The organism is Arthrobacter sp. Soil762 (assembly GCF_001428335.1).
GTDB lineage: Bacteria > Actinomycetota > Actinomycetes > Actinomycetales > Micrococcaceae > Arthrobacter.
In genome coordinates this window covers 55,696-171,038 of sequence record NZ_LMSG01000001.1, presented here as the reverse complement: position 1 = coordinate 171,038, position 115,343 = coordinate 55,696, and the positions used below count along the sequence as shown (strand labels likewise).

Genomic DNA, 115,343 nt, shown 5'->3' with positions numbered 1-115,343 from the left:
CGCCGAGGACGCCGCGGCGGGCGAAGAAGGCTTGACGGATTCGGGCAGTACCGTCCACTCCGCTGCTGCGGCAGCCCGCCGTCGTCCGCCCGTGGCCCGCAAGCGCAAGAAGGCGACCGCCGAAGAAGAGGAAGACGCTCTCCTGGACGCGCAGGGCTACTGACGCATGCACAGTGTGGAAGTGGCCGCCCCCGTGGCGAATGTGAAGAGCGCCCTGACGTCTGCCGGTGCCCAGGACACAGTGCGGATCTTTGACACCAAGGTCCCGACGGCAGCTGCCGCGGCTGAGGCGCTCGGCTGCGACGTTGCGGCCATTACGAACAGCCTGATCTTCGACGTCGACGGTGCCCCGCTCCTGATCCTGGCCAGTGGTGCCGCCAAAGTGGACACAAAGCTCGTGGCGGCGCAGCTGGGAACAGGAAAGATCCGCCGGGCCACCTCCACCTTCGTCCTGCAACACACAGGCCAGGAAGTCGGCGGAGTAGCCCCGATAGGCCACCCGGCAAAGATCAGGACACTCCTGGACAACTCCCTCAAGGCCCACAAAATACTCTGGGCGGGAGCCGGAGACCACAACTCAATGTTCAGCATCACCTACAAAGAGCTGCTGCGAATCACGCACGCAGAGGAAATGGCAGTCCGCTAGCTCCGCCAAGGTGAGTGGACCGTCAGCGCAGCGACGCGGTGGATTTGTGGAGCGTGCGTCTAAGCGAGGAACGAGCGAGCACGCGGCAAATCGAGCGCGGTGCTAAGCGAAGGTGAGGCGGACGCCAAGACGGCTAAGCCAGCGTAATCAGGTCCAGGTAGTCTTCGTTCCAGTGGTCCTCGATGCCGTCGGGCAGCAGCACGACGCGCTCAGGATTTAGCGCTTCGACGGCACCTTCATCGTGGCTCACGAGGACGACGGCGCCGGTGTAGTTGCTCAGGGCCCCGAGGATTTCGGCACGGCTGGCCGGGTCGAGGTTGTTAGTGGGCTCGTCAAGGAGCAACACGTTCGCGCTTGAGGCCACGATGGTGGCCAGGGCCAGCCGGGTCTTCTCGCCGCCGGAGAGCACACCGGCGGGCTTGTCGACGTCGTCTCCGGAGAACAGGAACGAGCCCAGGATGTTGCGGACCTCCGCGTCGTTCATGTCCGGGGCGGAGGAGCGCATGTTTTGCAGGACGGTGCGGTCCACGTCGAGCGTCTCGTGCTCCTGGGCGTAATAGCCCACCTTCAGGCCGTGGCCCGCCACGACCTCGCCGGTGTCCGGCTTGTCGACGCCCGCGAGCATCCGCAGGAGGGTGGTCTTGCCGGCGCCGTTGAGGCCCAGGATGACCACCTTGGAGCCGCGGTCGATGGCCAGGTCCACGTCGGTGAAGATCTCCAGCGAGCCGTAGGACTTGCTGAGTCCGTCCGCGGTTAGGGGAGTCTTGCCGCAGGGTGACGGATCCGGGAAGCGCAGGGCTGCCACGCGGTCGGTCGCGCGCACGGCTTCGAGGCCGCCCAGGAGACGTTCGGCACGCTTGGCCATGTTCTGCGCTGCCACGGCCTTGGTGGCCTTGGCACGCATTTTGTTGGCCTGGTCGATGAGGACCTGGGCCTTCTTCTCCGCGTTGGCGCGCTCACGCTTGCGGGCGCGCTCGTCCGTTTCGCGCTGGAGCAGGTAGCGCTTCCAGTTCATATTGTAGAAGTCGACCTTGGCGCGGTTGGGATCCAGCAGGAACACTTTGTTGACGGTGGCTTCGAGCAGCTCGGTGTCGTGGCTGATTACGATCAGGCCGCCCTGGTGGTTCTTCAGGAACTCGCGGAGCCAGGTGATGGAATCCGCGTCGAGGTGGTTGGTGGGCTCATCGAGGAGCATCGTTTCGGCGTCCGAGTACAGGATCCGGGCGAGTTCCACACGACGGCGCTGGCCGCCGGACAGGGTCTTGAGCGGCTGGTTCAGCAGCCGGTCCGGGAGGGCCAGGTTGGAGCAGATCGCAGCGGCCTCGGCCTCGGCTGCATATCCGCCGGCGGCCAGGAACTCGGATTCCAGCCGGTCATAGCGGTTCATCGCCTTGCGCTGGATCTCGGTGTCCTCGCTGGCCATGTCCTCATGGGTCTGCTTGAGCTTGTTGACGGCGATGTCCAAACCGCGGGCGGAGAGGATTCGGTCGCGGGCCAGCTGTTCCATGTCCGGGGTCCGGGGATCCTGCGGCAGGTAGCCGATCTCGCCGCTGCGGGTAACCTTGCCGCCGGCGGGCTGGCCTTCGCCCGCGAGCACCCGCGTGAGGGTGGTCTTGCCCGCACCGTTACGGCCAACGAGGCCGATCTTGTCGCCCTTGTCGATGCGGAAGCTCACCTGGTCCATTAGGAGCCGGGCGCCGGCGCGCAGTTCAAGATCCTGGACAGTAATCACAGCAGGTAAGGCCTTTCACAACAGGGAAACGCCGCAGCTCAACGGGTGATGTCTGGAAGCAGCCGGGCAGAATGGCCGAAAGAACGGCCTGTCCAAGTCTACTAGCCCCAGCTTCACCCCATAACCGCTGCACCGCCGTCGAGCGTTCGCTCAACGTTTGTGCCCTGCCGTCAGTCCCGGGCGCCCCACTTAGTAGGTCCTCTACAAAAAAGAGCCCGACGGCGGCCGGTAACGTCAGGATCACCCCATGCTTCGCTTGTACAACCACGACAGGAACACCCCATGAGCCAGACTGACACTGCCGGCACCGGCACCGCTTCCCGCTTCCGGAGCCGCTGGAACGCCACCGACCTGGGCCTGATCGCCGTCTTCGCCGCGCTCGTTGCCGGCTCCGCCATGGTGCCCGGCATCGCGGCGAACGTATTCGGCATCCCCATCACTTTCCAGACCCTTGCGGTGATGCTCACCGGACTGATGCTGGGCCCGGGCCGGGGTTTCGCCGCCGTCGGCCTGTACACCCTCCTGGGCCTGGCCGGCCTGCCGATCTTCAGCCAGGGCCGCAGCGGCCTGGGCATCCTGGCCGGACCGTCGGCCGGCTACATCATTGCTTTCCCCATCGCAGCAGCCGTTGTAGGATGGCTCGCCACCGTGGTGATCCGGCGGACAACACGTGCCCGGGCGCTGTGGTTCTTCGCGTCGGCGATGGTCACCAGCATCGCCGTCGTGCACACACTCGGAGTGGCCGGGATCGCCCTGAACACCAAAGCGTCACTGGGTGACGCCTTCCTCGCAGACCTGGTCTTCTACCCCGGTGACGTGATTAAGAACATCCTCGCCGCGGTGATCGCCGTGGCTCTGCACCGGGCATTTCCCGACGTCCTGGTCCGCCGGGTGAAGCGGATCAACAACTAGTCCTGCCATGGCAACCATTTCTTTCCGGCAGGCCGCAGTGGCCGTTGCCGTTGACAACCGCCCGGAACCGAAGACCCTGCTCCAGGACGTCACGCTTGAGCTGACCGAACAGCGCATCGGGGTGATCGGGGCCAACGGGTCCGGCAAGTCCACGCTGCTGCGAATGATCAACGGCCTGGTCCAGCCAAGTTCCGGCGCAGTGTCCGTGGACAGCGCCGACACCGTCCGTGCCGTCCGGGCGGTCCGCAGGCAGGTGGGGTTCGTCTTCACGGATCCTTTGTCGCAGCTGGTGATGCCTACGGGGCGCGAGGACGTGGAGCTTTCGCTCCGCCGCCCGGTCCGCAATGGGGCGGAGCGGCGCAGGCTGGCTGAAGCGGCCCTGGAGCGTCTCGGACTCCTGCCGCTCGCTGACCAAAGCATCTACGAACTCTCCGGAGGCGAACGCCAGCTGATGGCCCTCGCGGCTGTCTTGGCCGTGAATCCCGCTGTGCTGGTGCTGGACGAACCGTCCACGCTCCTGGACCTCCGGAACCGTGAACTCCTGCGCCGCACCCTGGCCGGCCTCGACCAGCAGATCGTGATGTCCACGCACGACCTCGACCTCGCCCTGGAGATGGACCGCGTGCTCGTCGTGGAGGCAGGGCGCGTGATGTTCGACGGCGGCGCGGCGGCGGCCGTCGACGCTTACCGGGCGCTGGTCACCAACGGACTGGCTGCGCCATGAGGGGGCACGGCTTCCTGCTGGCCAACTACGTCCCGGGGAATTCGATCATCCACCGGACGCCGCTGGTACTGAAATTCCTGCTGGTGGTGGGCTGCGGCCTGGTGTCCTTCCTGGTGGTCGACTGGCTGGTCTCCGCCATGGTGCTGGCCGCCCTCGGCGTGCTGTTTCTCCTGACCGGCGCCGGAACCGTGCGGCTCGTAAGTGCTGTCCGTCCTGTTGCCGTGGTGCTGGTGGTTATCGGCCTGTTCCAGTGGTGGCAGCTGGGTGCGCCCACGGCTGCCCGGATTGTCCTGAACATCCTGGTCTGCGTGGTGGCAGCGTCCCTGCTGACGGCCACCACGCCCATGCAGCGGATCCTGGACGGCGTGGTATGGCTGGCCACGCCGTTCCGCCGCTTTGGCGCGGACCCTGAGCGTTTTGCGCTGACCATCGCCATCATGCTCCGCAGCATCCCGTATATCGCCGGCGCCTTTGCAGACGTCAGGGATTCGGCCCGGGCCCGCGGGCTTGAGCGCAACCCGCGTGCCCTCGTTCTGCCCGTCCTCATCACCACCGTGGCCTTCGCCCGCCAGACCGGCGAAGCGCTGGCTGCCCGCGGGCTGGGCGACGCGGAAGACTGACGGGCTTTTGGTCCTTCCTGTGCTGCTTAGGGGACCTGGTGGGCGCCGGCCAGCAACTCGTACCGCAGCAGCGCGGCCGTGCCCATTCCACCGGCAATACTGATCAGGGCCAGCGCCAGCGTGCCGTGATTCGCGGTACGGCGGGCCTGGGCGAGAAGCCGGGTCACCAGCACCGCCCCGGACGCCCCGAAGGCGTGGCCCAATGCCAGCGCCCCGCCGTCGAGGTTGACCCGGTCCGGATCAATGCCCAACTGGTCCAGGCAGGCCAGGGTCTGGGACGCGAAGGCTTCGTTGAACTCCACCAGGTCAACACTGGCAGCCGTCAGCCCCCTCGCCTGCAGGAGCCGCTCCGCGGCAACCGCTGCGCCGATCCCCAGCAGCCCGGGGTCCACACCGGCAGTGTCCGTGGCCAGCACCAGGAGCCCGTCTGTGGCTCCCAGTTCCCGCGCCCGCTGCAGTGAAGTAACGACGACGGCGGAAGCGGCGTCCGCGTCGAAGCATGAGTTTCCGGCGGTGACAGTCCCCCCCGGCACAAAGGCGGGCGGGAACCGCTTGAGAACCGCGGCGGACAGGCCGGGGCGGGGGCCGTCGTCGGCACTGATGGGTCCAGCGGACGTCTCCAGGGTGGTGATCTCGCCGGCGAAAAATCCTGCTTTGGCGGCGGCCAGCGCCCGCTGGTGGCTGCGCAGCGCCGAGGCATCCTGCCGCTCCCGGCTGACCTCGAACCGGGCCGCTACATTCTCGGCCGCGACCCCCATATCCGGGTCGCCGAAGGTGTGCGGCACAAACTGTGCCCGGGCAAAAAAGTCAGGCTCACCGTCGTCGTTCCGGTGGGCCCGCAGCGGAGCCGTGCTGATGCTCTCCACTCCCCCGGCGAGATAGACAGGGTTGCCGCCGGCGGCAACCAGCCGGGCGGCCAGAACGATGGCATCCAGGCCTGACCCGCACTGGCGGTCCACGGTCAGTCCCGGCACACCGACCGGCAAGCCCGCCTCAAGCAGGGCCAGGCGGGCCACGTTGCCGCCGCCGCCCACGGCGTTGCCGATCACCACATCCGTGACTTCTTCGGCCGGCACGCGGGTGTCTGCCAGCAGGTTGACCAGGACCGGCGCGAGAAGCTGGTGCGCACGCAGTTCCTTCAGCGCACCGTTGGCGCGCCGTACCGCGGTGCGCCGCGCCGCGATGATCACGGGCTGCCGGTCCGGCGGCAGCACGTCGCCGGGCGGCATGCCATGGGGCAGCAGGTCAGCGGTCAAGGTGCCGTGCCCTGGGGTCCTTGGAGCCGATCCAGTCCAGCAGGATGTTCCGGCTGACCTTGCCACGGTCCGTGGTGGGAAGTTCGGAGAGCGCGAAGTACTGGAGGGGCCTCTTGTCCCGCGGCAGGATGTTTTCGAGTCCTGCCTTCAGCTGCATGGCCGTGACTCCGCCATGGGACGGAACGACGCCTGCCACCACCCGCTGGCCGCGGAGATCATCGGGTATTCCGGCGGCCACCGCAGCAGCCACGCCCGGCACGGCCGCCAGGGCGAGTTCCACTTCGTGCGGATAGACGTTCTTTCCCGAGGTCAGGATCATGTCGGCGCGTCGGCCCAGGATGTGCAGTTCGCCGTCGGCGAGGTAGCCCTGGTCCCCCACCGTGAACCAGCCGTTGAAGGATCGCAGCGCCTGGCCGTCGTCACCCCACAGGTAGCCGTTGCTGACCATGCCGCTGCGGACACAGATATTGCCGGCTGCACCGTCCTGCAGTTCGGAACCCTCATCGTCCAGGATTCTGACGTCCACGCCCGGAAACGGGTGTCCGATGCCTGTTCCCCCGGCGTCCAGGAGCTCCCCCGCCGCCAGCCCCACACCGGAGACAAAGCTCAGTTCGGACGCGCCGTAGTACTCGAAGATGGTGGCGTTCGGCGCCCAACGCCGTGCTGCTTCGAGGGTGCGTGCATCCAGCTTCGAGCCGGCGCAGATGATGCTACGGATGCCGGAGGCATCCACGCCGCCGGTCAGGCCGCGCTCACTCAGCAGCCGCAGCATGGTGGGCACGAGGATGAGCCGGGTCACGCCGTCGTGCGTAATGGCGGCGTGGACATCACCGACGTCGAAACTCTCCAGCGTCTGGAATTCGGCACCTGCGTAGAGGCACTCAGCCAGGGCATAGAGGTTAAGGCTGGCGGCCAAAGGCCCGGGCGCGAGCGTGACGTCGTCCTGGGCGAGGCCGAAGAACGCAACGGACGCGTCAAAGGACTGCCGCCAGGACTGCCTGGACCGGGTAAACGCCTTGGGCACTGACGTCGTGCCGGAGGTGAGTCCGATCAGGAACGTCGAGTCCGGCGGCCCGTCCGCCAAGGCATCCGCTGCGGAAACCGCGCCGGGCTTGGCCGACTCTGCCAGCCGTCGAACGATCTCCTGGTGCAGGGACTCCGGCCAGGTCGGGTCCAGGACGGCGCATTGCCGCCGGCCGGCAACGGCTGCGGCGAACCTTGCGGCAAAGTCGACGGAGTTGGCCTCCGCAAGCACGGTGACGGCAGCTGTCTCCGGAAGAGCGGCTGCGGCGGCGTCCCGGAGCTCAGCCCAGCGCAGGCGCCGGCCCGCCACCACGACGGCGGTGTCATGGGGGCGTTCTTCGGCCCAGCGCTGGATTCTATCGAGAAAAGGCATCGTCCCAACTTTACCGGCCGGACTCCGCTTCGGTGGTGCCGCTAAGGGCTATTGTGACTTCATGAGCTTCAATGACAACGTGCAGCTGGACCCATCCCAGGTCCAGGACCGGCGTGGCACGGGCCGTGGGGCCAAGGTCGGCGGCGGCATCGGTGGCGGAATCGTCCTGCTGATAGCTGTGCTCCTCGGCGTCAACCCCGCCTTGCTCGAAGGCCTGACCGGCGGAGCGGGCACAGCTGATCAGAACCAGGGCACGGCCCCGGCCTGCACCACAGGGGCCGACGCCGACGCGCGGCTGGACTGCCGGATCACCGGCACGGTGAACAGCCTGAACGCGTTCTGGCCGGCGTATCTCCAGCAATACAACGTGCAGTACCCGCAGCCGGAGACGGTGATCTTCGACCAGGCCGTCAACAGCGCGTGCGGGACGGCTTCCAGCGCGGTTGGCCCCTTCTACTGCCCGGCTGACAGCACCGCCTACTTCGATCCCGGGTTCTTCCAGGATCTCGTGGACCGCTTCGGATCCTCGGGAGGTCCCCTGGCGCAGGAGTACGTGGTGGCACACGAATTCGGCCACCACATCCAGAACGTGCTGGGGTACATCGACCGCGCGCAGCAGGACCCGCAGGGGCCCGAGTCGGGCGCCGTCCGCGTGGAACTCCAGGCCGACTGCTATGCCGGCCTCTGGGTAAAGCACGCCTCAACCCAGCCCGGACCCGACGGCCAGCCGTTCCTGGAACCGATCACCCAGCAGGACCTGAACGATGCCCTGTCCGCAGCGTCAGCGGTGGGCGATGACCGGATCCAGGAAGCGGCCACCGGACGGGTCTCACCCGAGGCCTGGACGCACGGGTCCAGCGAACAGCGGCAGAAATGGTTCTACACCGGCTACCAGACCGGCGACATCAACCAGTGCGACACCTTCTCGGCGCCCACTCTCTGATTTCTAACACCATCGATTGCTCCGTAACGGCCGTTATGGGGGCTCAAAAGGGCGTGGGCCCACGCCGGCAGGGTTCCCTGGCCGAGCTTGCGAGGCTAGGGGGCCGGTGGGGAGGAGCAACCGATGAGGGAACGACGACGGCCGGCTACCTCCGCTGGGGAGGTGACCGGCCGCCGTCGTACTTTAAGCGGTGAAAACTCAGATGTTGAAGCCGAGGGCCCGCATCTGGTCCTTGCCGTCATCGGTGATCCGCTCCGGACCCCAAGGCGGCATCCACACCCAGTTCAGGCGCCAGTCGTCAACGACGCCGTCAAGGGACTTGCCTACCTGCTCCTCGATGACATCGGTGAGCGGGCAGGCGGCCGTGGTGAGCGTCATGTCGATCAGCAGCGCGCCGTCGTCGTCGGAGTACTTCAGGCCGTACAGCAGCCCGAGGTCCACGATGTTCACACCGAGTTCCGGGTCGATGACGTCCTTGAGTGCCTCTTCGACATCTTCGAGGCCCGTGCGGGCCGCATTGATTTCGGTCATGGCAAGTCCTATCTAGGCCTGTGCGGCAGCAGCGATGGTGGCTGCGCCGGCGCCCGTGGCGTAACGGTCGTAGCCTTCGTCTTCGAGGCGGTCGGCCAGTTCCGGGCCGCCCTCTTCGACAACCTGGCCGTCTACGAAGACGTGGACGAAGTCAGGCTTGATGTAGCGCAGGATGCGGGTGTAGTGCGTGATGAGCAGCGTGCCCATGTTGCCCGCTTCGTGTGCACGGTTGACGCCTTCTGAGACAACCTTCAGGGCGTCAACGTCCAGGCCCGAGTCGGTCTCGTCGAGGATGGCGAACTTCGGCTTGAAGAGTTCCAGCTGGAGGATCTCGACGCGCTTCTTCTCGCCGCCGGAGAAGCCTTCGTTGACGTTGCGCTCGGCGAAGTCTGCATCGATGCGCAGCTGGGCCATGGCCGCCTTGACGTCCTTGGTCCAGGTACGCAGCTTGGGCGCTTCGCCGTCGATGGCGGTCTTTGCGGTACGCAGGAAGTTGGTCATGCTGACACCGGGGACCTCCACGGGGTACTGCATGGCCAGGAAGAGGCCGGCGCGGGCCCGCTGGTCAACGGTCATCGCGAGGACATCTTCGCCGTCGAGCGTGATGGTTCCGCTGGTGACCTTGTAGCGCGGGTGCCCGGCAATGGTGGAGGCCAGGGTTGACTTGCCCGAACCGTTGGGGCCCATGATGGCGTGGGTCTGACCGGTCTTGATGGTCAGGCTGACGCCCTTCAGGATCTCCTTGGTGCCCTGCTCAGTGTCAATGCTGACGTGCAGGTCCTTGATCTCAAGAGTAGACATAGGTCTTGTTCTCCTCTGCACCGCGCCCTCCGGCGGTGGTGCGGTCTGTATCTGGAAGTTTGGTTCTGTTGCTTGGTATTGCTGCTCGCGGCTGATCTGCCGGGTTGATGCTGCTAGCTGAAGTTCGGGGCTTCCGCTCCGTTGAGCACGTTCGTGAAGTCCACGTAGACCTCGTCGCCGACGATCTCGACGGCGAACACCGGGACGGGATCGTAGGCGGGGAGCTGGAGCGGCTCACCGCTGCGCAGGTCGAACTGGGAACCGTGGCCCCAGCATTCGATCATGCACCCTTCCACTTCGCCCTCGGACAGTGAGATGTCCGCGTGCGAGCAGGTGTCCCCGATGGCGTGGATGTCTCCCATGGAGTCCTTCACGATGGCTACGGGGTAGTCATCGATCAGGATCCGGAGCGCCTGCTTGAGCTGGATTTCATCCGTCTTGCAGACAAATTCGCCCTTTGGCTGGTCAGTCATCTGTTTTCCGCGCCGTCTAGTTGTTCGTCACGGCGAGTTCGCGCTCAACAGCCTCGGTGAGCCGCTCTTCGAGGGCCGGTACCTTGATCTGCTGGATGATCTCGTGCAGGAAGCCACGGACCACCAGGCGGCGGGCAACGTCCTCGGGGATGCCGCGGGCCATGAGGTAGAACAGGTGCTCGTCGTCCAGCCGGCCGGTGGCGCTGGCGTGGCCGGCACCCTTGATCAGGCCGGTCTCGATCTCGAGGTTCGGCACGGAGTCGGCGCGGGCGCCGTCCGTGAGCAGCAGGTTGCGGTTGGCCTCGTAGCTGTCGGTGCCTTCGGCTTCCTTGCGGATCAGGACGTCGCCTACCCACACAGCGTGGGCGTTACGGCCCTGCAACGCGCCCTTGTAGAGCACATTGGAAGTGCAGTTCGCCACCGCATGGTCAACAAAGAGCCGCTGCTCCAGGTGCTGGCCGGCGTCGGCGAAGTACAGGCCGAACATTTCCGCTTCGCCGCCGGGAGCGGTGAAACGGGTGGACGGCGTGACGCGGACCAGGTCCCCGCCGAGGCTGACCACGACGTGCTTGAACTTGGCGTCGCGGCCGATTTTTGCCTGCTGGGAGGAGGCGTGGACGGCGTCGTCGTTCCATTCCTGGAGCGAAACAACCGTGAGGTTGGCACCGTCTTCAACAACGATTTCGATGTTTTCGGACACCACGGCTGAGCCCTGGTGGTTCAGGATCACAACGGCCTTGGAGAACTTCTCCGCGACGATCACCAGGTGCTGGGCGGCGGCCTCCGTGGAGGTGCCTTCGATCACGACGGTGACCTCGGTGTCGGCTTCAAACTCGGCCGGGATGGTGAGGACGGTGGCTTCGCTGAAGTTTTCCCAGGCGTTGGCGGACACGCGGTCCTCCGGGATGCCGGCGGAACCGATGCGCTTATCGCCGCGTGCCACGGTCTCAACCGTGACCTGGTCCGGGCCGCTGACGGTGACGGTGGGAGCCGCTCCCGCCAGGACCTCGCTGTGCAGCCCACGCAGGCGCTTGAGGGGGGTAAAGCGCCAGTCTTCCTCAAGCCCGGTGAGCGGCTTGAAGTCCGCCAGGTTGTACGAGGTCAGCCGGCCGGCGCGCGAGCTGTCCGGAATGCCGACGCCGCCGCCGTGCGAGTGGCGCTTGACGGCTTCGCCGGCCAGCGGGGCCTTGGAAGCGTTCGCGTTGATCGGAGACAGGCTTTCGCCCTCTTCCGTGAAACCGTTAATAAACGGCTGGGCCGAGGGCGCGCCGATGCGGGCCTTTTCAGTAGTGATTTCAGTCATCGTTATCCGACGGACCCTTCCATCTGCAGTTCAATCAGGCGGTTCAGCTCAAGTGCGTACTCCATCGGGAGTTCGCGGGCGATGGGCTCGATGAAGCCACGGACGATCATCGCCATGGCCTCGTCTTCGCGCATCCCGCGGGACATCAGATAGAAGAGCTGCTCTTCGCTGACCCGGGAAACAGTTGCTTCATGGCCCATCACCACGTCATCCTCACGGATGTCGATGTACGGGTAGGTGTCCGAACGGCTGATGGTGTCCACCAGCAGCGCGTCGCAACGGACGGTGTTTGCCGAGTGCTTGGCACCTTCACGGACCTGGACCAGGCCGCGGTAAGCGGCACGTCCGCCGCCGCGGGCCACGGACTTGGAAATGATGGAGCTCTTGGTGTTCGGCGCGATGTGCACCATCTTCGAGCCGGTGTCCTGGTGCTGTCCGGCGCCGGCGAAGGCGATGGACAGGGTTTCGCCCTTGGCGTGCTCGCCTACCAGGTATACGGCCGGGTACTTCATGGTGACCTTGGAGCCGATGTTGCCGTCAACCCATTCCATGGTGGCGCCTTCTTCGCAGATGGCACGCTTGGTCACCAGGTTGTACACGTTGGTGGACCAGTTCTGGATGGTGGTGTACCGGACGCGGGCGCCCTTCTTGACGATGATTTCCACCACGGCGGAGTGCAGCGAGTCCGAGGTGTAGATCGGCGCGGTGCAGCCTTCGATGTAGTGGACGTAGGAGTCCTCATCGGCGATGATCAGGGTGCGCTCGAACTGGCCCATGTTTTCCGTGTTGATGCGGAAGTATGCCTGCAGCGGGATGTCCACGTGGACGCCCTTGGGGACGTACACGAAGGAACCGCCGGACCAGACGGCCGTGTTCAGGGACGCGAACTTGTTGTCGCCCACGGGAATGATGGTGCCGAAGTATTCCTGGAAGATCTCCGGGTGTTCGCGCAGCGCGGTGTCGGTGTCCAGGAAGATGACGCCCTGCTTTTCAAGGTCCTCACGCAGCTGGTGGTAGACAACCTCGGACTCGTACTGGGCGGCGACGCCGGAAACCAGGCGCTGCTTTTCGGCTTCGGGGATGCCGAGCTTGTCGTACGTGTTCTTAATGTCCTCGGGCAGGTCCTCCCAGCTGGTGGCCTGCTTCTCGGTGGAACGCACGAAGTACTTGATGTTGTCGAAGTCGATGCCGGAGAGGTCTGCACCCCAGGTGGGCATGGGCTTGCGGTCGAAGTACTTCAGGCCCTTGAGGCGAAGATCGAGCATCCATTGCGGCTCGTTCTTTTTGGCCGAGATGTCACGGACGACCTCGTCATTGATCCCACGGCGGGCGTTGGCGCCGACGTCGTTCTTGTCGGACCAGCCGTACTCGTATGTGCCGATGCCGTGGAGCTCGGGATTCTTTTCCAGAATCTCCGAGATCACAGTGTCTTCGGCTACCGCTTTCTCTGATAGTTGGTCCGTCATCACGGCCTTTCTTGCTGATGGTTGGTTACTTCATCCAGGCTGGCGGGGGCTGCCTGCGGGACCTGGGGTCCCCGGGCAGCCAGCCGGCCTGTGGGTATGTGGGTGGTGCAGACGTGTCCACCGCGAGCCAGCGTGGACAGGCGGCGTACGTCAACGCCTACCAGCCGGGAGAACACTTCGGTCTCCACATCGCAGAAGACAGGGAACTGGGCGGCGAGCTGCTGGATGGGGCAATGCCCCTGGCACAGCTGGACGCTGGAGAGTGCTGCCGGCAGCGGGGCTTTGGCCTGGATCGAGGCGGCCGACGCCACGAAGCCATCCCGGCTCAGCGCAGTCGAGAGCGCCTGCGTCCTGGCGGTGATGTCCGGTCCGGCCTGTTCGACCTCGGGTGCGTACCGTCGTTCCATGTCGGCAAAACGTTCGACGGCGAACGCGCGGACGGCGTCGTCTCCCGCCACTGCCTGGAGCTGCTTGAGCGCGAGGGTGGCGATGTCGAGGTAATCGTTGCCAAGAGTGGACTGGCCCTGCGAGCTCAGGACGTAGCGGCGGGCGGGACGCCCCGCGCCGGCACCGGCCTTGGCCACGCGCTTGACCTCAATAACCCCGGTGCGGGCCAGATGATCAAGATGCCTCCGGACAGCGGCGGGTGTGAAACCGAGCATGTCGCCGAGTTCCGCCGCGCTGATGGGGCCGTGCTCAAGCACGGCACCAAGGACCCGGTCCCGGGTACGCTCGTCCGAGTCCGCTACCGGCACAGCGGCCACGTGGCCGCGGTCAGCGGCGGTACGCGGCGCTCGGTGCCCGGCAAACGGCACAGCAGCAGCATTGGTCATGGAATACACAACACAATCATGTCGTAATTTACTCCCCCGTACTAGTAAGGTCAGGCTGACCTGCGGCCGGGGTCCGCTGCGGGGCCGCCAGTACTACATCGCGTAGAATGCTGGGGTGCGATCCCCCGAATCCCCGGTTCTGTCCATCAGCGGGTTAATTAAGGATGTTGGTCCGCTGGCCAGCCTGGACGGAAAAATGCTCCGGGTGGTCAACGGCGTTTCCCTTATGGCCGAACGCGGCCAGGTCACGGCCCTCCTGGGCGCGAATGGAGCCGGAAAGACCACCACCATCGAATGCGCCCAGGGCCTGCAGAAACGCAGCGGCGGCAGCATCTCGCTGCTTGGCCAGGACCCGGGCCGTTCGGGTGCTGACCTGCGGTCCCGCGTAGGCGTGATGCTTCAGGACGGCGGCCTCCCGCCGTCGGCCCGTCCCATCCCGCTTCTGCGGCACATCGCCGGAATGTATGCGCGGCCCCGCTCAGTTGACGAACTGGTGGAACGGCTCGGCATTGATACTTTCGCCAGGACCAGCGTGCGCAGACTCTCCGGTGGGCAGAAGCAGCGTCTGGCCCTCGCCGCAGCACTGATCGGCAATCCGGAAGTCCTTTTCCTGGACGAGCCTAGCGCCGGCCTGGATCCCCAGTCCCGGCAACTGGTCTTCGAGCTGATCTCGGAACTGCGGGCGGCCGGGATGGGCATCATCCTGACAACACACCTGATGGACGACGCCCAGCGGCTGGCGGACTACGTGTACATCATCGACGCCGGCAGGAACGTCGCCGAGGGAACAGTTTCCCAGCTGCTGCAGCGGGACCCGGCTGTGGAGGCCGGCACCGACCACGTCCGCACCCTGGTGTTCGAGGCTCCCCCGGGGCTGGATTTCACCGGCGTGCTGCCCGATGCCATCGCCGTCTCTGAAACACGGGCCGGAAGCTACGTGGCCTCGGGTGCACTGACACCCCGCGATCTCGCGTCGTTGACCGCCTGGTGGGCAGCCCACGGCGTGATGCCCGGTTCCATGAGCCTGGCGGCACGAAGCCTGGAAGATGTCTTCCTGGACATCTCGGGAAAGGACATCCGATGACGGCTCCCGCAGCCACCGCCGCCCAGGGAGCACCAGCCACGCTGCTGCGCCGCATCCTGCTGCAGGGTAAGTACGAATCACTGACGATGCTCCGGAACGGCGAGCAGCTGATCCTTGCAGTCGTCCTGCCGCTTCTGGCGCTGGTGGGGCTCACCGTCACTCCTTTCCTGGACGGTTTCGGAGCCAGCCGCATCAATGTGGCCGTCCCCGGCATCCTGGCATTGTGCGCCATGTCCACGGCCTTCACCGGGCAGGGCATCGCCACCGGCTTTGACCGGCGGTACGGTGTTCTCCGGTTCCTGTCCACCACACCCCTGGGCCGCGAAGGCCTCATCGCGGGTAAGGTGCTGGCGGTCCTGGCGGTGCTCTGCCTCCAGGTGGCAGTGGTGACGCTGGTGGCGCTTCCGTTGGGCTGGCAGCCGCCTGCCTCCGGCTGGCTCCCTGGGCTGTCGCTGCTGGCCCTGGGCGCCGTGGCGTTCACCGCGCTGGGGCTCCTGGTGGCAGGCACGGTCCGGCCCGAGGCAACCCTCGCCATCACCAATCTGCTGTGGATCCTGCTGGGCGCCCTGGGCGGGATAGTCATTCCCGCGGAACGGCTGCCCGCACTGGCGCAGGGAGCGGTCCACTACCTGCCCTCCGGCGCCCTCGGCGCGGCCATGCGCGAAGCTTTCCTGCACGGCTCGTTGAACGGCGGCGCCGCGCTTATCCTGCTGCTCTGGACGGTTCTTGCCGGAGCTGCAGCCATCCGTTGGTTCAAGTGGAATTGAGATATCCGTGAGCACGGCTTCACGCCTCCCCCAGATCGCCGGCCGCCTCATCGCGAGGCTGCCCCGAACCGTGGACGCCAGTGTCCGCCGCCTCGCGGTGGCGTCCCTGGTTGGCCAGACGCTGCTGGTGGTGACCGGCGGCGCGGTGCGGCTGACTGCATCCGGCCTCGGCTGCCCCACCTGGCCGCGCTGCACCGAGACCTCTTTGGTCAACACGGCCGAAATGGGGATCCACGGCTTCATTGAGTTCGGCAACCGGCTCCTGACGTTTGCCCTGGCGGCGGTTGCGCTGGCCATGCTTGTGTACTTGTGGAACCTTCGCAAGGAGCGCCGGGACCTCTTCCTGCTGGCGCTGGGCCTGCTGGCCAGCATCCCTGCGCAGGCGGTGATCGGTGGCATCACCGTGCTGACCAACCTCAATCCGTGGGTGGTGGGCCTGCACTTCCTCGTGTCCATGGCCCTTGTGGTGATCGCCACGCTGCTCGTCAACCGGGCCTACGGCAGGACGGGCCGCCACGCCAGCGGCCAGCTCCCCGCGTTGCCGGGCGTCATGCGTCCGGTGACTGCCGCCGTCGGGCTTTTCTCCGCCCTCGCCGTAATGCTCGGCGTAGTGGTGACCGGCTCCGGTCCCCACGCCGGTGACGCCGATGCTCCCCGCAACGGCCTGGACTGGGACCTGTTCTCCCACATCCATGCCGTTCCGGCGTATGTGATCACGGCCGGAGCACTGTTCTCAGTGGTGCTGGTCATTGTCCGCCGGATCCAGGGCCCGTTCCGCACGTCCATCCTGTTGCTGCTTGCCGTGACCCTGCTGCAGGCCGTCATCGGCTTCACCCAGTACTACAACGGCATCCCCGCGTTGCTGGTGGGCGCCCACATGCTGGGGGCGGCGCTGCTGATGAGCGCGGCAACAAACTCCGCCGACCTCGCCCGCTCGAGCCCGGTCACGTAACCTCCACCGCTTTTTGCCCCGACGGGGTGCCACGGTTCGCGACGAACCGTGGCACTCCGCATTTAAGGACCCTCTCTCACTTAATGCATGGAATCGGCAGACCCTCTCTCACCTAATGCAGGAAGTGGGCAGACCACCTCTCACTGCCTGCGGTGTTTCGCAGGATCGTCCCTTACCTCCTGGGTGACAAAGAAGCGACCCTCCTTCACCGTTGGTGAGAGAGGGTCGCTAAGAAAGCTGCAGGTACTGATAGAGGGTCGGTAAAAAACCCACATAAAGTGAGAGAGCGTTGCGGGTGCTGTTAACCGATGATCGCTGATCCGACGAACGGATCCACGGCCAGTGCGATGAACAGCAGCGTCAGGTAACTGATGGAGCCGTGGAAGACCTTCATGGCGCGCTTGTCCGAGATGTCCTCGCGCTGCGCCCGGTTGTAGAGGGAGTGCGACTCGTACAGGAACCATGCACCCGCCAACACTGCGGTGGCCGTGTAGACCCAGCCCGCGCCACCGGCGGGGACCAGCAGCAGCGAGCAGGCCACCATGGCCCAGGCGTAGAGGACTACCTGGACGGAAACCACCTTGGCGCCGGCAATTGCCCCAAGCATGGGCACGTTCGCGTTGCGGTAGTCCTCGCCGTAACGCATGGAAAGCGGCCAGTAGTGCGGCGGCGTCCAGAGGAAGATGACCATAAACAGGATGACGGCCGGCCATTCGACGGTATTGGTCACGGCGGCCCAGGCAATCAGTACCGGGAAGCAGCCCGCAGCTCCACCCCACACAATGTTCTGTGCGGTGCGGCGCTTGAGAATGATGGTGTAGATGACCACATAGAAGAAAATTGCGGCCAACCCGAGCCACGCGGCCAGCGGGTTGGCGCCGAACCAGAGAATGACAATGGCGGCTGCCCCGAGCAGCCAGGAGAACACCAGCGCCTCGCGCGGGGTCACCTCGCCAGTGACGAGCGGACGGTTCTCGGTCCGGTGCATCAGTTTGTCGATGTCGCGGTCAAGGTAGCAGTTGAAGGCACCGGCACTGCCGGCAGCAAACGCGCCACCGACCAGCGTGGCCAGGATCAGACCGATCGGCGGGAAGCCGCGCTCGGCGTAGATCATGGTGGGCAGGGTGCTGACCAGCAGCAACTCAATGACACGCGGCTTGGTGAGGGCGAAATACGCCTTGGCCTTACGGGCGAACCCGGCTCCCCCTCTGGTGCGGGAAGCATTAAGCGGCGTATCTGTTGTGCTCACGGTGGCAGTCACCCGTTCTGGTTGGCAGTTCTGTCTGGCAGTGCAGCTGTGTCTTGCGGCCGTTCGCCGGGCAGCCCGCCAATGGTCATCAGAAGAGGTCCCGGCAACGCCCCGGGTCTGCCGCCGCCCTTAAAGGGCTCGGCTACCGGCGTCGGCCTCCAAATATCATACCGTGCGCATTTGTAACAGATGCCCCCTGATTAGGCCCTGATGATTGCGCGCAGGGTGATTCGAGCAGATTAACTCAACCTCACGAAATGGCGATTCACATAAGGGGAAATTGCGTCCAAAAGGTGAGATTTGCACTGACCGCAGAGTGGAATCGAGCTAAGCTGTCACCAGATCAGCAAGCGGCAGAAAAGCGTTGGATAACGCGTTCCCATAGCCCTGCTGAATGATAGATCAACGTTTCGATGGTGAACGGCTGGTACACACCGCAGCGGGCACCATAGCGTGCCCCGAAACGGATCCCGTGTACCGTCCACCATCAGCACAGAGAGGGGCCCGGTTTTCGTGCCACATTTGGAAGAGCAAGAACTGTCATGGACCAGCTTGGACCAGCGCGCGGTGGACACTATCCGCGTTCTGGCTGCGGATGCCGTCGAGAAGGTCGGTAACGGCCACCCGGGCACGGCCATGAGCCTGGCGCCCGCCGCCTACCTTCTCTTCCAGAAGCTGATGCGCCACGACCCGCGCAACCCGGATTGGCTGGGACGCGACCGTTTCATCCTGTCTCCCGGCCACACGTCGCTGACCCTTTACATCCAGCTGTTCCTGTCGGGCTACGGCCTGGAACTGAAGGACCTTGAGGCACTTCGCACCTGGGATTCCCTGACCCCGGGCCACCCGGAGTACAAGCACACTGCCGGTGTGGAGATCACCACCGGGCCGCTGGGCCAGGGCCTTGCCTCGTCGGTCGGGTTCGCCTACTCCCAGCGCCGGATGCGCGGCCTGTTCGACGCCGATGCTGCGGCCGGCGAAAGCCCCTTCGACCACACCATCTGGGTCATCGCCTCCGACGGGGACCTGCAGGAAGGCGTCACTTCCGAGGCGTCCTCGCTGGCCGGCCACCAGGAACTGGGCAACCTTGTAGTTGTCTACGATGAGAACCACATCTCCATCGAGGATGACACCGACATCTCCTTCACCGAGGATGTCCTCAAGCGCTACGAGGCGTACGGCTGGCACACCCAGCGCGTCGACTGGACCAAGACCGGCGAATACAAAGAGGACGTGCAGGAGCTCTACTCCGCACTGCTCGCCGCCAAGGCCGAGACGTCCAAGCCCTCCATCATCTCGCTGCGCACCATCATCGGCTACCCGGCGCCCAAGAAGCAGAACACGGGCAAGATCCACGGTTCCGCACTGGGTGCAGAGGAAGTCGCAGGCCTGAAGTCCGTGCTGGGCTTCGACCCCGCCAAGTCCTTCGACGTTGACCAGGAAGTCCTGGCCCACGCCCGCTCCGTCGTGGACCGCGGCGCCGCTGCCAAGAAGGAATGGGAAGAGTCCTTCAACGCCTGGCAGGCCGCCAACCCCGAAGGTTCTGCACTCCTGCAGCGCATCGAGGCCCGCGAACTGCCCGACGGCCTGGACGCCGCGCTTCCGGTCTTCCCGGCCGGCAAGGACGTCTCCACCCGCGCCGCTTCCGGCAAGGTCCTGAACGCACTCGGACCGGTCATGCCGGAACTCTGGGGCGGCTCCGCCGACCTCGCCGAGTCCAACAACACCACCATTGAAGGCTCGCCGTCGTTCGTGCCCGCATCCAAGCAGACCGATACCTGGTCCGGCAACCCCTACGGCCGGGTCCTGCACTTCGGCATCCGTGAGCACGCCGCGGCATCGATCGTGAACGGCATCGCCCTGCACGGCCGGACCCGCGCGTTCTCCGGCACGTTCCTGATCTTCAGCGACTACCAGCGGCCCGCCATCCGGCTCGGCGCCCTGATGGGTGTTCCGTCCCTGTATGTCTGGACGCACGACTCCATCGGCCTGGGCGAAGACGGCCCCACCCACCAGCCGGTGGAACAGCTCGCTTCCCTGCGCGCCATCGTTGGCCTGGACGTGGTCCGCCCCGGCGACGCCAACGAGGTCGCGGTGGCATGGAAGACCATGCTGGAGAACCACGAGAACCCGGCCGGCATTGTCCTGACCCGCCAGAACATCCCCACCTACGCCCGTGGTGAAAGCGACGCCGACGGCGACACGTTCGGTTCCGTTTCCGGTGTGGCCAAGGGCGGCTACGTCCTGGCTGAAGCTTCCAAGGACGGCGCCACCGTGCCCGCCGACGTGATCCTGATAGGCACCGGCTCCGAGGTCCAGCTGGCCGTCCAGGCCCGCGAAACCCTCCAGGCTGAAGGCATCGCTGCCCGCGTTGTCTCCATGCCGTGCGTGGAGTGGTTCAACAAGCAGGACGCCGCTTACCGCGAGTCCGTGCTCCCCGCTGCCGTCAAGGCCCGGGTCTCCGTCGAGGCCGGGCTGGCCCTGGGCTGGAGGGAATTCGTCGGCGACGCCGGACGTTCCATCTCGCTCGAGCACTATGGCGCTTCCGCCGACTACAAGCGCCTTTTCCAGGAGTTCGGCATTACCGCGGTGGCTGTCGCCGCCGCTGCCAAGGACTCCCTCGCTGGCCTGCAGGCCTGAACCAGATTTTAGGAGATATCACCATGACTACCCCTACACAGCAACTCTCCGACGCCGGAGTATCCATCTGGCTCGATGACCTTTCCCGCAGCCGCCTTGAGACCGGCACGCTGCAGAAGCTGATCGAAGAGAAGAACGTTGTTGGTGTGACCACCAACCCGTCCATCTTCCACGCCGCCATCACGGCCGGAACGGACTACGACGCCATCATCGCGGCGCAGGCAGCAGCCGGCGCCAGCGTCGAGGAGACCATCTTCGAAATCACCACCACCGACGTCGCCGACGCCTGCGACCTCTTCGCACCGGTGGCAGCAGCCACCAACGGTGTTGACGGCCGCGTGTCCATCGAAGTTGACCCGCGCCTTGCCTGGGACACGGCCGGAACCATTGCCGAAGCCAAGCACCTGTACAAGAAGGTCAACAAGGACAACGTCCACATCAAGATCCCGGCAACCCTTGAAGGCCTCGAAGCGATCACCGCGACGCTGGCCGAGGGCATCAGCGTCAACGTGACCCTGATCTTCTCGCTCGAGCGCTACCGCGCCGTCATCAATGCCTTCCAGTCCGGCCTGGAGCAGGCCAAGGACAACGGCCACGACCTGTCCAAGATCCACTCGGTCGCGTCGTTCTTCGTGTCCCGCGTGGACTCCGAGATCGACAAGCGCCTCGACGCCATCGGCACCGACGAGGCCAAGGCACTCAAGGGCAAGGCAGGCGTGGCCAACGCACGCCTGGCGTACCAGGTCTACGAGGAGCTCTTCGCCACCGAGCGCTGGGCACTGCTGGCTGAAGCCGGCGCCCTCCCCCAGCGTCCGCTGTGGGCCTCCACCGGCGTCAAGGACCCGGCCTACCCGGACACCTTGTACGTGACCGAACTGGCCGCCCCCGGCGTCGTGAACACCATGCCGGAGAAGACCCTGGACGCCACGTTCGACCACGGCGTCGTCACCGGCGACACCGTCTCCGGCACGTACACCGAGGCCAACGCCACGCTGGACGCGCTGGACGCACTGGGTATCTCCTACAACGAGGTTGTCGCACTCCTCGAATCCGAAGGCCTGGACAAGTTTGTGGCCAGCTGGAAGGAACTCCTGGGCGACGTCGAAGGTGCCCTTGCCGCTGCACGGAAGGCTTCCTAACCCACTATGAGCACTCTCAGCTACGACGCCACCGGTGCCGCGCAGCAGGCACTCGAGCAGCACCTGCCCGCCCTCGTGGCGGACCGCATTGCCACCCGGATCTTCGCCAAGGACCACACCCTGTGGGGTCCCGACGCCGAGGCCGAGTCCGCTGTCCGCCTCGGTTGGGTGGAGGCGGCCACCGTCTCACAGGCCCTCGTGGCCGGCATCCTCGAGCTCCGTGATGCCCTCAAGGCTGAGGGCGTGACCCGCATCGTGCTTTGCGGCATGGGCGGATCTTCGCTGGCTCCCGAGGTCATCGCCGGCACCGCTGGCGTCGAGCTGACAGTGCTGGACAGCACTGACCCCGACCAGGTCCGTGCTGCCCTCGCTGACCGGCTGGCCGAAACCGCGATTGTGGTTTCGTCCAAGTCCGGTTCAACCCTGGAGACCGACTCCCAGCGCCGGATCTTCGAGCACGCCTTCACCGAGGCCGGCATCGAAGCGAAGAGCCGGATCATTATCGTCACCGATCCCGGTTCCCCGCTGGATAAGGCATCGCGTGAGGCCGGCTACCGCGCCGTCTTCAACGCCGATCCGAACGTGGGCGGCCGCTACTCGGCCCTCACCGCATTCGGGCTGGTCCCCTCGGGCCTGGCCGGTGTGGATATCCAGGCCTTCCTGGATGAGGCCGAGGAAGCCGCCGAGATCCTGAACGAGGACGCCGCCGAGAACATCGGTCTGGCCCTCGGAACAGCCCTGGGCGGAACCAACCCGCTGCGTAACAAGATTGTCATCGCCGAGGACGGCTCAGGCATTGTGGGCTTCGCGGACTGGGCCGAGCAGCTCATCGCCGAATCCACCGGCAAGCTCGGTACCGGCGTCCTGCCGGTGGTTGCCGGACCCACATCGCCGGAGGTCACCTCCGGCGCCGCGGACGTCCTGGTGGTGCGGCTGGTAGCCGCGGATGCCGACGTCGAACTCGGTGACAATGAGGTAGCCATCGCGGGCGGCCTGGCCACCCAGATGATGGTGTGGGAGTTCGCCACTGCGGTGGCCGGGCGCCTCCTTGGCATCAACCCGTATGACCAGCCGGACGTGGAGGCAGCCAAGGTTGCCGCCCGCGGCCTGCTGGATGCCCAGCCCGAACCGACCCCTGCCGCCTTCGTGGACGGCGCCATTGAGGTCCGCGGCGGTGACTGGCTCCGTGGGGCAGCCACCGCGGAGGAAGCCGTCGGCGCCCTTCTTGGAACGCTCGACGACGACAGCTACCTCAGCGTCCATGCCTACTTTGACCGGCTGGCCTTCGCAGAGCTGGAAGGCATCCGCGACCCGCTTGCCGGCGTAAGCGGCCGTCCCGTCACGTTTGGCTGGGGCCCGCGGTTCCTGCACTCCACCGGGCAGTTCCACAAGGGCGGACCCGCCATTGGAGTCTTTCTCCAGGTCACGGCCGCTCCTGCGGAAGACCTGGCCATCCCGGACCGTCCGTTCACGTTCGGGGAACTGATTTCCGCCCAGGCCGCTGGCGACGCCCAGGTCCTGGCCGGCCATGGCCGCCCCGTCCTGCGACTGCACCTGACCGACCGCGCCGCCGGAGTTGCACAGCTGCAGGAGATCATTGCAGCACTCGCAGCCCGGTCAGCTTCCGTCACCGAAAACTAAGGCTCAACAGCAAACATGCCAGAAACTGAAAACGGCAGGAATTCCGCGACGCGTTCCGGACGATCAGGGCGGAATCCGCTCCGGGATCCGCGTGACCGCCGCCTGAACCGGATTGCCGGTCCGTCCTCGTTGGTGCTCTTCGGAGTGACCGGCGACCTTGCCCGTAAGAAGCTCATGCCGGCCGTGTATGACCTCGCGAACCGGGGGCTGCTGCCGCCGAGTTTCGCGCTGGTGGGTTTCGGCCGCCGTCCGTGGAAGCACGAGGAGTTCGCCGCCGAGGTGAAGGCCTCGGTGAAGGCGTACTCGCGGACGCCGTTTGATGAGGCGGTGTGGAACCAGCTCGCCGAGGGTATCCGTTTTGTCCAGGGCGAGTTCGACGACGATGATGCCTTTGAGCGGTTGGGTGACACGATCGCTGAGCTCGATGAGCAGCGCGGGACGCGGGGCAATCACGCGTTCTACCTCTCGATCCCGCCGAAAGCGTTTGAGCAGGTCTGCCGGCAGCTGTCCAAGCACGGCCTGGCGCAGGCTGAGGGTGAGAAGTGGCGGCGGGTGGTGATCGAGAAGCCGTTCGGGCATGACCTGGACTCGGCCCGGCAGCTCAACGACATTGTGGAGTCGGTGTTCCCGCCGGATGCGGTGTTCCGGATCGACCACTACCTGGGCAAGGAAACCGTCCAGAACATCCTGGCGCTGCGTTTCGCGAACCAGCTGTTCGAGCCGCTCTGGAACGCGAACTATGTGGACCATGTCCAGATCACAATGGCCGAGGACATCGGCACGGGCGGCCGGGCCGGGTACTACGACGGCGTGGGCGCAGCCCGCGACGTCATCCAGAACCACCTCCTGCAGCTGCTCGCTTTGACGGCGATGGAGGAGCCCATTTCCTTCAACGCCGATGACCTGCGGGCGGAGAAGGAAAAGGTCCTTGCCGCGGTGAAGCTCCCGGAGGATTTGTCCACGCATTCGGCGCGCGGGCAGTTCGCCGGCGGCTGGCAGGGCGGGGAACAGGTGCAGGGCTACCTGGAAGAAGAGGGCATCCCGGCCGATTCGAAGACCGAAACGTTCGCGGCGATCCGGGTGGATATCCACACCCGCCGCTGGGCCGGGGTGCCGTTCTACCTCCGGGCGGGCAAGCGCCTGGGCCGGCGGGTGACGGAGATCGCGGTGGTGTTCAAGCGCGCCCCGAACCTGCTGTTCCGTGACCATGGTGAGGATGACTTCGGCCAGAACGCCGTGGTGATCCGGGTCCAGCCCGATGAGGGCGCGACCATCCGGTTCGGGTCCAAGGTCCCTGGCACGCAGATGGAAGTCCGCGACGTGACCATGGACTTCGGCTACGGGCACTCCTTCACCGAATCGTCCCCGGAAGCGTATGAGCGGCTGATCCTCGATGTGCTCCTCGGCGAGCCGCCGCTGTTCCCCCGGCACGCGGAGGTGGAGCTGTCCTGGAAGATCCTGGACCCCTTTGAAGACTACTGGGCGGGGCTGAAAGAGCAGCCGGAGCCCTATGCTCCGGGCAGCTGGGGCCCTGCCTCGGCGGATGAGCTGCTGGCCCGCGACGGACGAACCTGGAGAAGGCCATGATTGTAGATTTGCCGGACACCACCACCTCGAAGATCTCCAAGAAGATCACCTCCCTGCGTGAGCAGGGCGGGGTGATCGCCCTGGGCCGGGTCCTGACCCTCGTGGTCGTCACCCGCTCCGGGCTCGAGGAAGAAGCGATCGAGGCCGCGAACGAGGCAAGCCGCGAACACCCCTGCCGGATCATCGTCCTCGCCGACGCCGGAGCCCAGGCCCCGAACCGGCTCGACGCGCAGATCCGGGTGGGCGGTGACGCCGGCGCGTCCGAGGTCATCGTGCTCCGCGGCTACGGCGAACTCGCCCACGAAAGCGAATCACTCGTCGCGGCCCTGCTCCTGCCGGACGCCCCGATCGTGGCCTGGTGGCCGCACGGGGCACCGGAGAACGCCTGCGAAACCTCCGTGGGCCGGATCGCGCACCGCCGGATCACCGACTCCGCGAACGAAACCGATCCCCAGGCCGCGCTGGAGAACATCCGGGCCACGTACAAGGCCGGGGACACCGACCTCGCCTGGACCCGCCTGACCAACTGGCGCATCCAGCTCGCGGCCGTCCTGGACCAGGTGGACTCCTCCCCCGTGACTGCCGTCGCCGTCGAAGGCGCCTCCGATTCCCCGTCCACCATCCTGCTGGCAGCATGGCTGACCCTGGCCCTGGACGCGCCCGTGACCATCGTCGCGGACCCTGCCGGCACGGGCATCCGCCGCGTAAGGCTCACCCGCCACAGCGGCGACGTGCAGCTCTTCCGCCCCGGGCTCTCCGTCGCCGAACTCACCCAGCCCGGACAGCCCGCCCAACGCATCTCCCTCCCCCGCCGCAGCCTCAAAGACTGCCTCGCCGAGGAACTCCGCCGCCTCGACCCCGACGAAGTGTTCGGCGAAGTGATTACTATTGGACTGCCACGTACCAATCTAAGGAGCGTCCGACCCAGTGAGCGTTGAGCCAAGAGTTAGCATCCATCCTGATTCGTCCGTCCTGATGGCCGCCATTGCGGCCCGCCTGATCACCAAGCTGGTGGATGTGCAGGACAAGCACGGTGAGGCCACGGTGGTGCTGACCGGCGGCACAGTAGGCATCGGAACGCTGAAGGCTGTTGCGGATTCTCCGGCAGCGCCGGCCGTCGACTGGTCCAAGGTGAACTTTTGGTGGGGTGACGAGCGCTTTGTTGCCGCGGACCATCCCGACCGGAACACCAGGCAGGCGTTTGCTGCACTCCTGTCGAGCATTCCGGTTGATCCTGCAAGGATCAACCAGCCTGCCTCCTCGGATGACTTCGACACGCCCGAGGAAGCCGCCGAGGACTACGCGCGCAGGCTCCGGGAAGCAGCCCAGGCCGAACACGCTGCCGACATGTCTGACGACCGTCCGGACGAACCGGGAGTACTGCCGCGGCTGGACGTTGTGCTGCTGGGCGTTGGCCCGGACGCCCACGTGGCCTCGCTCTTCCCGGAGCAGGGCGGAATCCGGGAGAAGGAGCGGACAGTCGTTGGCGTCCGCAATTCCCCCAAGCCGCCGCCCCAGCGGATCTCGCTCACGCTTCCCGCCATAAACACTGCTGCCGAGGTCTGGATGGTGGTGGCGGGCGAGGACAAGGCCGGCGCGGTGGGCCTGGCCCTGGCGGGCGCCAACCCGGTACAGGTACCGGCGGCGGGCCCCCGGGGAACATCCCGCACGCTGTGGCTTATCGACGAAAACGCAGCGTCACGCGTCCCGCAGCAGCTCGTCCGGAAGGACGCCGCCGGCGCGTAGCTTTTCCAGCGCTCCGGCCAGGACAGCTTCGGCGTCCTGGTCGGAGCGCCGTTCTTTAACGTATTCAAGGTGGCTCTTGAAGCCTTCGTCCAGCGGGTCCGGCAGGTCGGCTTCCTTGCCGTCCCGTGATGCCGGAGCCCCGCAGCGCCGGCAGTCCCATACTGTGGGAAGCTGCTCGTCCGGCAACCGCAGGAAGACCAGCTGGGTTTCATGCCCCTTGGCGCACCAAAAGGAAACCCTGATACGGGGCACCCTTTCGCCCGAGGCCGCTTCTGACTGGTTCTTGGGACCGGCTCCTTCTGTGACACCCACCCGGGTGCCGCGGAACGCTGACGCACTATGTACCATCGGGACTCCTGGCTGCTTAAACAAAAACTGTGGCTGTTGGAAGCCAACAGCCACAGTTTAGTTCGGAGATCCCCATCGCGGCAGTGCCGGGCGACGATCAGTTGCAGGGGCTATGAGTCCCCTGCGCCGCTGAAGCGCATAACCAGGCCAAGGGCGATGATCACGACGCCCCAGGTAACGCCCAGGACCACGGTGAACCTGTTCAGGTTCCGCTCGGCCACGCCGGAGGAGCTGAGGCCGGAACTCATACCGCCGCCGAACATGTCCGACAGCCCGCCACCCCGGCCCTTGTGGAGGAGGATAAGCAGGGTCAGCAGAAGGCTGGTGATGCCCAGGAGAATCTGCAGAATGACATGAAGAACGTCCACGACGGCCTTTCAGAAGATTGGAATTGCGGGAGCCTGGAGCTTCGTGACGGACTAGTCCGTCACGAGGTGACTCTCGAACCTGACAATATTAGCAAACTCCGCGGGATCGAGGCTTGCCCCGCCGACCAACACGCCGTCGACGTCGCGTTCCTTCAGGATCGCGGCGACATTGTTGGCCTTGACCGAGCCGCCGTAGAGCAGCCGGATCTTCGCAGCAACGTCATCACCGAAGAGCGTGGCCAGTTCCGCGCGGATGGCGGCGCACATTTCCTGGGCGTCCTCCGGCCCGGCCACTTCACCGGTGCCGATGGCCCAAACGGGCTCGTAGGCCACCACAAGCTTTGCCGCCTGCTCGGCCGTCAACCCGGCGACGTTCGCCCGGAGCTGTGTCAGCGTGTGCTCGACATGCGTGCCGGCCTGGCGGATTTCCAGGCCTTCCCCCACGCAAAGGACCGGAGTAACACTGTGCTTGAACGCTGCCTTGACCTTGGCGTTGAGCACTTCGTCGGATTCCTGGTGGATGGTGCGGCGTTCACTGTGCCCCACCAGGACGTAGCGGCAGCCCAGCTTGTTCAGGAACTGGCCGGAGGTGTCGCCCGTGTAGGCGCCCGAGTCGAACTGGGAGAGGTCCTGGCCGCCGTAGGCTATGTCCAATTCATCGCCCTGGACGAGGGTCTGCACGCCGCGGAGGTCGGTGAATGGCGGGAAGACGGCCACCTCAACCCGGTTGTAGTCGTGCTTGGCGTCGGACAGGGTCCAGGCCAGTTTCTGCAGGAGGGTGATGCCCTGGACGTGGTCCATGTTCATCTTCCAGTTGCCTGCAATGAGAGGCGTGCGGTCAAAAGCGCCGTTCGTTGACGTAGTCACGTGTTCTCCAAAAGTACTTGATATGTGTGCGGCCGGCAGGGTGCCCGCGGGCGCCCTGCCGGCCGGAGGACTTGGCAGTCCAGGTTCCTAACGGTCCAGGACGCTGAGTCCCGGGAGTTCCTTGCCTTCGAGATATTCCAGGCTGGCGCCGCCGCCGGTGGAAATGTGCCCGAACTGGTCGTCAGCGAAGCCGAGCGTCCGCACGGCGGCAGCGGAGTCGCCGCCGCCGACCACAGTGAAGGCGTCGGCCTCGGTCAGAGCCTGGGCCACGGCGCGGGTTCCGCCGGAGAATGCTTCGAACTCAAAGACGCCCATGGGCCCGTTCCAGAACACCGTTTTGGCGCCCTTGATCCGGTCCGCAAAAGCGGCTGCAGAGTCCGGGCCGATGTCCAGGCCGATGCCCTGGGCACCGAAGCTGCTGCCCTCGATGCCGTCCGCGGGGACAGTTTCGTAGTCAGCGTCGGCCGCGAACTTACCGGCCACCACAACGTCGGTGGGCACAATGAATTCGGTGCCTGCACCGGCTGCCCGTTTCAGGTAGTCCTGGACAACCGGGATCTGGTCTTCTTCCAGGAGGCTGCCGGCCACGCTGTGGCCCTCTGCTGCCAGGAACGTGAAGAGCATGCCGCCGCCCACCAGGATGGTGTCGGCCTTGCCGATGAGGTTGTCGATGACCGCCAGCTTGTCGGAGACCTTGGAGCCGCCGAGCACCACCACGTAGGGCCGCTGCGTGTCAGCTGTCAGCTTCCGCAGGACCTCCACCTCGGTGTGCACAAGGTCGCCCTGGTAGGAGGGGAGCCGGGTGGCGACGTCGTAGACACTGGCGTGCTTGCGGTGCACGGCACCAAAGGCGTCGTCAACGTAGGCGCCGTTGGCCCCGGTCAGGGCCACCAGTTCGTCCGCGAAGGCGCCGCGTTCGGCGTCGTCCTTGCTGGTCTCCCGGGCGTCGAAGCGCACGTTCTCCAGGACGAGGACTTCGCCGTCCTGAAGGGAGGCGGCGAGTTCCTTGGCGGAGCTGCCCACGGTGTCCTGCGCGAGCGAGACCTTGAAGGCGGCAAGTTCGGCGAGCCGCGCTACGGCAGGCCGGAGGGAGTATTTGTCCTCCGGAGCGCCCTTGGGGCGTCCGAGGTGGGCTGTTACCAGCACGCGGGCACCGGCGTCCGTGAGCTTTCCCAGTACTGGCAGAGAGGCCTTGATGCGGCCGTCGTCAGTCACTGTAGAGCCGTCGAGCGGCACATTCAGGTCACTTCTGACAAGAATGTACCGCCCGCGGACACCTTCAGCGATCAGTTCGTTGAGGGTGTGGAATGTCATGAGTCTAACCCTAGCCCAGCTTGGCTGCGACGAGCTCCGTGAGGTCCACGAGGCGGTTGGAGTAGCCCCATTCGTTGTCATACCAGGAAACAACCTTGACCTGGTTGCCGATGACCTTGGTCAGGCCGGAGTCGAAGATCGACGACGCCGGGTCCCCGACGATGTCCGAGGACACGATCGGTGCGTCCGTGTAGGTCAGGATGCCCTGGAACTCGTCGGACTCCGAGGCCTTCTTCAGCGCCGCGTTGACTTCCTCGACGGTGGTCTCGCGGGAGACCGTGACGGTGAGGTCGGTGGCCGAGCCGGTGGGGACGGGCACGCGGATGGCGAAGCCGTCCAGCTTGCCCTTGAGCTCGGGCAGGACCAGGCCGATCGCCTTGGCTGCACCCGTGGAGGTGGGAACCATGTTGATGGCGGCGGCACGGGCACGGCGGAGGTCGTTGTGCGGGCCGTCCTGCAGGTTCTGGTCAGCCGTGTAGGCGTGGATGGTGGTCATCAGGCCACGCTCGATGCCGAAGGTGTCGTTGAGGACCTTGGCCAGCGGGCCCAGGCAGTTGGTGGTGCAGGACGCGTTGGAAATGATGTTGTGCGCCGCGTTGTCGTACAGGCCCTCGTTGACGCCCATCACGATGGTGATGTCCTCGTCGGAGGCAGGTGCGGAGATCAGGACCTTCTTGGCGCCTGCGTCGATGTGCTTCTGCGCGGCAGCGGCCTTGGTGAAGAAGCCGGTGGACTCGATGACGATGTCAACGCCCAGCTCGCCCCAGGGCAGGTTGGCGGGATCGCGTTCGGCGAGAACCTTGATGATGTTGCCGTCGACAACGATGTTGCCGTCCTTGACCTCAACGGTTTCCTTCAGGCGGCCGCCGACGGAGTCGTACTTAAGCAGGTGGGCCAGCGCCTCAGGGCTGGTGAGGTCGTTGACGGCAACGATCTCCAGGTCCGCGCCCTGTGCGAGGGCTGCGCGGAAGTAGTTGCGGCCGATGCGGCCGAAGCCGTTGATACCAATACGGGTCGTCACTTGTTCAGTCTCCTTGGTGCTTGATTAAGCACAAACTAGTTGAGCGGGCGTTGAAGCCAACTAACAGATCCCGCACGCCATTGGGCAGAGATGATTAACAGATCGGAGGGCGACCAGCCACATTGCTGAAGGCAGACCGCCTTCCGTGATCCATCTTACGTTTAAGTAGGTCCGCCCCCGCAAGTGCGGGGGCGGACCTTCCACATTCCGGCCGAAATCACGCCGAAATGTGAAGTTTGTTACACGCTCATGTACTGCGGGTCACTACGGCAGGGTGATGAGGCCCGTGGCGTTGGTGCGTGCAGCATCGAAGCGCTTGGCGACATCGGCCCAGTTGACGATGTTCCAGAAGGCCTTGACGTAGTCAGCCTTGACGTTGACGTAGTCCAGGTAGAAGGCGTGCTCCCACATGTCCAGCATCAGCAGCGGCGTGGTGCCGAGAGCCACGTTGCCCTGCTGGTCGTAGAGCTGCTCGATGACCAGGTTGCCACCGATCGGCTCGTAGGCCAGGAAGCCCCAGCCCGATCCCTGCAGGCCAAGGGCAGCCGCGGAGAACTGGGCGCGGAAGGCGTCGAAGGAACCGAAGGCATCGTCGATGGCAGCTGCCAGCTCGCCCTCAGGCTTGTCGCCGCCGTCCGGTGACAGGTTGTTCCAGAACACCGAGTGGTTGATGTGGCCGCCGGTGTGGAACGCGAGGTCCTTCGAAAGGCGGTTGATGTTGGCGAAATCGCCCTTGTCGCGCGCCTCTGCCAGCTGGGCAAGGGCGTTGTTGGCGCCTGCAACGTAGGCAGCGTGGTGCTTGCTGTGGTGCAGCTCCATGATGCGCGCCGAAATGTGCGGCTCAAGCGCCGCGTAGTCGTAGCTGAGTTCTGGCAGTACGTACTCGGTCACAAAATCCTCCAATGTCGTGGACGGTCTGTCCGGGTTGTAACTCTCGGATTGTGCATCCGGATGACTGGCATCCGGAAGATCAGGGTGAACGCTCTGATTCTAGGGGCGCCGCTACTCGTCCAGCATCTCAGGCGTCACATTGGCATCAGTGCCAGGGATCCCCAAATCGATGGCCCGCTTATCCGCCATGGCCAGGAGCCGGCGGATGCGGCCGGCGATGGCGTCCTTGGTCATTACCGGATCTGCCAGGCGCCCCAGCTCGTCCAGGCTCGCCTGTTTGTGGGCCACCCGGAGTTCGCCGGCGTATTTGAGGTGGTCCGGGACGTCGTCGCCCAGGATCTCCAGTGCCCGGTCAACCCTGGCACCGGCCGCCACGGCCGCCTGGGCGGAGCGCCGCAGGTTGGCGTCGTCAAAGTTGGCCAGCCTGTTGGCCGTGGCCCTGACTTCCTTGCGCATCCGGCGCTCTTCCCAGACCATCAGGGCATCGTGGGCGCCCATACGGATGAGCAGGGCGGCGATGGTGTCGCCGTCGCGGATCACCACACGGTCCACTCCCCTGACTTCGCGGGCTTTGGCCTGGATGCCAAGACGGCGGGCGGCACCAACGAGGGCAAGCGCTGACTCGGGGCCCGGGCAGGTCACCTCAAGCGATGACGAGCGGCCCGGTTCCGTGAGGGACCCGTGGGCCAGGAAAGCTCCACGCCACACGGCCTCGGCGTCGGCGGCCGAGCCGTTGACGACGGCCGAGGGAAGCCCCCGCACCGGCCGGCCGCGGCCGTCCAGGAGGCCTGTCTGCCGGGCCAGGGACTCGCCGTCGCGGACCACCCGCACCACGTACCGGCTGCCGCGGCGCAGTCCGCCGCCGGAGACGACGATGATCTCGCTCTGGTGGCCGTAAACCTCGGCGATGGCTGCCCGGAGCCTGCGCGCCGTGGATGCGAGGTCAACCTCGGCTTCGATCACGATCCGGCCCGAGATGATGTGCAGGCCGCCGGCGAAGCGCAGCATGGCCGAGACCTCTGCCTTGCGGACTGAAGATTTCTTGATGTCCAGACGGGACAGTTCTTCCTTGACCGATGATGTCAGTGCCATGGCACCTTCCTAACTGTTCCCAAAAATGTCGTGGTACGCCGCTGCCAGACGCAGGGGGTCATGGACGGGTCGGCGGCCCGACGCCCCCACTTTACCCAAGACAACCTCGGCGCCGATCATCCCGGCGGCTTTCTCGAACTCCTGCAGGTCCGGCACCGACGCGGGATCCGCCAGGACAACGTCGACGCTGAAGTCCGGCGCATACCGGCGCAGTGCGTACAGGTGGTCCGCCGCCGACATGCCGGTGGTCTCCTTGGTGTCCGTGGCCAGGTTCATGGTGAGGCAGCGTTTTGCGGCTGTGGCACTCAGGGCCTCACGCATCTCCGGGAGCAGCAGGTGCGGCAGCACGGACGTGTACCAGGACCCCGGCCCCAGGATTACCCAGTCAGCCAGTTCGATGGCCGTCAGGGCTTCAACGCAGGCCGGCGCATGTTCGGGCCGGAGCCGGACGTGCTCCAGCGAGCCGGCAACGGCGCACCGCGCCTGCCCGCGGATTGTCTGGAGCGCGAACGTGCCGTCAGGTGCAGTGACGCGGATGTCGCCTTCAATGGTCAGCGGAACGGTGGACATGGGCAGGACTTGTCCACGGGCACCGAGCAGGGCGCCGGCCCACTTCAGGCCGGCCACGGTGTCGCCCAGCAGTTCCCAAAGGGTGACGATGAGCAGGTTGCCCATTGCATGCTCGTCCAGCGATCCGCCGCTGCCCTGGCCAGGCCGGAAACGGTGCTGCATCACGTCGCGCCAGGTGCGTCCCCAGTCCGTGTCATCGCACAAGGCGGAGAGCGCCATGCGCAGGTCTCCGGGCGGGAGGACGCCGTACTCGTCGCGCAGACGCCCGGAAGACCCGCCGTCGTCCGCCACAGTGACTATGGCGGTCAGCTCGGAGGTGAGCAGCCGCAGCGCCGAGAGCGAAGCGGACAGGCCGTGCCCGCCGCCGAGCGCCACGACGTTGGGGCCCTTGTCCTGCTGGCCGGCTGCGGTTCCGCTGGAAACCGGTACGAGCGGGAGGGGCCCGGTGAACATCCCCATTACTCGCGGCCCAGATCCCGATGGGTGGTGGTCACGGTCACGCGCGGATACTGTGCCAGTTTCTTGGAAAGCTCGACGGCGACGGCCACGGACCGGTGCTTGCCGCCGGTACAGCCGACGGCGATGGTGGCGTAGTGCTTGTTTTCGCGCCGGTAGCCGTCCAGGACGGGCTCGAGCGCCAGGACATAGCGGTCCACGAAGTTCTTTACACCTTCCGCCTCGAGGACGTAATCGCTGACGTCCTTGTCCAGGCCCGTATGCGGGCGCAGCTGCGGGACCCAGTGCGGATTCGGGATGAACCGGACGTCAGCAACGTAGTTGGAATCCACCGGCAGGCCGTACTTGAAGCCAAAGCTCATGACGTTGAGCCGCAGTGCCACCGGGCCGGTCTCGCTAAAGAGTTCCGTGATGGCGGTGGCCAGGGCGTGGACGTTGTAGGTCGAGGTATCCAGTACGACGTCGGAACTGTCGCGCAGTTCCTTGAGCACGTCCCGTTCGGCTGCAATGCCGTCGAGGATGCGGCCGCCTTCCTGGAGCGGATGGGGCCGGCGGCCCTGCTCGAACCGGCGGACCAGGACGTCGTCTTTGGCGTCGAGGAAAAGGACCCGGAACTTGACACCACTGGCGGCGAGGGCCCCCAGGGCCGCACGGACGTCGACAAAGAGGCCTTTGCTGCGGACATCCATCACCACGGCCAGCCGCGGAATGGACTGCGGCGCGTGGGACACGATCTCGGCCAGGGTCCCGAGCATCTGGGGCGGCAGGTTTTCCACGACATACCAGCCGTGGTCCTCAAGTGCGTCCGCGGCGGTGCTGCGTCCCGCCCCTGACATACCGGTGACCACCAGCAGTTCCGCTTCGAGGGGCTTGACCGGCGTCAGCCCGTCCTGCTCCGTCCCGGATTCCGCCGTAGAGTCTGCCATTCGTTCCGCCCCGTTTCTGTCCAGATGAAGGCAGGCTACCGCAAAGGCGGAAACCTGCGTTCCTTACCCTACCTAGGTTTCAATGATTTCGCCGGTGGCCATATTCACGGCCGGAACTGCGTCGCCGGCCGTGTCGTCGCCGCTGAAGTAGGCCACGATGGCGTTGGCAAGGGCCGGCCCAATGCCCTTGGCCGACGTGAGCTCGGCCGCGGTGGCGGCTTTCACACCCTTGACGGACCCGAAGTGGGTGAGCAGTGCCTTGCGTTTGGACTCACCCAGGCCTGGCACTCCGTCCAGCGCCGAGACGGTCATGGCCTTGCCGCGCTTCTGCCGGTGGAAGGTGATGGCGAAGCGGTGGGCTTCGTCACGGATCCGCTGCAGCAGATAGAGTCCCTGGGACGTCCTGGGCAGGATCACGGGGAAGTCGCTGTCCGGCAGCCAGACTTCCTCAAGCCGTTTGGCCAGGCCCACCACGTACACATCCTCGATGCCAAGGTCCGCCAGGGCCCGGGCTGCGGCGTTCACCTGGGGCTTGCCGCCGTCGACCACCACCAGGTTGGGCGGGTACGCGAATTTTGCCCGCGGGGCGGCCGTAGTGGTGTCCAGGACCGCGGCATCGGCGGCTGCTTCCAAGGCGGCCTGGTGCCCTGGCAGGGCGGACGCCCCGGACTGCGCCGACTTGTCCTGCAGGTAATGCCGGAAGCGCCGGGTCAGGACGTCGTGCATGGCGGCGGTGTCGTCTGCCGCGGCGGCCCCGGTGACGGAGAATTTCCGGTATTCGGACTTCTTGGGCAGCCCGTCCTCGACCACCACCATGGACGCCACGACGTTGGTGCCCTGGACGTGGGAGACGTCGAAGCATTCGATCCGCAGGAGCGCCACGGGCAGGTCCAGGGCTTCCTGCAGCTCCTGCAGTGCCTGGGAGCGCACGGTGAGGTCGCCGGCGCGGCGGGTCTTATGCAGTTTGAGCGCGTGCTCGGCGTTTTCACGGACGGTGGACATGAGCGCGGCCTTGTCGCCGCGCTGGGGCACCCTGACATCCACCTTGGCTCCGCGCAGGCCGCCGAGCCATTCCGTCAGTTCCGCAGCGTTGCTGGGTTCTACGGGCACCAGGACTTCGCGGGGCAGCCTGCCGTGGCTGTCGCCGTCGTCGCCGTAGACCTGCTGCAGCAGGTGTTCCACCAGATCCGGGGTGGTGGCGTCCTCCACTTTTTCCACGACCCAGCCACGCTGGCCACGGATCCGGCCACCCCTGACGTGGAACACCTGGACTGCAGCCTCCAACTCGTCCTCGTGCAGCGCGAAGACATCGGCGTCGGTATCGTCGGCGAGCACCACGGCGTTCCGCTCAAAGACCTTCCGAAGGGCGGAGATGTCATCACGGAGCCTCGCCGCACGCTCGTAGTCGAGGGTGCCGACGGCGTCGGCCATCTCCTTTTCGAGCTTGGTGATGAAGCGTTTGGCCTCGCCGCCCATAAACGCGCAGAAGTCCTCCGCCAGGGCCCGGTGTTCCTCCGGAGTCACCCGGCCAACACACGGGGCGGAGCATTTGTCGATGTAGCCCAGCAGGCAGGGCCGGCCGCTCGCCTGGGCCCGTTTGAGGACCCCGGCGCTGCAGCTGCGGACAGGGAAAACCCGCAGCAACGTGTCCATGGTTTCCCGGATCGCGCCTGCCGTGTACGGGCCGAAGTACCGGGTTCCCTTGCGGCGGTCCCCCCGCATGACCTGGACCCTGGGGAGCTTCTCGCTCATGGTGAGGGCCAGGTACGGATACGTTTTGTCGTCGCGGAAGACTACGTTGAAGCGTGGCTTGTATTCCTTGATCCAGGTGTATTCAAGCTGCAGCGACTCCAGCTCGCTGCCCACCACTGTCCACTCGACACTGCTGGCCGTGTAAACCATTGCGTGGGTTTTGGGCAGCAGGCCCGCCGGATTCGCAAAGTAGGAGTTCAGGCGGGAGCGAAGGCTTTTGGCCTTGCCGACGTAGATGACCCGGCCGTGGGGATCGCGGAACCGGTACACCCCGGGATTGGTGGGAATTTCACCCGTCTGGGGCCTGTAACTTGCTGGGTCTGCCACTACTTCATTCTACTAACGCCTAGTCCGCGGCCTTGCTCTGGTTGTAGCTGGTGGAGCGTTCCTGGCCGCTGAGTTCGGCGATCGCATCCATGATGCGGTCCGTTACCTGCCGCCGCGCCGGCAGCGAATGATCCGGGCCGGTCTTGTCGAAATACAGCGGCTCCCCCACCTTCATGGTGAAGTGATGCGGCTTGAACCCCTTCTCACCAGCCGGCTGCAGGTTCTCCGTCCCGATCAGTCCAACCGGGATCACGGGAGCTCCGGTTGCCAGTGCAAGCCAGCCCACGCCGGTACGGCCGCGGTAGAGAATACCGTCCCGCGACCGTGTGCCTTCAGGGTAGATGCCGATGCCCTTGCCCGCATCGAGGATGTCCAGGAGGGTTTTGAGCGCCTGGACGCTCGCTGCCTGCTCGCCGCGCTCCACGGGGATGGAGCCCACGGACTCGAAGAAAGATTTCATGACCTTGCCCTTCACGCCACCCGTGGTGAAGTACTCGGCTTTCGCGAAGAAGGCCACGGGCCGCGGCATCAGTGCCTGGACAATCACGCTGTCAAAGAAGGAAAGATGGTTCGGGGCCACAATGAAGGGCCCCTCTTTCGGGACGTTTTCAAGGCCGACGACAGTGGGCCGGCAGGTGCCCGCGACGAGCCCGCGAAAGGTCCAGCGGACCGCCTCAAACAGCGCCATCGTTGCGCACCTCACTCATCGCGGCAGCGTGGATGGCTTCGAGGCGCCCGATGGCGGCAACCATGCCCGCGGTGGTGTCCACCACGGTGACGGCCCCGGCTTCCTCAAGTTCGCCGTCGGGAGCGAAACCCCAGCCCACGCCGATGCAGTCAAGCCCGTTCGCGATGGCGCCCGCCACATCCTGGGCGCGGTCACCCACCATAACGGCGTGCTGGGTGGAGAGGTCCGTCAGGGCCGCGGCGATGATGTCCGCCTTCCCCACCGGACCATCCGTTGACGATTCGTTGTCCGCCGAACCCCTGATGGACTGGAACAGGTTGGCGATGCCGTGGTGGCGCAGCACGATCTGGGCCAGCCCTTCGGGCTTCTGCGTGGCGACGGCGACTGGCCTGCCTTCGGCCGCGAAGGTCTCCAGCGCTTCCCTGATCCCGGGGTACAGCCGGCTCTGGGCTATTCCAGTGGCCAGGTAGTACTGCCGGTACGTCCGGATGACCTCGTCAAGCATCTCGGCCGGTACCTTGCAGACACTCTGGAGTGTGTCGCTGAGTTTGGGGCCGATCATCGAGTTCAGGACGTCCTGGCCAGGAACCGGCAGACCTGCGGCGGCAAGGGCTGCTGCGATTCCGCCGGATATTCCGCTGGCCGGATCGACAAGAGTGCCGTCCAGGTCAAAGATCACGGGCACTGTTGTTTGAGTCACCGGCTTAGTTTCTCATGACACCGAGCATGCCTGAAACTCGCATGCCCGACACGGCATACGTCATCGGAGGCCAACCGCTTAGCCCAGTATTTCCGCGAGGAAGGATGCCGTGTGGCCCTTGGTGGATTTCGATACCTGCTCGGGCGTGCCGGTTGCCACGATCTGGCCGCCGCCCGACCCGCCGTCCGGGCCAAGATCCACGATCCAGTCGGCACTCTTGATGACGTCCAGGTTGTGTTCGATGGTGATCACCGTGTTGCCCTTGTCCACCAGACTCTGAAGAACCATCAGGAGCTTGCGGATGTCCTCGAAGTGGAGGCCCGTGGTGGGCTCGTCAAGAACATACACACTGCGTCCGTTGGAGCGCTTCTGCAGTTCCGCGGCGAGCTTGACCCGCTGGGCCTCACCGCCGGAGAGGGTGGTTGCCGGCTGTCCCAGCCGGACGTAGCCGAGGCCCACGTCCACGAGGGTGTTCAGGTGCCGGGCGATCGGGGAGAAGGCCGCGAAGAACTCCGCACCTTCTTCGATGGGCATGTTGAGCACATCCGCGATGGTCTTGCCCTTGTAGTGGACTTCCAGGGTCTCGCGGTTGTACCGTGCGCCGTGGCACACCTCGCAGGGAACGTAGACGTCCGGCAGGAAGTTCATTTCGATCTTCAGTGTGCCGTCACCTGCGCAGGCTTCGCAGCGCCCGCCCTTGACGTTGAAGGAGAACCGGCCTGGCAGGTAGCCACGGACCTTGGCCTCGGTGGTTTCGGCGAAGAGCTTGCGAATGTTGTCAAAGACACCGGTGTACGTGGCGGGGTTGGAGCGTGGGGTGCGCCCGATAGGGCTCTGGTCCACGTGCACTACCTTGTCCAGGTGCTCCAGGCCCATGATGCTCTTGTGGCGTCCGGCCACCTGCTTGGCGCCGTTGAGCTTGTTGGCCAGCACCTTGTAGAGGATCTCGTTGACCAGGGTGGATTTGCCGGAGCCGCTGACGCCGGTCACGGCAGTGAACAGGCCCAGGGGGAAGGCCGCATCAACGTTGACCAGGTTGTTTTCACGCGCCCCGACGACCTTCAGCTCACGCTTTTTGTCGTATTTGCGCCGCTTCTTGGGGATGTCGATCTTCTTGCGGCCGGACAGGTAATCGCCGGTCAGTGAGTTGGTGTTGGCCAGGAGATCCTGGTACGAACCCGAGTGCACCACCTGGCCGCCGTGCTCGCCTGCGCCGGGCCCGATGTCCACGATCCAGTCCGCCACCTGGATGGTGTCCTCATCGTGCTCCACAACGATAAGCGTGTTGCCCATGTCGCGGAGCCGGGTCAGGGTGTCAATAAGCCGGCGGTTGTCGCGCTGGTGGAGGCCGATGGAGGGCTCGTCCAGGACGTAAAGGACGCCCACGAGGCCGGAACCGATCTGGGTGGCGAGCCGGATTCGCTGCGCTTCGCCGCCGGACAAGGTGGCGGAGGGGCGCTCGAGATTCAGGTATTCCAGCCCGACGTCGAGCAGGAAGGTCAGCCGGGCCTGTATTTCCTTGAGCACCTGGTGGGCGATCTGGGCCTCACGGCCGGTCAGGACCAGGTTGTTCAGGAAGTCCGCGCACACGCGCATGGGCATGGCCGCGACGTCGGCGATGGACTTGCCGTTGATCAGGACGGACAGCGAGGCGGGGTTGAGCCGGGCGCCATTGCACGCGGGGCAAGCGATCTGCCGCATGTACTCTTCGTAGCGGTCGCGGGCCCATTCGGAGTCCGTCTCACCGTGCTTGCGGTGGACATACTGGATGGCACCTTCGAAGCCGGTGCTGTATTTACGTTCCCGTCCGAAGCGGTTCTTGTACTGCACAACCACCTTGTGGTCCTTGCCGTGCAGGACGGTCTGGCGGACGTCGTTGCCCAGCTTTTCCCAGGGTGTGTCCATGGAGAAGCCAAGCTCCTTGGACAGCCCTTCGAGCAGGCGGTTCCAATACTCGGTTGTTGCGGTGCCTAGTGACCATGGCGCGATGGCGCCCTCGGATAACGACAGCTCAGGATTCGGAATGATCAGTTCTTCGTCAACCTCGAGCCGTGTACCGATGCCGCTGCACGCGGAACAGGCGCCGAAAGGGTTGTTGAAGGAGAAGGACCGCGGCTCGATTTCATCGATGGCCAGGGGATGTTCGTTGGGGCAGGCGAGGTTCTCGGAAAATGCCCCCAGCCGTCCCGGCGCGTCTGCGTCCAGATCGACGAACTCGGCCAGCACCCGGCCTTCGGCCAGGCCAAGCGCCGTTTCAACGGAGTCCGTGAGGCGCTGGCTGATGCCTTCCTTAACCACCAGGCGGTCCACCACCACCTCAATCGTGTGCTTGAACTGCTTGCCGAGTTTGGGCGGCTCGCTCAGCTGGATCAGCTCACCGTCCACCCGGGCACGCGAATAGCCCTTGGCGGTCAGCTCCTTGAAGAGGTCCACGAACTCGCCCTTGCGCCCCCGCACCACAGGCGCCAGGACCTGGAATCGCGTGCCTTCGTCAAGCTCAAGCAGCTGGTCCACGATCTGCTGCGGAGTCTGCCGGGCCACAACCTCGCCACAGACCGGGCAATGCGGCCGTCCTACGCGTGCCCACAGCAATCGCATGTAGTCATAAATTTCGGTGATGGTGCCAACCGTGGACCGGGGGTTCTTGCTGGTGGACTTCTGGTCAATCGATACAGCCGGCGAGAGCCCCTCGATGAAATCGACGTCCGGCTTGTCCACCTGGCCGAGGAACTGGCGGGCGTAGGCCGACAGGGACTCAACGTAGCGCCGCTGGCCCTCGGCGAAAATTGTGTCGAACGCCAGGGACGACTTCCCGGAACCGGACAGCCCGGTGAAAACGATCATGGCATCACGGGGCAGATCCAAGTCCACGTTGCGCAGGTTATGCTCGCGCGCCCCTTTGACCACAAGGCGGGAGAGGTCTGGCCGGGCAGGCGTGGCTGGGGCCTGGGGAACGGCGACGGGGACGGATTCGACTGCTGTTTCTTCAGCTACGGCTTTAGGCACCCACTAATGCTAATCGAAAACTTCTTCGAATATCCATGCGGGGTCCGGCTAGTCGGCGTCGTAGGCTGCTGCCAGCAGCTGGACCGCTTCCGCAAAGGTGGCACCCTGGGCCTTGGCCACTGACGCATAGGAGTTGGCGGCCAGGGAGAGCGCATCTGCCCGCTCATCACGCGCGCACACCACGGTGCCGTTCCTGCCCTTCGTGGCCACGACACCGGCTGCCTCCAGCTCCTTGTACGCCCTGGCCACCGTGTGGGGCGCGACGTCGAGCAGCCCCGCCAGGGTCCGCACCGCCGGCAGCTTGGTTCCCGGCGGAAGGGCCCCGCTGTCCGCAAGGCGGATCACATGCAGGCGCAGCTGCTCAAACAGTGCCACCGTGCTGGACTGGTTGGGCTTCCAGGTTCCGGGGAACGGACCAGCTGTTGTCATCGTCCGGCCTCCATCGTGCCGGCGCGGCCCGGGCGTCCGGCGAACTGGGCGTTGTAGAGCCGTGCATAGCGGCCGTTGGCTGCCAGGAGGCTTCGATGGGTTCCCTGCTCTGCAATGCGTCCGTGGTCCATGACCAGAATTAGATCAGCGTCCCGGACCGTGGACAAACGGTGGGCGATCACAAAGCTTGTTTTTCCACGGCGCAACCTCTGCATGGCCTGGCGGATCAGTTCCTCGGTCCGGGAATCCACTGAACTGGTGGCCTCATCCAGGACCAGCACAGTGCGGTCCGCCAACTGCGCCCGGGCGATGGAGATCAGCTGGCGCTGGCCCTGGCTGAGCGGCTCTCCCCCGTTGCCCAGCATCGTGTCGTAGCCGGCCGGCAGCGACCTGATGAGGTGGTCCACGTGGCTCGCCTCCGCTGCCGCAGTGATCTCCGCGAACGTGGCTCCTGGCCGGCCGTATTCGATGTTCTCCCTGATGCTGCCGGAAAACAGCCAGGCATCCTGCAGCACCACGCCGAATCCCTTGCGCAGGACGTCCCGCGGAATGTCAGCAATGTCGGTACCCCCGATGGTGATCCTGCCGGCGTCGACCTCATAGAACCGCATGAGCAGGTTGACAACGGTGGTCTTGCCGGCGCCCGTGTGCCCGACAATCGCGACCGTCCGGCCCGGTTCCACCGTGAACGACAGTCTACGGACCACAGGGTCAGCCCGGGCATAGCCGAAGGTGACATCACTGAACACAATCCGCCCTTCCTGACCGGGTTTGTGACCGTCACTTTCGGGCTCGGCAGGTATCTCCGCGGCGTCGAGCAGGTCGAACACACGGCGCGCCGAAGCCACGCAGGACTGGATGACGTTGAGCATGCCGCCGATCTGGCCCACAGGCTGGGTGAAAAGCCGGCTGAACTGGATGAACGCCTGGATCCCGCCGATGGTCATGGCCCCCATGGTGACCTGGAGCGCCCCCACCACCGCCACCGCGATGTAATTGATATTGGCGATAAGGACCATCAACGGCTGGACAATGCCGGATGAATACTGGGCCCGTGCGGATGCCCGGGCCAGGCGGTCGTTGCTTGCCTTGAAGACTGCCGCTGCCTGGTCCTGGTACCCGAAGGCCTTAATAACCTCGTGCCCGGTGACAAACTCCTCCACATGCGCGTTCAACTCACCCGTTTCGGTCCACTGGCGGGCAAAATGCGCTTGGGACTTCCGGGCCACCATAACGGTGATAAGGGTGGACAAGGGCACCGAAACAAGCGCGATCATGGCCAGGAGCGGCGAGATCCACAGCATCATGGCCAAGGCACCGCACAGCATCAGGACAGACATGATCAGCTGCGTGAGGACCTGGCTGAGCGCTTGCGAAATATTGTCGATGTCATTGGTGACGCGGCTTAGGACATCACCCCTGGACTGCTCTTGGAAGTACGTGGAAGGAAGCCGGTGCAGCTTGTCTTGAACCGATGCCCGGAGGCGGTACATCAGGCCGTGAACCGCGCTTGCCGTCAGCGCTCCCTGGATCCAGTTGAACAGCGAAGCGCCGATGTACATCGCGGCAACGGCGGCCAGCAGGAGTCCCAGGCGCTGCCCGTCGAGTACTCCGCTGTAGACCCCATCCACCACCACATCGGTGGCATCACCGAGGAACTGCGGCGCCGCGACGTTGAGGGCAACAAAAGCGCAGGTGGCCACAACTGCACCCAGCATCCGCCCCCTGGACGGGCGCAGCAAAGCGAGGACCCGGCCCGCTGTGGGCCAGAACCCTTCGGACGCCCCGGCGCCGGGCGAAGCGGTCATGGCGCGTCGTCCAGCGCCAGTTGGGACTCGGCGATTTCCCTGTAGGTGGAAGACGTCTCCAGCAGTTGCAGGTGTGTCCCCTGGGCAACCAGCCGGCCGTCATCGAGCACCAGGATCTGTGCGGCTCCGGCAGCGGTGGAGATCCTTTCCGCCACGACAATGACCACTGCACCCTCAAGGGCAATCTCCAAGGCATCCCGGACCCGGGCCTCGGTGGCGAAGTCCAGCGCGGAAAAGCTGTCGTCAAAGAGATAGACGGGCACCCGCCGCAGGAGGGCCCGCGCTATACAGAGACGCTGCCTCTGGCCGCCGGAGAGATTCGTTCCGCCTTGCCCGACCTCCGTGTCCATCCCCTGTGGCAGCGCACGGACGAAGCCGGCGGCCTGGGCTGTCTCCATGGCTTCCCAAAGCTGGCCCTCGGTTGCCTCCGGAGCTGCGACGCGCAGGTTGTCGGCGATGGTTCCGGAGAAAAGGTGCGACATTTGCGGCACCACCGCCATGGTCCGGCGGAGGACGTCCAGGGACGTCGAGCTGATGTTCCGGCCGCCGATGCTGATGGTTCCGGCCGTGGCGTCCAGGAACCGGGGCACCAGGCTCAGGAGTGTCGACTTGCCGCTCCCTGTTGAGCCGACGATGGCAACAGTGGTTCCTGGCCGGGCCGTGAAGCTGATGTCTTCCAGTACCGGATTTTCGGCTCCGGGGTAGGAGAAGCTGACGTTCCTGAAAGTGACGCTGCCGCCCTCCAAGGAGCTCCCATGGCGGGTCTCTTGGGGCGCTTTGTGGTCCTGGACTGACGGTCTTGCATCGAACACGGCACCCAGCCGTTCTGCGCAGGCAGCGGCCCGCGGCGCCGTCATGAACACGTACATGGCCATCATGATTGCCAGGAGAATCTGCAGGATGTAGGCGATAAAGGCCGTGAGGGCACCGATCTTCATCCCGCCGTCGTAAACCCGGTGACCACCGAACCACACCACGGCCACCGACGACAGGTTGACCACAATCATGATCAGCGGCAGCATGCCGGCCACGAGCAGCGACGACTGAAGGTTGTTTCCCGTGAGGCTGCTGTTGGTCTTCGCAAACCGGCGTGTTTCGTGTCCCTGCCTGACGAAGGCGCGGATCACATTCGCGCCGATGATCTGTTCACGAAACTGCTCCCCCGTTCGGTCCAAGAGCTCCTGCCCCTGCCGGTACAGGGGAACGAGGCGCCGGACGATGAGATACATGATGAGCAGAAGTATGGGCATGATGACCATCACGACGCTTGAAAGCACCATGTCCTGCTGCCACGCCAGTAAGACGCCCCCGGCCGCCATCACGGGGGCCGCCACAAGCATGGTGAAGACCAGGACGGCGAACGACTGGATCTGCTGGGTGTCGTTGGTGGCCCTGGTAACGAGGCTTTGCGTGCCGAAGGCTGCGATTTCCTGCGTAGAAAGCGACTGGATCCTGCTGAAGACCTCGCCGCGCAGCTGGTGCCCGAGCTTCATGGCAACCACTGCCCCGAAGTAGCCCGCGGCGATGGCCGCCGAAGCCTGGACCGCAGCTATGAGAACCATGACAGTGCCCAGGCGGAAGATTTCCGGCGTGTTCCCCGCAACGATGCCGTCGTCGATGATGGCGGCGTTGATGGTGGGCAGCAGCAGGTTGCCTGCGGTCTGGACAAGCTGGAGAGCAACGATCGCGGTTACGGCGCCCTTGTGGCCAGCCAGCAGCCGGGTCATCAAGCCGAAAAGCATCGCACCTCCAGGACGGATTTGGGAGGCCGATGAGGGTCCGGCCATTTGCCATCCCCAGAAGCCGCTGTCGTCATTGTAACCAGCATCACATTCTCTTCTCAGTCATAAGGCATTACCGACCAGAGAACTTCAAACGAATGGAGTTTATGCGCGTGGCTGCTTTTGCGCCACGGCAAAGATCCGCCGGAACGGAAACACCGTGCCATGTGCCGTTGCCGGGTATGCGGACAGCAGGGCTGCAGCATACTCCGCTTCAAAGGCGTGCCCGTCCTCGGCTGAAAGTAACGCCACGACCGGGCGCAATGCCGTGCTGCGCACCCAGTCCAGCACCGGATCCGTTCCAGTGAGGACCTGCTGGTATGTGGATTCCCAGGCGTCCGCCGTGCAGCCCGCGTCCAGCATGAGGCCGAGGTAATCTGCGGGCTCCCCCACGGACTCTCCACCGCGAAGTACGCCGTCGAGCTGGGGCGACCAGCGTGCCGAACCTGCAAGTTCCCGCATCAGGGCATGGGACGGGGCATAGAAGTTCCCCGGCACTTGCATGGCGAACCAGGCACCGGGCTTGAGCGCCGCAAGCCAGCCGGCCAGCATATCCTGATGCCCCGGCACCCACTGAAGCGCGGCGTTGGTGACCACCACGTCGGTTTCAGCGGGAGGTGTCCAGTTTGCGATATCCGCCACCTCGAAGGTGAGGCCCGCATGCCTGGCTGCGTGCGCGGCGGCTTTGTCCAGCATTTCCCTGGACGAATCGAGCCCCACCACTTGCGCTTCCGGCCATCTCCTGGCGAGGGTGGCCGTGAGGTTTCCCGGACCACATCCCAGGTCCACAACGTGCTGTGGCCGGTTGGCCTGGATCCGCCCCGTCAGGTCGAAAAACGGCCGGTCACGGTAATCGCCGAACTGGACGTACTTTACGGGGTCCCACTTCACAGTTACCTCCATCGCCGGGTGCTGTCTGGCAGTACCGCGAGCCTAACCCGGGCCCGCCCGGATATCCGGCACCGGCTGGGCACTAAGCTGGAAATCAATGAAACTCGTTGACCAGCTGCCTGTCCTGTCCGCCTCAGACCCCTCCGGCGCAGGCATCGACCCGGACGCCCTGTACACCCAATTCCTTGAGTGGACCGAAAGCCGGGGCCTGGAACTGTACGCTGCCCAGGACGAGGCCATCATGGAGCTCGCCACCGGAGCCAACGTCATCCTCGCCACGCCGACGGGCTCCGGCAAATCGCTGGTGGCCATCGCGGCGCACTTCCAGGCCATGGCGCGGGGCCAGCGCAGTTACTACACCGCCCCCATTAAGGCGCTGGTCTCGGAGAAGTTCTTTGCCCTTTGCGACATCTTCGGTGCAGAAAACGTCGGCATGATCACGGGTGACTCCGGCGTCAACCAGAACGCGCCGATCATCTGCTGCACGGCAGAAATTCTCGCGAACATCGCCCTCCGCGAAGGTGCCGACGCCGAACTCGGTGCGGTCATCATGGACGAATTCCATTTCTACTCCGACCCCCAGCGTGGTTGGGCCTGGCAGGTCCCGCTGCTGGAACTGCCCCAGGCCCAGTTCCTTCTGATGTCCGCAACCCTGGGTGATGTCAGCCGGTTCGAGGCCGGCATCACCGAACTTACGGGCCGCCCCACCACCACCGTCAGTTCAGCCGAGCGCCCCATTCCGCTGCATTACTACTACCACCAGACGCCGGTCCACGAAACACTCGAGGAACTCCTCTCCACGCGCCAGGTGCCCGCCTATGTGGTGCACTTCAGCCAGATCGAGGCCATTGACCGGGCCCAGACACTGATGAGCATCAACGTGTGCACCCGCGAGGAGAAGGACAAAATTGCGGAGCTGATCGCGAATTTCCGTTTCGCCGCAGGCTTCGGCAAGACGCTCAACCGGCTGGTCCGCCACGGTATCGGGGTCCATCACGCCGGCATGCTGCCGAAGTACCGCAGGCTTGTGGAGCAGCTCGCCCAGGCGGGCCTGCTCAAGGTGATCTGCGGTACGGACACACTGGGCGTGGGGATCAATGTGCCCATCCGCACCGTGTTGCTCACCGCACTGAGCAAGTACGACGGCGTCCGCACCCGCCCGCTTAACTCCCGGGAGTTCCACCAGATTGCCGGAAGGGCCGGCCGCGCCGGGTATGACACCGCGGGGACAGTGGTGGTCCAGGCACCCGAGCACGTCATCGAAAACGTGAAGGCGATGGCCAAGGCCACCGCCAAATTTGGTGACGACCAGAAGAAGCTCCGCCAGGTGGTCAAAAAGAAGCCGCCGGAGGGCTTCGTCTCCTGGGGTGAACCCACCTTCAAGCGCCTCGTGGAATCCGTGCCCGATCCTTTGACGTCCAGCTTCAGCGTGACGCATTCGATGCTGATGAACCTGATGGAACGGCCCGGCGACCCGTTCACAGCAGCCCGCCGGCTGCTGACCGAAAACCACGAGACCCGGTCCTCACAGCTGCGGCTGATGAAGAAAGCCCTGGGAATCTATCGTGAGCTCCTCGCCGCTGAGGTGGTGGAGCGCATCCCGGCAGAAGAGCAGGGCCATGACGGCAGGACAGTACGGCTCACCGTCCATCTGCAGGCAAACTTTGCCCTGAACCAGCCGCTCTCGCCGTTTGCGCTGGCGGCGCTGGAGCTCCTCGACCCGGATTCGCCGTCGTACGCCCTGGACGTGGTGTCCGTGATCGAGGCGACCCTCGAAAAGCCCCGCCAGATCCTCTCCGCCCAACAGAAGAAGGCCCGCGGGGAAGCGATTGCCGCGATGAAGGCTGACGGCATCGAGTACGACCAGCGCATGGCCATGCTGGAGGAAGTCACCTATCCGCAGCCGCTCGCCGAACTCCTGGGCGAAGCCTTCGAGGTCTACCGCAAGGCCGCCCCCTGGGTGGGCGACTTTGAACTGGCGCCCAAGTCCGTGGTCCGCGACATGTACGAGCGGGCCATGAACTTCGGCGAATTTGTCCAGTTCTACGGGCTGGCCCGCTCCGAGGGCATTGTGCTGCGCTACCTCGCCGACTGCTTCAAGGCGCTGCGCCAGACCGTACCGCAGGACATGCTTCGGGAAGACCTTGAAGACCTCATCGCCTGGCTGGGCGAGCTGGTGCGGCAAGTGGACTCCAGCCTCCTGGACGAATGGGAGGAGCTGACGTCCGGCGCGATGCCCACCCCGCACGACGCTCCCCCTCCCCCGCCGCCGTCGCTGACGTCCAACATCCGTGCCTTCCGCGTGATGGTCCGCAACGAGATGTTCCGCCGCGTGGAACTGTTCGCGGACGAAAACGCCGAAGCCCTGGGCGAGCTCGACGGCGGCGCGGGCTGGGATGCCAACCGCTGGGAAGACGTCCTGGACGACTACTTCGACGAACACAACGACATTGGCACCGGCCCGGATGCCCGGGGTCCCGGACTGCTCATGATCACCGAGGAGCCAGGCCTGTGGAAGGTCCGGCAGATTTTCGACGATCCGGCGAGCAACCATGACTGGGGCATCTCCGCGGAAGTGGACCTGGCGGCCTCCGATGAAACCGGTACGGCAGTGGTCCGTGTCACCGACGTCAACCGGCTCTAGGCTCTGACCGAATGGACTCCGTCCCCGACCTGACCGGCAGCCTTCGGGTTGTGGAAGCCCTGAAGGCCCAGCCCGTGGCACCTTCCAACGGTCCACGGCAGTGGTGGAAGGGCCCGCTGGACGTCGAGGGACTGGCTTTGGGGGCGGTCCAGGCAGCAGCGACGTCGCTGAACGCGCTTGTTGGCGTTCCGGGCAGGTACTCCCTGGCATCCGGCGCCACCGCGGCGGCGTTCGATTCGCTGGGACACCTGCGGATCGCGGGCGTCAAACCCGAAGGGTTCGCTCCGATGTCCGGCTTTCGGCGCACGTCGGACGGCTGGATCCGCCTCCACGCCAACTACCCCCACCACGCAGCCCGGCTGACGTCGGCCCTCTCCGTGAGCACACCACAGGACGTGGAACACGCCCTGTTACGAATGACGTCCGTGGCCGCCGAGGAAACCATCACGGCAAACAACGGCGTCGCGGCTGCCGTGCGCACACGGGACGAGTGGATCGCGACCCCCATGTATGCGACGGCGTGCTCCGGACCATGGATCAGAATCTCCCGTCCGCCACGGTCAGCCAGTGAAAGTCCGCAGCTCTCCCGGTGGGTTCCATCGGCAGTTCCGCGCCACCCCTTGGCCGGGCTCAAGGTGTTGGACCTGACGCGCGTCATTGCGGGGCCCACTGCCACACGCCTCCTGGGCGCCCTGGGCGCGGACGTTCTGCGCATCGACCCGCCCCAGCTTCCGGAGTTGAGCGATGTGTTCATTGACTCGGGCTTTGACAAGCGCAGCGCCGAGGCGGACCTCCGGGATCCTGCCGCCATGGAAGCGGTCAGGCTGCTCATTGAGTCTGCCGACGTGGTGGTCACGGGCTACCGCGACGGCGGGCTGGACCCTTTTGGGCTGGCACCCGAAGCGCTGTTGCTTGCCCGGCCCGACCTCGTGATCGTCGCCCTCAGCGCCTGGGGCAGCGGTGGCCCTTGGAACGGACGGCGCGGTTTTGACAGCCTGGTACAGGCCGCTTGCGGCATTGCCGAACGGTATGGCCGCACGACTGATGACGGGTGGCAGCCGGGGGCGCTTCCAGTGCAGGCCCTGGATCATGCCACCGGTTATGGCCTGGCGGCGGCAGCAGTTGCCTTGCTGGCCGAACGGCTCCGAAGCGGACGTGGCGGCGCTGCCCGGCTTTCCCTGGCCCGCACGGCTGAAGAACTGTTCCGGCTGCCCGCAGTGGCCAGTCACGGCGGTTCCCTGCCTGACCCGGAACTCCATGTAATGGACAGCTCCTACGGCCGCCTGCGATATGTTGGGCCGCCCATCATGGCGGACGGCGTGCCGCTGGAGTACAGCAAGGGACCCGTCCGCTACGGAACATCGCAGCTTCGCTGGCAATAGGGAGCCTGGCAGCAGGGATCACGGCCCCGCTAGTAAACTCGGACCATGAGTGTAATCCGCCCCGCCACCCGGCAAGACGTCCCCGCCATCCTGCAGATGATCCACGAACTGGCCATCTACGAAAAGGAACCGGACGCGGTCCGCAACACACCGGAAATGCTGGCTGAGGTCCTGTTCGGCGAGAACCCGCGCGTGTTTGCCACATTGGCTGAGAACAGCGCAGGCGAGGTCCGGGGTTTCGCGCTCTGGTTCCTGAATTACTCCACCTGGGAAGGCGTCCACGGCATCTATCTGGAAGACCTCTACGTCAGCCCGCACGCCCGCGGCGAGGGCCACGGCAAGGCGCTCCTGCAGCACCTGGCCGCCACCGCCGTCGAGAGGGGCTACGCCCGGGTTGAGTGGAGCGTCCTGGACTGGAACGAACCGTCCATCAACTTCTACCGCAGCCTCGGCGCCCGCCCCCTGGATGGCTGGTCGACGTTCCGGCTGACCGGCGACGCTCTGGAGAGCTTTGGCACCAGAACGGCAGCGTCCATCCGTGGCTGAGCAGGACGCTTCCTCTCAAACGACGCAAACGCGGACCCCTGTCCCGCATTTTGTGAAGGCCAGGCACGAATTCCGTGGCATGCGCACCGGCGAGCACTACTTCACCGTTCCCTTGGACCACTTCGCTCCAGGGAGCGGCGACGACGCCGAGACCATCACCGTCTTCGCCCGTGAGTACGTCTCGTCGGCCCACACCCAGGCTGAAGCCGAAGAGCTTCCCTGGCTGGTGTTCCTCCAGGGCGGGCCGGGCGGCCGCGGCAACCGGCTGGCTTCGCTGGGCGGCTGGAGCAAGGCGGCTGCCCGGGACTTCCGGATCCTGATGCTGGACCAGCGCGGCACCGGGCTGTCGACCCCCCTTGACCGGAACACGCTGGCCGCGCGCGGAACAGCCGAGGCACAGGCTGCGTACCTCGAGCATTTCCGTGCGGATTCCATCGTGGCCGACGCGGAGCTCATCCGCGCGGCGCTCGGCTCCGGCCCCTGGAGCATCTACGGCCAAAGCTACGGCGGATTCTGCGCGCTGACGTACCTGTCTTTTGCCCCGGACGGTCTGAAGGAGGCTCTCATCACGGGCGGACTTGCGCCGCTAGCCGGCCATGCCGACGACGTCTACCGCGCCACGTTCGCGCGCGTTGCAGCCCGCAACACCGAGTACTTCAGCTGGTATCCGGAGGACCGCCGGGCAGTGAACGCGATCGCATCGCACCTTCGGCAGTCCGAGGAGTTCCTTCCCGACGGCGGCCGGCTCACGGTTGAACGGTTCCAGATGGTGGGCTCCTTCCTGGGCGGAAACACGCGGGTGGATGGCCTGCACTACCTGCTGGAAGACGCCTTCACCGAGACACCACACGGGAACAGGCTCTCCGATGCCTTCCTGGAGCAGGTCCAGGGCATCGTGTCCCGCCTGGCGAACCCGCTCTACGCCCTGCTGCACGAGTCCATCTACGGGCAGGGACAGGCGACTGACTGGGCTGCCTGGCGTGTGCTGCAGGAAAATCCGGCATTCCACCCGGATGCGGAGGCGCTGCTGCTGACCGGCGAGATGGTGTACCCGTGGTATTTCGAACAGGATCCCGCCTTGGTGCCGCTGCGGCAGGTGGCCCATCTGCTGGCCGCCAAAACGGACTGGAGGCCGCTGTATGACCCCACACAGTTGGCCGCGAACAGCGTGCCGGTTGCCGCCGCGGTCTACCAGGACGACATTTACGTGGACCGCTGCCTGTCACTGGAGACGGCGGCTGCTGTGCGCGGACTCCGGGTATGGGAGACGGCCGACTTCCACCATGACGGCATAGCTGACGACGGCGAGGCTATTTTCGGGCGGCTGCTGGGTATGGTGCGCTCGGTTGCCGGCTCAGCCGGCAGCTGAGCCAGCCGCCGGGCTGCGGCGGCGCGCCACCAGGGCAACGACAGCGGCGGTCAGGACAGCAGCCCCCACCAGTCCGCCTGCCATGTTGAGCCCCAGGTAGCCGGCCCAGCTGAGGATCAGTCCGGAAGTGGCCCCGCCCACCGCACCTGCGGCGCCCATTAGCATGTCCGACACCCCCTGGACCAGCACGCGGGACTCCTGCGGGACGCTCTCCGCCAGCAGCGTGGACCCGGAAATGGTGGCCGCAGACCAGCCCATGCCCAGCAGCACAAGTCCCACGGCAACCGCGACGGTGGACGTCTGGCCAAACCCTGCGACGGCGACGGCAGCGATCAGCGTGGCGAAGCCGATCATGATGGTCTCAGTCCTGCCTGCCTTGTCCGTCAGCCAGCCCATAACCGGCGACAACGCGAACATGCCTGCGATATGCAGGGAGATGGTGAAGCCGATGATCACCAGGACATCGCCGGAGGCGGCGTGGCCGGCATGGGACGCACCAGGCCCGGCCACGAGTTCCTGCAAATGCAGCGGGGTCATGGACATCACGCCCACCATCACGGCGTGCGCTCCGACGACGGCGGCAAGCGCCAGCCAGGAAGCCCTGGACTGGCGGATGGCCCGCAGCCCGCGGACGAGCGATCCCCCGACTGCGTTGCGCGCGGTGGCGCCTTGCTGATTTGCAGTACCTGGTGGCGTGCCCTGCATCTCCCCGCCAGCTGGCTGGGGGTCGAGATCCAGCGCGGCGGGTTCCTGAGTGGCAAGATCCCGGGCGGCAAGATCCTGGGCGGCGATTTCCCGCGCGAGCAGGAGCGGGTCGGGCCTGAGACCAGCGAAAAGCAGCACAATGGCCAGCAGGAGTCCGGCTGCGGAGATCACGAACGGTCCGGCGACGGGAGGCAGGCCGAGGGCCAGGCCCACCACGGTGCCGGGTTGGATCAGGTTGGGTCCGGCCACGGCGCCGACCGTCACAGCCCACACCACGGCGGAAAGCGCCCTGCCGCGGTGTTCAGCGTCTGCAAGGTCGACGGCGGCGAAGCGTGCCTGCAGGCTGGCCGCGGTACCCACACCGATGCCCACCGCCCCCAGTACCAGCAGGACAAACACGCCGGACACCACCGACAGCACTATCAGAACTGTGCCGGCCAGGGCGGCGGAAGCCCCGTGACCTGCCCCGCCCGACGGCCCCGACGGTCCGCCAACGAAGCAAGGGGCAGTGCTGTCAGCGCGGCCCCCAATGTCATAACCGTGGCCACGGCACCCGCCCACACGCTGGAACCGGAAAGTTCCACGGCAAGGATGGAACCAATCGAAACCGTGGCTCCTGTGCCGATGCCACCGAAAACCTGGGCCGCGCTCAGCAGCACCACGGTGCGCCGTTGCACCTGGCGCACTCCTCTTTCCGTGATCAGGGTGCGGGCCATGGTCCGAGCATAGTCCTGGGCGGCCAGGTCCTACAGGGGGCAGATTAAGCCACTGATCCCGGCCGCAGTGCGGCCGGGATCAGTGGAAATGCAGTGTGCGTCAAGGAAACGCGGAAACAGCCTACTCGGCTTCGCTGAGGCTCTTCTTGGCGTCTTCCTCGAGGCGGGGGTCCAGGTGGGCCGTCTTTGCCTTGGAGCTCATGAGGCTGGCAATCACGGCAACGATGATGGTGCCCACAATGACGGCCAGGGAGACGAATGTCGGAATCTCCGGGGCCCACTCGATGTGGTTGCCGCCGTTGATGAACGGCAGTTCGTTCACGTGCATGGCGTGGAGCACCAGCTTCACACCGATGAACGCCAGGATGAAGGACAGCGCGTGCTTCAGGTAGACCAGGCGGTTCATCAGGCCGCCCAGCAGGAAGTACAGCTGGCGCAGGCCCATCAGGGCGAACAGGTTGGCGGTGAAGACGATGAACGGGCTCTGCGTCAGGCCGAAGATCGCGGGAATCGAGTCCACTGCGAAGAGGAGATCGGTCAGGCCGATGGTGATGAACACAATCAGCATGGGGGTGAAAACCTTCTTGCCGTCCACCGTGGTGCGCAGCTTGCCGCCGTCGAACTTCTCCGCCATGGGGATAACCTTGCGGATCCGGGCGATGAGCGGGTTTTCCTTGTCCTCTTCGTCCTCACCCTCGTCCTGGGCCTGCTTCCAGGCAGTCCAGAGCAGGAACGCGCCGAAGATGTAGAACACCCAGCTGAACTGCTCGATCACGATGGCGCCGAGGAGGATGAAGATGCCGCGCAGGATCAGGGCGATGATGATGCCCACCATCAGGACTTCCTGCTGGTACTTACGGGGCACGGAGAAGCGGGCCATGATGATGATGAAGACAAACAGGTTGTCGATGCTGAGGCTGTATTCAGTGACCCAGCCGGCCACAAACTGGCCGCCGAATTCGGCGCCGGTAAAGAAGAACATGGCCCCGGCGAACAGCAGGGCCAGGGAGACGTAGAACGCAACCCACAGGCCGGCTTCCTTCATGGAAGGCTCGTGGGGGCGTCGGACGACCAGCAGAAGGTCAATGAGAAGGATCAGGCCAAGGACGACAAGTGAGCCGACCTCGAACCACACTGGTAATTCGGGCACAGGTTAGCCTTTCGCAGGGTACAGAGAAATGGTGTAAGTCTCTCCGGCCAGCCTGTGCACTTGGTGCTGAAATGGCGGCCCGCTACGCCCGGCCAGGCAACTTTGCCTGGCGTGTTGACGATCGTAGCGCTCGGGATACTCCCCTACGTGACGTTAACTGTACAGTAGGCGTCCCGACATGCGGAAACATGCCCCGACTGCCACGTCCCTTCGGCGCCCGGGAGTGGACTAGGCGTGGCCGGCCGCCTGCATCTGGCGGAGCTCCTTCTTAAGGTCACTGACCTCGTCCCGGATCCGCGCGGCCACCTCGAACTGGAGTTCGGCGGCAGCGCCGTGCATCTGTTCGGTCAGTTGTTCGATGAGGCCCACGAGGTCTTCGGCCGGTGCCGCGGCGAGGCCGTCCTTGCGGAGCTGTGCTGCGCCCTTTGCCGCGGACTTGCCACGTTTGGCGCCCTTGGCCAGCCGGTTGTTGTTGAGCAGCTCCTGGGTGTCTGCGTCTTCCTTGGCCAGCTGGTCGGTAATGTCGGCAATCTTCTTCCGCAGCGGCTGCGGATCGATGCCCCGTTCCGTGTTGTAGGCAACCTGGATGGCGCGGCGCCGGTTGGTCTCGTCGATAGCCTTCGCCATGGAGTCGGTGATGCGGTCCGCGTACATGTGGACCTCGCCGGACACGTTGCGGGCAGCACGGCCGATGGTCTGGATCAGCGAAGTCGCCGAGCGCAGGAAGCCTTCCTTGTCCGCGTCCAGGATGCTCACGAGGGAGACCTCGGGCAGGTCCAGGCCTTCGCGAAGCAGGTTGATGCCCACCAGGACGTCGAAGACACCCATCCGGAGTTCCCGGAGCAGTTCAACGCGTCGGAGGGTGTCCACATCCGAGTGCAGGTATTCGACCTTGATGCCGTGGCCCAGCAGGTAGTCGGTGAGGTCCTCCGCCATCCGCTTGGTCAGGGTGGTGACCAGGACGCGTTCGTTCTTTGCCGTGCGGGTCTTGATCTCGCCGAGGAGGTCATCGATCTGGCCCTTGGTGGGCTTGACCACCACCTCAGGGTCGATCAGTCCGGTGGGCCGGATGATCTGCTGCACAAAACCGTCAGCCTTGCCGAGTTCGTACTTGCCGGGAGTGGCCGACAGGTAGACCGTCTGGCCGACGCGTTGGAGGAATTCGTCCCATTTCAGCGGTCGGTTGTCCATGGCCGACGGCAGGCGGAAGCCGAAGTCCACGAGGTTCCGCTTGCGGGACATGTCGCCCTCGTACATGGCGCCGATCTGCGGCACGGTGACATGGGATTCGTCGATCACCAGCAGGAAGTCGTCCGGGAAGTAGTCGATGAGGCAGTGCGGAGCGGTCCCGCGGGCACGGCCGTCGATGTGCGACGAGTAGTTTTCGATGCCGTTGCAGAAGCCCATCTGCTGCATCATTTCGAGGTCGTAGGTGGTGCGCATCCGGAGCCGCTGGGCTTCCACCAGCTTGTTCTGGCCTTCCAGGACGGCCAGGCGTTCGGCGAGTTCGTCCTCGATCCGCTTGATGGCCCGGGCCATCCGCTCGGGCCCGGCCACATAGTGCGAGGCCGGGAAGACGTACATTTCCTCTTCGTCCCGGATCAGTTCGCCAGTCAGCGGATGGAGAGTGTGGATGTTCTCAATCTCGTCTCCGAAGAATTCGATGCGGATGGCGAGTTCCTCGTACATCGGGATGATTTCCACGGTGTCGCCGCGGACCCGGAACGTGCCGCGGTGGAAGTCCATGTCGTTGCGCGCGTACTGCATGGAGACGAATTTCCGGAGCAGGTCGTCGCGGTTCATCTGCGCCCCTTTGCGGAGCGTGACCATGCCGGCAATGTACTCTTCCGGCGTGCCCAGGCCGTAGATGCAGGACACTGTGGCCACCACAATAACGTCCCGGCGGGTCAGCAGCGCATTGGTGGCGGAGTGGCGGAGCCGTTCCACTTCCTCGTTGATGGACGAGTCCTTCTCAATGAAGGTGTCCGTCTGCGCTACGTAGGCCTCAGGTTGGTAGTAATCGTAGTACGAAACGAAGTACTCCACCGCGTTGTTGGGCAGGAGTTCACGGAATTCGTTGGCGAGTTGGGCGGCCAGGGTCTTGTTCTGCACCATGACCAACGTGGGCCGCTGGACCTGTTCGATGAGCCAGGCCGTGGTGGCGCTCTTGCCGGTACCGGTGGCGCCCAGCAGGACAACGTCCTTTTCGCCGTTCCTGATCCGCTCCGTGAGTTCGGTGATGGCGGCAGGCTGGTCGCCGGCCGGCTGGAACTCGCTGATGACTTCAAACGGAGCGACGACGCGGTTGATCTCCTGGGCAAGGCTCATGCCTCTAATCTACAACCGGGGACCGACAGTGAAAGCCGGATCAGTTACCGGCGAACATCACCCGAAACGGGCGGACAGGATCGGGACGCGTACGACGGCGGCACCCACCCCGTGCGCGCAGCCCAACCGTCCATACGCGGCCAGGCGACGTCCGTGAACCACGGCTCCTTCGCCTCCGCATAGGCATGGGTACCTCTACTGCCGGCAAACTGTTCGGTCAACGCGCGTTTATGGTCTTCATACAAGGCGGCGGCTTCCGGGTCGTTCCTGAGCCAGTCGCGGAAGAGCAGCGCGTAGCGCCAGCCGGACGATCCGGCCGCCCGTACGTGCACGTTGGCGGGGCGGCCGGGGTCCGCGTTGGCGTGGAAGCGTTTTTGCCACTGCGCCGGGTCCGGATCCGTCGGTTTCGGAGTGTCGAAGCCAACCCCCGGCACGGCCGGGAAGCCAGCAGCGGCCAGCAGCGGTGCGATCCGGTCCGCGGCGTTGAGATCGGACACCGTGACCTGGAGGTCGATGACGTCCTTGGCTGCCAGGCCAGGCACGGCTGTGGAGCCGATATGGTCAACAGCCAGGATGTCGTCCGGTGCTGCGGCCGTGATTCGGGCGCCAAGCCGTGCAGCCTGGACCGCCCAATCCTGCTGCGGCACCGACAAGACTGCCATGCCTGCCCTGACCGCCCTGGCGCCGCGCCTGAGATTGCGCGCGAACGGCACCAGTCGTTCGGCCCAGAGCCTGTCCACCTGCGCCGTCACCTCCGCCAGTGATCCGGAGTTGTCCAGCACGACGTCGGCAGCGGCCAGCCGCGCCTCACGCGAGGCCTGGGCAGCCATGCGTGACCGGGCGTCCTCGGCCGTCATGCCGCGGTGTTCGAGCATCCGGGCGATCCTGACGTCATCGGACGCGTCCACCACAAGGACAAGATGGAAGCCGCTCCCCTGGCCCGTCTCGACGAGCAGTGGGATGTCCTGGACCACAATGGCGCCGGCCGGAGCTGTGGCGATGATCCTGGCCGCGGCGGCCCGGACCAGCGGGTGCACAATGCCGTTCAGCACGGCCAGCTGCGAGGGATTGCCGAACACCACGGCACCCAGCCTGGCCCGATCCAGCCGGCCGCCGCCGTCGAGCATTTCCGCTCCAAAGGCTTCCACCACGCTGGCCAGCCCCGGCGTTCCCGGTTCAACGACGTCCCGAGCCAGCGAATCCGCGTCCACCAGCACCGCACCGAGCTCCGCCAGGCGTGCGGCGACCACTGACTTCCCTGAGGCGATGCCGCCCGTCAAACCGATCTTCAGCATCCCACCACCCTAAACTGAAGACGTGGCACAAACAGCGGATACACAGAGCACTGACGCCGCAGACAGCAGGGCCACCGCCTACACCACGCTCGCGTTGGGGCCGGAGTTCCGGCACGAGATCGAGATCAAACGCTCCAGGTTCATCACGGTGCTGCGCCGCGCGGACAATGAGGACACCGCGCGGGATCTGGTGGCCGCACTGCGCCGCGAGTTCCACGATGCCCGCCACCACTGCTCGGCGTTCGTCCTGGGACCGGATCGGGACATCCAACGCTCCAATGACGACGGCGAGCCCTCCGGCACGGCCGGCATCCCCATGCTGGAGGCCATCATCAAGAGGGAAACAGCGCCGGGCGTGACGGACCTCAGCGACGTCAGCGCCGTCGTCGTCCGCTACTTCGGCGGCATCCTGCTGGGGGCGGGTGGGCTGGTGCGTGCATATTCCGAGTCGGTTTCCGCGGCCCTGCAACAGGCCCCACTGGTTCGCCGCAGCCGGCTGCGGATCTGTTCGGCGTCGGTGCCGCACTCCGCCGCGGGACGGCTGGAGAACGATCTTCGCGCGGCCGGGTTTGTGATGGCGGAAACCACCTACGGAGCGCAGGACACGGTCCTTCGCCTGGCCGTGCCTGACGATGCCGCGGCAGTTTCTGCCGCCACCGATCGCGTGTTGTCACTCACCGCCGGGAGAACCGTGCTCACGCCGGCCGGAACGGAGTGGCTCGATGTCCCGCTGCCCTGAAGTCCGTCTGGCAGACGTCGACGACCCCATGCTGGAGCGGCTGCTGGAGCTGGCGCGGCTGGACGCGTCCGCGGATGACGTCACGCCGCCGCTGGGCAACGGGACGGGCTGGAATGCGGAGCGCGTCGACTGGTTCCGCGCCTACCACCGGTCTGCAGCCGCGGGGCTGGAGGGGCCGGCCGCGGAAAGGAGCTGGGCAGTGCTCTGCGACGGCAGCCCGGCCGGCGCGATCAGGCTCAAGCTGACGGACGAGGAAACGGCGCAACACGAAACAGCTGAGACGGGCATCTGGCTGGGCCGGAGCTACCGCGGCCACGGTGTCGGCGGCGCCGCGTTGCGGCTGGTACTGGCGGAAGCCCGCCGGGCCGGACTGCACCAGGTGGTGGCCAACACCACGGCAGCCAACATCGGCGCGCAGCGGCTCCTCACCGCCGCTGGCGCGGTCCTGACGCACGACGACGGCGGCGCGGTGAGTGCCGTCGTCGTACTCTCAACTAACTCGCAGTAGACGCACCGAAACCCTCGTCTGGGAGCATTAAGTGCTGGTCAGCTGGCCGGCCAACCACGGATGGCGCATTAAGCACAGCGGGCCCCTGCTTTCGCAGGGGCCCGCTGTGTTGGCCCGGGAAGCCCCGGGCCGGTGGCAATTAGTTGCCGGTCAGCTTCTCACGCAGAGCGGCGAGAGCCTCGTCGGATGCAAGCGTGCCTGCACCGGCGTTGGACTCAGCAGCCGGCTCCGAGGAGTAGCTGGTGGTGCCGGAATCGCTGTCACCGGACGTTGCAGCTGCAGCGTCGTCGGCAGCGTGCTGGGCAACCTGCTTCTTGTGTGCTTCCCAGCGCGTCTGGGCGTCAGCGTACTGCTGCTCCCAGACGGCGCGCTGGTTCTCGTAGCCTTCAAGCCACTCGTTGGACTCCGGGTCGAAGCCCTCCGGGTACTTGTAGTTGCCCTCTTCGTCGTACTCAGCGGACATGCCGTAGAGAGCCGGATCGAATTCGGTGGACTCGGCGTCAACGCCCTCGTTAGCCTGCTTGAGGGAGAGGGAGATGCGGCGGCGCTCAAGGTCGATGTCGATGACCTTGACGAACAGCTCGTCACCAACGGAGACAACCTGCTCAGCCAGCTCCACGTGGCGGACTGCCAGTTCGGAGATGTGCACGAGGCCTTCGATGCCGTCTTCGACGCGTACGAACGCACCGAACGGAACGAGCTTGGTGACCTTACCCGGAACAACCTGCCCGAGGGCGTGGGTGCGGGCGAAGGTCTGCCACGGATCTTCCTGCGTAGCCTTGAGCGACAGGGAAACGCGCTCGCGGTCCAGGTCGACTTCGAGAACCTCGACAGTGACTTCCTGGCCAACTTCGACAACCTCGGACGGGTGGTCGATGTGCTTCCAGGAGAGCTCGGAAACGTGAACGAGGCCGTCTACGCCGCCCAGGTCCACGAATGCACCGAAGTTGACGATGGAGGAAACGACGCCGGGACGGACCTGGCCCTTTTCCAGCTTGTTGAGGAACGTGGAGCGAACCTCGGACTGGGTCTGCTCGAGCCAGGCACGGCGGGACAGCACAACGTTGTTGCGGTTCTTGTCCAGCTCGATGATTTTGGCTTCGATCTTCTGACCGATGTACGGAGCGAGGTCGCGCACACGGCGCATCTCGACGAGGGATGCGGGCAGGAAGCCGCGCAGACCGATGTCGAGGATAAGACCACCCTTGACAACCTCGATGACGGTACCGGTGACAACACCGTCTTCTTCCTTGACCTTCTCGATGTCGCCCCAGGCGCGCTCGTACTGAGCCCGCTTCTTGGAGAGGATCAGGCGGCCTTCTTTGTCTTCCTTGGTGAGCACCAGGGCTTCGACGAGATCGCCAACGGAGACAACGTCTCCGGGATCAACGTCGTGCTTGATGGACAGCTCGCGGGAGGGGATGACACCTTCGGTCTTGTAACCGATGTCGAGCAGAACTTCATCGCGGTCGACCTTGACGACGGTACCTTCGACGAGGTCTCCGTCGTTGAAGTACTTGATGGTGGCGTCGACTGCTGCGAGGAAGTCCTCAGCGGTACCGATGTCGTTAATGGCGACTACGGGGGTACCGGGCTTCTCGGTGGAGGTGATGGTCATGTAGTAGGGGCTCCGTTGTGGATAGTTAGTCGGTCAGGCAAACCGCCGCGCCCGCGTTATGGAACGCAGGCGCAGGTCTTCGGGCGATCGCAGGGATCTTCCGGGTCTTCCTGATTTGTGGATTCTAGAAACGCGCACGTAGTACGCGCCCACTTATTCTAGTCGCAGCGGCCAACGAGGGTCAAAGCGCAGGCAACACATCGCCCAGTCGGGCGAACGTGGTTCCGCCGCCTTGAAGTTGTGGCAGCGCCTGCCGGAAGCCGGCGGCTGTGCCGCCGCCGGGCTTATTGAAATGCGCTATGACGATGTCGCCAGGACGTGCTGTGGCCAAGGCAGAGGCAACCGCTGATGGCGCCAGCGTGGCGCCGGCGTCGGCGTTGATGCTGAAGTTGACCGGCAACATGCCCAGACGCCTGGACATCGCGGCGGCCACCTCGTCGAGATATGCCGTGCCGGGGCGGAAGAACCGTGGCTGTCCTCCTGCCACTTCCCGCAGCAGGTCCTCGCAGCCTGTCAGTTCGTCATATGCGTCAGCCACGCTTGTGGTGCCGGGGATGCCGTAAGCGGATCTGCCGATGACGGACAGCGGCCGGTGCTGCCAACCATGGTTGGCCAGTTCAAAGAGCGGGTCCTGCCCCAGTTCGGCAGCGACCTGCCGGTTTGCCTGGATCCACCGGGCATTCACAAAAAGGGTGGCCGGGATGTTTAGCCGCCGGAGCGTGGCGAGCAGATCCTTATCGACGCCGGATCCGCCGGGGCCGCCGCAGGCATCCAGCGTGAGCACCGTCTGGCTGGCGTGCGACCTCGTGACCACGCCAGTCACCGCCAGGCCCCACTCGGCCGGCTGGCGGCCGTCGAATTCCGTCACAAGCTGGGCTTTCGACGGCGGCAGGACCGCAGCGGGTGAGGCGGACGGAACCTGCGACGGTGCTGCTGACGCTTCTGCCACGGGCGGGGCAAATGCCGCGAGGTCCCTGCGTTCATCTGAAAGGGCCGCGGACTCGAGCCCGATCGTGTCCCCCGACGAACACGATGCCACAGCCGCGAGAACGCCGGACGCAAGGCCGAGCAAAATGGCCCGGCGGCCCGTCGGCCCGGGCACACCAGAATCCCCCATGGATTGTCCTTGAAAGAGGCAGGGGCACCTAAAAGTGGGTCAGGCAGTGGGTGGCCCGCTCAACCGCGAACATCCCCCGTGCCTGGAGCGACGCGCCCTGCTTGAGTTCGCGGATCCGCCCAGCTGCCGTCAGCGTAACCGGACAGGCCGCACCCAGATAAATTGATGACAGAGCGGAGACATCCAGCGTCAGGTCAGGCTCGGTTGGCACGTCCAGGCGTACGACGACGGCCTCGCCGCCGCTGACGTCCACGGCAAACGTTCCCGCGGTGAGTCCAAGCGGGTCCTGCACCTCGAGCACCAGCCTTCCGTCCAGCGGGTAATGCCTCGCTTCCAGCGCCTGGGCCACGTCCAGGATGCGGAGCCAGAGCATGTCCCGGCTGTCTGAGGAGTCGATGCATCGGGGATCGGCCAGTGCCCACGTGAGCGGGTCATCCAGCGGTGCTTCGTCCCACGTGATGCGTTCCACCAGGTCGATGGCGGCCAGGAACTGCCAGAGCTCCAGGTACGCCTCGTTCGTGGCCGCCACGAGGTCCACCACCTGCATGGTGTAGGGCTCGGTGTCCCAGCCGAGGAATTTGTAGGAGACGTAGCCGTCCACGGCACCGTCAGGGCCGTAGTGCAGTGCCACCTTGACGGCAGGATCTTCTTTGCCCTCGCGGCCCAAGGACCCTGAAGCCAGCTGGCGGTACCAGTCCTGGCGACCAATCGATCCCGGCGTCAGGCGGTGCACGCGGTCGAAGACGACCGGCGCCAGGTCCAGCAGCACGCGCGGGTCCGCGATGTCCACGGTACCGACGGCGTGGTGGTTGAGCCGGAACCGGGCGGTGGTGTCCACTTTCACGGTCCGTTCGAAGCTGGCCACACCGTAGCCAAAGCGCCCATAGATGGAGCCCTCGGACGCTGTCAGGGCGGCCATTGCCAAGCCATCGTCCTTCGCCATGGCCAGGTCCTCGGACATCATCCGGCGCAGCAGGCCGCGCCGCCGATGCGAAGTCCGGACCGTCACGGCTGTGACCAGTTGCGTCTCCAGCAGCCGGCCGAAGCCGATGTTGAGTGTTTTGCGCAGGGTGCCGAAGGTTGCCACCGGTACGTCCGCAGGGAGCGACCCAGGCGCAACTTCCCGCGTCTGGTAGGCGCCGGTGAAGATCCGCCGGTCAGCTGCGTAGGTCTCCAAGGATTTGGCAACATGCTCCGGTGTCCGCGTTGATTCGTGGAAGCCAAAGGCCACCGCCTTTACCCATGATTCGGCGTCGGGATAACCCGCTTCGCCCTGGGATGCCGCTGGGAAGCGCCGGATTTCATAGTCATCACTCAGTTCAGCCACACCGCCGAGCCTAACCAATGAATCCGGGGCCTGGCGAGCAGCAACACGCACGCACCGGCGGGAAATGGCTCAGAGCCGCCGCACGGGTTGGCGGAGGATCCTTGAACTGTTTCTTGACGTCGTACTTGCCCATCGCGCCCCGCCCATTCGTTCCCAGCAGCCCGTTCCCACCAGCCTAGTGGCCGGCGTCGTACCAGCTGGGGCCCACACCGATCTGGACATCCAGCGGGACGCTGAGGTCCGCGGCGGAGCCCATCTGCTCGGTGACGAGCTTCTCCACCGCAACACGTTCGCCGGCGGCGACTTCAAGGACCAGTTCGTCGTGGACCTGCAGGAGCATGCGCGACTTCAGGCCCTGGGCCGCCAGTTCAGCGTGCACGCCCAGCATGGCGCGTTTGATGATGTCTGCGGCCGATCCCTGGATGGGTGAGTTCAGGGCGATGCGCTCCGCGTTTTCGCGCAGCTGCCGGTCCGTGCTGGTGAGGTCCGGCAGGTAGCGGCGGCGCCCCTCGATGGTGGCCGTATAGCCGTCCACCCGGGCCTGGTCCACCACTCCGCGGAGGTAGTCGCGGACCGCGCCGAACCGGTCAAAGTAATCCTTCATCAGCGTGCGGGCCTCGTCCACGGAAATTTCCAGCTGCTTGGACAGGCCAAACGAGGTCAGGCCATAGGCGAGGCCGTACGACATCGCCTTGACCTTGGAGCGCATGGCACTCGTGACTTCTTCGGTGGGCACGTGGAAGATGTTCGAGCCCACAAACCGGTGGAGGTCTTCGCCGTCCTGGTAGGCCTGGATCAGGCCTGCGTCGCCCGAAAGGTGCGCCATGATCCGCATTTCGATCTGTGAGTAGTCCGCGGACAGCAGGCACTCGTAGCCGTCGCTGACCACAAAGATGCCGCGGACGCGACGGCCTTCCTCACTGCGGATGGGGATGTTCTGCAGGTTGGGATTGTTGGAGGAGATCCGGCCCGTCGCTGCCACGTTCTGCGCGTAGGTGGTGTGGATCCGGCCGTCTTCGGTCACGGATTTCTTGAGCGACTCCAGCATCTGGCGCAGCTTGGAGGACTCCCGGTGCGCCATCAGCTGGACCAGGAATTCGTGCCCGGTCTTTTCCAGCAGGTTCTTCAGCGACGCGGCATCGGTGGTGTAGCCGGACTTGATCTTCTTGGTTTTCGGCAACTGGAGTTCGTCAAAGAGCACGGTCTGCAGCTGCTTGGGCGATCCGAGATTAACCTCGTGGCCGATCGCGGCGAAGGCAAGTTCCTGCGCGTTGTCGATCACCTTGGCCAGATCGGCGATCTGCTCGTCCATGCGCGGCAGGTCGATGGCTATGCCCGCGGTTTCCATGTCGGCCAGCACGCGGCTGACGGGCAGTTCCAGGGTGGTCAGCAGGTCCCCCGCCTTGCGTTCGGTGAGTTCTGATGCGAAGTGCCGGCTCAGGGCCTGGACCACGGCCGCCACCTGGACCAGCGCGCCGGCAGCGGCGGCGTCGTCGCCGTCGAACGCCAGCTCCAGCTGGCCCGCTTTGGAGGCCTCGGACGGAACACTGACGTTGAGGTGGTGCTGGGCCAACTCCGCGAGTTCATAGGTGCGGCGGTCCGGCTGGATGAGGTATCCGGAAATTGAGGTGTCATCCACCACGCCTTCCAGTGCCAGGCCACGGCTGGACAAGGCCTTCAGCGCAGCCTTGTAGCCGTGCATTACCTTTGACGAGCTTTCATCGCGCAGCCAGTGCGCCAGGACGTTTTCGGCTGCGGCGTCCTGGGTGGCGAGGTCGATATAGACGGCGGCATCGTCACGGACAATGGCCAGTGCGGCGGCGTCTTCACCGATCCGCCCGGGCACAAGGTCGACGGCGACTGCCGACGTCTTGCCGGTGCCGGCCGCCAGGAAGGCACCCAGCCCGGCTGCGTCGGCGGAAGTCACGAAGTCCGGCGTGGCGATGCTTTCGCGTTCCGCAGACTCCACGTCCTCGCTGCTGTACAAGGCAAAGAGCCGTGTACGGATGGTCTTGAATTCCAGCTCGTCGAACAGCGTCTCCAGGGCCGCCTCGTCCGGGCGCGGCTCGGCGAGATCGTCCAGCGTAAGCGGGAGTTCGAGGTCAGTATGGAGCCTGTTCAGCCGACGGTTGCGCTTGACGTCCTCGACGTTGGCGCGCAGGGATTCCCCTACTTTTCCACCGATTGCATCCAGATGCTCCAGGACCCCCTCGAGACCGCCGTACAGGTTGATCCACTTTGCCGCCGTCTTGGGGCCGACGCCGGGTACGCCCGGGAGGTTGTCCGCCGTCTCCCCCACCAACGCGGCAAGGTCCGAATACTGCGCGGGCGTCACAAAATACTTTTCCTGGATGGCTGCCGCGTCCATCCGGGGAATGTCGCTGACGCCCTTCCTCGGGTACAGCACAAAAACGTTGTCCGTGATCAGCTGGAAGGCGTCACGGTCGCCCGAGACGAGCAGCACCTCAAAACCGGCCTTTTCCCCCATGGCGGCGAGGGTGGCCAGGATGTCATCGGCCTCATAGCCGGGCAGCTTGATGGTCTTGATGCCCCAGGCGCCCATGACCTTGTCGATGAGGTCGATCTGGCCGCTCATCTCGCGCGGAGTTTCGTTGCGTCCGCCCTTGTACTCGCTGTACTCCGCTTTGCGGTGCGTGGTCTCATCCGAGACGTCGAAGGCGACACAAATGTGGGTGGGCTTCTGTTCCTTGATCAGGTTGATGAGCATGGACGTGAAACCGTGGATGGCGTTCGTGTGCTGTCCGTTGGCGGTGGAGAACTTGTCCGCCGGCAAGGCGAAGAACGCGCGGAACGCCATCGAGTGGCCGTCCAGCACCAGAAGCCGCGGCTGGCCGGTGAGGGGAACCACGGGGGCTTCCGTGGCGGATACCTGGCCTCCGGCCGGCAGGACGTTGATGTCCTGCAGGGCAGCTTCAGCGTCAAGCACTGCGGTCTCGGACGGGAAGGGGGCCGGTTTGGTAGTTTCACTCACAGGTGCCAGCCTAGTTCCCATGATGGACAATTTCACGCCCGGGCCCTTCACTGAGGAATTACTCACAGCCGGCGTCCCGGCGGACCTCCACGGCTGGCTCGGCAACATGGGCATCGGTGCCCTGGTGGTGAAGATGGGCATCCACTTCCTGGAGATGAGCCCGGAACGGACGGTGGCCACCATGCCGGTGGAAGGGAACACCCAGGTGGCGGGCATCCTGCACGGCGGCGCCCATGTGGTGCTGGCCGAAACCCTGGGGTCCTTCGCCGCCGGGATGCACGCAGGCGCAGGCAGGCACGCCCTGGGCATCGAAGTGAGCGCCACACACCACCGTGCAATCGCCGCGGGCACCGTGACAGGTACCTGCACCGCGATCCACCTGGGCCGGACACTGACAACGCATGAAATCGTCATGACCGACGAAAAAGGCCGCCGCCTCTCCACCGCACGCCTCACCAACATGCTGCGGGACAACGAGCCCGCGGAGGCCTAAGCGCCTCAGTCCGCTCAGCTCCCTAGCGTGCCGGAACCGGGGACGTGAAGGTGTAGCGGAGCTCCACTATGCCCCGTCCCAAGGTGCGGGACGCCGTCAACTCAAGTGGCGACGTCGGGCCCTCCAATGGCAGCAGCCGTTTGCCGTCGCCCAGGACCACAGGGATGACAGAAAGGATGAGGTCATCCAGCAGTCCTGCGCTGGCGAACTGCGCAGCGAGGTTGCCGCCACCCACCACCCAGACGTTCTTCCCGCCGGCGTGATCCTTAAAGTCTTGGATGAACTCCTGGACGGGACCGCGGACGAACGTGATGTCCGTGCCGGCCGGGGCAACGTGCTCGTGCCGGGTGAACACATAACAAGGTGTGGAAGGGTACGGCCAGTTGCCGGGTTCGTGCTCCATCAGCCAGGCGTACGTCTCGCCGCCCATAACAATGCAGCCGACGCCGGCCATGAAGGTTTCGTAGCTTTCCTTGCCGCCCTCGAAGCCGTCGAACTCGAGAAGCCAGGCGAGGTCATCCTTCGTGGTGGCGATGAACCCGTCGATGGAGGCCGCGACAAAATACTGGATCCTGGACATGGAACCAGAGTAGCGCTGCGGTGTGGACGGCTGAAGGGCTACTTGCTGAAGTAAGGAATGATCAGGTACAGCCCGAACATCACAGCCATGCCGCAGAGGCCAAAGCAGGTGTAGGCGAAGTAGCGCTTGCTCCGGGGTGAGGCCTGCCGCGCGTCACCGGCGATGGCCGTCAGCCGCACGCCCAATGAGTACAGGACCACAACGGTCACCGCGGACACCAGGGTAGCGCCGGCCACTGTCAAGAGTTCCAACCACTTCATCGCTGAACATCCTTGTGCTGGTTCGCCTTGGCGCGGGCCCGGGCGAAGGCTTTCTTTTTGGAAAAGCGGACGGCCTGGCCCGCTTCTTCGACTTCCACGGCATTGTGGTGGCCCACCGCGGACTTGCGGGAGTAGGCGAACATAAACAGCACCGCGGCGGTGCCGGCGACGGCGGCAATCACCACACCCACCACGCCGGTCTTCACGAGAAGCGCGGTCAGCGCGCCCACAACGCCGGCGGCGGGAAGTGTAAACAGCCAGCCCAGGGCGATCCTGCCCACCATGTTCCACCGCACTGTGGTGCCCTTACGGCCCATTCCGGACCCGATGACGGACCCTGACGCCACCTGGGTAGTGGACAGGGCGAACCCCAGGTGGGAAGACGCAAGGATGGCAGAGGCGGTGCTGGTCTCGGCTGCGAAGCCCTGGGCAGGCTTGACCTCGGTGAGCCCGGAACCCATGGTCCGGATGATGCGCCAGCCACCTGCGTAGGTGCCGACGGCGATGGCCAGGGCACATGCCGCGATGACCCAGAACTGCGGGCCCGAACCCGGGGACTGGGTGCCGGCGGAAATCAGCACCAGGGTGATGATGCCCATGGTCTTCTGGGCGTCATTGGTTCCGTGGGCCAGCGCCACGAGGCTGGACGTGAAGATCTGGCCGGTGCGGAACCCGCCGCGCTTCTGCGTCAGTTTGCTGCCGGTTTCCGGATCGTGCCGGGAAGTCAAGGCATACGCGAGCCGGGTGCAGAGGTACGCCACCAGGCCGGCAATGAGCGGGGCGAAAATGGCGGGCAGGATGACCTTCTGCAGCAGGGTTTCCAGGTTCACGGAATTGAACCCGATGCCGGCGATGGCCGCGCCGATCAGCCCGCCGAAGAGCGCATGGGATGAGCTCGACGGCAGTCCCTTGAGCCAGGTGATCATGTTCCAGAGGATGGCGCCCATAAGCCCGGCGAAAATAATGTCCGGCGTGATCTGGACACCGTCGGAGCCTTCCCGGATGATGCCGCCGGAGACTGTTTTGGCCACTTCCGTCGAGAGGAAGGCACCCACCAGGTTCAGGATTGCCGCGAGAGTCACGGCGGTCTTCGGTTTGATGGCACCGGTGGCGATGGGCGTAGCCATCGCATTGGCGGTGTCATGGAACCCATTTGTGAAGTCGAAAAATAATGCCAGTCCGATGACCAGCGCCACCATAAAGGTGATATCCACCTGTTGCCCAATCTGCAGAGTCGAGGTTCAGCAGTTCCATAACCCCCGGCGGCCCTGGAAAGAATAATTCACCTGCAGTTCACGTGAAATGACCTGTGGCGTTAACAGAACCGGCTTGAAACCTCATCGATCGTACGCGTCCATGGCATCAGGTCAAAAACAGCTGCTCCGTGACAAACCCACCGACGGCGGCCAGTTCGGCGGGAGAGATTCCCCGGCGCGGATCGGGCGACACCGTGAGGATGCGTCGGCCCAGGAATCCGGCCCACGCCAGTGCTTCCTGTTCATAGCGGAGCTGGTCGTCAATCCACACGATGCCATCCGGGGTGTTGGCCGCCAGGTCCTCCAGGAGGGCGGCAAGCTTCCACCAGCCCTCCCCCGTTCCGGCACCATCCGCTGTCAGGCAGGGCCAGTGGCCGCCCGCAAGTCCGATGGCAGGGCATAAGTATTCCGCGGCCATCTCCTCCCAGCTGGTGAGCCACACGCACCGGACTCCAGGCAACCGGGAAAGCCGGTTCAGCCCGTCAACCAACTGGCCCGCATACGCCACTTCGAGCACGCCGGCGTTCGCAAGTAGCCAGCCGGAACCCCATGGCGTCGTGCCCGTTGCTCCGAACGGGCAAACGACGCCGTCGACGTCCAGGTACAGGGTGACGTTCCGCACTGCCGCTCCCGGTCAGGCCGGCAGGCCAGGAACGGCCCCTAAGTGATTGCGGGGCTGCACGCATCAATGGTTGCACTGCGCCCAGCCCCTCCTCAAGGACTCGCGAATAAGGAGTGTCTCCTCGGCAGAGAACGCCTTTGGTCCGTCGTTCTCTGTCCTGCTTTGACGTGGGAGCCTATGACGCGGGAGCGGCCTGGGGGTTGTTGACGTTGACCAGCCACGCAGTCCCGAATCGGTCAGTGCACATGCCGAAGATGTCGCCCCACGGCGCCGGTTCCAAGGGAACGGTGACCGTGCCGCCGCCGGCGGACAGCTTTTCCCAATAGCCGCGCAGCTCAGCTTCGTCATCGCCGCTGAGCGAAACCGAAATGGAGCTGCCGGTCGCGAGGTCCATGCCGTTAGGTGTATCCGCCCCCATCAGGACCAGGCCGTTGCTGGCCGTCAGCATGCCGTGCATGATTTTGTCGGCTTCCGCCGGATCTTCGCTGGCGTGGAACTCCCCGAACGTGCTGAGGGCCAGGTCGCCGCCGAAGACGGACTGGTAGAAGGTCATCGCCTCACGGGCGTTTTCGCGGAAGCCAAGATAGGGGTTGAGCGTCGTTGGCATGGCCGGTTCTCCTTGAAGTACAGAACTGAAACGGAATCGGAACAGTCAACATCCTGCCGCACTTCCCGCCGCGTTCATAGGGCTCACCGCGCTCTGTTTCCCCGCAGGTTTCACGGCATAAAACGGTACCCCATACCGGGCTCCGTGAGGAGGTGGCGGGGTTTCCCGGGGTCGGCCTCCAGCTTCCGCCGCAACTGGGCCATGTACACCCGCAGGTAGTTGGCTTCCGTCTGGTAGGCCGGTCCCCAGACGTCCAGCAGCAGCTGCTGCTGGGTCACCAGCCGGGCAGGGTTCCGGACCAGGAGCTCCAGGATGTTCCATTCGGTCGGCGTCAGCCGGACGATGTCCCCGTCCCTCGTGACCTGCCGCTGGGCCAAGTCCACGGTGAAGGAGGATGCGGCCACCGTGGGTGCCGACGCCGGATCCGGAACGCGACGCAGGAGCGCACGCAGGCGGGCCAACAGCTCGTCGAGTCCGAACGGCTTGGTGATGTAGTCATCCGCACCTGCATCGAGGGCGTCGACTTTGTCCGATGAGCCGTGGCGCGCGGACAGCACCAGTACGGGCAGGTTGCTCCACCGACGGAGTTCCCGCAGGACTTCCGCGCCATCCAGGTCCGGCAGTCCGAGGTCCAGGATCATCACGTCCGGCGGACGGTGGGAAACAGCACGCAGGGCTGTGCCGCCGTCGGACGCTGACTCCACGGCGTAGCCGTGGGCCTGGAGTGTGATCCGGAGTGCCTTCAGCAGGTGGGGATCGTCGTCCACAACCAGCACGCTGGTCCGGCGGCTGCCTTGAATGCCGGAAGAACCAGGCTGGTCCGAATTCACGTGGCCTCCTGACGCGGCTGGCCGGCCGCATGGCGCGCGCCCGGCGAGCCCGTGGAAAGGGCCAGCCTGATCACCATGGTCAGCCCGCCGCCGGGAGTTTCCTGTGCAGTCAGCGTGCCGCCCATGGCCCTGACGAACCCGTCGGCGACGGCCAGGCCCAGACCCACTCCGGTGGCCTGGGGCCGGTCGTGGAGCCGCTGGAACGGCTGGAACATCTCAAGCACCTTCCCGGCGGGCACACCGGCGCCGTGGTCGATGATCCGCAGTTCGCCGGACGGATAGCCATCCAGCGTGGCTGCACCCATGCCGTCGGAAGCGCCGGTGATGGTGATCCCCGAACCCGGCGCGTATTTGACGGCGTTCTCCACAATGTTCGCGATCACGCGGTCCAGCAGCACCGGATCGGCTTCCACTGTGGGCATGTTGGCGGGCAGCTCCACCCGGACTGTACCGTCCGGGAGCCCGCGCAGGGCCGGGGCAACAACCTCGCTCCACCGGACGGGTCCCAGCAGCGGCCGGACGGAATCGGCGGTGATCCTTGACATGTCCAAGAGGTTTCCCACCAGCTGGTCCAGCCGGTCCGAGCATTCGTCAATGGTTTCCAGCAGCTCCCGTTCTTCCGCGGGCGTATAGGTGACGGTCCGCTGCAGCAAGCCACCGGCGGCGAGCTTGATCCCCGCCAGGGGCGTCCGCAGGTCGTGGGACACCGCCCGCAGGATCGCCGTGCGCATGGAGTTCCCTTCGGCCAGCCGCAGCACCTCGCGCCGGCTGACGGCCAGCTGGCGGCGTTCCAGCTGGGCTTTCACGTGGACCGCAAACGCACCCAGCAACCGGCTTTCCCCTGATGGCACGTCCCGGCCGAACAGCACCAGCCGCGTGTCGGCGTCGACCGGTTCCGCGGTGCTGCCCGGCAGTCCGGTGACGCCATGCTCCCACCCGGCGGTATCCCCCGCGGCGGCCACAAGCGACCAGATCCGGCCGTCCGCACCGCGGACTCCGGAGGGTCCCGACGTCGGACCGGAACCTTGCGCTGTGCCCTCCCGGCAGCTGAACACACCGGCGCCGGTGGCGCCAAAAACGTCCAGGGCCTCTGCGAGGATCCCGTCAAGGGTGTCCTCCGAACGGGAGGCGCCCAGGGCGAGGTCGCCCAGCGTCGCAGCCTCCGCCTGCGCGCGGGCAGCCTCCTTGGACCGGCGGGCAGACCCGTCCACCACCCCGGCGACTGCCACTGACACCCCCACAAAAACGGCCAGGGACAGGAGGTCCTGGGGATCACTGATCGCCAGGTCCGCCAGGGGCGGCGTGGAAAAGTAGTTCACCAGCACGCTGCTCCACAGCGCGCCGACGACGGCAGGCCACAGCCCGCCCACCAGCGCCACCGCAACGGCGCCGGCAAGCTGGATCAGGACGGCGGTGGCAACGCTGTGGTCGAAGGCTGCGAGCAGCAGCTGCAGCAGGGCGGGCAGGGCTGCTGCGAGCGCAAAGCCAATAGCAACCCTGGTCCGGCCCAGGTCAGGCCGCCGACGTGGTGCGTTCCGCTGGGGCGGGACGCGGGGAACAACCTGGACGTCAACGTCCCCCGCACCGCGGACCACCCGGGCTTCCACGGTGCCGCCGGCGAACAACCCTGCCAGCACACCGGCAAGCGGTCCGCGGCGGGACTGCCCCACAACAATATGGGTGGCACTGGACTTGCGGGCGTAATCGAGCAGGGCCGGGGCCGGATCCGTCGCGGAAACGGTGTGGTAGGTCCCGCCCAGGTCATTGACCAGCCGCCGCTGTGCCTCCAAAACCTGGGGAGACTCCCCCGCGGTTCCCCCCGTGGTGCGGACGTGGACGGCCACCAGCTCGCCGCCGTCGGTCCTTTCGAGAATCCTGGCGGCGCGCCGGATGAGCAGTTCTGCGTCATCGCTGCCGTTGAGGCCAATGACTATCCGTTCCCGTGCCATGCCGCCATTCTCCCACCCGGACCCCCACGTCCCGTGCGGGCCTTTCCAGGGGTTGGTGGCTTTGGTCATACGGACGTTAAGGATGCGTCAAGATCCGCCCGAATCCGGTTCCAAGGCGAGTGGGCAGTACTAGATTCGGCTGTGCCCGCGGTGCTGTGCCGCAGACTGAAAGGCTTTCATGACCACCATGAGCAGACCCCCTGCCGATCCCTCGGCACTCCGTGCGACGCGGAAGGAGGCCCTTGGCAGTTGGCTGCTGCATGGATTGGAGGATGCCAAGGGCACCCATCAGGGGCCGGGCGGGCTCGCGGACGAACAAAAGAAGCACCACTGGTGGCAGGTGATGTGCCTGACCGGAGTGGACTACTTCTCCACGCTGGGCTACCAGCCGGCCATTGCGGCGCTCGCGGCCGGTGCCATCTCCCCCTTGGCAACGCTAGTCCTGGTGGCCGTGACTCTGTTCGGCGCCCTCCCCGTCTACCGCCGGGTTGCCGGCGAGAGCCACCGCGGCGAAGGGTCCATTGCCATGCTCGAGCGGCTGCTCCCCAAGTGGCGGGGCAAGCTCCTGGTGCTGGTGCTGCTGGGTTTCGCGGCCACCGACTTCATGATCACCATGACGCTGTCCGCCGCCGATGCCACGGCACACCTGATCGAGAATCCGTTTGCACCGGCCGCCCTGCACGGGCAGGAGGTGGCCGTAACGCTGATCCTGCTTGCCCTGCTCGCTGCCGTTTTCCTGCGCGGGTTCAAGGAGGCCATCGGCGTCGCCGTTGTGCTGGTGGTCCTGTACCTGGGGCTCAACGTGGTGGTCATCGCGAGGTCGCTCGCGGAGGCAGCCGCTCATCCGGTGGCCGTCGGTGACTGGTGGCAGACTCTTAACACCTCCCACGGGAATCCGCTGATGGCGGTAGCCATCGCCCTGCTCGTCTTCCCCAAGCTGGCGCTGGGGCTGTCCGGCTTTGAAACCGGCGTGGCGGTGATGCCGCAGGTCCGCGGCGGCGCGGCCGACACCCAGGAGAACCCGGCCGGGCGGATCCAGGGGACCCGGCGGATGCTGACCACCGCCGCCGTGATCATGAGTTCCTTCCTGGTGACCAGCAGCTTCACCACGGTTGTCCTGATCCCCGAGGCTGAGTTCCTGCCGGGCGGCGAAGCCAACGGCAGGGCGCTGGCCTTCCTGGCCCATGAATACCTCGGGCCGGGCTTCGGTACGGTGTATGACGTGAGCACCATCGCCATCCTGTGGTTCGCCGGTGCGTCCGCGATGGCCGGCCTGCTGAACCTTGTCCCCCGGTACCTGCCGCGGTACGGCATGGCCCCGGCGTGGGCGAAGGCAGTCCGGCCGCTTGTGCTTGTCTTCACGCTGATCGGGTTCCTGATCACCTGGCTGTTTGAGGCCGACGTCGATGCCCAGGGCGGGGCGTACGCCACCGGCGTCCTGGTACTGATGACCTCGGCTGCAGTGGCCGTGACACTCTCGGCCCGCCGGCTTCAGCAGCGCAAGCGGACCATCGGCTTTGGCATCATCACGGTGCTGTTTGTCTACACAACGGTCGCCAATATCTTTGAACGTCCCGAAGGCATCCGGATTGCCGGCTTCTTCATCCTGGGGATCATCAGCATCTCGCTGCTCTCGAGGGTGCTGCGGTCCTTCGAACTGCACGCCACGCACGTCCGGCTGGACACCCAGGCCCTGGAGTTCATGGCGGAGAATCTGAGCGGGCCCATCGGGATCATCGCCCACGAACCGCTTCGCCAGTCGGCGGACGCTTACCGGCAGAAACTGGCGTCATCCACCGAAGCAAGCCATTTCCCCTCTGATTACCGGCCCCTGTTCCTGGAAGTCACTGTGGACGATTCCTCCGACTTCGAGACGGCCCTGGAGGTCCGGGGTGTGGTGCGGCACGGGTTCGCCGTCCTGGAAGTCCATGGACCGGTTGTGCCCAACACCATCGCCTCGGTGCTCCTGCACATCCGCGATGTGACCGGGCTGATGCCGCACGTCTACTTCCGCTGGACCGAAGGAAATCCTGCCGTGAACCTCCTGCGCTTCCTGGTGCTGGGCGAAGGCGAGATCGCTCCCGTGACGCGCGAGATCCTGCGCGAAGCCGAACCGGATGTCACCAAGCGGCCGTGGGTGCACGTGGGCTGACCGTTGACGACGGCGGGAGGTCACCCCCTGAGCTGGTGGACCGTGAAGGCTGTCAGGAACCCTACGGAAGCGGTCAGTCCCGTCAGGTTGTGATGCTCTTCGAACGCCTCGGGGATCATGGTGTCAGCGATCATCGCCAGGATCCCGCCCGCCGCGATCGCGGTGATGAAGGCGATCACGGCGTCCGAAGCGTCCTCCAGCGCCACGTACCCGATCAGTGAGGCGAGCCCGCACATCACGGCGATGCCTCCCCACACCCCAAAGATGTAGCCGGTACTGCGGCCTGCCTTTTTCATCCCGGCAGTTCCGGACAGACCCTCGGGAACGTTGGAGATGAACACGGCCACAAGCATGGCCGGACTGACCGATCCCGCGGTGATGAGTCCGACGCCGAGCACTATGGACTCCGGGATCCCGTCCAGGAGGGCGCCGAAGGCGATTGCCGTGCCGCTGCCCGGGCTGTCCTGCTCCGACGGTTGCTGGCCACCCGAGCGTTTGCGGTGTTTTGCGCCGGCCCGGGTCAGGAGCATGTTTGCTCCGACGTAGACCACGGAGCCGGCCAGGAAGCCGGCCACAGTGGGCCACAGGCCCCCTCCCTCAACCGCGTCAGCGACGAGCTCGAACGCCAGGGCCGAGATCAGCACGCCCGCCCCAAAGGACATGATCGAGGAGACAAGTTTTGAGGGGATGGCCCATTTCCATGACGCGGCGGCCCCCAGCACCAGGGCGGCACCGGACACGGTTCCCCACATCAACGCCTGCAGCCACACCGGCATGCTGCCACCTTTCGTTCGCCCCGCACAGGACTCACCCTGCTGACTGAACCCCTAGGCCCTGAACCTATCCTCCCTCAGCGTTGCACGCACGGCGCCGTGCCTGTCTACTGGCCAGGGCGCCAATTGTCGTAGGCTCAGGAGCATGGCCAGATACTTTGATGTTCATCCCCAGGATCCCCAGCCCCGCGCGATCATGCAGGCCGTGAAGATCGTGCTCGACGGCGGGCTGATCGCCTACCCCACGGACTCCTGCTACGCCCTCGGGGCCCAGCTGGGCAACAAGGAGGCGCTGGACCGGATCCGGAATATCCGCAAACTCGACGACAAGCACCACTTCACGCTGGTGTGCAAGGACTTCGCCCAGCTGGGCCAGTTCGTGAACATCGGCAACGACGTCTTCCGCGCCATCAAAGCCGTCACGCCCGGCAGCTACACGTTTATCCTGCCGGCCACCAAGGAAGTGCCGCGCCGGCTCCTGCACCCGAAGAAGAAGACCGTGGGCGTACGGATCCCGGACAACCGCGTGGTCCAGGCGCTGCTGGCCGAGCTTGGCGAACCGCTGCTCTCCAGCACCCTGCTGCTCCCGGATGAAGAAGACCCGCTGACCCAAGGCTGGGAAATCAAGGAACGGCTCGAGCACGAGGTGGACGCCGTCATCGATTCCGGCGACTGCGGGGCAGAGCCCACCACGGTGATCGACTATTCCAGCGGGGTGGCCGAGGTGGTGCGTCGCGGCACCGGCGACCCGTCCCGGTTCGAGTAGCGGGCTCGGACGGACTCAGTCCTGTTTGCGGGCCCGGCTCGGCTGCACCCGCGGGGGCTCACCGGGCATCTTCGGGTAGTCCGGCGGGAACGGCAGTTCGCCGAGCCCGGCATTGAGGTCCCGCTCCCACCACTCCAACAGCACGTCCATGGTGCCCGGATGTTCCTTCATGTCTGCCCAGGGATCACCCACGGTCCTGAGCCGCTCCGGGACCGTCAGGATAGTGAATTCCTTGGGATCCGCGCTGCCCAGTTCGTCCCAACTGATGGGGCAGGAGACCGGCGCATGGGCCAGCGCGCGGGGGCTGTACGCGCCGGCGATGGTCCGGTCGCGGTTCGCCTGGTTGAAGTCCAGGAACACCTTCACGCCGCGTTCCTCCTTCCACCAGGCCGTGGTGACCTTGTCCGGCATCCGCCGCTCCAGCTCGCGGGCCGCAGCGATCACCGCATGGCGGACGTCCAGGAATTCGTGGTTGGGCTCGATGGGAGCGTAGACGTGCAGGCCGCGGTTCCCCGATGTCTTGATGAACGTCTCCAGCCCGGCCTCCGCCAGCACCTCCTTCAGCGCCAGGGCAGCCGGGACGGCGTCATCGAAGTCTGTGCCCGGCTGCGGGTCAAGGTCGATGCGCAGCTGGTCCGGGTTATCGGTGTTCGCTGTATGGGACGGCCACGGGTGGAACACCACTGTATTCATCTGCACGGCCCATACGGCCGCGGCGGGTTCGTCCAGGACCAGCATGGGGTGCGAGCGTGCGCTCGGAAACGTCACATTCACTGACCGGATGAAGTCAGGTGCTCCCTTGGGCGGGTTCTTCGAAAAGAACTGGTCGCCCTCGACATTGTCCGAGTACCTCTGCAGCGCCACCGGCCGGTCACCGTTCGCGGCGATGAACGCCTCCCCCACATCCACCATGTAGCGTGCGAGGTCCAGCTTGGTCAGACCGAGATCCGGCCAGAGCACCCTGCTGGGGCTGGAAACGCGCATCTCGCGCTCGCCGTGCGGTCCCGGGACAGTGAGGGTGGTCTGTTCGCTCGCCATGGGGACAACCTACCCTGCGCCACGCGTGGCGTCAGCACCTCGGCACCCAGGGCTGCCGGTGATCCGGCATCATGGACCTATGGCCGTAGCTGAATCCCCTGTCACCTTTCCCGTCGGCGACGTTGAGGTCTCCGGCGTTTACGCCCGCCCGGACAGCCCCTTCGCCACCCTGGTGCTGGCGCACGGGGCAGGCGCCGGTATGGAGCACCCGTTCATGAGCGGTTTCACCCGTGGACTGAACGACGACGGCGTTGCCACCTTGCGCTTCAACTTCCCCTACCGCGAGGCCGGCCGAAAATTCCCGGACCGGCCGCCGGCAGCCATCGCCGCCTGGCGCGCCGCCATGCATGAAGCAATTCGGCGAGGAACCGAGCACGGTGATACCGGACCGGTGTGGGCTGCCGGCAAATCGTTCGGCGGCCGGATGGCGTCCATGGCAGTTGCCGACGGAATGGACTGTGCCGGGCTCGTCTACCTCGGCTATCCCCTCCACCCGCCCGGAAAGCCTGAAAAGCTCCGCGACGAGCACCTCTACGGGCTCACGCTCCCCATGTTGTTCCTGCAGGGCACGCGCGACACCTTTGCGACGCCGGATCTGCTGGAGGGCGTGGTCGCCCGGATCGGCCCGTCAGCTGTCCTTGACTGGATCGCCGGCGGTGACCATTCCTTCGCCGTCGCAGGAAAGAAACGCGACCCTGCAGAGATCGGAGCGTCGCTGGCGCCGAAGGTGGCCGAGTTCATGAGGAGCCGCGGCTAACCCATCCGGCCAGCCGTAACGGCCCGGTTACGCAGCGTCCTCGTGCCACCAGCCTTCCCAGGCGGTGGAGGTCAGCCGGCCGGTGGGGAAATCGGTCTTCCCGATCCCGCCACTGTGCGGGCGGCTACCCTCTCCGCGGCCAGCGTCAAAAAGGAAGTTCAGGCTACTCAAAAGCAACATTATTGTGTCCCTTCGTGTGGTGGTCTGGACCACGTTGTCCAAGTAGGAACGAGCCTAACTGCACGATGTTTCAGCGCGTCGACGCAACGTTTCGGCGACGTATCGGACATCTCACCGGTGCAACCAGCGAAAGAAGGGCCGCCGGCGGGCCGGCGCTACATGCGGGCTTTGGTCCGGGCCGTCGGCGGTGCCGTCCACGGATCCTCCGGCCAGGGATGCCTGGGGTAGCGGCCACGCATCTCGGACCGCACCTGCGCGTACGGCCCGGACCAGAACGATGCCAGGTCGTCCGTCACGGCGAGCGGCCGCCGCGCGGGCGACAGCAGGTGGAAGAGGACAGGAACCCTGCCGTCCACCAGCCGGGGGGTCTCAGTCCAGCCAAAGCACTCCTGCAGCTTGACCGCGACAACCGGCCGGCCGCCGTCGTCCGTACCTTTCTGCCCAGATGCTGCCTCGGGTCCTGCCGGGTCCGGTGCGGCAAGGTTTGACCCCGCACCGCCTGACCCGGGAACGCCTGACGCCCCCTTGTCCGACACCTCGGGGTAGTCAATCCGCACCATCGATCCGCTGGGTACTTTCAGTGCCTCCGGTGCCAGCTCCGCCAGGCGGACCGCCTCCGGCCAGGGCAGCAGCCGCCGCAGGGGGTCGGTGAGGTCGATGCTGTTGGTGGCGGCGCCGCTGGCCAGCGCTTCAAGCTCGGGTCCCAGCCAGGAGTCCAGCCGGGCCAGCAGGGCCGGTTCGGAAACGTCGGGCCACGGCTCGCCCAGTTCGCGGCGCAGCAAGGCGAGGCGGCGGCGCAACGTGTCAGCCGCCGTCGACCATCCGATGGTCCCCAGCCCCTCCTTGGCGAGGGCACGGGCCACGGCGCCACGGCCCTCCTCGGCGGAGGGGCGGACGGGGGTGGAGGACAGGCTGATGGCACCCAGCCGGCGTTCCCGCCTGGCCTTCACCCGGCCCTGGCTGAATTGCGCTTCCACCGTGTCGGTCAGGAGGTGCCCGGCGGCGGCCTCGGCGGTGTCGGCGCTCAGCGGCGCGGCGGACCGGATGACCGCGCCGGTACCGGCTGCGTCCCGGCCGGCGGCACGCGAAACTTCCGCCACCGCCAGCCACTCATGCCCGGTCAGCGGACTGCCCGCCGGCAACCCCGCGCGTGTGCCGGACGACAGCAGGTACCGGGCCGGGCCATCACCCGGGACGCGCCGGGCCACACGGTCCGGGAACGCCAGCGCGACGACGACGCCCACCGCCTCCGCCGCGGTCACCGGCGCGGTACTGACCAGGGAGGCGATGCCGGATGTGCCGACGGCGGCGCCTTCAGTCCGCGCAATGCCCTCCAGCCGGCGGACGTCCTCCGCCCAGCGCCTGGCGGCGGGGTCCTTTCCGGTGCGGAGGCCGGACAGGAGCCTGGTGAGGTCGGCCCCCGGGGCCCGCTGGTCCCCGGCTACGAGTGCCACCGCTTCCGCTGCGGCGCGGTGACCTACGGCCGCGGCGCCGTCGAGCAGTGCGCGGGCCAGCCGCGGATCGGCCGGGACCCTGGCCAGCATCCTCCCCAGCGAAGTGGCGTGCCCGTCGCCAGCCACTGCTCCAAGCTCGCGCAGGACTTCGACAGCCTCGCCCATGGCTGCTGCGGGAGGCGCATCCGGCAGCGCCAGCCCGGCGCCGCCAGGTGATCCCCAGCAGGCCAGGACCAGCGCAGCACCGGTCAGGTCCGCGACGGCGATTTCCGGCGTCACGTGCGCCGGCGCGGCGCCATAGGTCCGCTGGTCGTAGCACCGGACCACCCGGCCCGGGCCCTGCCGTGCGGCCCGGCCGGCCCGCTGCTCCGCGGATGCCCGGGAGCAGGAAACAGTGACCAGTCCGGACATGCCGCGGCTGGCATCGCGGCGGGGTTCGCGGGTCAGCCCGGAATCGATGACGAGGCGCACCCCAGGGACGGTCAGGGATGACTCGGCCAGATCCGTGGACACGATGATCCGTGCCGGGCCGCCCGGCCGGCGCCCCGACACTGCCTGGTCCTGTTCGGCTGGACTGACCTGGCCGTGGAGCTCCAGCACCTCAGTTCCGGGGGCAGCCCGGCCGCGGAGGCGGGCCGCCACATAGGAAACCTCCCAGGCTCCCGGGACAAAGACCAGCGCATCGGTGCGCGCGTCCTCCGCCACGGCGGCGGTGTGGGCCTGCGCGGCGGTATCGGCCACGTGGTCGAGGAATCCGCGCGTGACCCCACGGTCATCCAGCCGCGCCCCGGCGGCGGGTACCCACTCCACTTCCAGGGGGTACAGCGCTGAGGGGCAGTCGACGACGGGAGCCGGCCCGCCGCCGTCGTCCGCTGTCCCTGCCTGTCCTGACTCGGTCGGTCCGGTTGCTGAATTCCCGGCTGTGCCCCCGATCAGGGCGGCGAAGCGGGGCGCGTCCAGTGTGGCGGACATGGCGACCAGCGTGAGGTCGCCGCGGAGCTGCCGAACTTCGGCGAGCATCCCCACCAGCAGGTCGGTCTCGAGGCCGCGTTCATGGACCTCGTCCAGGATGACCGCGCCCGTGCTTTCCAGGCCGGGATCATCGAGCAAGCGCCGCAGCAGGATGCCCGGTGTGACAAACTCCACCAGGGTGGCGGGCCCGGCGTGGCGTTCACCGCGGACGGTGTACCCCACGCGGTCTCCGATCCGGCTGCCGTCCAATGAGGCCAGTCGCCGGGCGGCGGCACGCGCCGCGACGCGCCGCGGCTGGGTGACCACCACGCGCCGGGCCATTCCTGCAGGCGCGGCAAGATTGGCGAGCAGCGGCGGGACAAGCGTTGTTTTGCCGGTGCCGGGCGGTGCCTGCACCACTGCCGTACCCGACGCTCCGCCGGCGCGCAGCACAGAGGACAGCTCCGCGAGCGACTCGGCAAAGGCCAGGCCGGTGCCGATGACCGCCAGGTCAAAGGTGCCGGCACCAGGGGTGCCAGCAGGGACGGCGGCGGAGTCGGTTGGCGATGTCACCCGTCCATTGTCGCCGCAATCCCCCGCCGTCGTCAGCGCACGTGCGGTGGGATACGTCAGACTGGAGGTCGTCGACCATGAAAGCAGGATTTCCCTTGATCAACCTCCAGCAGGACCCCGAAGGCTTCATCCGCATGAAGAGGCACTTTCCCGCCAGTGCCACCGTGACTGTCACGTTCAGCGACGGCTCCCAGGAGGAGTTCTCCGGCCGCCGGCTCAACGAGATCTACGACGACGCCCTGGCGGTGTACCGCGCCCAGAACCAGCTTGATGCCAAGGGTTTTTCCCGTGGTCCGCAGAAAAAGGTGCAGACCACTATCGAGTTTGTCCCCATCCGGCCCGGGATGGCGCAGTAACCCGGGCCACCGCGGCCATCCGGCTTACCCGCGCCAGGCAGGCTCATCGCGACGGTTTGACCACCATCGCAGCACCGCCACCGCGCCGCAGGGGCTCGGCAACCGCGGTCATGCTATTGCCAGGCCCAAACTCGATGGCTGTCGCGGCGCCGATTTCGGCTGCCGATGTGAAGGCGTCCCCTGCGGGCACCAACTTGTGACCGTATGGTGCCAGAGCGTCTCCATAGGCCTTGATGAAGTCCGGCTCTGCCGTGACGTTGGCGGTGTTGCGCTGGGACGCCCGCGGGGCCGCGAGCGAGTCCAGGATGCTCATACCCAGGTCCACCCTGTTGAGGATGGTCTGCAGCAACGTGGTGATAATGGTCGATCCGCCGGGCGAACCGAGCGCCAGGAACGGCTTCTCGTCCTTAAGGATGATGGTGGGCGACATCGAGGACCGTGGGCGCTTGCCCTGCTCGATCCGGTTCGGGTCCTCCGGATTGGTCGACGTATAAGAGAAGTCGGTGAGCTCGTTGTTGAGCAGGAACCCGCGGCCGGGAACCACGATGCCGGAACCGCCGGTCTGCTCGATGGTGAGGGTGTACTCCACGACGTTCCCCCACTTGTCAGCGACCGTGAGGTTGGTGGTGGAGATGTTTTCGGTGTCCTTCTCGTCTGCGGCCGCTGCAGGCGAAACCGTGCACGCACCGTCGTACGATGCCACGTCCCCGGCAGGTACAGGCTTGATTGCCGCCGTCCCGGGGTCAATGGCGCACGCCCGCTCCTTGCCAAACACCGGGTCAGTGAGGGCTTCGGTGGGGACATCGGCAAATGCCGGGTCCCCGAGGTACTTGGCGCGGTCAGCGAAGGCGAGCGCGCTGGCCTCGAGGTAGTGGTGCAACGCAGCTGGTTTTGCCGTGGGCGACAAGTCAAACGGTTCCAGGATGTTCAGCGCTTCGCCCACGGTGGTCCCGCCACTGCTGGAGGGCGCCATGCCGTACACGTCATAACCGCGGTACTCCACATGTGTGGGTTCCTGGTCCAGCGTCCGGTATGCGGCGAGATCCGCCGTCGTCAGGTAGCCCGGAAGGGCTGGAATGCTGGTGGGCGGGACAGTCACAGGAGGCACCCAGGCGGGGTCTTTCGGCGGGTCCTTGACAGTTGCCGCGATCTCCGTCGCGAGCTGTCCGCCGTAGAAGGCATCCGTTCCGTCCTTCGCGAGGAGCCGGTACGTCTTGGCGAGGTCCTTGCTGTGGAAAATACTGCCGACGGCGGGAGCGTCACCGCCGGGCAGGAAGAGACTCGCCGTGGCGGGGAAGGCCGAGAACCGGACTTTGTTGTCGAGTGTCTGCTGGCGGAAGGTCTCGTCCACCACGAAGCCGCGGTTGGCCACCTTGATGGCAGGTTCGAGGGCCTCGTCAAGGTCCAGCGTCCCCCAACGCTCCAGCGCCCGTTCCCACGTCGCCGGCGTTCCGGGGACGCCCACGGAGACGCCGCTCGAGACGAGCTCTGCGAACGTGTAGACGACGCCGGTGGCCGGATTCACGAACGCAGTGGTCGGCATCGTTGCCGGAGCCGTTTCCCGACCATCGATGGTTCCCACTTTGCCGGTCTTCGCGTCGTAGAACACGAAGTATCCGCCTCCGCCGACGCCGGCGCTGTAAGGCTCGGTCACACCCAGGGTCGCGGCCGCGGCCACGGCGGCATCCGCCGCATTGCCGCCGTCGCGCAGGACCTCGATAGCCGCAGCGGACGCCTCCGGGTCAACGGTGCTCACCGCCCCGCCGTACCCGGCCGCCATCGCCTCCTTCTTGATTTCCCGGGGGTCTGCGAACGCGGGACTGGTCACCGCCCCACCCGTCACGCTCAAGGCCAGAACAGCCGTCACAGCAGCTAATTGACGTCGCACACTAGGCATGATCTCTCCCAAGTCGGGGTGTTGCGCAGGGTGGGTTTGCGCCACAATACTCCGCCGGGTTGGGACTCTCAAGGCTCAAACTTTTGTGCCGAGGCCATGGCCTCAGGCCGGCGTGCCGGTTTCGGTGGATGCTGTGCCGGCTTCGGTGGTTGCTGTGTCTGCCGGCGAGCGCCGCCGCCGGCTCGCCAGCAGGAACGGCACGGCGAACAGTTCGATCACACCGCTGATGGCCAGAGAAAGGGGGTAGCCGTATACGTCCGCTGCCCGGCCCATCAGCGGCTGCACGACAATTCCGCCGCTGGATCCCATGAGTGAATCGAAGCTGAGTACCGTTGCCCGCTGTTTTGAAGCAATCATGTCGTTCAAATAGGCCTGCCGCACCGGAGTGCCCGCCGCTGAGATCAGGGCCCACAGCACCAGCAGCAGCAACGCCACCCAGAACACACGCGTAACGCCGAGGGCCACCAGGATCAAGGCGCCCATGCTGCTGCTCGCTACCAGGACCGTGGTGCGTTTGCGGACCAGGCGCCGGACCATGGGCGCCAGCCAGCCGCCCACCACCTGGGCCCCGGCCACAATGCCCGCCGCGAGGCCGGCGACAGAGTAGGCGCGCGGGTCACCGAAGAGCTCCAGCAGGTAGGGCTGCAGGGCATAGAAAACATAGATCCCGACGCCGGCGCTGAAAGGCGCTGCGAGCATGATGTACCGTACGGGCGGGTTTTTCAGGCCGTTGTCGATGGAGGCTGACAACACGTCCCGGCTCGCCTTGAGCGGATGGGGAGAACGTTCCGGAGTGAAGCCCACATCGCGCATCAGCCAAAAGGCCACCCCGAACATCGCCAGGAGCACTCCAACGCGCAACAGGAACGGCACGCCGAGGTCAGTGGCCTGGGCAATCACGCCGCCGGCCGTCGAACCGACGAGCATCGCGACGCCGGAGACCATCAATGCCCGCCCGAACACTGCCTCCAACTCACCGTCGTAGCCGGAGAAACGCAACGCATCCACCAGCCAAGCCTCCACGGCCCCGGAGAAGAACGTGAAGCCCAGGCCCAGAAGGACCGACACCACTGCCCAGGCCCAGAAGGGAGCGGACAACTGCCAGAGCAGGTAGTACAGGTAGGTGGAGGCAGCCAGGGTCACGGTGCCGAGCAGGAATGAGACCCGGCGTCCCCAACCGTCCGCGATGACCCCGGTAGGCACTTCGAACAGGACCATGCCGGCCGTGAAAAAGGCGTTGGCCGCGAATGCTTCCAGGTTGCTCAGCCCGGCATCCAACAGAAACAGCGTATTGATGCCCCAGATGAACGAGGCCGCAAGGGTGTTGCCCAGCGTCAGGGTGAGGTAGATGCGCTGGATCTTCCGCGCGGCGGCGTTCATGACGATCCGTTCATAACGTGGCGTTCATAAGCCGCTGGGCACCGGGTCATGCCGGAGGTACCGGCGCCGGAACCGGCCGGTCCCGGCAGTCAGCGCCCGCAGCTCCACAGCGTACTTCAGCAGTTCCTGGTCCGGGACTTCCGCGCTGATTTCGGTCAGCTCACTACCGGAGGTGGCCGTGCCGGTGAGCCGTCCGCGGCGTGCTGAGAGGTCACTCATCACGGCCCCCACGTGCGCCTCGGACACGGTGATGCTGACCGCGGAAACCGGCTCGAGCAGCTGGATACGACCGGCCGCGGCAGCCTCCCGGAGCGCCAGGGCCCCCGCCGCCTGGAAGGCGGCGTCGGAAGAGTCAACGCTGTGGGCCTTGCCGCCCACCAGGGTGACGCGGAGGTCCACCACGGGGAACCCGGCAGCCAGCCCTTTCTGCATCTGCGCACGCACCCCTTTCTCCACGGAGGAGATGAACGTTCCGGGGATCACCCCGCCCACCGTTTTGTCGACGAATTCGAACCCGCCGCCACGGTCCAGCGGCTCCACGTCGATGTCGCAGACGGCATACTGCCCGTGGCCGCCGGACTGTTTGACGTGCCGGCCGTGGCCCGTAGCCGGGGCGGCGAACGTTTCCCGCAGTGGCGTCACGACGTCAATGGTGTGCAGCTTCACGCCCTGGTCGCGCAGCCTGTCCAGCACCACCTCGGCATGGGCCTCCCCCATGCACCAGAGGATCAGCTGGTGTGTTTCCGCGTTCCGCTCAACACGCAGCGTGGGATCGCCGGCGGCCACCTTCGCCAGACTCCGGGCCAGCGCGTCCTCGTCACTGCGCGAGTCCGCCTCGACGGCCACTGGCATCAGCGGCTCCGGCATCTCCCAGGTAGCCAGCAGGAGCGGCTGGTCCTTCGCCGAAATGGTGTCCCCGGTTTCGGCGCTTCCCAGTTTCGCCACCGCGCAGATGTCACCGGCCACGCAGTGCGCGACAGGACGCAGGGTGGGGCCCAGCGGAGAATACAGGTGGGTGACGCGCTCGTCGGTGTCGTGATCCTGATGGCCGCGGTCCGCGAGCCCGTGCCCGCCGACGTGCACTGGAGTGTCAGCACGCAAAGTACCTGAAAATACACGCGTCAGGCAGACCCTCCCCAGGAACGGATCAATGGTAGTGCGGACCACCTCAGCGGCCAGCGGCCCGTCCGCGTCACAGGCCAAGGCCGCCGCTGGAGCGCCCGCCAGGTCGGTCACCTCAGGGAGGCCGCCCTCCACCGGCGACGGGAAGCCCCGGGTCAGGACTTCCAGCAGTTCCGCCGTGCCGAGGCCGGTGACAGCCGAGGCCGGCACCACTGGGAAAAAGGAGCCGCGGGCGACGGCGGTTTCCAGGTCCGCGATGAGGACATCGGTATCGATTTCCTCACCGCCCAGATAGCGATCCATCAGGGTCTCGTCCTCGCTCTCGGCGATGATCCCTTCGATGAGCCGGCCCCGGGCGGCTTCCGACGCCGCGCGCTCACCGGCGTCAACGTCCCGGGAACTGGCGTCCGCCTCCCCGGCGGAGTAGTCAGAGACTGTGCCCGTCAGCAATCCCAGCAGCCCGGTGGTTTCGACGCCGGACCGGACCGGGACGTACAACGGCAGCACCGCGTCGCCGAACGCCTGCTGGCAGGCGGCCAGGACGCCGTCGTAATCTGCCCGGGGGTGGTCCAGGCGGGTGATGACCACAGCCCGCGGCATCCCGAGGCTTTCGCATTCGCCCCAGAGCGCCGTAGTGGTGGCGTCGATGCCGTCAACGGCGGAGACAACAAAGAGGGCGGCGTCCGCAGCCCGGAGCCCCGCCCGAAGTTCGCCGATAAAGTCCGGATACCCCGGCGTATCCAGCAGGTTCACCTTAGTGCCGTTGATGAGCAGCGGGACCAGGGACAGCGTGACCGACCGCTGCTGCCGCACTGCTGACACGTCGGAGTCGCTGACGGTGGTGCCGTCCGCGATGGAGCCTTTGCGTGTAATCATGCCGTGGGCGGCCAGCAATGCTTCGACCAGCAGGGTTTTCCCGGCGCCCGAATGCCCCACGAGCGCCACGTTGCGCACCTGTTCCGGATCCGTTGCGGCGATGCCGTTGGAAGCATCAGCCCGGCGCACTTCCGGCCCTCCACGCCCCGGTGTCCGCGCTGTGTCCTTTGCGCCTTTCACTGACATGGGAACCTCCTGGCGTCTTTGCCATGCACCGGGCCGAATCGTGTTCTCTGATTCGACACCCTGGCGGGCGCAAGGGCAAGAGCACGCGCCGGGACGACGTGGCCGCAGCGGAGGATAATGGCAGCCAGAGCCCAAGAGTCCGCGCCACTGTGAGGGGGTCCCATGCCGCCGGTTCCGCGCATCACAGTGGAGGTTCCCGTCCTCACGGTTGGTGCGGGCCCGTCCGACTACGAGGCGCTGGCCAGCTATGTCAATGCCCCGCGCAGGCCGCAGGGGCTGCACCTGACGCTGCTGCATATCGGCATCCTGGCGGATTTTGCGCAGGACGTCGCGGACTGGACCAAGGGGATCACCCCGGCCGGTGAAGCCGCCCGGCGCACGACGGGCTGGTTGCAGGGCCTGCCCATACTGGACGGGTTTGCGGGCACCTCGGAACAACTGATCGTGCTGGGTGGCGGCGGCATCTCCGGGCTCGAAGTGGATGTGCCCGATCGCGTGCACGACTACCAGGTGTCCCTGGTGCAGGGCCTGCATGATCTCCTGGACCGGCTCCTCGTGGACAATGTGGACGACTTCATCCTCAGTTCCCCGGCGCTGGGCTACCGGTACCCGCACTGGGTGCCCCATGTCGCCGTCGGCCGTCCCCTGTCGCGGGATCACCGGCCGCGGACGATTGCCCCCGTGACCCTCGTCTTTGGCCCGTCGCGGATCAGGAACGGCCGGTTCCTCACGGCTGACTGAGCAGCCAACGCGTCAGAGCGCGGCACCCTTCCAGGCCCGCACGCTGCGCGAACGGACACTTGAGGCCACTCCCCCACACCCGTGCGCGAACGGACACTTGAGGCCCCGCGCGAAAAACCTTCCCAAAGTATTTCTCGTCACTGGCTAGAAGGAACCTTAAATGTCAGACCCTCGCAAGATGATGTGAGTATGAAAAGGACAACCGCGGTGGAGGCGTTGGAGGCCATTAGGGCTTCCGTTGCTGCGCTTGCTCTGGTGATCCCTGGCGCAGATCCTTCGGGTGAAGGGGATCCGGATCCGCTGCGGCATCAGTCCGACGCCTGGCTGGACACCCTCGCGGAGGCTGCCCGACTGCAAGCTGCCGCGGCTGCCCTCGTAGTCCACGCCGCCGCCGGGTTCGCTGACACTACGCGGGCGATGGCCTCCCCGAATGCCCTGCCACAAGGCCTCATCGCGCAGGACATGGCAGTGGCCTCCGAGGTCGCGTGCGTCCTGACGGTCAGCGAACGGACGGCCGGTGCGCTTCTGTCCGAGGCCCACGAACTGACCACCACCCTCCCGCTGACGCTGGCCGCCCTGCAGGACGGGAGCATTTCGTGGCAGCACGCCCGGGCAATGGTCGATGAAACCGCGAACTTGGACGCCGCCGGCGCCGCCGCGTTGGAAGCCCACTTTCTGGACCCCGATGCACCCAACCCTGCACAGGGGTGCCCCGCGGGGGGAACTCGTGCCGTCCCGGTTCCGGCACAAAGCCCGGACCTGGCGCGAACGCCACCACCCGGACAGCATCGAAAAACGCCACACCAAAAGCGCCCTGGACCGCCGGCTGGAGTTCGCCCCGGACCGGGACGGCATGGCCTGGCTGAGCGCGTACCTCCCCGCGGACCAGGCGGCCGGGATCTGGGACCGCACCACCACCGCGGCCCGCGCCCTCCAAGGGCCCCGTGAGGACCGGAACCTGAGCCAAATCCGCGCCGACGTGGCCGCCACGTGGCTCCTTGGCGGCACTGCGGAGCACGTGACGTCACCGTCGGCACAGGTGCTCGTGACCGTGCCGGTGTTCGCCCTCATGGGCCTCACCGACGAACCCGCAATGCTCGATGGGTACGGCCCCATCCCGGCGTCGATGGCCAGCCGTCTGATGGCCGAAAGTTCCTCGTCGTTCCACCGTGTCTTGACTGATCCCCGCGACGGGGCGCCGCTGGAGATCGGACGGACCAGCTACCGCATCCCCGTCAGCATGCGGCAATGGCTCCGTCTGCGGGACGGGAAATGCCCGTTCCCCGGCTGCAGCAACCAGTCTCTGGACAATGAGGCCGACCACCTCCTCGCCTGGGCCGACGGCGGCACCACCGGCATCATTAACCTCGGGCAGCCATGCACCAAGCATCACAGGCTGAAACACGCCAGCGGCTGGACACCCACTGGGGCGACCAGGGACAAGCCACCCGGCTGGATTTCACCGACAGGCCGTCAGTACGCCAGCGAACAACAGGACTGGGAACCACCCGATTGGCCATCCGAAAGCCTGAACCAACTATGGCACCGGGACGTTGGTCCTGCCCTGCCCGAAGACTCCCTGCCCGGCGAACCGCTTGAAGGTCTGCGCCCGGTAGATCCTATGCCGGAGTGCGTCTGGCTGCAGTGGCCGCTCCACGATCCTGCCCCGGACGAGCTCTCATCTGACCTGTTCCCACCTGACGAGCTGGAACATCGTCTCGGCGTGTCCATGCCTGAGGATCCCCTTCCGGCATGGATCTGGCAACAGGCACCAGCCGACGAACCATGGCCGGAGTGGGGCGCCCCTCAGCTGGTCTAGCTCCTCCGGGACCCGGCTGCCCGTGCGGACCGGACGTCCCAAGCCGGAAACGCATGCGGCAGTTACTGTTTCTGACGGTCAAGCGCGTCGAGCAGCCGTTTGACCGAGCCTCCAAGGTTCCATTCGACGGCGAGACGCTCCAGTTCGGCTCGCGATTCTCCTTCGACGGGGTGCAGCTGCGCACCCGCTTCCTCGAGGGTGGGAAGCTTGAGGTTGCGCACAATTTTCACCACCGTTGGCGCGACCGTAAGGTAGTCCGCGGCCGCGGCGAGCTTTGACCGCACGGACGCGGATACTCCGCCTCCCCCGTCGGCGGCTGCAGCGAGCAGGTTCTTAAGTGTGCCGTACTCGCCCAGGAGCGACGCGGCGGTCTTCTCGCCGATGCCGGCAACGCCTGGCAGCCCGTCGGAGGCGTCGCCGCGAAGGGTCGCGTAATCGGCATACTGTTCGGGCAGCACGCGGTACTTCCCGACGACGACGGCGTCCGTCACGACTTCGAGGTTCCTCATGCCCCGCGCGGTGTAGATGACCCGGACCTGACGGTCATCGTTGACGGTCTGGAAAAGATCACGGTCGCCGGTGACCACATCCACTGGGAGGTCCGCGTGGCTGGCATAGGTCCCGACGACGTCATCGGCCTCGTGTTCCGCGGCCCCCACGATGGCGATGCCGGCGAGTTCGAGCGCGCGGCGGATCATCGGAAGCTGCGCCTCGAGCGCGTCCGGGACGACCTCGACGTCGGGGGCATCTGACACAAGTTCGGCAACCCGGTGCGACTTGTAGGTCGGGATGAGGTCCACGCGCCACTGCGGACGCCAGTCGTCGTCCCAGCAGGCAATCAGATGCGTTGCCTCGTAATCCGTGGTGAGGCGGGCGATCATGTCCAGGAGGCCGCGAGCCGCGTTCACCGGCGTTCCGTCAGCACTGCGGATCGTGTCCGGTAAACCATAAAAGGCGCGAAAGTACAGCGACGCAGTATCAAGCAGCATCAGGCGGTGTGGCATACCTGATCCTGACACGGAAGAAGCTGCCGGGCTACGAGCATTTACCAGCGACAGAACGCTCCCATGGGGTTAGGATGCCTCTATCGGTTCAAGCAGCGGACCAAGAACTTCCGTGTTGAGAGGTTTCCCCTTGGCCGAAGATGCACCCGTAAAGACCGCGCCCGGCGTGCCCTTGAAACAGGTTAGTGACCGGCGCGCGCCGTCACGTCATCACGACGACGACCGGAACGGCCCCGCCGCACCGGCAGACCGGAAAGCTGTTCCCAACCCCTATGGCTTCGACCGGGAGCACTGGCCGGGCCCATGAGCCCGGGTGGTGTCCTTCGATGAGCGCGCGAACTCCAGGCTGACGACATGCCCCACCTCAGCGTCAACGGTGTTGATCTCTACTACGAAGAGAGCGGCCAAGGGACACCAATACTAGGCGTGCACGGAACACCCAGTTCGGCTGTGATGTGGGCGGACGCCGCAACCGAACTCGCCCGGCATGGCCGCTGCATCATCTACGACCGCAGGGGTTTCCACCGCAGTGCCCCGCCGCGGCCGTTCGCGACCTTGGACCTGGTGGATCATGTCGACGACGCCGCGGCAGTCCTGGCGGCGCTCCATGCCGGGCCGGCGATCGTGATCGGCCGCAGCACAGGCGGCCTGATCGCCGTCGAACTTGCCCGCCGTTTCCCGGACAAAGTCAAAGCCCTGGTCCTCCTGGAACCTGCGTTGTTCACCATTGCTGCTGATGCGGATGCCTGGGCCCGCGACCTGCGGCGCCGTGTGCTTGAGCGCGCGGACGGTGAGCCCGGGCTTGCTGCCGAGATTGTGATCCGGGAAGCCCTTGGGGACGCGACATGGGAGTCGATTCCCCCCGGGGTCAAACAGATGTTTGCCGGCATGAGCCACGCTGTCCTGGCCGAAATCAACGGCCACGGCCTGGATCTCAGCGACGATGCATTGGAACTGAACGAGGAGCAACTCGCCGGGATCCGCCGGCCCGCCCTGATCGTCTCCGCCGAGGACTCCCCCGAGGCCTGCCGGTCCGTGAACGCAAGGTTGTCGGGTGCGTTGCCCTTTACCCATACGGTTCTGGTCCCGGGCGGGCATCTCATTGATCCCGCCCATCCGGCTGTTTTGGACTTCATCGACCGGAACGCCGGACCGGACCCTTGGGCCTAGAAAGGTTGCCTTGATCCTCGCGGCTGCCCTGACCGTGCCGCCGTCAGGGCAGAATGGACAGCATGACCCTTACGACCTTCGCCCTGATCCGCCATGGCCAGACAGACTGGAATGCGCAGCGTCGGCTCCAGGGAGCCACCGACATTCCGCTGAACGACGTCGGCCGTCGGCAGGCGCGCGACGCCGTCGATGTCCTGTCAGACTACGAGTGGGATGCGATCGTGTCCTCGCCGCTTAGCCGTGCCGCGGAAACCGCCAGCGTGATTGCGGACGGGCTGGGGCTGAGCGTTACGCGGCACATTCCGGCGCTCGCCGAACGCAGCTTCGGACCGGCAGAGGGGTTGCAGGCCGGCCCCGAGCTGGAGGCCCTGCGCATACCCGGTGGTTACCGCGGCGCCGAAAGCGAGGAAGACGCGGCTGCGCGCGGGTTGGGTGCACTGGAAGCGCTAGCCGAAGAATTCCCCGCCCGCCGCGTCCTTGTGGTCGCACATGGCACACTCCTCCGGGTGAGCCTTAACCGCGCCATCGGCCGCACATTGCACAGGATCGACAACGCGGTGCTGAACCTTGCCCACTTCCATGCCACCGAGGGCTGGCACCTCGAATACTTCAACGGCGAGCGCGTAGTGGCTGCAGCCCAGGGCTGATAAACCTAGGCGTCCGCCGTAACCTCGAACGTTTGGATGGTCCTGCGCTCCAGGATCACGATCTGCGCGGGGTCCTCCACGCCTTGGAAGAAATCGCAGGAAATGTTGGCCTCCTCCGTACGCGTGGCTGCGGCCATCTCGCCCAGCAGGCCCAGGACCGTTTCCGTTTCTTCCGGTTCCACCTGGTAGCGGACTACCCGAGCCGCCACCACAAGGGCGTAAGCCAGAGTTGCCGGCCGGCGCCGCGGTGTTCTTGACCGTGACATCGGCGCTGGATAGCGTCGCGACTATGGGCACTATCTTTGGCGGCATGGCGGTAAGCCTCGATGGCTACATCCGTTCAGAGAGCGGAGACCTGTCATGGCTGAACGATGCCATGGCCAAGAATGAGGATTACGGATTCGAGGCAACTGAGCGCCGAACCGGAGCCTATGTCATGGGTGCCAATACCTACCGGGAAATGGCGGCAATGGGCGGCCGGGGCTCCGCGGTTCCCACGTATGTTCTCTCCCACGATGAAACCCTGGCCACGGGACGGAACACGCACCTGTACTCCGGCGATTTGCGCGATCTTGTCGCCCTGATAAAGCCCGCCATCCCTGAGGAGAAGGACATTTGCGTGTTCGGCGGCGGTCAGCTCATCACTGAATTCATCGAGTTGGGTCTACTGGACGAACTGGGCGTCGCCGTCGTGCCGGTCATCCTCGGCGGCGGGGTGCCCTTCTTCGGCAGGATCAGCGAGCGGACAAAACTTGCGCTCCGGGAGTGCCGCTCCTTTCCGTCCGGCATCGTGCTGCTGAACTACCAACTGATCGGCCCCACGGGCTAACGGGAACCGGCGCCGGAACCAAGCGGACGTTGCCATACTCAACGTAGCCGCTGGCAGCTAGACTCAGAGCCGAGCGTCCGTGACAGCATCCGGACATTTGGAGAGAAACGGAGGTGGTTTTGATGACTGCTACAGCCGTGCGCCCAGAGCGCCCCGCACACATCAAACCAATCACCACCGTCTCCAGCACCCGCACGACGTAAGCGCGCAACTCACCAACGGACAGGCCTAACGGCCGCAGGGCTACGCTGATTCCGGAGTCTGGAGACCTCTCCCGAGGACTCACCTTGAACAATTCCTCAGGCATCAGCCTGGACAGCTATTCCCTATCAACCTCCGACACGACCCCCGGGCCCGAAGGACCCGCCACGTACGGCTACTCCCCCGCCGTCGCCGCGTATTTTGACGCGCACCAACCGCAACCCGAACACCAGACCAGTCACCCCGCGGAGCAGCGCTACGAGCGAGGCCGGGTGGTGCGCTTGGACCGCAACCTCGTCCTCACAGCCGTCGGCCGCGAGCTTCTCCATCTGCCGTACCCGCTCGATGCCGGCGTTCCGGTCACTGGGGACTGGGTCTGGATCGGGCCCAACCGCGCGGGCGGCCGCCAGATCACAGGGATCCTCCCGCGCCGGTCTGAGCTCAGCCGGAAGCGCGCCTTTGAAGATTCCTCGGAGGCGCAGGTCCTGGCCGCGAACATGGATGTGGTGGGTGTGGTGGTCCCGGTGGACCGGCCGCTCACGCACAACCGCCTCGAACGCACGCTCGTTGCAGCCTGGGATTCCGGCGCGGTTCCGCTGGTGATCATCACCAAAGCCGACCTTGCTGACATAGCAGACGACGTCGTCGGGAAGGTGATCCTGCAGGCTGCAGGCGTGGAGGTGGTCACCACGTCAGCCGAGAACGGTGACGGGATCGATGCGCTACTTTCGCACCTGCCGCCGCACAGCACACTGGTCCTCCTAGGTCCCTCAGGTGCCGGCAAATCCACGCTCATCAACGCCCTCGTGGGCCACCACGTCCAGCACACCGGCGAGGTCCGCTCCGACGACTTCAAGGGCAGGCACACGACCACGTCCCGGGAACTCGTGCCGCTGGCGAACGGCGCCGTCCTCATGGACACGCCGGGCGTCCGCGGATTCGGCCTGTTCGACGCCGGTGAAGGCCTGGTCGAGATGTTCGGCGACGTCGAGGATCTGGCCAGCCGCTGCCGGTTCTCTGACTGCGCCCACCAGCAGGAGCCCGGCTGCGCCGTGCAGGCGGCCTTGGCGGACGGGACGCTGGAGGAGCGCCGCTGGCTCAGCTACGGAAAACTCCAGCGCGAACTCGCCGCGCTGGCCCGCCGCACGGATGCCGCCGCCCGCCGGGCCTACCAACGCGAGTGGCACCAGAAGGTGGTGGTGGCAGCCAAATCGCAGCGTTCCGCTGAACGTGACAGTTCCGAGCGACGGGAGGAGCAACGGTCCAAACGTAAGCGGCGCTGAGCCGTCATTGACCCTGACCGCGGACCGTAGGTCCGACGGCGGCGGTGGCCGGCGGAAGGGGGCCAGCCGGTGGGGCCGGGGCGGGCAGTGTGCTCCCGTCGCCGGCATCTGGCTGCCACGCCTGGAGTTCTGATGCGCCCTGGTCCAGGCGGAACGGCGGATATTCATCGCGCATCAGGGCTGCGTAGGTGATGACGCGGTAGATCCAGCGGTTGAAGTCCATGAGCAGGTCGAACAGCGGGCGCTGGTAGCGGCCGCTGGACAGCAGTATTAGCGCCGCAACAAGGACCAGGAAGCCAAACAGCGAGAATCCCGTCCCGGTCTCGTACCTGATGCCTGGGGTTTCGGGGTCGGTCCAACGGACGGTACTGGTGCGGGTCGGGTTCACCTATGCCGGCGACCCGCTCGGCGAAGGCCTGCTCGACTACGAGTACATGATCAGCAAGTTCCAGCCCCACCAAAGAAGTATCAACCAGATCGTCGAACACTGGCTGCCCTAGCAGGACTCCGAGGCGGAGACCATCCGCCTCGAAAACCAGTCGACCCAGCACAGCAGAACGCATCCAGGCCGAAGGCCGCGAAATCACCTCCACTGACGAGGCAGTCAAGAACGCCGGCGCGATCCTGCTCACCCTGGACCCCGCTGCCGCCTACGCCGGCCTGCTGGCAAAGCGCGACGACGTCGTCCAGGCCGTTGCGCACCCGTGCCACCCGTCCGTATTCCTGGAGCGCACCACCAAGGAACACAGGGCCGACACCTTCGGCGGCGAGGGCGCCCTCAGAACGTGGTTGCCGCGATCGACGAGGACGCCCCGGCGGACACCCGCGAGGCGGCCGAGGCCGTCATCCGCACCATCTACGCCCCCGTCATCGACATGCACTGGGTGACCGTCAGGTAGCTCACCATCCTCGAGCCCACTCTCGTGGAAACCGTCGCGTGCATGATCGGCACCCTGCTCAACGAGGCACTTTACGAGACCGTCCACACCGCCGGCGTTCCCGAGGAAGTTGCCGCGCACCGGGCTAGCTGTGTTTCATGACCTAGTCCTCCAGGACCCCGTTGCAGAGACGGTTGACTACCTCGGTGAGCATGGCGAGTCCGGCCACGATGTCCTGGTCCGTGGTGTATTCGTGTTCGTTGTGGGAGATTCCGTCCACGCTCGGGACGAACAGCATGACGGTGGGCACCAGGTCCTTCATGTTGATTGAATCGTGCCCGGCTAGGGTCATGACCTGCTTGCTGGACAGGCCCAGGTCCGCGGCCACCTTGGCGGCGAGCTCCACGCCTTCGGTCTGGTACCGGGTGACCGGCCAGGAGTGTGAGTGGTTCCGTTCCACGCTGATGTTGGCGGCGCGTTCAATCGCGGGGATCCGTTCGTGGAGCAGCGCATCGGCCTCGGCCAGGACGGACTCGTCCGCGCTGCGCAGGTCCAGCAGGAGGTTGACCCTGGACGGGACCACCACCGGCGAGTTGGGGTAGACGGTCAGCTCACCCACCGAGGTGTGCAGCACGCCGGGGAACCTGTCTGCCAGTTCGCGGGCGGCCACCACCAGCATGGCGGCGCCGAGGAGGGCGTCCTTGCTGTCCGCGATCACGGTGGAGCCGGTGTGGGCCTGTTCGCCGTGGACCACAAACTCGTACTTGTTGGCCGCCCAGCTGGACTGCACCAGGCCGATGGTGATGCCATCGCGCTCCATGCTGCGGCCCTGCTCGATGTGGATTTCGGCGCAGTAAGCGGCCGTAGGTCCGCCGTAGTCCCCCCGACAGCCAACCCCGTCCAGCGCCTCTCGGACACTGATCCCCTGGGTGTCCGTGGTGTTGAGGGCTGTTTCAAGGGCGAGCTTCCCAGTGTAGACGGAGGAGCCCATCATGGACGGCTTGAAGCGGGAACCTTCCTCGTTGAACCAGTTCACCACGGCGATGTTGAACTTCGGCTTCCCGGAAGCGCCGCCGCCGGCGGCCCAGTTCTCCACCAGCCGGAACGCTGCGTGCGCCGCCGCCAGGACGCCGAACGCGCCGTCGTAGCGGCCCGCCGTCGGCTGCGAATCCATGTGCGAACCCACTACGACAAACGGTGCCCCCGGGACGGCCTCGAAGAGGCCCCACTGGTTGCCGGCGCGGTCGAACTTCACGGTGAACCCGCGGGCCTCCAGCAGGCCAGTCAGCCAGCGGCGCTGCTCGCCGTCCGCGGCGGTAGCCGCCTGGCGGTCCACACCGCCGTTTTCGGTGGCGCCGAACTGGCTCATAACGCGGAAGTCTTCAACGAAGGCGGCGTCGGGGGCGGTGAAGGTGGGTGTTGTGGTCATGATGTTCCCCTATGAACGGTGGTGGTCTGAACGGTAGTAGTCAGTGGATGGTGAATCGTTGGCACGGCTGGCGGTGCATCCGTCTGGTAAGTGAAGGAGCCGCCGACGGCGGTGCCCAGGACCCGGAGGTCCGCAATGTTGCCGGTGGTCAAGGGCGATCCGGACAGGATGGTGAAGTCCGCCAGTTTGCCGGGTGTCAATGACCCCTTAGTGGCCGAAGCGCCGGTGGCTGCGGCCGCCCCGGTGGTGTAGGCGGCGAGGGCCTGGAACGGGGTGAGCCGTTCGTCCGGATTGCCGAACACGCCGCCCGAGGCCATCCGGCGATCCACAAAGGCCTGCATTCCCTTGAGTACGTTGCCGTCGGCCACGGGCCGGTCCGAGCTGCCGGCCAGCGTCACGCCGGCCGCCAGGAACGTCGCCGCACGGTAGGCCCAGCCCAGCCGCGCGGTGCCGAGGGACTCCGTCATGCCGTCGCCGCCGTCCCGGAAGAAGCTTGCCTGCGGGGTCACGGCGATGCCTGCCGCTGCCAGGGCGGCCAGCTGGTCGGGCCTGACCATGGAGGCGTGTTCGATCCGGTTCGGCAGCGCTCTGTGGCCGTATTTGGCCGTGCAGTCCGCCAGGATGCCAATGGCAAGGTCCACCGCACGGTCGCCGATGGCATGGGCGGCGATGGCCCAGCCAGCGGCGTAGGCGGCCTGAATCCTGTCCCTGAGCTGGTCCGGATCGGCCTGGAAGTAGCCCCGGTTGCCCGTGTTGTCACGCTGGCCGTGGCTGCAGAAATCCTGGCTGACGGCCGCTGTCTCCCCCAGCAGCGAGCCGTCGAGGAAAACCTTGGCGGGCCCGAGGGAGAGGAAATCGTTGCCGAAACCGCTCGCCATGCCCAGGTCCAGGCCTTCCGGCCCGGGAACCCCGGCAGTCCCGGGAACCCCGGCAGTCCCCGAACTGTGCCCCTCAAGGGGATGAAGGACGTCCAGCACCGGCATGACCTGCGCCCGGGCATGCAGCCTGCCGTTGGCGAGGGCGCGCTGGTATGCCGCGAATTCAACGGGGCTATGGCCGATCCAGCCGCCGCCGATGCCCGCTTCCGTAAAACTGGTGATGCCCTCCGAGGCATAGTGCAGGGTGGCGCGGTCCAGCGCATCTTCCAGGGCGCCGAGGGAGTACGGCAGGATGAGCTCCTGGATCAGCTGTTGCGCCGTTTCCTGGAGGAGGCCTGTGGGCCTGCCGCCGGCGTCGCGGACTATCACGCCGCCGTCGGGATCCGGGAACGACGGCGATTGCGCACCTGCCAGCCGCAGCGCGGCGGTGTTGACCACCGCCATATGCCCGGAGTTGTGCCGGATGAACAGCGGACGGCCGCCCGTGATCCGGTCCAGCACCGCGATGTCGGGGAAAGCCCCGCCGTGGTGGTGCTGGCTGAAGCCGGTGGCCATCAGCCAGCCACCGCCGTCGCCGGACCCGGCCGCTCCGGGGTCCACGGCTGTTTCCGCTTCCAGCAGCGCGTACAGCTGGTGCAGCCCGCGGGCACCGGACACGTCCAGTTCCGCCAGGCCGAGGCCGAACCAGGCGGTGTGGCAGTGGGCGTCGATGAAGCCCGGCGTCACTGTGGCGCCGTCCAGGTCCCGGACCTCGGCCGCGGCCAGCCCGTCGAGGTCGCCGTCAAAGCCCACGATGCGTCCCTGCCACACCCCCAGCGCGGTGGCGCGCGGACGGTCCGCGTCCATCGTGATGATGTCCGCGTTGCGCAGCAGGAGGTCGAGTTTCATGATCGGATGCCTGGCCTACCGGTGTGAGGTGGTGACGGACTTGATGCGGGTGTAGTCCTCCAGGCCGAAGACGGAGAGGTCCTTGCCGGTGCCGGACTGCTTGAAGCCGCCGTGCGGCGCCTCGGCCGGGATCACCTGGTGGCAGTTGATCCAGACTGCGCCGAAATCCAGCTCCATGGATACCCGGGTGACCACGCCATGGTTCTCGGACCAGACGCTGGAAGCCAGCGCGTATTTGGTGCCGTTGGCCAGCTCGATGGCCTCTTCCTCCGTGGCGAAGGGCTGCACGGTGAGCACGGGACCGAAGATCTCGTCGCACACCACCTCGTCGCTCTGGAAGACGCCGTCGATCACGGTGGGCTCGAAGTAGTAGCCGGTGCCGGTGCGCTTGCCGCCGGAAATGACGGTGGCGTTGGCCGGTAGGCGGGTCATAAAGCCCTCCACGCGCTCAAGCTGGGCGGCACTGTTCAGCGGGCCGAGGTCCGCGTCGTCGCCGCCTACACTGAGTGCGGCCGCCGCGGCTCCGAGCGCCGCGGCGAACTCGGTGTGGATGGACTGTTCCACCAGCACGCGGGTGACAGCGGTGCAGTCCTGGCCTGCGTTGAAGAAGGCGCTCAGCGCGATCTCCTGTGCGGTCCGGGCGATATCCACGTCCGCGAAGACGATCGCGGGTGCCTTGCCGCCGAGCTCGAGGTGGACGTCCTTGAGCGTTTTGGCCGCGGCGGACATGACCTGTGCCCCGGCGCGGGTGGATCCGGTGATGGAGACCATTTCCGGGATCTCGTGCTCAACCATGGCGGCACCGGCGTCGCGGCCGCCGCAGACGATGTTCACGACGCCGGCCGGAAACACTTCCTGGGCCAGTTCGCCCAGCACCACGGTGGACCACGGCGTGGTGTCTGCCGGTTTGAGGACCAGGGTGTTGCCGGCGGCGAGGGCCGGGCCGATCTTCCAGATGGCCATCATGAAGGGATAGTTCCACGGGGTGATCTGTGCGACCACGCCCAGCGGTTCCCGCCGGATGGAGGAAGTGAAGCCCTCGACGTACTCCGTGGACGCCGTGCCGGATACCACCCGGCAGGCGCCGGCGAAGAAGCGCAGCTGGTCGGCGCCCCGCAGGATCTCCAGCTCTCGGGTCGCGGCACGGGGCTTTCCGGTGCACGCCACTTCGGCGTCAAGCAGGCGGTCCACGTTGGCTTCGATGAGGTCTGCGAGCTTGAGCAGCATGGCCTGGCGTTCGCCCGGCGTTGTGCGCTTGTAGCTCTTGAATGCCTGCTGCGCGGCCTGGAAGGCGAGGTCGACGGCGGCCGTGTCGCTGTCCGGGGCGGTGCCGATCTGGAGTCCCGTTGCCGGGTCGAAGAAGGGCAGGCTGGCCGGGGAGTCAACGGCCTGGCCGTTGATGATGTTCTTGAGCGTGATCACGTGGGGCTCCAGTCAGTTGCTCTTGGGGGAACGGGTGGTGGGATCCTGCGGCAGGTGCAGCACGGCGGGCACACCGGATTCGACGGCGCGGCGGAACGCACCGGCGAAGTCCTCCGCCTTCTCAATGCGCTCGCCGTAGCCGCCGTAAGAGCGGGCCAGTGCAGCGAAGTCCGGGTTGGTCATGTGAGTGCCGGAGGGGCGGCCCGGGTAGTGGGCTTCCTGGTGTTCGCGGATGGTGGCAAAGATGCCGTTGTCCACCACCAGCACGATGAACTTCGCTCCGTGGCCCATGGCAGTGGCGATTTCCTGGCCGTTCATCATGAAGCAGCCGTCACCGGCCACCGAAATGACCTGCCGGCCCGGGTAGGCCAGCGAGGCGGCCACCGCTGCCGGAATGCCCATGCCCATGGCGCCGTTCCGGGGCGCCGCCAGGGAGTTGGCGCTGTTGTGCTGCAGGTAGCGGGCCGGCCACAGGGCGTGGTTCCCGGCGCCGAAAGTGAGGACTGCGTCGTCGGCCATTTCCTGCTTGAGGATTTCCATCACAACGCCGAGGTCCACACCCGTCCCCCCGTCGGGCTGGGCGGAGGAAAACTTGAGGTAGTCGGCACGGGCGTCGGCGAACCAGCCGGCGGCCGGCCGCACGGCGGAATCCATGCCTGCCAGCGCCATGGAAAATGCGGTGACGTCTGCGGTGATGTGCTGGTCCATCCGGCCGAAGTGGCCCAGGAGGTCGGCGTCTGCGTTGACCACTACGGTGTGGGCGTCGAGGCCGCGGGTATAGCCGTCGGAGAGAACGTCGCCGCGGACGCAGCCGAGGAAGACAATCAGGTCCACCGCGTCAAGCCGGGCCGCATTGGCGTCGCTGCGGCCGTAGCCGAGGAAGCCGGCGTAGGCGTCGGAGTGGTGCGGAACTGCGTCGTAGGCGCGGAAATCCGCGAGGACGGGGACGCCGTGACGAGCAGCCCAGCCAGCCAGCGCTTCGCCGGATTCCTGGGTCCAGCCTTCGCCGCCCACCACGATGAGGGGCTTGCTCGCGGCGGCGAGGCGGGCTTCCAGTTCGGCCAGGTCCGGCGCGGCCGGGGCCGGGCGGGAGACCTTGCGCGGTTCCACAGTCCCGGATTCAATCGCGTGGACCAGGACGTCTTCGGGAAGCCCGATCACCACCGGTCCGGGGCGTCCGCTCATTGCGGTGAAGATGGCGTCGTCCACGACGCGGGCGGCGGACGCGGCGTCGTCGAGCGTTACCACTTTCTTGGCGGTGCTGCCGAACCAGGCGTTGATGTCGAATTCCTGGAAGGATTCGCGGCCGCGGTCCGCCACGGGGATGAGGCCCACGAAGAGGATCATGGGGGTGGCGTCCTGGTGTGCGGTGTGGATGGCGATGAATGCGTTGGCCGCACCGGGGCCGCGGGTCACCATGGCCACGCCGGGCAGCTCGGTGAGCCGGCCCTCGGCGAGGGCCATGAATCCGGCGCCGCCTTCATGCCTGGTCACCACGATTTCAATGGAGGAGCCGTGCAGACCGTCCAGGACATCCAGGAAGCTTTCGCCGGGGACGCCGTAGACCCGCTTGACGCCGGCACGTTCGAGCTGGGCCACGATCAGGTGGCCGGCGGTGGTTGTTGTGCTCAATGCTTCATACCTTCTTCTTCGATACTGAGGGCGGGCAGGACCAGGCCTGAGAGTGCGGTCAGGACCGACACGACCAGCAGGATGATGGCCCCGGGCCAGAATGAGTTGCCACTGGCAGCCACGAGGGCCGTGGCGATGAGTGGAATAAAACCGGAAATAACGCCGGCGCTATTGGAGGTGATGGCTACTCCGGTGTAGCGGACACGGGTGGCGAAAAGGGCCGTCAGGGCTGTGCCCGAGACGGCGTAGGGAATGGACAGAGTGGCCACGCCGATGATCATGGCGCCGATGACCAGCACCGGGTTCGCGGTGTTAATGGCCAGGAAGACCGGGACGGCCACAAGCGCGGAAGCGACGCCGCCCCAAAGGATCACCTTGCTGGCACCGTACTTCTCGCCCATGCGTCCGGCCCAGATGAGGACGAAGATCTCGAAGACCGCGGCGAGGAGCGAGCCCAATAAAAGGGTTTCGTAGGGCATCTTGAGGACCTTGGTGCCGTAGAAGACCACAAAGCTGGTGATGAGGTAGAAGCCGCCGATACCAAGCAGCGCCGAGCACATGCCCACCAGGATCTGCCGCCAGCTGTTTTTCAGGACACCACGGATGGGCGCATGTTCGGTCTCGCCGGCTTCCATGAGGGCTTCGAATTCGGGGGATTCACTGAGGCGGCTGCGGATCCAGAGAGAGATGGCCAGCAGCGGGATGGCCGCCACGAACGGGATCCGCCAGCCCCAGGCGTCAAAATTGGTCTGGCCCACCAGGTACAGCATTCCGAAGAAGCCGCCGGAGGAAAGGATGGTGCCGATCGGGGAACCGATCTGCGGCAGGGCCGCGTAGCGTGCACGTTTGGCAACGGGGGCGTTTTCGACGGCGATAATCACCGCACCGCTCCACTCGCCGCCTACTGCCAGGCCCTGTAGGATGCGCAGCGCCACCAGGATGATGGGAGCTGCGACGCCGATGGTCATGTAGTTCGGCAGGAGCCCGATCAGGCCGGTCACAACCCCGATCCCCACGATGGTGACCATCAGGATCTTTTTCCGGCCCACCTTGTCCCCGAGCGAGCCGAAGATGAAGCCGCCGATGGGGCGCGCCACGAAGCCGACAGCGAGCGTGGCGAACGAGCTCATGGCGGCCACAAATGGGTCGTCGGAAACGAAGTACTGGGCATTGAACACCAGTGCCGCGGCGGTGGTGAACAGGAAGAAGTCGTACCACTCGAGGGCTGTGCCAACCAGGGCTGCCACGGCCACCTTGCGGGTGACACTCTCATCCGCGATGCGCGGGACCTGCTGGTCCACGCCCGTCGCTGTACTGTCGTTGATTGCCATGATTACTCCAGATAGTTTCGGACCGGGTGCTGCGAACACGCCCTTTTCGCCGCTTGCCGCGTGATGTGGCTCACCCGTTGGCCTCACTCCATTCTTCCAGTAGGTTCACCCAAAAAAACTAGCAATGCACCACGGGATATTGGTCTTAGAATGTGGAAATGCACAATGATCAGGATTATGGCGCCCGTTGGGGAGAGTTGGTGGAGCGGCTGCATGGCCGCGTTGACGAACTGACCGAGCTGTTTTTGGCGAGGGTGCAGGAGATTCCCGAATACTCCGGCAGCACCGTGGAGATGGCGGAACTACGGGATACGGCGCGCGAAACGTTCCACCGGCTGGTGGACGGGCTCCGCGACAAGGAACTGCAGCGGTCCGGACGCAACGGCGACCAAGACTCACTGATGCGGTTCTCGTTGGAGCTGGGCGCGAAAAGGGCCCGCGCCGGAATCTCACCCGAAGCCCTCACCTCGGCTGTCCGGCTTGATTTCAGCATCCTGTGGGAGGACCTGCTGCAGATCTCCGAGCCCCAGGACGCGGCGCTGCTCACGTCCCGGGTGGACCGGGTGTGGCGGGTGGTGGACGAATTCGCCGCGCACACACACTCGAGCTATTCGGCCGAACGGGTCCGCATGGCGCAGGAGGAATCCAACATCCGGCGCGAATTCATCGCCCGGCTGTTCAGCAAATCGGAACTCTCGGCGGACACCATCAGCCAGGCATCCGCCGCCCTGGTCACCGATCCTGACGCCCACTATTCGATTGTGGCCGCCAGCGGCGAGGCAGCCGCCACACTCCGCGCGTTTGCCCAGGGCCCCCAGTCCTCGCAACGGCTTTTTGTCCACGAGTTCGGCGGCAGCACGTACGTCTTCTGGGCATTGGGTAAACCAGCGGCCGGCGGACGGCAACCTGCGGGGCCGTTCATCCCGGCCGGCATCGCCGGAATCCCCTGCGGCTATGTGGAGAGCTTCTCCGGGCTGCGCGGCCTCCCGTCGGCCGCCCGGACCGCTGAGCGGCTGGCCCTGCTGCTCCACCCATCGGACCGTGGACCCCTGACGGCCACCGCGGCGTGGGCCCGGCTGGCCAAGCAGCGGCTCCAGGACGCCGGCCTGGACCTGTGGGCGGATCTGGACGCGGCACTCTCACCGTGCCGCGGCGGGGAACGCGAACGCCTGGAGGAGACGGTGCGCCATTTCCTGTGTACAGGCAACATCACCACCACTGCCCAGGCCCTCTTCTGCCACCGCAACACCATTCTCAACCGGCTCAACCGGTTCCAGGACCTGACCGGGATCGACCTCGCCGTTCCCGCCCAGGTTGCCAGGCTGGTAGTGGCGTGGGCCTGACGTCTGCGAGCGCCACTATTGGCAGCGCCTGCCCAAGCCACATCCCCTTGACCGTGGGGCGCAACGGTGCCGTAATGAAGTTGAGTGGAGGAGGACGATCGTGGACGTCTTGGAATCCGTGTCCAAGGGAATGCGCGTTGTGGATGCGTCGGGCGATGATATCGGTGCCGTTGAGCGCATCGTTCCGCCCAACATTAAGGCAGAAGTGTTCGAAGAAGCCGCCACGGCTTCCGAACAGGATTTGATCAACCTCGGGCTGAGTGCTGTCTTCGGCAGGGAACCGAAAGTACCGGAGCTGATGGCCCGGCGGTTGTTCCATTCGGGCTACATCAAAATCGATGCCCGCGGATTCTGGGCCAGCGACTCCTATGCGGCTGCTGATGCCATCAACCGGGTCGAAGACGGAAAGGTGTACCTGAGCCTGACCCGGCACGAACTTTCTGCCCAGGTGTGACGCACTGATCCGGCGCAGGCCACCCGACTGGTGGTGGCCTGCGCGTAGCGGCCCGTTAATGCCCTGAGGGGTGTTTTGTGTGAACTCACATTTATCGGCGTTTTCTGGTGGATTTTTTGCCATTGAACTGTGATGGATGACACAGAATAGTTGGTAACTACCTGCACCGGACAATCGTCCCCGCACCCCATCTGGAGAACTGATGGCCAACATGGTAAATACCACCACCGCCGCTGCTACGGCACGGCTGGACCTCACAAAAATGCGCAAGATCGCCCTCGCCAGCGTCATCGGCACCACCGTCGAGTGGTACGACCTCTTCGTTTTCGGAACAGCATCCGCGCTCGTCTTCAACAAAATCTTCTTCCCCAGCTTCGACCCGCTGGTGGGCACCATGCTCGCATTCGGCACGTTCGCCTCGGCCTACATCGCCCGCATGGTGGGTGCCATCATCTTCGGCCACTTCGGGGACAGGCTGGGACGCAAGTCCATGCTCCTGATCTCGCTCCTGACCATGGGCGCCGCCACGTTCGCCATCGGACTGCTGCCGGACTACAACAGCATCGGCATCATGGCCCCGGTGCTCCTCCTCTTCCTCCGCGTCATCCAGGGCCTGGCCCTGGGCGGCGAGTGGGGCGGGGCCGTGCTGATGACAGTGGAACATGCACCCGCCTCACAGCGCGGGTTCTACGGTTCCCTGGTCCAGGTGGGAGTGCCCGCCGGAACACTGATCGCCAACGTGGCCTTCCTGATCGTCGCCTCAAGCGTCAGCACCGAGGCACTGCTCAGCTGGGGCTGGCGCATCCCGTTCCTCGCCTCCGCGCTCCTGGTGGCCGTGGGCATCTACATCCGGCTCCACATTGAAGAGACCCCCTCATTCCAGGCGGTCAAGGATGCCGGCGCCAAAGCCAAGCTGCCGTTCGCGGCCCTCATGGCCAAGTACTGGAAGCAGGTCATCCTGGGCGGCGTTGCCACCCTCTCTACGGGCAGCACGTTCACGCTCCTGGTGGCGTCCGGCGTCTCCTACGGCAAGAAGGAACTCGGCCACTCCGAGAGCCTGATGCTGTGGGTGGTCCTCGCCGCGTGCGCCCTGTGCCTCTTCCTCATCCCGTTCTTCGGACGCCTCTCCGACAAATACGGCCGTAAACCCATCATTTTCGCGGGTGTCGCAGCCGAGGCAGCCCTTGCCTTCCCGATGTTCTGGATGATGGACACCAAGTCTGTGGCGCTCCTCTTCGTCGCCTACCTGGCCATGATGACCGCGTTCGCCGCCAACTACGGCCCCATCGCCACGTTCCTGGCCGAGCTGTTCGGTTCAAAGGTCCGCTACTCGGGCCTGTCGGTCGCGTACATGCTCTCAGGACTCCTGGGCAGCGCCGCGACACCGTTCATCACCACCTGGCTCCTGGGCGTCACGCACCAGAGTTCGTCCATCGCCTGGTACATCATGGGAGCCTCCCTGGTCTCGCTCGCGGCGCTCGTGATCCTGACGGAAACCCGCTACGGCAACATCGACGCCGTCGACGAGTCCCCCGTTGAGGCGGCGGCGAAGTGACGGCAGCCTCCCCCGCCAGATCCATCCTGCGGATCGCTGAGATCCCCGGCGGGGCGGCCGCCGTCGGGCCTTTCTCCCAGGCAGTGGTGGCCAACGGGTTCGTCTTCACGGCCGGTCAGATCCCCGCCATCACGGGGCTGGACAACCAGCCGGAAACGTTCGAGGAACAGGTCCGCCAGACACTCCGGAACCTCACCGCAGTGCTGGAGGCCGCCGGATCCGGCCTGGCCCATGTGGTCAAAGTCAACACCTACCTCACCGACCCGGGGCAGCTGGAGGAGTACAACCGCGTCTACGCGGAGTTCTTCGGCGACGCAAAGCCGGCACGCACGTCCGTCTGTGTCAGCCTCTGGGGAGTCTCCCTGGAAATCGAATGTGTTGCGGTCCTGGCTGAGGCGGGACAGTGAGCAGCAAGGTCCTCGCAGGCACGCAGGTCCTGGCTGGCCTGGAGGCCGTCAGCTACCCCACCATCGGGCATTTCCTCGAAGACGGATTCGTTGACCCGGCCATCCAGTCGCTGCTGGACGGCGTGAAGGTGGCCGGGCCTGCGGTCACCGTCCGGATCGTCGGCTATGACGCGATCGCCATGAACCGGGCGATGCTGGAGCTGTACCCCGGAGCGGTGCTCGTGGTGGACATGGACGGCGATCGCCGCCATGCCCCCGTCGGCGCAGTGACGGCCGCAGCCGCCAAGGCCCAGGGCGCCGCCGGCATCGTGGTGGACGGGGTGGCAACGGACCTGCTGGAGCTGCGGAGCACCGGCCTGCCGGTCTTCGCCCGCGGCACGTCATGCCTCACCACCAAACGCCTGCACGGCACGGAGTCTGCGGTCAACGTTCCCGTGACATGCGGGGGCGCGGAAGTTGCCCCCGGCGACTGGGTGCTGGGCGACGATAACGGCGTGATTGTGCTGACCCAGCAGGAAGCGCCAGCTGTCCTGGAGCAGGCGCTCGACTCCGATGCGGCCGAGCCGGAGCTGCTGGCACGGATCGCGGCGGGAGAACCGCTCGAGACGCTGCTGGCGCACTAACCCGCGCATGCACTGACGTGATTGTGCACTGACCTGCTTGTCCATTGAAGCGGCCGGCCCGGCAGTTTGCCGGGGCCGGCCGCTTCTGTGCGTGTCAACGCCACCACCACGCGGCATCAGGCGGCGAAGATGCTCCAGCCGGCCTGGTGGCTGCTGCCCGGCTCCAGCTGTACGAGGTCCTGGCCGCTGTTGAAGGCGTCCGGCGGACATGTCATCGGCTCAACCGCCAGGCCCAGCCTGCTGGCTGCGGGGGCAGGTTTGTCTGCCGTATGTATCTGCAGCCAGGGGCATGCCCGGTCCCAGGCCATGCCCACTCCGGTTCCGCCGGGGTCCCTGGCGATCAGGTGGGCGCGGCCGCCGTCGTCGAACTCAAGGTCGGTGAAGGCGTGGTCGATCTGTGTGCCGCCGATTGCCCGCGCCGCCCGGAAGTCGAACTGATGGCCCGCCACCGTCCGCGTGGCCACCGGCAGCAGCCGGTCGGGCGTGACCTCAAGGAAAACCCCCGCAGGAATCCGGACGGTCCACTCATCCAACGGCGCAGGCCCGGCCAGCAGATACGGGTGCGGACAAACCCCGTAAGGGGCCGCCTCGTCGCCGACGTTGCTTGCCGTGACCGTGGTGTGCAGCCCGGCGTCGTCCACCTTGTAGTCGAGGTGGAGCCGAAGGTGGAACGGATACCCTGCGGCCCCGGCGATCTCACAGGACAGGCTCAGCGCGTCGGCACCGCTGCGTTCAATCGTCCACAAACGGTCGAAGGCGAGCCCGTGCAGGGACGTGCCCCGCTCCGGTTCGTTGACCGGCAATTGGTGCTCGACGCCGGCAAAACGGTAGGTGCCATCGGCTATCCGGTTGGGCCACGGCGCGGCGATGATCCCCCGGTAGGCCGGGATGGGCGCATCTGCGTCGAACGGCACCACCAGGTCCCGGCCCTGGTAGGCCAGCCGCCGCAGGGCGCCACCGCGCTGCACAATTGCAGCGGTGTAGTCCCCCGAGACCAGCTGAAGGTCGAGGCCGTTCACAGGCCGCCGGCCAGCTTGTAGTAGGCGGCGTTCCAGTTGAGTTCCTTTTTGAACTGCTTGATGGTGGTGCCTTCATCGATGGTGAGGAGCTCGGTCTTGGCAATCTCGGCGAAGTCTTCGAATACATCCAGACCCACCTGCGTGGACAGTACCGTATGGTGCGCGGCGCCTGCGGTGAGCCACGCGGCGGCCGAGGTGGCGAAGTCGGGTTTCGGCGACCAGAGGGCCCGGGCCACCGGCAGGTTGGGCAGCGGCTCGTCGAGGTCCACAACGTCGACGGCGTTCGCCACGAGACGGAAGCGGTCGCGCATGTCCGAGAGCGCCACCACCACACCTGGGCCGGCGTCGGTGTCGAACACCATCCGGACCGGGTCTTCCTTGCCGCCGATACCGAGCGGGTGGATCTCGACGCGCGGTTTTGTAGCGGTAAGGGACGGGCAGACCTCCAGCATGTGCGCACCCAGGATCTTCTCTGCGCCGGGGGTGAGGTGGTAGGTGTAGTCCTCCATCAGGGAGGCACCGCCGGGCAGGCCTGCGCCCATCACCTTGGCGGCGCGGACCAGGATGGCGGTCTTCCAGTCGCCCTCGGCGCCGAAACCGTAGCCGTCGGCCATGAGCCGCTGGACGGCCATGCCGGGCAGCTGGCGCAGCTCGCCGAGGTCTTCGAAGGAAGTGGTGAACGCGGCGGAGCCGTTGGCCTCAAGGAAGCTGCGCAGCCCCAGCTCGATCCGGGCACTGTAGCGCAGGGACTCGTGCCGGGCTCCCCCGGCCTTCAGCTCCGGTACAACCTCGTAGAGGCGCTCGTACTCCGCAACCAGGGTGTCGACGTCGGACTCTGCGGCGCCGTGCACGGCGTCGGCGAGCTCGTTGACGGACCAGGTGTTGACGGAGACGCCGAAGCGCAGCTCCGCTTCGGTTTTGTCCCCTTCGGTGACGGCCACGTTTCGCATGTTGTCACCGAAACGGGTCAGTTTCAGGATCCGGACCGCGGCCCAGCCTGCCGACGCCCGCTGCCACACGCCCACCTGCCGCGAGACTTCCGGGTTGGACACGTGGCCCACCACGGTCTTGCGGGGAATGCCCAGGCGGGACTGGATGTAGCCGAATTCGCGGTCGCCGTGGGCGGCCTGGTTGAGGTTCATGAAGTCGAAGTCGATGTCCGCCCAGGGCAGCTCCACGTTGGCCTGGGTGTGCAGGTGCAGGAGCGGCTTGCGCAGCAGATCCAGGCCTTGGATCCACATCTTGGCCGGGCTGAACGTGTGCATCCACGCCGTCACACCGATCACGGAATCGTCCGAGTTCGCTTCCAGCGCGGTGCGGCGGATGGCGTCCGAATCAGTGAGGACCGGCTTCCAGACCACCTTGACCGGGACGTCGGAGGAGGCGTTCAGCGCGGAGGCAATCTCCTGTGACTGGGCGGCGACTTGCTTGAGGACGTCCTCGCCGTAGAGGTGCTGGCTGCCGGTGAGGAACCAGACCTCGTAGTGGCCGAGGGACGTGCTGTTGGCGTTGTTCATGGGTTTCTCCTGGGAAAGTTTGGGGCTGGGCCGACGGCGGGCACTGCCGGCCGGATGTTATTGGCCGTAGACGTTCTGGTAGCGGGCGTAGAGGGAGTCGATCCGGGACTGGTCGATGGCGATGGGTTCGCCGAGCTGGCGGGCGACGTGGACAGTGCGGGCCACTTCCTCGCACATCACGGCGGCCTTCACGGCTGAACGGGCGTCCTTGCCGATGGTGAACGGGCCGTGGTTCTGCATCAGGACCGCGGGCGAGGTGGAGTTCTTCAGCGTCTCCACGATGCCCTGCCCGATCGAATCGTCGCCGATCAGCGCGAACGGACCCACCGGGATGGAACCGCCGAACTCATCGCCCATCATGGTCAGCACGCATGGGATCGACTCGCCCCGGGCGGCCCACGCCGTGGCGTAGGTGGAGTGCGTGTGCACGACGCCGCCGACGTCGGGCATGTGCCGGTAGACATAGGCGTGTGCGGCGGTGTCCGACGACGGCGACAGCGGCGGGTTGCCCCACTCGCCGTCCGCATCGCCGTCCACGGCCACCCCGTAAAGGTCGGTGACCACCATCTGTTCGGACGTGAGGTCATCGTAGGAGACGCCGGACGGCTTAATGACCATCAGGTCATGGCCTGGAACGCGCGCGGAGACATTCCCTGCCGTCCACACCACCAGCTCATAGCGGGTGAGCTCGGCGTGCAGGGCGGAGACCTCCTGCCGGATCCGGGCGATCGTTTCCAGCGTGTTTGAAAGCGCGGCGCTCATGCGGAGGCTCCAGCAGCAACGAGTGCTTTGGTGGCATTGCGCTGGATGGCCTTGAGCCGGTGCATCATGTCATTGGCTCCCCTGCCGAAGTAGTCGTGGAGCGTGCGGTATTCCTGGAACAGCTCCTCATAGGCGGCCACGTTCTCGGCGATGGGCGTGTAGACGTCCCCGGGTTCTGAGCCCATGGCCGCCGCGGCCTCGCGGATGTCGGCGTACTTTCCGGCTGCCACGGCAGCGTGGATGGCGGAGCCCAGCGCCGGGCCCTGAGTTGATCCGATGGTGGAGAGCTGCAGTCCGGTGATATCCGCGTAGATCTGCATGAGCAGCTTGTTCTTGAGCAGCCCGCCGGCCACGATGAACTCCTTTACGGGCACGCCCGAATCGCGGAACGCGTCCACGATGGTGCGGGTTCCGAAGGCCGTGGCCTCCAGGAGTGCCCGGTAGGTGTCCTCGGGCTTTGTGGCGAGGGTCTGGCCCACCACCACCCCGGAGAGTTCGTGGTCCACCAGTACCGAACGGTTGCCCGAGTGCCAGTCCAGGGCGATGAGTCCGTGCTCGCCGATGGCCTGGCGGGCGGCAAGGTCGGTGAGGTATTCGTGAATACCCAGGCCTGCCGCGGCCGCCGCCCGGTGGTATTCCGGCGGGACACCGTTCTTTGTGAACCAGCCGAAGATGTCGCCGACGCCGGACTGTCCGGCCTCGTAGCCCCAGAGGCCGTCCACGATCCCGCCATCCACCACGCCGCACATGCCCGGCACCTCACGAAGCTCCGAACCGTTCATAACGTGGCAGGTGGACGTGCCCATGATGGCCACCAGCTGCCCCGGCTCCACGGCTTTTGCGGCCGGGGCCGTGACGTGGGCGTCCACGTTGCCCACGGCCACGGCGATGCCCTCCGGCAGGCCGGTCCATGCGGCGGCCTCGGCGGTGAGGTAGCCGGCGGCGTCGCCGAGCCGGCCGATGGTGTGTTCCAGTTTGGTGCTGACGAAGTCCTTGAACCCGGGGTTCAGCGCGGCCAGGAAGTCCGCGGAGGGGTAGCGGCCGTCCTGATAGATGCCCTTGTAGCCGGCGGTGCAGGCGTTGCGGACGTACTGGCCGCAGATCTGCCAGACGATCCAGTCGGCGGCTTCGACCCAGTGGTCCATGGCGGCATAGGCGTCCGGGTCCTCTTCGAGCAGCTGCAGGCCCTTGGCGAACTCCCATTCGGAGGAGATGAGTCCGCCGTAGCGGGGCAGCCAGGCTTCGCCGCGTTCGGCAGCGAGTTCGTTGATCCGGTCCGCCTGCGGCTGCGCGGCATGGTGGCGCCACAGCTTCACATAGGCGTGCGGCCGGTTGGCAAAGCCGGGCAGTTCATTGAGCGGGGTGCCGTCCGCCTTGACCGGCACCATGGTGCAGGCGGTGAAGTCGGTGGCAATCCCGACGACGGCGGCAGGGTCAATGCCCGCGTCCGCGATCGCGGCGGGAACTGCGTTGCGCAGGACGTCGCGGTAGTCGTTGGGCACCTGCAGCGCCCATTCGCCGGGAAGCCGGGCGGCGCCGTCGGCCGGCACGCCCGCTGTGTCCGCCGGCAGCGCATCGGTGACCACGGCGTGCGGGTAGTCAAAAACCCCACTGCCCAGCTCCTTGCCGTCCCGCACCCGGACCACCACGGCCCGGCCGGAAAGCGTTCCGTAATCCACGCCGATGACGTAGTTGTCTGTGCCGTCCACTGTGACGTCCATGAAGTCCTCCAAATTGCTGGTCCGGTGAGCACGGATTGATTCAATTGTGAGCGCTAACAATTGAGACGTCAAGTGCCGGGTCGATGGGAGAACAGAACGGATCAGGCGGGGGCGGACGTACTGCTGCGGACAACCAGCTCCGGCTCCACTACGGTGGTGCCCGCACCCGCGCCGCCCTCAAGGGCGTTAAGCATGACATTCATGCAGCGCCGGCCGAGTTCCTCGAAATCCTGGCGAACGGTGGTCAGCGGCGGCGTGAAGTAGCCCGACTCTGGCTGGTCGTCGAAGCCCACCACGGAGACGTCGTCGGGCACACGGACCCCCGCTTCATTGAAGGCGCGCAGCAAGCCCAGGGCCATTTGGTCATTTCCCACAAACAGGGCCGTAACCGTGCGCTCAGCGGCAAGCTGCCGGCCGATCCGATACCCGCTCCCGGCGCTCCAGTCCCCCTCGATCAAAAGGTCATCAGGCAGGCCCGCTTCCCGGAGCCGTTCACCCCACCCCTCGGCGCGTGACCTGCCGTCCACCCAGTCCTGGGGTCCGGAAACATGGCCGATCCGGCGGTGGCCCAGGTCGATCAGGTGCGAGACCGCCAGACGCGCGCCAAGCTTCTGGTCCACCAACGCTCCGCTGAAGAGCCCCCCGCCCGGGGCACCCACAAGGATCACGGGAACGTCCAGAGTCAAGCCCTCCAGCGCCTGAACGGTACCGTCGTGGGGCACAATGACGATTATCCCGTCCGCGCCCTGGTCCGTGAGATGGCGGACGGCGTCCGAGATGGCACCCGCTCCAGCCTCCTTGATGGCCTCGATGCTCACAAAGTAACCAGCCTCCCGGGCAGCCTGCTGGACTCCGAGGAGGGTGTTGGCCGGGCCGTACTGCCCCATTTCGGCCGCGAGCACACCTATGGTCTGTGAACGCCGGGTGACCAGGCTTCTGGCAGCGGTGTTGCGCCGGTAGCCGAGTTCGGCAATGGCCGCCTCCACCCTTTCCCTGGTGGCACTGCTGACGTTGGGGTGGTTGTTAATGACACGCGAGACCGTCTGGTGGGACACGTTGGCCCGCGCCGCCACGTCTTCCAGGCGTGGGAGGCGTCGGTCAATGGTGCTGCCCATGCGAGGGACCCTTCGGTGGGAGGACAAGGTGGTGTCCAACATTCTATGGCCGTGATCGATGCGGAAAGCAGCAAGCTCCGCAGCCCCGATCATCATGAGGTCGGAGCCCAGCGCGGCACGGTAGATCTTTGCCATGCGCGACCATTGACGTCGCAAGGGATATCTGCCATATTACTTCGTATACGATTTCGTACTCGATGAGGAGTAATCTTGGATCAGGTCACCGAGCACACCCTGGCAGCGGCCCGCAAGGTCATCGCGGTGCACATCAATTACCCCAGCCGGGCAGCCCAGCGTGGCCGCACGCCGGAGCAGCCTTCCTACTTCCTGAAGCCACCATCCTCTCTGGCGTGCGGTTCGGCAGCAGCCCCTTCCGTGGTGGAGCGTCCGGCCGGCTGTGAACTCCTCGGTTTTGAGGGCGAGATCGCCCTGGTCATCGGCAAGCCCGCCCGGCGGGTCGGGCTGGAGGACGCCTGGAGCCACGTTGAATGGGTGACCGCGAGCAATGACCTCGGCGTCTACGACCTCCGCTACGCGGACAAGGGTTCCAACCTCCGGTCCAAGGGCGGCGACGGCTTCACCCCAATCGGCCCGGGACTGATCGCCGCGGACGCCGTGGACCCCGCCAGACTGCGGATCCGTGCCTGGCACAACGGCGAACTCGTCCAGAACGACACCACCGCGGATCTGCTTTTCCCGTTCGCCCGCCTCGTCGCCGACCTGTCCCAGCTGCTGACGCTCGAGGAGGGCGACATCATCCTGACCGGCACCCCGGCCGGCGCCTCCGTGGCCAAGCCGGGCGACGTCGTCGAGGTTGAAGTCAGCACCGTTGAAGCCAGCGCATCCACCAGTCTCTCCACGGGGCGTCTGGTCACCCGGGTGGTGGAAGGCACGACGGCGTTCGCTGACTTTGGTGCGCAGCCCAAGGCAGACGACGTGCAGCGGGAGGAGGCGTACGGTTCGCGGGCAGCGGCGGGTTTGGCGCCCCTGGAGGGTGGCCCGGTGGCGGGCGCCGCCGTCGAGTACGTCCTGACGGCGGAGCTGAAAGCGAAACTGGAAAGTGTCTGCACCGCCACACTGTCCTCTCAGCTGCGCAAGCGCGGGCTAAACAACGTCAGCATCGACGGACTGACCTCCACCCGCCCGGAGAAGCGGATTGTGGGCCTGGCCCGGACCCTGCGGTATGTGCCCAACCGCGAGGACCTGTTCAAGACCCATGGCGGCGGGTTCAATGCCCAGAAGCAGGCCATCGATTCCGTGAACGAGGGCGAGATCCTGGTCATGGAGGCCCGCGGCGAAAAGGGCACCGGCACTATCGGCGACATCCTGGCCCTGCGAGCCCAGGTCCGCGGAGCCGCGGCGATCATCACCGACGGGGGCGTCCGCGACTTCTCCGCCGTGGCCGCGATGGAGATGCCCACCTACTACGCCAATCCGCACCCTGCGGTGCTGGGGCGCCGGCACATCCCGTGGGACACCGACATCACCATCGCCTGCGGCGGCAC

The 115,343-nt window shown here is 65.9% G+C and carries 100 protein-coding genes and 2 pseudogenes (2 of these 102 only partly in view); 40 read left to right on the top strand and 62 right to left on the bottom strand.

Annotated elements, in window-relative coordinates; translation table 11 throughout:
* Positions 1–163 carry the end of an SURF1 family cytochrome oxidase biogenesis protein gene (locus ASG77_RS00770; protein ID WP_056339857.1) on the top strand. 731 nt of this gene lie to the left of the window's left edge, so only the last 163 of its 894 coding nucleotides appear in the window; the start codon falls outside the window, past its left edge; its stop codon occupies positions 161–163.
* A 3-nt stretch (positions 164–166) separates the two neighbouring features.
* Complete coding sequence (locus ASG77_RS00765; protein WP_056339854.1) at positions 167–646, top strand: YbaK/EbsC family protein; 480 nt, start codon at positions 167–169, stop codon at positions 644–646.
* Between the two features lie 133 nt (positions 647–779).
* Here the strand turns inward: ASG77_RS00765 and ASG77_RS00760 are convergent, their stop codons facing one another.
* Complete coding sequence (locus ASG77_RS00760) at positions 780–2,378, bottom strand: ABC-F family ATP-binding cassette domain-containing protein (RefSeq protein WP_056339851.1); 1,599 nt, start codon at positions 2,376–2,378, stop codon at positions 780–782.
* A 282-nt stretch (positions 2,379–2,660) separates the two neighbouring features.
* Here ASG77_RS00760 and ASG77_RS00755 point away from each other — a divergent pair, with 282 nt between their 5' ends.
* The 3 genes from ASG77_RS00755 to ASG77_RS00745 are packed head-to-tail and all read left to right on the top strand — an operon-like array spanning position 2,661 to position 4,634.
* On the top strand, positions 2,661–3,290 hold the full coding sequence (locus ASG77_RS00755) for a biotin transporter BioY (RefSeq protein ID WP_056339847.1): 630 nt from the start codon (positions 2,661–2,663) through the stop codon (positions 3,288–3,290).
* Positions 3,291–3,297: 7 nt separating this feature from the next.
* Entirely contained in the window at positions 3,298–4,014 is a 717-nt protein-coding gene (locus ASG77_RS00750) for an energy-coupling factor ABC transporter ATP-binding protein (protein ID WP_056339843.1), read from the top strand.
* Entirely contained in the window at positions 4,011–4,634 is a 624-nt protein-coding gene (locus ASG77_RS00745) for an energy-coupling factor transporter transmembrane component T family protein (RefSeq protein ID WP_056339840.1), read from the top strand. The genes ASG77_RS00750 and ASG77_RS00745 overlap by 4 nt, the downstream gene beginning before the upstream one ends.
* A gap of 26 nt (positions 4,635–4,660) precedes the next feature.
* Here ASG77_RS00745 and ASG77_RS00740 read toward each other — a convergent pair whose 3' ends face one another.
* On the bottom strand, positions 4,661–5,863 hold the full coding sequence (locus ASG77_RS00740) for a thiolase family protein (protein WP_056341474.1): 1,203 nt from the start codon (positions 5,861–5,863) through the stop codon (positions 4,661–4,663).
* 16 nt (positions 5,864–5,879) lie between these two features.
* Positions 5,880–7,286: a class I adenylate-forming enzyme family protein gene (locus ASG77_RS00735; protein ID WP_056339838.1), complete on the bottom strand. Its 1,407-nt coding sequence runs from the start codon at positions 7,284–7,286 to the stop codon at positions 5,880–5,882.
* 61 nt (positions 7,287–7,347) lie between these two features.
* Here ASG77_RS00735 and ypfJ point away from each other — a divergent pair, with 61 nt between their 5' ends.
* A complete protein-coding gene (gene ypfJ, locus ASG77_RS00730) occupies positions 7,348–8,229 on the top strand; it encodes a KPN_02809 family neutral zinc metallopeptidase (RefSeq protein WP_056339835.1) in 882 nt (293 codons plus the stop codon).
* Positions 8,230–8,427: 198 nt separating this feature from the next.
* Here ypfJ and ASG77_RS00725 read toward each other — a convergent pair whose 3' ends face one another.
* The 6 genes from ASG77_RS00725 to ASG77_RS00700 form a co-directional block, all read right to left on the bottom strand.
* Positions 8,428–8,760 (bottom strand): metal-sulfur cluster assembly factor, encoded by a 333-nt coding sequence (locus ASG77_RS00725; protein WP_056339832.1) that lies wholly within the window; start codon positions 8,758–8,760, stop codon positions 8,428–8,430.
* Positions 8,761–8,772: 12 nt separating this feature from the next.
* On the bottom strand, positions 8,773–9,561 hold the full coding sequence (sufC, locus tag ASG77_RS00720) for a Fe-S cluster assembly ATPase SufC (protein ID WP_056339828.1): 789 nt from the start codon (positions 9,559–9,561) through the stop codon (positions 8,773–8,775).
* Between the two features lie 113 nt (positions 9,562–9,674).
* The gene (locus ASG77_RS00715; protein ID WP_056339825.1) at positions 9,675–10,034 is read right to left on the bottom strand and encodes a non-heme iron oxygenase ferredoxin subunit; all 360 of its coding nucleotides are present in this window, start codon (positions 10,032–10,034) and stop codon (positions 9,675–9,677) included.
* Positions 10,035–10,050: 16 nt separating this feature from the next.
* Positions 10,051–11,337, bottom strand: coding sequence for a Fe-S cluster assembly protein SufD (gene sufD, locus ASG77_RS00710; RefSeq protein WP_056339822.1), 1,287 nt, complete (start codon positions 11,335–11,337; stop codon positions 10,051–10,053).
* Positions 11,338–11,339: 2 nt separating this feature from the next.
* Positions 11,340–12,803 carry a Fe-S cluster assembly protein SufB gene (sufB, locus tag ASG77_RS00705; protein ID WP_056339821.1) on the bottom strand — a complete coding sequence of 488 codons (1,464 nt, stop codon included), beginning with the start codon at positions 12,801–12,803 and terminating at the stop codon, positions 11,340–11,342.
* Complete coding sequence (locus ASG77_RS00700) at positions 12,803–13,645, bottom strand: helix-turn-helix transcriptional regulator (RefSeq protein WP_235564221.1); 843 nt, start codon at positions 13,643–13,645, stop codon at positions 12,803–12,805. Before ASG77_RS00700 ends, sufB begins: the two co-directional genes overlap by 1 nt.
* Before the next feature lie 106 nt (positions 13,646–13,751).
* Here ASG77_RS00700 and ASG77_RS00695 point away from each other — a divergent pair, with 106 nt between their 5' ends.
* The 3 genes from ASG77_RS00695 to ASG77_RS00685 are packed head-to-tail and all read left to right on the top strand — an operon-like array spanning position 13,752 to position 16,439.
* Positions 13,752–14,720 carry an ABC transporter ATP-binding protein gene (locus ASG77_RS00695; RefSeq protein WP_056339818.1) on the top strand — a complete coding sequence of 323 codons (969 nt, stop codon included), beginning with the start codon at positions 13,752–13,754 and terminating at the stop codon, positions 14,718–14,720.
* The gene (locus ASG77_RS00690) at positions 14,717–15,487 is read left to right on the top strand and encodes an ABC transporter permease (protein WP_056339815.1); all 771 of its coding nucleotides are present in this window, start codon (positions 14,717–14,719) and stop codon (positions 15,485–15,487) included. Before ASG77_RS00695 ends, ASG77_RS00690 begins: the two co-directional genes overlap by 4 nt.
* 7 nt (positions 15,488–15,494) lie before the next feature.
* The gene (locus ASG77_RS00685; RefSeq protein ID WP_056339812.1) at positions 15,495–16,439 is read left to right on the top strand and encodes a COX15/CtaA family protein; all 945 of its coding nucleotides are present in this window, start codon (positions 15,495–15,497) and stop codon (positions 16,437–16,439) included.
* 301 nt (positions 16,440–16,740) lie between these two features.
* Here the strand turns inward: ASG77_RS00685 and ASG77_RS00680 are convergent, their stop codons facing one another.
* Positions 16,741–17,700 (bottom strand): heme o synthase, encoded by a 960-nt coding sequence (locus tag ASG77_RS00680; RefSeq protein ID WP_056339805.1) that lies wholly within the window; start codon positions 17,698–17,700, stop codon positions 16,741–16,743.
* Between the two features lie 510 nt (positions 17,701–18,210).
* Here ASG77_RS00680 and tkt point away from each other — a divergent pair.
* The 6 genes from tkt to pgl are packed head-to-tail and all read left to right on the top strand — an operon-like array spanning position 18,211 to position 26,441.
* On the top strand, positions 18,211–20,328 hold the full coding sequence (gene tkt, locus ASG77_RS00675; RefSeq protein WP_056339802.1) for a transketolase: 2,118 nt from the start codon (positions 18,211–18,213) through the stop codon (positions 20,326–20,328).
* A 23-nt stretch (positions 20,329–20,351) separates the two neighbouring features.
* On the top strand, positions 20,352–21,467 hold the full coding sequence (gene tal / locus ASG77_RS00670; protein ID WP_056339800.1) for a transaldolase: 1,116 nt from the start codon (positions 20,352–20,354) through the stop codon (positions 21,465–21,467).
* Positions 21,468–21,473: 6 nt separating this feature from the next.
* Complete coding sequence (locus tag ASG77_RS00665; RefSeq protein ID WP_056339797.1) at positions 21,474–23,108, top strand: glucose-6-phosphate isomerase; 1,635 nt, start codon at positions 21,474–21,476, stop codon at positions 23,106–23,108.
* Positions 23,109–23,123: 15 nt separating this feature from the next.
* Entirely contained in the window at positions 23,124–24,695 is a 1,572-nt protein-coding gene (gene zwf / locus ASG77_RS00660) for a glucose-6-phosphate dehydrogenase (protein WP_056339794.1), read from the top strand.
* Positions 24,692–25,633 (top strand): glucose-6-phosphate dehydrogenase assembly protein OpcA, encoded by a 942-nt coding sequence (locus tag ASG77_RS00655; RefSeq protein WP_056339791.1) that lies wholly within the window; start codon positions 24,692–24,694, stop codon positions 25,631–25,633. The genes zwf and ASG77_RS00655 overlap by 4 nt, the downstream gene beginning before the upstream one ends.
* Positions 25,623–26,441: a 6-phosphogluconolactonase gene (pgl, locus tag ASG77_RS00650; protein ID WP_056339787.1), complete on the top strand. Its 819-nt coding sequence runs from the start codon at positions 25,623–25,625 to the stop codon at positions 26,439–26,441. The genes ASG77_RS00655 and pgl overlap by 11 nt, the downstream gene beginning before the upstream one ends.
* Here the strand turns inward: pgl and ASG77_RS00645 are convergent.
* The 17 genes from ASG77_RS00645 to ASG77_RS00565 form a co-directional block, all read right to left on the bottom strand.
* Entirely contained in the window at positions 26,394–26,789 is a 396-nt protein-coding gene (locus tag ASG77_RS00645) for an RNA polymerase-binding protein RbpA (protein ID WP_056339784.1), read from the bottom strand. The two genes, pgl and ASG77_RS00645, sit on opposite strands and share 48 nt — an antisense overlap.
* A 110-nt stretch (positions 26,790–26,899) precedes the next feature.
* Positions 26,900–27,157, bottom strand: a complete 258-nt coding sequence (gene secG / locus ASG77_RS00640) for a preprotein translocase subunit SecG (RefSeq protein ID WP_056339782.1) — start codon at positions 27,155–27,157, stop codon at positions 26,900–26,902.
* Positions 27,158–27,208: 51 nt separating this feature from the next.
* Positions 27,209–28,024, bottom strand: a complete 816-nt coding sequence (gene tpiA / locus ASG77_RS00635; RefSeq protein WP_056339778.1) for a triose-phosphate isomerase — start codon at positions 28,022–28,024, stop codon at positions 27,209–27,211.
* An 87-nt stretch (positions 28,025–28,111) separates the two neighbouring features.
* A complete protein-coding gene (locus tag ASG77_RS00630; RefSeq protein ID WP_056339775.1) occupies positions 28,112–29,338 on the bottom strand; it encodes a phosphoglycerate kinase in 1,227 nt (408 codons plus the stop codon).
* A 10-nt stretch (positions 29,339–29,348) separates the two neighbouring features.
* Entirely contained in the window at positions 29,349–30,359 is a 1,011-nt protein-coding gene (gene gap, locus ASG77_RS00625) for a type I glyceraldehyde-3-phosphate dehydrogenase (protein WP_056339772.1), read from the bottom strand.
* A 264-nt stretch (positions 30,360–30,623) separates the two neighbouring features.
* Complete coding sequence (locus ASG77_RS00620) at positions 30,624–31,250, bottom strand: superoxide dismutase (RefSeq protein ID WP_056339769.1); 627 nt, start codon at positions 31,248–31,250, stop codon at positions 30,624–30,626.
* 111 nt (positions 31,251–31,361) lie between these two features.
* Positions 31,362–32,342 (bottom strand): DNA-binding protein WhiA, encoded by a 981-nt coding sequence (gene whiA, locus ASG77_RS00615; protein ID WP_056339766.1) that lies wholly within the window; start codon positions 32,340–32,342, stop codon positions 31,362–31,364.
* Between the two features lie 9 nt (positions 32,343–32,351).
* Positions 32,352–33,371 carry a gluconeogenesis factor YvcK family protein gene (locus ASG77_RS00610; protein ID WP_056339763.1) on the bottom strand — a complete coding sequence of 340 codons (1,020 nt, stop codon included), beginning with the start codon at positions 33,369–33,371 and terminating at the stop codon, positions 32,352–32,354.
* Positions 33,371–34,294: an RNase adapter RapZ gene (gene rapZ / locus ASG77_RS00605; RefSeq protein WP_056339759.1), complete on the bottom strand. Its 924-nt coding sequence runs from the start codon at positions 34,292–34,294 to the stop codon at positions 33,371–33,373. Before rapZ ends, ASG77_RS00610 begins: the two co-directional genes overlap by 1 nt.
* Positions 34,295–34,366: 72 nt before the next feature.
* On the bottom strand, positions 34,367–36,373 hold the full coding sequence (uvrC, locus tag ASG77_RS00600) for an excinuclease ABC subunit UvrC (RefSeq protein WP_056339757.1): 2,007 nt from the start codon (positions 36,371–36,373) through the stop codon (positions 34,367–34,369).
* A 19-nt stretch (positions 36,374–36,392) separates the two neighbouring features.
* Positions 36,393–37,061 carry a lysophospholipid acyltransferase family protein gene (locus tag ASG77_RS00595; RefSeq protein WP_056339754.1) on the bottom strand — a complete coding sequence of 223 codons (669 nt, stop codon included), beginning with the start codon at positions 37,059–37,061 and terminating at the stop codon, positions 36,393–36,395.
* Positions 37,048–37,761, bottom strand: coding sequence for an HAD hydrolase-like protein (locus ASG77_RS00590; protein ID WP_056339752.1), 714 nt, complete (start codon positions 37,759–37,761; stop codon positions 37,048–37,050). Before ASG77_RS00590 ends, ASG77_RS00595 begins: the two co-directional genes overlap by 14 nt.
* Before the next feature lie 78 nt (positions 37,762–37,839).
* Positions 37,840–40,767: an excinuclease ABC subunit UvrA gene (uvrA, locus tag ASG77_RS00585; RefSeq protein WP_056339749.1), complete on the bottom strand. Its 2,928-nt coding sequence runs from the start codon at positions 40,765–40,767 to the stop codon at positions 37,840–37,842.
* A gap of 48 nt (positions 40,768–40,815) precedes the next feature.
* Positions 40,816–41,196, bottom strand: coding sequence for a GntR family transcriptional regulator (locus tag ASG77_RS00580; RefSeq protein ID WP_056339746.1), 381 nt, complete (start codon positions 41,194–41,196; stop codon positions 40,816–40,818).
* Positions 41,193–43,004 (bottom strand): ABC transporter ATP-binding protein, encoded by a 1,812-nt coding sequence (locus tag ASG77_RS00575; RefSeq protein ID WP_056339743.1) that lies wholly within the window; start codon positions 43,002–43,004, stop codon positions 41,193–41,195. The genes ASG77_RS00580 and ASG77_RS00575 overlap by 4 nt, the downstream gene beginning before the upstream one ends.
* Positions 43,001–44,746, bottom strand: a complete 1,746-nt coding sequence (locus ASG77_RS00570) for an ABC transporter ATP-binding protein (protein ID WP_056339741.1) — start codon at positions 44,744–44,746, stop codon at positions 43,001–43,003. Before ASG77_RS00570 ends, ASG77_RS00575 begins: the two co-directional genes overlap by 4 nt.
* A gap of 144 nt (positions 44,747–44,890) precedes the next feature.
* Positions 44,891–45,676, bottom strand: coding sequence for a trans-aconitate 2-methyltransferase (locus ASG77_RS00565; RefSeq protein WP_056339740.1), 786 nt, complete (start codon positions 45,674–45,676; stop codon positions 44,891–44,893).
* Between the two features lie 97 nt (positions 45,677–45,773).
* On the opposite strand from ASG77_RS00565, the gene ASG77_RS00560 reads away from it, so the two are divergent.
* From ASG77_RS00560 to ASG77_RS00545, 4 genes are all read left to right on the top strand, one after another.
* Positions 45,774–48,320, top strand: coding sequence for a DEAD/DEAH box helicase (locus ASG77_RS00560; protein ID WP_056339739.1), 2,547 nt, complete (start codon positions 45,774–45,776; stop codon positions 48,318–48,320).
* Positions 48,321–48,331: 11 nt separating this feature from the next.
* Positions 48,332–49,702, top strand: coding sequence for a CoA transferase (locus ASG77_RS00555; protein ID WP_056339737.1), 1,371 nt, complete (start codon positions 48,332–48,334; stop codon positions 49,700–49,702).
* A 45-nt stretch (positions 49,703–49,747) separates the two neighbouring features.
* Positions 49,748–50,248, top strand: coding sequence for a GNAT family N-acetyltransferase (locus ASG77_RS00550; RefSeq protein ID WP_056339731.1), 501 nt, complete (start codon positions 49,748–49,750; stop codon positions 50,246–50,248).
* A 79-nt stretch (positions 50,249–50,327) separates the two neighbouring features.
* Positions 50,328–51,617 carry an alpha/beta fold hydrolase gene (locus ASG77_RS00545; protein ID WP_082575767.1) on the top strand — a complete coding sequence of 430 codons (1,290 nt, stop codon included), beginning with the start codon at positions 50,328–50,330 and terminating at the stop codon, positions 51,615–51,617.
* Here ASG77_RS00545 and ASG77_RS00540 read toward each other — a convergent pair.
* The 4 genes and pseudogenes from ASG77_RS00540 to coaE all read right to left on the bottom strand — a co-directional run bounded on the left by ASG77_RS00540 (position 51,603) and on the right by coaE (position 57,811).
* Positions 51,603–53,038 (bottom strand): annotated as a pseudogene (locus ASG77_RS00540) (MFS transporter). The gene ASG77_RS00545 and the pseudogene ASG77_RS00540 sit on opposite strands and share 15 nt — an antisense overlap.
* A gap of 121 nt (positions 53,039–53,159) precedes the next feature.
* Entirely contained in the window at positions 53,160–54,188 is a 1,029-nt protein-coding gene (locus tag ASG77_RS00535) for a TerC family protein (protein ID WP_056339723.1), read from the bottom strand.
* Between the two features lie 228 nt (positions 54,189–54,416).
* Positions 54,417–56,516, bottom strand: coding sequence for an excinuclease ABC subunit UvrB (uvrB, locus tag ASG77_RS00530; RefSeq protein ID WP_056339720.1), 2,100 nt, complete (start codon positions 56,514–56,516; stop codon positions 54,417–54,419).
* Positions 56,517–56,560: 44 nt separating this feature from the next.
* Positions 56,561–57,811: a dephospho-CoA kinase gene (gene coaE, locus ASG77_RS00525; protein ID WP_056339717.1), complete on the bottom strand. Its 1,251-nt coding sequence runs from the start codon at positions 57,809–57,811 to the stop codon at positions 56,561–56,563.
* A gap of 22 nt (positions 57,812–57,833) precedes the next feature.
* Here coaE and ASG77_RS00520 point away from each other — a divergent pair, with 22 nt between their 5' ends.
* Positions 57,834–58,550 (top strand): IMPACT family protein, encoded by a 717-nt coding sequence (locus tag ASG77_RS00520; protein ID WP_056339714.1) that lies wholly within the window; start codon positions 57,834–57,836, stop codon positions 58,548–58,550.
* Positions 58,534–59,058 (top strand): GNAT family N-acetyltransferase, encoded by a 525-nt coding sequence (locus ASG77_RS00515; RefSeq protein WP_056339711.1) that lies wholly within the window; start codon positions 58,534–58,536, stop codon positions 59,056–59,058. The genes ASG77_RS00520 and ASG77_RS00515 overlap by 17 nt, the downstream gene beginning before the upstream one ends.
* Positions 59,059–59,197: 139 nt before the next feature.
* On the opposite strand, the gene rpsA is transcribed toward ASG77_RS00515, so the two are convergent.
* From rpsA to polA, 4 genes are all read right to left on the bottom strand, one after another.
* On the bottom strand, positions 59,198–60,676 hold the full coding sequence (gene rpsA / locus ASG77_RS00510; RefSeq protein ID WP_056339708.1) for a 30S ribosomal protein S1: 1,479 nt from the start codon (positions 60,674–60,676) through the stop codon (positions 59,198–59,200).
* Between the two features lie 181 nt (positions 60,677–60,857).
* Positions 60,858–61,793, bottom strand: coding sequence for a polysaccharide deacetylase family protein (locus ASG77_RS00505; RefSeq protein WP_056339705.1), 936 nt, complete (start codon positions 61,791–61,793; stop codon positions 60,858–60,860).
* Positions 61,794–61,821: 28 nt separating this feature from the next.
* On the bottom strand, positions 61,822–63,111 hold the full coding sequence (locus tag ASG77_RS00500; protein WP_056341469.1) for a GNAT family N-acetyltransferase: 1,290 nt from the start codon (positions 63,109–63,111) through the stop codon (positions 61,822–61,824).
* A gap of 184 nt (positions 63,112–63,295) precedes the next feature.
* Positions 63,296–66,133: a DNA polymerase I gene (gene polA / locus ASG77_RS00495; protein WP_442854225.1), complete on the bottom strand. Its 2,838-nt coding sequence runs from the start codon at positions 66,131–66,133 to the stop codon at positions 63,296–63,298.
* On the opposite strand from polA, the gene ASG77_RS00490 reads away from it, so the two are divergent.
* Positions 66,132–66,605 carry a hotdog fold thioesterase gene (locus ASG77_RS00490; RefSeq protein ID WP_200950596.1) on the top strand — a complete coding sequence of 158 codons (474 nt, stop codon included), beginning with the start codon at positions 66,132–66,134 and terminating at the stop codon, positions 66,603–66,605. The genes polA and ASG77_RS00490 overlap by 2 nt on opposite strands.
* 22 nt (positions 66,606–66,627) lie before the next feature.
* Here ASG77_RS00490 and ASG77_RS00485 read toward each other — a convergent pair whose 3' ends face one another.
* From ASG77_RS00485 to ASG77_RS00455, 7 genes are all read right to left on the bottom strand, one after another.
* Positions 66,628–67,185, bottom strand: a complete 558-nt coding sequence (locus ASG77_RS00485) for a dihydrofolate reductase family protein (protein WP_056339699.1) — start codon at positions 67,183–67,185, stop codon at positions 66,628–66,630.
* 38 nt (positions 67,186–67,223) lie between these two features.
* Positions 67,224–67,445, bottom strand: a complete 222-nt coding sequence (locus ASG77_RS00480; RefSeq protein WP_056339696.1) for a hypothetical protein — start codon at positions 67,443–67,445, stop codon at positions 67,224–67,226.
* Positions 67,442–68,659, bottom strand: coding sequence for an inorganic phosphate transporter (locus ASG77_RS00475; RefSeq protein WP_056339693.1), 1,218 nt, complete (start codon positions 68,657–68,659; stop codon positions 67,442–67,444). Before ASG77_RS00475 ends, ASG77_RS00480 begins: the two co-directional genes overlap by 4 nt.
* A gap of 148 nt (positions 68,660–68,807) precedes the next feature.
* Entirely contained in the window at positions 68,808–69,323 is a 516-nt protein-coding gene (locus ASG77_RS00470; protein ID WP_056339690.1) for an HAD domain-containing protein, read from the bottom strand.
* 175 nt (positions 69,324–69,498) lie between these two features.
* On the bottom strand, positions 69,499–69,930 hold the full coding sequence (locus tag ASG77_RS00465; protein ID WP_056339687.1) for a VOC family protein: 432 nt from the start codon (positions 69,928–69,930) through the stop codon (positions 69,499–69,501).
* Between the two features lie 110 nt (positions 69,931–70,040).
* On the bottom strand, positions 70,041–70,760 hold the full coding sequence (locus tag ASG77_RS00460) for a response regulator (protein WP_082575764.1): 720 nt from the start codon (positions 70,758–70,760) through the stop codon (positions 70,041–70,043).
* Entirely contained in the window at positions 70,757–72,709 is a 1,953-nt protein-coding gene (locus tag ASG77_RS00455) for a DUF4118 domain-containing protein (RefSeq protein WP_056341462.1), read from the bottom strand. The genes ASG77_RS00460 and ASG77_RS00455 overlap by 4 nt, the downstream gene beginning before the upstream one ends.
* A 178-nt stretch (positions 72,710–72,887) precedes the next feature.
* Here ASG77_RS00455 and ASG77_RS00450 point away from each other — a divergent pair, with 178 nt between their 5' ends.
* Positions 72,888–74,861, top strand: a complete 1,974-nt coding sequence (locus ASG77_RS00450) for a hypothetical protein (protein WP_056339684.1) — start codon at positions 72,888–72,890, stop codon at positions 74,859–74,861.
* A 20-nt stretch (positions 74,862–74,881) separates the two neighbouring features.
* Here ASG77_RS00450 and ASG77_RS00445 read toward each other — a convergent pair whose 3' ends face one another.
* The gene (locus ASG77_RS00445; protein WP_056339681.1) at positions 74,882–75,637 is read right to left on the bottom strand and encodes a ZIP family metal transporter; all 756 of its coding nucleotides are present in this window, start codon (positions 75,635–75,637) and stop codon (positions 74,882–74,884) included.
* A 142-nt stretch (positions 75,638–75,779) separates the two neighbouring features.
* On the opposite strand from ASG77_RS00445, the gene ASG77_RS00440 reads away from it, so the two are divergent.
* The gene (locus tag ASG77_RS00440; RefSeq protein ID WP_056339678.1) at positions 75,780–76,400 is read left to right on the top strand and encodes an L-threonylcarbamoyladenylate synthase; all 621 of its coding nucleotides are present in this window, start codon (positions 75,780–75,782) and stop codon (positions 76,398–76,400) included.
* A gap of 15 nt (positions 76,401–76,415) precedes the next feature.
* Here the strand turns inward: ASG77_RS00440 and ligD are convergent, their stop codons facing one another.
* Positions 76,416–77,438, bottom strand: a complete 1,023-nt coding sequence (ligD, locus tag ASG77_RS00435) for a non-homologous end-joining DNA ligase (protein WP_056339675.1) — start codon at positions 77,436–77,438, stop codon at positions 76,416–76,418.
* 79 nt (positions 77,439–77,517) lie between these two features.
* On the opposite strand from ligD, the gene ASG77_RS00430 reads away from it, so the two are divergent.
* Positions 77,518–78,195, top strand: a complete 678-nt coding sequence (locus ASG77_RS00430; protein WP_056339673.1) for an alpha/beta hydrolase family protein — start codon at positions 77,518–77,520, stop codon at positions 78,193–78,195.
* Positions 78,196–78,222: 27 nt separating this feature from the next.
* On the opposite strand, the gene ASG77_RS22095 is transcribed toward ASG77_RS00430, so the two are convergent.
* Positions 78,223–78,366 carry a hypothetical protein gene (locus ASG77_RS22095; protein ID WP_162254907.1) on the bottom strand — a complete coding sequence of 48 codons (144 nt, stop codon included), beginning with the start codon at positions 78,364–78,366 and terminating at the stop codon, positions 78,223–78,225.
* Between the two features lie 164 nt (positions 78,367–78,530).
* Complete coding sequence (locus ASG77_RS00425) at positions 78,531–81,353, bottom strand: ATP-dependent RNA helicase (protein WP_056339670.1); 2,823 nt, start codon at positions 81,351–81,353, stop codon at positions 78,531–78,533.
* 95 nt (positions 81,354–81,448) lie between these two features.
* Between ASG77_RS00425 and ASG77_RS00420 the strand changes: the two genes are divergently transcribed.
* Positions 81,449–81,709, top strand: coding sequence for a hypothetical protein (locus tag ASG77_RS00420; RefSeq protein ID WP_056341460.1), 261 nt, complete (start codon positions 81,449–81,451; stop codon positions 81,707–81,709).
* A 43-nt stretch (positions 81,710–81,752) separates the two neighbouring features.
* Here the strand turns inward: ASG77_RS00420 and ASG77_RS00415 are convergent, their stop codons facing one another.
* The 3 genes from ASG77_RS00415 to ASG77_RS00405 form a co-directional block, all read right to left on the bottom strand.
* The gene (locus ASG77_RS00415) at positions 81,753–83,606 is read right to left on the bottom strand and encodes a gamma-glutamyltransferase family protein (protein ID WP_056339667.1); all 1,854 of its coding nucleotides are present in this window, start codon (positions 83,604–83,606) and stop codon (positions 81,753–81,755) included.
* 102 nt (positions 83,607–83,708) lie between these two features.
* Positions 83,709–84,986 (bottom strand): MFS transporter, encoded by a 1,278-nt coding sequence (locus ASG77_RS00410; protein WP_056339663.1) that lies wholly within the window; start codon positions 84,984–84,986, stop codon positions 83,709–83,711.
* Between the two features lie 24 nt (positions 84,987–85,010).
* Positions 85,011–87,170 (bottom strand): elongation factor G-like protein EF-G2, encoded by a 2,160-nt coding sequence (locus ASG77_RS00405; RefSeq protein WP_056339661.1) that lies wholly within the window; start codon positions 87,168–87,170, stop codon positions 85,011–85,013.
* Between the two features lie 162 nt (positions 87,171–87,332).
* Here ASG77_RS00405 and ASG77_RS00400 point away from each other — a divergent pair, with 162 nt between their 5' ends.
* On the top strand, positions 87,333–87,911 hold the full coding sequence (locus ASG77_RS00400) for a hypothetical protein (protein ID WP_056339658.1): 579 nt from the start codon (positions 87,333–87,335) through the stop codon (positions 87,909–87,911).
* 685 nt (positions 87,912–88,596) lie between these two features.
* Positions 88,597–89,730 carry an HNH endonuclease signature motif containing protein gene (locus tag ASG77_RS00390; RefSeq protein ID WP_056339653.1) on the top strand — a complete coding sequence of 378 codons (1,134 nt, stop codon included), beginning with the start codon at positions 88,597–88,599 and terminating at the stop codon, positions 89,728–89,730.
* 62 nt (positions 89,731–89,792) lie between these two features.
* On the opposite strand, the gene ASG77_RS00385 is transcribed toward ASG77_RS00390, so the two are convergent.
* Positions 89,793–90,734, bottom strand: a complete 942-nt coding sequence (locus ASG77_RS00385; RefSeq protein ID WP_200950592.1) for a 5'-3' exonuclease — start codon at positions 90,732–90,734, stop codon at positions 89,793–89,795.
* A gap of 354 nt (positions 90,735–91,088) precedes the next feature.
* On the opposite strand from ASG77_RS00385, the gene ASG77_RS00380 reads away from it, so the two are divergent.
* Both ASG77_RS00380 and ASG77_RS00375 read left to right on the top strand, forming a co-directional pair.
* On the top strand, positions 91,089–91,904 hold the full coding sequence (locus ASG77_RS00380) for an alpha/beta fold hydrolase (RefSeq protein ID WP_082575761.1): 816 nt from the start codon (positions 91,089–91,091) through the stop codon (positions 91,902–91,904).
* Between the two features lie 62 nt (positions 91,905–91,966).
* Entirely contained in the window at positions 91,967–92,551 is a 585-nt protein-coding gene (locus ASG77_RS00375; protein ID WP_056339642.1) for a histidine phosphatase family protein, read from the top strand.
* A 5-nt stretch (positions 92,552–92,556) separates the two neighbouring features.
* Here the strand turns inward: ASG77_RS00375 and ASG77_RS00370 are convergent, their stop codons facing one another.
* Positions 92,557–92,817 carry a putative quinol monooxygenase gene (locus ASG77_RS00370; RefSeq protein ID WP_156380148.1) on the bottom strand — a complete coding sequence of 87 codons (261 nt, stop codon included), beginning with the start codon at positions 92,815–92,817 and terminating at the stop codon, positions 92,557–92,559.
* Between the two features lie 23 nt (positions 92,818–92,840).
* Between ASG77_RS00370 and ASG77_RS00365 the strand changes: the two genes are divergently transcribed.
* The gene (locus tag ASG77_RS00365; RefSeq protein WP_056339637.1) at positions 92,841–93,380 is read left to right on the top strand and encodes a dihydrofolate reductase family protein; all 540 of its coding nucleotides are present in this window, start codon (positions 92,841–92,843) and stop codon (positions 93,378–93,380) included.
* Between the two features lie 287 nt (positions 93,381–93,667).
* Positions 93,668–94,864: a ribosome small subunit-dependent GTPase A gene (rsgA, locus tag ASG77_RS00360; RefSeq protein ID WP_056339634.1), complete on the top strand. Its 1,197-nt coding sequence runs from the start codon at positions 93,668–93,670 to the stop codon at positions 94,862–94,864.
* A 4-nt stretch (positions 94,865–94,868) separates the two neighbouring features.
* Here rsgA and ASG77_RS00355 read toward each other — a convergent pair whose 3' ends face one another.
* Positions 94,869–95,252, bottom strand: coding sequence for a DUF4389 domain-containing protein (locus tag ASG77_RS00355; protein ID WP_056339632.1), 384 nt, complete (start codon positions 95,250–95,252; stop codon positions 94,869–94,871).
* Here ASG77_RS00355 and ASG77_RS22785 point away from each other — a divergent pair.
* Positions 95,236–95,364: a hypothetical protein gene (locus tag ASG77_RS22785; RefSeq protein ID WP_268760627.1), complete on the top strand. Its 129-nt coding sequence runs from the start codon at positions 95,236–95,238 to the stop codon at positions 95,362–95,364. The two genes, ASG77_RS00355 and ASG77_RS22785, sit on opposite strands and share 17 nt — an antisense overlap.
* A gap of 43 nt (positions 95,365–95,407) precedes the next feature.
* Positions 95,408–95,877: pseudogene (locus ASG77_RS20970) on the top strand (phosphogluconate dehydrogenase C-terminal domain-containing protein); the annotation flags it as partial.
* A 28-nt stretch (positions 95,878–95,905) separates the two neighbouring features.
* On the opposite strand, the gene ASG77_RS00350 reads toward ASG77_RS20970, so the two are convergent.
* Genes ASG77_RS00350 through ASG77_RS00330 form a run of 5 tightly spaced genes read right to left on the bottom strand, consistent with a single transcriptional unit; the run spans position 95,906 to position 103,322 of the window.
* Entirely contained in the window at positions 95,906–97,171 is a 1,266-nt protein-coding gene (locus tag ASG77_RS00350; RefSeq protein ID WP_056339631.1) for a M20 family metallo-hydrolase, read from the bottom strand.
* The gene (locus ASG77_RS00345) at positions 97,168–98,937 is read right to left on the bottom strand and encodes an amidohydrolase (RefSeq protein WP_082575760.1); all 1,770 of its coding nucleotides are present in this window, start codon (positions 98,935–98,937) and stop codon (positions 97,168–97,170) included. Before ASG77_RS00345 ends, ASG77_RS00350 begins: the two co-directional genes overlap by 4 nt.
* A gap of 15 nt (positions 98,938–98,952) precedes the next feature.
* Positions 98,953–100,359, bottom strand: a complete 1,407-nt coding sequence (locus tag ASG77_RS00340; RefSeq protein WP_056339630.1) for a gamma-aminobutyraldehyde dehydrogenase — start codon at positions 100,357–100,359, stop codon at positions 98,953–98,955.
* 12 nt (positions 100,360–100,371) lie between these two features.
* On the bottom strand, positions 100,372–101,991 hold the full coding sequence (locus ASG77_RS00335) for a thiamine pyrophosphate-dependent enzyme (protein ID WP_056339629.1): 1,620 nt from the start codon (positions 101,989–101,991) through the stop codon (positions 100,372–100,374).
* Complete coding sequence (locus ASG77_RS00330; protein ID WP_056339628.1) at positions 101,988–103,322, bottom strand: MFS transporter; 1,335 nt, start codon at positions 103,320–103,322, stop codon at positions 101,988–101,990. Before ASG77_RS00330 ends, ASG77_RS00335 begins: the two co-directional genes overlap by 4 nt.
* Before the next feature lie 158 nt (positions 103,323–103,480).
* Here ASG77_RS00330 and ASG77_RS00325 point away from each other — a divergent pair, with 158 nt between their 5' ends.
* The 5 genes from ASG77_RS00325 to ASG77_RS00305 all read left to right on the top strand — a co-directional run bounded on the left by ASG77_RS00325 (position 103,481) and on the right by ASG77_RS00305 (position 107,704).
* A complete protein-coding gene (locus ASG77_RS00325) occupies positions 103,481–104,665 on the top strand; it encodes a PucR family transcriptional regulator (protein WP_056339627.1) in 1,185 nt (394 codons plus the stop codon).
* Positions 104,666–104,765: 100 nt separating this feature from the next.
* Complete coding sequence (locus ASG77_RS00320; RefSeq protein ID WP_056339626.1) at positions 104,766–105,119, top strand: hypothetical protein; 354 nt, start codon at positions 104,766–104,768, stop codon at positions 105,117–105,119.
* A 202-nt stretch (positions 105,120–105,321) separates the two neighbouring features.
* Positions 105,322–106,674 (top strand): MFS transporter, encoded by a 1,353-nt coding sequence (locus ASG77_RS00315; protein ID WP_156380146.1) that lies wholly within the window; start codon positions 105,322–105,324, stop codon positions 106,672–106,674.
* On the top strand, positions 106,671–107,081 hold the full coding sequence (locus tag ASG77_RS00310) for a RidA family protein (protein ID WP_235564218.1): 411 nt from the start codon (positions 106,671–106,673) through the stop codon (positions 107,079–107,081). Before ASG77_RS00315 ends, ASG77_RS00310 begins: the two co-directional genes overlap by 4 nt.
* A complete protein-coding gene (locus ASG77_RS00305) occupies positions 107,078–107,704 on the top strand; it encodes an RraA family protein (RefSeq protein WP_056339623.1) in 627 nt (208 codons plus the stop codon). Before ASG77_RS00310 ends, ASG77_RS00305 begins: the two co-directional genes overlap by 4 nt.
* Positions 107,705–107,820: 116 nt before the next feature.
* Here the strand turns inward: ASG77_RS00305 and ASG77_RS00300 are convergent, their stop codons facing one another.
* The 5 genes from ASG77_RS00300 to ASG77_RS00280 form a co-directional block, all read right to left on the bottom strand.
* Positions 107,821–108,723 carry an aldose 1-epimerase family protein gene (locus ASG77_RS00300; RefSeq protein ID WP_056339620.1) on the bottom strand — a complete coding sequence of 301 codons (903 nt, stop codon included), beginning with the start codon at positions 108,721–108,723 and terminating at the stop codon, positions 107,821–107,823.
* Positions 108,720–110,240, bottom strand: coding sequence for an L-arabinose isomerase (araA, locus tag ASG77_RS00295; protein ID WP_056339617.1), 1,521 nt, complete (start codon positions 110,238–110,240; stop codon positions 108,720–108,722). Before araA ends, ASG77_RS00300 begins: the two co-directional genes overlap by 4 nt.
* 57 nt (positions 110,241–110,297) lie before the next feature.
* Positions 110,298–111,002 (bottom strand): L-ribulose-5-phosphate 4-epimerase, encoded by a 705-nt coding sequence (locus ASG77_RS00290; protein WP_056339614.1) that lies wholly within the window; start codon positions 111,000–111,002, stop codon positions 110,298–110,300.
* Positions 110,999–112,723: a ribulokinase gene (araB, locus tag ASG77_RS00285; RefSeq protein WP_056339611.1), complete on the bottom strand. Its 1,725-nt coding sequence runs from the start codon at positions 112,721–112,723 to the stop codon at positions 110,999–111,001. The genes ASG77_RS00290 and araB overlap by 4 nt, the downstream gene beginning before the upstream one ends.
* Before the next feature lie 101 nt (positions 112,724–112,824).
* The gene (locus ASG77_RS00280; RefSeq protein ID WP_056341455.1) at positions 112,825–113,838 is read right to left on the bottom strand and encodes a LacI family DNA-binding transcriptional regulator; all 1,014 of its coding nucleotides are present in this window, start codon (positions 113,836–113,838) and stop codon (positions 112,825–112,827) included.
* Positions 113,839–114,048: 210 nt separating this feature from the next.
* Here ASG77_RS00280 and ASG77_RS00275 point away from each other — a divergent pair, with 210 nt between their 5' ends.
* Positions 114,049–115,343, top strand: partial view of a fumarylacetoacetate hydrolase family protein gene (locus ASG77_RS00275; protein ID WP_056339607.1) — the 5' portion only. The gene runs 232 nt beyond the window's last position; only the first 1,295 of its 1,527 coding nucleotides appear in the window; the start codon lies at positions 114,049–114,051; the stop codon falls past the right edge of the window.

Bases quoted from the DNA above. Each gene is read 5' to 3' on its own strand.
- ASG77_RS00765 (WP_056339854.1), top strand. From the start codon at position 167: ATGCACAGTGTGGAAGTGGCCGCCCCCGTGGCGAATGTGAAGAGCGCC.
- ASG77_RS00755 (WP_056339847.1), top strand. From the start codon at position 2,661: ATGAGCCAGACTGACACTGCCGGCACCGGCACCGCTTCCCGCTTCCGG.
- ASG77_RS00750 (WP_056339843.1), top strand. From the start codon at position 3,298: ATGGCAACCATTTCTTTCCGGCAGGCCGCAGTGGCCGTTGCCGTTGAC.
- ASG77_RS00745 (WP_056339840.1), top strand. From the start codon at position 4,011: ATGAGGGGGCACGGCTTCCTGCTGGCCAACTACGTCCCGGGGAATTCG.
- ASG77_RS00740 (WP_056341474.1), bottom strand. From the start codon at position 5,863: ATGCCGCCCGGCGACGTGCTGCCGCCGGACCGGCAGCCCGTGATCATC.
- ASG77_RS00735 (WP_056339838.1), bottom strand. From the start codon at position 7,286: ATGCCTTTTCTCGATAGAATCCAGCGCTGGGCCGAAGAACGCCCCCAT.
- ypfJ (WP_056339835.1), top strand. From the start codon at position 7,348: ATGAGCTTCAATGACAACGTGCAGCTGGACCCATCCCAGGTCCAGGAC.
- ASG77_RS00725 (WP_056339832.1), bottom strand. From the start codon at position 8,760: ATGACCGAAATCAATGCGGCCCGCACGGGCCTCGAAGATGTCGAAGAG.
- sufC (WP_056339828.1), bottom strand. From the start codon at position 9,561: ATGTCTACTCTTGAGATCAAGGACCTGCACGTCAGCATTGACACTGAG.
- ASG77_RS00715 (WP_056339825.1), bottom strand. From the start codon at position 10,034: ATGACTGACCAGCCAAAGGGCGAATTTGTCTGCAAGACGGATGAAATC.
- sufD (WP_056339822.1), bottom strand. From the start codon at position 11,337: ATGACTGAAATCACTACTGAAAAGGCCCGCATCGGCGCGCCCTCGGCC.
- sufB (WP_056339821.1), bottom strand. From the start codon at position 12,803: ATGACGGACCAACTATCAGAGAAAGCGGTAGCCGAAGACACTGTGATC.
- ASG77_RS00690 (WP_056339815.1), top strand. From the start codon at position 14,717: ATGACGGCTCCCGCAGCCACCGCCGCCCAGGGAGCACCAGCCACGCTG.
- tal (WP_056339800.1), top strand. From the start codon at position 20,352: ATGACTACCCCTACACAGCAACTCTCCGACGCCGGAGTATCCATCTGG.
- ASG77_RS00665 (WP_056339797.1), top strand. From the start codon at position 21,474: ATGAGCACTCTCAGCTACGACGCCACCGGTGCCGCGCAGCAGGCACTC.
- zwf (WP_056339794.1), top strand. From the start codon at position 23,124: ATGCCAGAAACTGAAAACGGCAGGAATTCCGCGACGCGTTCCGGACGA.
- ASG77_RS00655 (WP_056339791.1), top strand. From the start codon at position 24,692: ATGATTGTAGATTTGCCGGACACCACCACCTCGAAGATCTCCAAGAAG.
- ASG77_RS00645 (WP_056339784.1), bottom strand. From the start codon at position 26,789: ATGGTACATAGTGCGTCAGCGTTCCGCGGCACCCGGGTGGGTGTCACA.
- ASG77_RS00630 (WP_056339775.1), bottom strand. From the start codon at position 29,338: ATGACATTCCACACCCTCAACGAACTGATCGCTGAAGGTGTCCGCGGG.
- whiA (WP_056339766.1), bottom strand. From the start codon at position 32,342: ATGGCACTGACATCATCGGTCAAGGAAGAACTGTCCCGTCTGGACATC.
- ASG77_RS00610 (WP_056339763.1), bottom strand. From the start codon at position 33,371: ATGGGGATGTTCACCGGGCCCCTCCCGCTCGTACCGGTTTCCAGCGGA.
- rapZ (WP_056339759.1), bottom strand. From the start codon at position 34,294: ATGGCAGACTCTACGGCGGAATCCGGGACGGAGCAGGACGGGCTGACG.
- ASG77_RS00595 (WP_056339754.1), bottom strand. From the start codon at position 37,061: ATGGCGCTGTTTGAGGCGGTCCGCTGGACCTTTCGCGGGCTCGTCGCG.
- ASG77_RS00580 (WP_056339746.1), bottom strand. From the start codon at position 41,196: ATGACAACAGCTGGTCCGTTCCCCGGAACCTGGAAGCCCAACCAGTCC.
- ASG77_RS00575 (WP_056339743.1), bottom strand. From the start codon at position 43,004: ATGACCGCTTCGCCCGGCGCCGGGGCGTCCGAAGGGTTCTGGCCCACA.
- ASG77_RS00570 (WP_056339741.1), bottom strand. From the start codon at position 44,746: ATGCTTTTCGGCTTGATGACCCGGCTGCTGGCTGGCCACAAGGGCGCC.
- ASG77_RS00560 (WP_056339739.1), top strand. From the start codon at position 45,774: ATGAAACTCGTTGACCAGCTGCCTGTCCTGTCCGCCTCAGACCCCTCC.
- ASG77_RS00555 (WP_056339737.1), top strand. From the start codon at position 48,332: ATGGACTCCGTCCCCGACCTGACCGGCAGCCTTCGGGTTGTGGAAGCC.
- ASG77_RS00550 (WP_056339731.1), top strand. From the start codon at position 49,748: ATGAGTGTAATCCGCCCCGCCACCCGGCAAGACGTCCCCGCCATCCTG.
- ASG77_RS00545 (WP_082575767.1), top strand. From the start codon at position 50,328: ATGCGCACCGGCGAGCACTACTTCACCGTTCCCTTGGACCACTTCGCT.
- uvrB (WP_056339720.1), bottom strand. From the start codon at position 56,516: ATGAGCCTTGCCCAGGAGATCAACCGCGTCGTCGCTCCGTTTGAAGTC.
- coaE (WP_056339717.1), bottom strand. From the start codon at position 57,811: ATGCTGAAGATCGGTTTGACGGGCGGCATCGCCTCAGGGAAGTCAGTG.
- ASG77_RS00515 (WP_056339711.1), top strand. From the start codon at position 58,534: ATGTCCCGCTGCCCTGAAGTCCGTCTGGCAGACGTCGACGACCCCATG.
- rpsA (WP_056339708.1), bottom strand. From the start codon at position 60,676: ATGACCATCACCTCCACCGAGAAGCCCGGTACCCCCGTAGTCGCCATT.
- ASG77_RS00505 (WP_056339705.1), bottom strand. From the start codon at position 61,793: ATGGGGGATTCTGGTGTGCCCGGGCCGACGGGCCGCCGGGCCATTTTG.
- ASG77_RS00490 (WP_200950596.1), top strand. From the start codon at position 66,132: ATGATGGACAATTTCACGCCCGGGCCCTTCACTGAGGAATTACTCACA.
- polA (WP_442854225.1), bottom strand. From the start codon at position 66,133: ATGGGAACTAGGCTGGCACCTGTGAGTGAAACTACCAAACCGGCCCCC.
- ASG77_RS00485 (WP_056339699.1), bottom strand. From the start codon at position 67,185: ATGTCCAGGATCCAGTATTTTGTCGCGGCCTCCATCGACGGGTTCATC.
- ASG77_RS00480 (WP_056339696.1), bottom strand. From the start codon at position 67,445: ATGAAGTGGTTGGAACTCTTGACAGTGGCCGGCGCTACCCTGGTGTCC.
- ASG77_RS00465 (WP_056339687.1), bottom strand. From the start codon at position 69,930: ATGCCAACGACGCTCAACCCCTATCTTGGCTTCCGCGAAAACGCCCGT.
- ASG77_RS00455 (WP_056341462.1), bottom strand. From the start codon at position 72,709: ATGGCACGGGAACGGATAGTCATTGGCCTCAACGGCAGCGATGACGCA.
- ASG77_RS00450 (WP_056339684.1), top strand. From the start codon at position 72,888: ATGACCACCATGAGCAGACCCCCTGCCGATCCCTCGGCACTCCGTGCG.
- ASG77_RS00445 (WP_056339681.1), bottom strand. From the start codon at position 75,637: ATGCCGGTGTGGCTGCAGGCGTTGATGTGGGGAACCGTGTCCGGTGCC.
- ASG77_RS00440 (WP_056339678.1), top strand. From the start codon at position 75,780: ATGGCCAGATACTTTGATGTTCATCCCCAGGATCCCCAGCCCCGCGCG.
- ligD (WP_056339675.1), bottom strand. From the start codon at position 77,438: ATGGCGAGCGAACAGACCACCCTCACTGTCCCGGGACCGCACGGCGAG.
- ASG77_RS00430 (WP_056339673.1), top strand. From the start codon at position 77,518: ATGGCCGTAGCTGAATCCCCTGTCACCTTTCCCGTCGGCGACGTTGAG.
- ASG77_RS00415 (WP_056339667.1), bottom strand. From the start codon at position 83,606: ATGCCTAGTGTGCGACGTCAATTAGCTGCTGTGACGGCTGTTCTGGCC.
- ASG77_RS00410 (WP_056339663.1), bottom strand. From the start codon at position 84,986: ATGAACGCCGCCGCGCGGAAGATCCAGCGCATCTACCTCACCCTGACG.
- ASG77_RS00405 (WP_056339661.1), bottom strand. From the start codon at position 87,170: ATGTCAGTGAAAGGCGCAAAGGACACAGCGCGGACACCGGGGCGTGGA.
- ASG77_RS00400 (WP_056339658.1), top strand. From the start codon at position 87,333: ATGCCGCCGGTTCCGCGCATCACAGTGGAGGTTCCCGTCCTCACGGTT.
- ASG77_RS00390 (WP_056339653.1), top strand. From the start codon at position 88,597: ATGCACCCAACCCTGCACAGGGGTGCCCCGCGGGGGGAACTCGTGCCG.
- ASG77_RS00385 (WP_200950592.1), bottom strand. From the start codon at position 90,734: ATGCCACACCGCCTGATGCTGCTTGATACTGCGTCGCTGTACTTTCGC.
- ASG77_RS00380 (WP_082575761.1), top strand. From the start codon at position 91,089: ATGCCCCACCTCAGCGTCAACGGTGTTGATCTCTACTACGAAGAGAGC.
- ASG77_RS00375 (WP_056339642.1), top strand. From the start codon at position 91,967: ATGACCCTTACGACCTTCGCCCTGATCCGCCATGGCCAGACAGACTGG.
- ASG77_RS00370 (WP_156380148.1), bottom strand. From the start codon at position 92,817: ATGTCACGGTCAAGAACACCGCGGCGCCGGCCGGCAACTCTGGCTTAC.
- ASG77_RS00365 (WP_056339637.1), top strand. From the start codon at position 92,841: ATGGGCACTATCTTTGGCGGCATGGCGGTAAGCCTCGATGGCTACATC.
- ASG77_RS00350 (WP_056339631.1), bottom strand. From the start codon at position 97,171: ATGACCACAACACCCACCTTCACCGCCCCCGACGCCGCCTTCGTTGAA.
- ASG77_RS00345 (WP_082575760.1), bottom strand. From the start codon at position 98,937: ATGAAACTCGACCTCCTGCTGCGCAACGCGGACATCATCACGATGGAC.
- ASG77_RS00330 (WP_056339628.1), bottom strand. From the start codon at position 103,322: ATGGCAATCAACGACAGTACAGCGACGGGCGTGGACCAGCAGGTCCCG.
- ASG77_RS00325 (WP_056339627.1), top strand. From the start codon at position 103,481: ATGCACAATGATCAGGATTATGGCGCCCGTTGGGGAGAGTTGGTGGAG.
- ASG77_RS00315 (WP_156380146.1), top strand. From the start codon at position 105,322: ATGGCCAACATGGTAAATACCACCACCGCCGCTGCTACGGCACGGCTG.
- araA (WP_056339617.1), bottom strand. From the start codon at position 110,240: ATGAACAACGCCAACAGCACGTCCCTCGGCCACTACGAGGTCTGGTTC.
- ASG77_RS00290 (WP_056339614.1), bottom strand. From the start codon at position 111,002: ATGAGCGCCGCGCTTTCAAACACGCTGGAAACGATCGCCCGGATCCGG.
- araB (WP_056339611.1), bottom strand. From the start codon at position 112,723: ATGGACGTCACAGTGGACGGCACAGACAACTACGTCATCGGCGTGGAT.
- ASG77_RS00280 (WP_056341455.1), bottom strand. From the start codon at position 113,838: ATGGGCAGCACCATTGACCGACGCCTCCCACGCCTGGAAGACGTGGCG.